Consider the following 112,341-nt stretch of genomic DNA (forward strand, 5'->3'; position numbering starts at 1 on the left):
GCGGCTAATCGCTGCGATCGCGGCCTGAAACGTCCTCGGCACCTAACTCTCAGAACCGACCTCCCGTGAAACTGCTTTTTACACGGCCAAGACCCGAAGCAGACGTCGACCAGCCATCAGCTGCGCAATCGCTCGCGAGGCGATCCTGGGGAGCGGTGTGACGTTTTGTGCACCCCCTGCGTGTGTTTGAACTGGTAGTATAGGTAGCGGCGGGCTCACCTCATTGCCCCTTGCCGATGCGGCGCCCTGCCCACCAGACCCGCCGGATCGGCCACCCTGGCCGCATCGCGCGTATAGGCCACGGGGACTCGAACCCCGAACCACCGGATTCATAGGGCGTAATCCGACTCCTAGAGTCCCACCTTACCGCCGAGAATCGCGGATTAGACTACAGCTTAGTAAGTGAAACCGAAGCAGAAAGGTCTCACAACACCAGGAGAGTCATATGCAACCGAGAACGCTCCTCTTGAAACACATCGTCCTCATATCGGTAGCAGCCATGTTCTTCGTCGCGAGTCCGTCGTTCGCGCAGCAGAAAGGCGCGTCCTCTTCGGAGATAAAAACAAAAGAGGTGGGAGTTGATGGCCTCACACTGCATTACATTGAACTCGGGCAAGGAACTCCAGTGGTGTTGGTGCACGCCACATTGGAGGATTACCGCACGTGGGATGGACAGCTTGAGGCGTTCTCGAAGGGATATCGACTGATATCGTACAGTCGTCGGTACCACTATCCAAATGAATGGCCCAAAGATGCAACGGATTTTTCCGTCACCCTACATGCAAGAGACCTGGCTGCATTCATCAAGGCACTTAATCTACCCCCGGTTCATCTCGTTGGTCATTCGTATGGGGCGTTCATTGCGTTCCTGGTCGCACGAGATCACCCGGAGGTCATTCGCAGTCTGACGCTGGGCGAACCGCCTATAATGCCGCTACTGAAAACGACTCCTGAAGGAGATGCTCTTCTTAGCGCCGTTATCACGAGATCAATCGCTACGAGCGAAGCATTCAAGCAGGGGAATGACGAAGAAGGAGTGCGTCGATTTGTGAACGGCGTGTTGGGCGATGGTTCGTACGAGAAACTCCCACCTCCCGTTCTGAAGCGCGTCATGGACAATGTCCGAGAACTGAAAGGCGAAGCCGCATCGCGAGACCTCTTCCCGCCGACCACATGCGAGGACGTGCAGAAGGTGAAGGCGCCAACATTGCTCGTCGACGGGGAGCTCAGCCCTAAGGTGTTCCATGTCGTCGACGACATGCTGGAGCACTGCCTGCCGAGCGTCGAACGTGCAACGATTCCGGCGGCATCTCATCAGATGGAGGTTGAGAACCCCCAAGCCTTCAATGATACGGTGCTTGCATTCATTGCAAAGCACTGAACTGTTGCATCTCGTTCAAGATCGTTGATGCCGTTTTCCGGGAGCTCGGCCGGACGATCGAGCGCTTCCGGGCGGCCGCGGCCCGGCGCGCGCCGCCTCGCACTGATAGTGCCGCAGGTTGGGCCCTTGCCGGGCCGGATTGGGTCACGATGCATCCAATGTCGCCTCCTGGCCCGTGTGAGACATGGCGGTGCATTCCGACGATTTCCGTTCACAGGGGTAAACCGGAAGAGAGCGGCACGCGGCCATAGTGACGCGATAGACCGATCGCCGGCATCACCCCTCCGGTACTCCGGCGATGTACAATCCCCTAACCAAGCGCCTGGCTCCTGCAACGAAATTCGCGTCGCCGCGCACTGGAACGTTTCTGACGCGACGGATCGTAAATGTTGGATCAAGTGCAAGTCCAGTTTTGGCGGCCACTTGCGCCTCGTCCAGCCTCCCAAGAAGCGCGAGCGCTGCAGCGTACCCGAAATGCAGCAGCGGATAGTTTCGGTTGGCCTCGATTCCTCGGGCACACCAAGCGGCCGCTTCAGCGTCTGCTGCGATCTGCAGCTTGGCAAAGCCCGCCGTATTCATCCATCGGAAGGCGGAGATATCGCGAGGGGAAAGGCGCAGTGCTTCGTTGACGTGGAACTCGGTATCCGCACCGCAACCCATATAAAATTTAGCCTGGCCCATCATCTCGTGAGCGTCAGCCAGATTGCGATCCAGGGCCAAGGCTCGCTCGCACTCTGCCACGCCTTGGGCCGTCCGGTTCGTATAGATGAGCACCATGGCCAAGGTGAAATGAGCCCAGGCATGGTCCGGAGCAAGGCGGAGCGCCTTTAGCACCACGGTCTCTGCCGCTGCCAGATGCGGAGGATCGTTATCTTTCAAGAACGCCGCAACAAGCACTGTCTCGACCAACGCGCTCCAGCTCATGGCGTCGACATTTTGCGGATCAGTCGCCAGAGCCCGTTCAAAAGAATTGCGAGCTTCTGTCAAATTCTCGAGTGTCACCCCCCTATTGCAGGAATGGCGGCCCTGGAAATAGAGATCCATGGCATCGGGATTCAACGTTCTTGCCGCGCGACGCGCCTCGGCCACGATGAGCTGGTTGTCTAAGGTCCGCGCAATCCTGGCTACGATTTCGTCCTGCATATCGAGCAGATCGGCGAAGGGCTTGTCGAAGCGGTCGGCCCACAAATGATTGCCCGTCGTGGCGTCGATCAATTGAACATTCACCCGGAGACGATTATCGCAACGCTGCACCGAGCCTTCAAGCGCGTAGCGAACATTCAACTCACGACCAATCTGCCTGACATCGACCGATTTGCCTTTGTAGGTGAACGCGGTGTGTTGGCCGATAACAAATGAGCCACTGATGCGTGATAAATCCGTGGTGAGGCTCCCGGTCACACCATCGACAAAGTAGTCCTGCTCGGGGGCGCTGCTGAGATTGACGAAGGGCAACACAACGATGGAAAGGCGAGGTGGTGAAAGCGACCTCTGCGCCGTATCATCGCTCTGCGCCACATAGCCAAGGGGGACGGTTGTGGGCCTTTGCGCCTCCTGCACCGCGCCAACGAAGCGGAAACCCTTGCGGGGCATCGTCTTGATCAGGCGCTGTCTCTCGCCCGTGTCGCCAATTGCGCCGCGAGCTGCATTCATGCGCGTCGTGAGCGCGGCATCTGAGACGATGCGGCCACTCCAGACCGCACCGAGGAGGTCGTCCTTGCTGACAACCCGCTCCCTGTTGCGAATAAGGTATAGGAGCAAGTCAAACGTTTGCGGCGCAGTAGCAATCAGCTCGGCTCCGCGGCGCAGCTCGCGCTGGTCCGTGTCCAATACATAGTCTTCGAAGAGATAGCGCAAGGCCGTCTTCTCCGCCCGATAGACCACATTTCTTCCCAAACGCGCTCATCGCAGAAGGACACCAAGAATAGGCCGGAGACGAGAGAAAAGTAAGCTGTTCGTTCAGGGATGACCGACGGCGGCCGATATGGAGCGGCTAGGCACTTCCGCTCGTGCCCCATCGCTTCCGTTGACGCGGTGCAGCTATGTCGGGTGATGGCGGCAGAGCGGAAGTTTGCCCCTGAGCGCCAAACCGACGCTTTTGACCCAACCCGGGCATCGCAGAGCCACCTTTGATTTTCAGTATGACCTTTTAGACGCTAAGGTGCGTTGACCTAGACTCTAGCTAGGGGGCGAACATGAGGCGGCGTGCTTTTCTCGGTGCCGTTTGTGGTGCGGTAGCATTGCCGCGGCTGGCTGCGGCGGCGGAGAGCGCCAAGAAGAAACGTCTTGCTATTTTCGTCCCGTCAGAGCCGAGCGCGGACTGGCACGAGCTTAGCGGGAAAAAATATCCTCGAGCCCTCTTCGCCGAGCTGCGACGGTTGGGACAGATCGAGGGACAAAACCTCGAAGTCGAAAGTTATGGACGAGAGCAAAACACGTCCGGCCTCGAGGCCTTGGCGACGGAAATCGTTAGCAGCAACCCGGACGTCATTCTCCTCGGTGGTCCTGGCGCACTCATCTTCAAAAAACTGACATCGCGTATTCCAATCGTAACGATAACTGCCGACCCCGTTCGACTGGGGATTGCCGAAAGTCTGGCTCGCCCGGGCGGAAATTTTACGGGAGCCAGCATCGACGCCGGTCCATCAATTCATGGAAAGCGGATTGCACTGCTGCGCGAAATCTTTCCTTCAATATCAAAACTTGGCTTGCTCGCCCTTCACATCCAATACAGCGGGCTCGTCAAGGATTCGCCTATCCCCGCAGCGGCCCAGGAGGCTGGCCTACCTATCGCGGTGTCGCTACTGGATGTTGGTGCTCAAGAAAATGACTGGCGGGCAGCGGTAGAGAGCCTTTCCGGCGAAGGCGCAAATGCAGTCATGGTGGTCGACTCCCCTGAAACTTTTCAAAACAGCGCTTTGATCGCCAAGTTGCTGACCGACGCGAGACTTCCGGCGATTTTCGCGTTCACCGAATCCGTCGAAGCCGGGGGCCTAATGGCCTACTCCTTTGATCTAGTCGAATTGTATAAGCGCGCGGCCAACAACATCGACGCAATTTTCCGCGGAGCAAAAGCTGGCGATATTCCATTCTACCAAGTGACCAAATTCGATCTGTCCATCAACTTGAAGACGGCCAGGCAGCTGGGCCTTTCCGTCTCTCCTGCACTCTCGGCCAGTGCCGACAAGGTCATCGAGTGAACAGGTCCGGTTATGGCCCGCGGGTGACATGCCCACGCAGTCTGACGATTTCCGTTCACAGGGGCAGACCGGAAGGGAGCGGCACGCGGCCATAGTGACGCGATTGATCCGAAGGCGACACGGCGAGCTTCAACTTCGGGACGTCAACCCTATTGGCCAATCATAGTTCGAGATTACTGAGCCTGCTTCAAGTAGGCTTCAACCTCGCGCAGGTCGTTCTGCGGAGGAAATGACAGGAGAGCCTGAGACGGACTGCACCACGGATAGGGAAGCGAAGATAGCCAGCGCATCACGCCATCGAGTTCGGCGCCCGATAAGACTTTCATGACTTCAATGGTGATCACCAGCCTCACCACTTTTCCGTGCTCATCGAAATGCCAGTCGTAACGTCCGCATCCAACTCGCAGCGGTTGCCCGCTGGCCTTAGCGGACATCCCCACCAACCAATGGCACTGAAAGCGCGTTCGGTCAGTCTCGGAAGGCCGGGATAGGCAGAACGTGTAGATGTTCTCGTATTCGACACCAAAACGACGCACCAGAATTTCTTCCACGGCGTTCAAGCCGGAAGCCGTGTTGGGGAACGAAATGGCGTCGGTCTTGACGACCATTTCGAGTGCAATGTCTTCAGAGAACGCCTGCCTCATCAAGAACGGTCGGTTGCCGTCCTTGGCCAGGATGTAGGTTCTTACTGCTTCGGCAGGTGTGGGCATGGTGCCTCAGGCTAGCACACTCAGGCTACGAACGGGAATGTCCGCTTCTGGGCCCATCAGCGAAGTGGCGACGCCTTTCATTGAGGTCCGCTTGATGGGGTAGAGCGGACTGACTTTGCTCACTCCGCGTTCTTCGCATTTTGACCCAATTGAGACATCGGTCGCGTTCCAGCGTACCCAATATGAAGGGCGACAACCCGCCAATTCAGGCCCCGACCAAATTTGACTGTGATCAACTTCAAGACCGCCAAAAAGCGCTCGACCTCGACGGGTCGTTGCATCTCCAGCGGCCCACCGACGAGGTGATCAAACTAAATTGGAGATGCTGTTTGCCACCGGTTCCAGCCAGCCGATGATCTCTTTGTTGACGTTGTGAATTGCGAATGCGAGGTGCGTGTCGGTGGACTTAACGCCGCCGAAGCAGATGACTCCGCAATCGTTGAAGCGGTGGGGATTGGTGCAGTCATCCGCCCAGGGACCTGGTTACGAGCCAGTTGTCACGATGCAGTTGATCACAGACGGGTAATCACTTTGCTCCTGTAAGCGAATAAATTCTTTGATTGCGCGATAACACGTTGGCATCGACGAACTTCCACCCATGCTTTGGTTCGCCCAACGATCCAACATGACATGCGTCTTGACGATTTCTGCGTTCGCCGCGCGCAGGATTCCGATGGAAGGCGCAGCCGTTTCAAACAGATACTTGTGGAAGCTGATCACGAAAGTATCGCTTCTCGGCATCCCGTCGCCATACGGAAGAAGGTCCACATCCCGCACAGTCTTTATATTTTTATAGAGCCACTGCGAATCGATCAACGCTTTCCCAATCCCTCTTCCCTCAACGCCAAGCGGAGCAACCCACTCGGGGCCCGGGGCTATGGTGGACCAAAAGATCACGCGATCATCACGGCGGTTCTCCATCGCCTTGAGCATACAGAGGAATCGTTCCTTTTGTGGATCGGTCGAATGCTCCACCTCGTACTGGAGCTTCTTGAGTTTGTCGGGCCAGGGTATGGGTTTAGGTGGGGGCGGAGGCGGCACAGCGGGAAGATAGATTTTGCGCAGCTTCGGGTCAGCCCCGAGAAACGCGTAATTGCGCCCCCCGTCACGGCTATGGCGGCAACCCACGAGCTCTCGCAAATACCAATTCACCTCCTCAGGAACGTGCGTTTGGAAATTGAACTCGATTAACGCCCACGCATCTATGTGCTCGCGCGCCGCAATTTTCCACCAGTCGTCCGTATCCAAGACCGGATATTCGCGCCCGCCTTTGGGCGGCCACAAGCCGCGTTTCTGCACTGGATTAAGAGGAACTTTGATATTGACCATTCAACACCTCCCGCACAGTCCGAGCCGTAGCGCGATACGCACCGGCCACGGTGGCGAAAGAAGTGAAGTTTCGCCGGCAACATCGCAATGGCAACACGTCGGCGACGCGCTGGATATGAACTATCTCACATTTGTTCTGGCGCCAGCCGCTCGCGGACAATGTCACCTCTTGGCCCTTCGCGCCGCGAGAGAACTTCCGAAGCTGGTGCTAGACCGGAAGTCGTCGGCTAATGTCCAGGCTGGTGCTTCTGACCCAAAGCGGGAAATCAATGCGCTATCACCTTACCTCGTCAGCGCGGGGCGGGAACAATACGGGACTTTTCTCTGGCATGTCTCCTCTTCGATTTGTGGCGCAATCGAACAGCCACCGCGGCGGCAAATCCGTGAGTAGCGCCACCAAGTGACATGCAGCCTGTTCCTTTGAGACGCCCGGCGGGTAATAGATTGAGGAGTCGCGATCGATTCCGGCATAGAACTGAGCCCGTTTGGCGATGATTTCGCGCTCCTTCTCGTCCGCGAGCTTGAAGCACAAATCTATCAGCCCCTCGTCTGCCGTGCCTCGCGACAAATCGGTTGAGAACGCCTTTTGAACGGCCTCGATGGCCAAGGATCTCTTTTCCTCATCGACCGCTTTCTTCTTACGCTTGATCCACGTCCTCGCGCACCAGGTCGCAATGACTGCTAGCCCAAAAGCGGCCAGCGTAGCCAATACCGAGGCCTCCGGAGCCAGCCAAGCCGACAACGACGCCAAGACCAGGAAAAGCCAAACAGCGATGGACACAAGGTAAATCGTGCCGACACCTACTCGGTGGTCGACTTTCCATGGGATGCCGAAAAGACGAAACTTGAGCGACGCGCGCGGGCGGTTGGCAAATGCTCCATCCGCGAGACCAAGGCTTCGTTCAATGTATGCGGCACGTCTCACGAGTTCATCATACAACTCGTCATTTCTCGTATTGTAGGTCACGAGCCCGATCGTTGCGATCAGGCCAAACAACGAGAACACAAAGCTCCGGCCATCAATGTGGTCGACTTTGAGCGCAATGGCTACGGCGGTCGCGATCGGCAGTAGGCCCAGCAACTTGAACCGGATGTCGGTCAGCGTCCGAAAGTTGCTGCAGACCTCGCCGTATTCCGTGGAAAGTGCGTTTCGACGATTTTCGTCCATGGCCTACTCCGCGAAACGTCCAGTTCTTGTCGAACCGAAGTTAGTTGGTGCGCACAGCGCACTTTAGCACGCGCGCGGGTCTACCCAATGTGCGCTAGTTCACGCTTGCGCTCCGGCATACTGAAGCCCGCCCCCCCAACGACGTTGGTGAAGTTGGGTTTTCGTCTCTGATCAATGTCTGTTGCTGGCCGATCAGCAAAGTGGCGACACCTTCATTGAGGTCCGCTTGGTGGGGTGGAGCGGACTGACTTTGCTCGCTTTGAGTTCTTCGCATTTTGACCCAAAGCAGACCTAACCTGTTCAACTTCTCAAAATTGGATTATAGTGCCACTACAACCATTCGGTGCGCAGTGCTGTAGATGAAATCGGTCAAGCGAAGCCTAGCTCTTGTCGCTGCGATGATGAGCGCAATCATTGTCGGTCCGCCGCGTTCCTCGGCGATGGAGAACAAGACGCCCATTGCGTATTTTTCAGAAGGCGCGCCAGACAATCTCGTAGAGGCACTGAACAATTTGTCTCCCGACGCTAGGGATGTCGTCGTTGCGAGAGTTCGCTTGCAGCAACCCGTAATATGGATGGGTGGCCGTCACTGCGAGCTTTGTACCAACGATGTATGGTTCGCCCGTCTGAGAATCACGGAGACTCTCAAAGGCAAAGCTGAAGTCGGCCAAGTGCTCGATGTTTTCCTAGGCCAGCGTAGCGAACACCGAAGGTACATCGCCATTCCCCGCACACCGGATCAACGGGGCCGAGAGTACACGGTGGCGATCTATTCTATGGGAGATGGCATTCAGCGGCTCGCTTCATTTCCAATAGGTAAACCTCAATACGACAGATTATCCTCTGATTGGCTTGCATATGAAGGCGAGCGATCGAGGGCAGGATTTCGGGATTAGGTCGTGGGTCCGCTTCTGGCCGGTGTGAGACGTGCCGGTGCAGTCTGACGATTTCCGTTCACAGAGGTAGACCGGAAGAGATCGGCACGCGGCCATAGTGACGCGATTGACCCACAACGGAAGTCGGCCGGCCAGGCTTTCTCAAGCGCGCGCCCGCCACAGCGTAACCGCAAGCAGCATATAGGCAGCACAAGTCCACAGCGACTGCCAATTGTCCGGTCCTTCGCTAAGCGCCGCATAGATGGCTGCCACCAGGAATACGACGGCAAACATCGCTTCCGCCATGGGGCGGATTCCCTTCTTCGGGCGATTGAGCAGCGTCATCGCCGCAAAAGGGACCGCCGCCATAGTGAGGGCCGCAAAGGGAAAATCCTTTTCGCGCGGGTCAAACACCAGGCCCAGCGCCGTCTCGGTGCCGATCACGATGGTTACGATCAAGATCAATCCGTGCATGATCGCCAGTCCCGATGGGGTCCGGTAGTGCTCCGGACCCAGCAATTCCAGAAATGTGGGCGGTGCGCGCCCGGACATCAGGGCGTTGGCGCCGAACAGCGGCGAGGCAGTTGCCGCCACCAGAAGTGCGCCCCACAAAAGCCAGCTGCCCGCGCCGTAGCTTTCATAGAACATCTTTTGAGCGGCCACCCCAAACAAGACTCCGGCGGTGGTTGCCGATATTCCGACCGCAAACCATGAGATGAGCCGGGGCTGCGAGGGCTTCCGGCGCGAGGTCAGCCATGCAGCGCCGAACACCAGGATCGCCAGCGCCATCCCGCTGCTCATTTGCAGTTTCCAGAGCGGATAATTGCTGACGGGGATGCCGGGCGGATATTTCAGCGTGCGCTGCGCGGAATCGAATAAGCCCCACGATCCGCCGACGGTGCCCTCGAACTCATGCTTCCACAATTCGTCATACGCCTCGAACAGGTTGACGCGGAACTTCTCGCGCCGGGCAAGATCGAGGACCTCCGAGATCGCCCGCGCCTGATTGGTGCGCGATGGTAGCGCCGACTCGCGCATCCGCCCTTCGCTCGGCCAACCTGTTTCTCCAATCAGGATTTCCTTGCCCGGAAACGCCGACGCCACCTGCTTTCGGACGGCGTCGACGTGAGCAGCGGCAGATTTCGCCGCGACCGGGACATTTTCCCAATATGGCAGGATATGAAGGGTGACGAAATCGACGGCGTCACCCAGTTCCCGATAGCGCAGCCAGTACTCCCAGACGTCGGAATAGGTGACGGGGACCGGCACCTGTGCCTTGACCGAGCGGATCAAGGCAGCAAGATCGGAAGGTGTCATCTTCCGATGCAACAGAACCTCATTGCCGACCACGAGTGCGGTGATGGTCTCCGGATATTGCCGGGCGAGGCGTATGCCCGTGGATATCTGCGTCGCGCTCTTCTGCCGGTCCCTATCGAGCCAAATTCCCTGAATGACTTTCAGCCCCACCTTGGACGCAAGTTCGGGGATCTGATCGAGACCAAGATCAGTCGCATAGGTACGAATACAGTCGGTTATTTTGGCAAGCTGGGCGAGATCTTCCGCGATCTGGTCCCGCGGCACCGGTGTCGGCGACTCCGACGTTTGGTTGTTGCGGAAGGGCGCGTAAGATATGCATTGCAGTTTGGCATTCGGATCGATCGGTGCGCGCGCCAGGTTGATCGGTATGGCCAGCCACCACCACACCGCGGCGATCGCACCCAGGGATATGATGAGAAGCGCCAGAGGCGTGCGGGGCGAAATAGTTGACCCTCCAACGTAGAGATCGTCGGTCAACCGGCATGTTGTCGTGACCCGACAACAACAGAAATCATCGTCCGCCGGTCCCTACTTGACCTGTGAAAGCTGGTGCCAGATCGTCCGTGTCGCAAGAGGCGAGTCAACATCCAACGAAGGCCTCAAGGGCTACCGCAGGGCGGGTAGAAATAATCCTCCCCATCTCCCGAGATGGCCTTCGGGGACCGGCAGCAGAGCGGCCTTGCTCTGACGGTCGCCGTGCCGGCTAACGAACGTCGCCTGTTGGCCCGAATGCGAAGCCCAGATCGGTCACGGGTGGTCCGGTAGCAAGGGCACGCCGGCAGCGGGCTCACCCAGCGCGTAGCAGACGCGATTGACCCGAAGGCGACAAATCCCCATTGCGGCCTGCTCGTGTACAGCTCGCCAATTGTGGGTTAGGTTCCGGCGCTGTCGTATGCCGCACGTAGCTGATCCTCCAGCAGGCCTGGGAGTTGGTCATGCAGCCGATGAACGAGATCCCCTTCGAGACGTCCCTGGCTGAATATGCCGAAGACATGCTCGACGCCTGTACGCGATGCGGGAAATGCGTCGAGGCCTGTCCGAGTGTCGAGCCGGCCGGCATCTCGCGGACGACAAAGTCCGAAGACATCATCGGCGGCATTCTCGAGCTGGTCCGTACCGGCAACGGCCCGGAAGCGTCGCGCAAATGGGCGCAGTCTTGCATGCGGAGCGGGGCATGCATCAAGGCGTGCAGCTATGGCGTCAATCCGCGTTTCCTGCTGAGCATGGCGCGGCTTGGCATCGCGAAGTCGGACAATGAGCTTGCCGAACGGCGCCGGCGGGGTGTCGAGAGGTACCGCGACGGCAGTCGTGGCGTGAACATGCTTTCGCGCCTGCAACTCGATGCGGACGTGCTCGAACGACTGGGTCAGAGATCGGCGTCGGTCGCCACGCCCGTTGAGGCGCCGGATTTCGTGTTTTACACCGGCTGCAATGCGCTCAAGACGCCGCACATCGCCTTGCTTGCCCTCGATATCATGGACGCGCTCGGCGTCAGTTACCAGGTGATGGGCGGACCGAGCCATTGTTGCGGCATTCTCCAGCTCAAGTCCGGCGACGCAGAGATGGCCGGTCGTATGGGATCGAGTACGATGGAAAAGCTGTCGCACTCGAACTCGGGGCAAGTGATCTCGTGGTGCCCGTCGTGCTACGTCCAGTACACGGAGACCATCCTGCCAACGGTGGAGCGACAGCACGGGTCGCGCCCGTTCGAGATGAGCCCATTCATGCGCTTTCTCGGCGACCGGCTGGGGCAGCTCAAGCCGCACCTTCAGCGCAGGGTCGAAATGCGGGTCGCGCTGCACAGGCATCCCGGCGTGGCCGGCGTCGTGGAATCCGCAGCTGAAATCTTGACGGCGGTACCCGGTATCGAACTCGTCGATCTGAACCAGCCAGCGGTGGGTTTGCAGAGCGTGGATGTCGGCGCGCTTCCAAAGTACAAGCGCGAATTGCAACTTATGGAGCTTGAGGCGGCGCGCGATGCAGGTGTCGATGCACTGGTCGCGGTCTATCATTCCGATCATCGCGAACTGTGCGCGCACGAGCGCGACTGGCCATTCCGTATCGTAAATATCCTTGAAGTGGTTGGCGAAAGCATGGGCCTGCATCGGCACGATCGCTACAAAGAGCTCAAGATCATGCAGGACGCCGACCAGATCGTCGCCGACTGTAGCGACCTGATCGCAAAGCACTCGCTTGATCCCGGCAATGCGCGTGACGTGGTGGTGAAGGTGTTGCTTGGCGACCAGCCGCTTCCCCTGAGGCGTGGCGCGCCCCCGGAGACGCGCGCCGGGGGCGTGGAGCCGTCGTAGCAGCTTGACGTCACCTGTTGGCCCACCGCGCCGGTGAGCCCGGCGCAAACCGGAGGTCGCCGGCTGAGGGGTCAACCGACGCGACTGACCCCGAAGCCGGCTATTCCTCGACTGATCAATTTCCGTCAGGTGCTCTGCGCGGAAAGCCGACGACGCCCGTCAAGGACGTCGATCTCCTGCCCCCGCACGGCTTCACGACGTCTTCTGCTTCGCCTGCACGTGTCGCGCGAAGTTGTCGAGGATGGCCTGCCAGCCGCCCTGCTGCTGCTCAACCGAGTGTGTCGGTTCGCTATCGAAGACAACGCGGACGACGACGCCCTTCGTCCCGGGCACGAACTCGACTTCGGCCTTGCGATCGCCGAATGAATATTCGATCAGCTTGTGTTCGACGATCGTCGTGTAAGTGCCGGCGAAGTCAAAGCCCATGCTGCCGTCCTTGGCTTCCATGCGCGACGAGAAGATCCCGCCTTCCCGCAGGTCGACCGTAGCCTTGGTCGTATGCCAGTCGTCGGACGCGGCGTTCCACTCCATGATGTCAGCAGGTGTCGTATAGGCACGCCAGACCTGATCGATGGGGGCTGCTACGGTGGTTTCAACGGTGATCCTCATGAACATAAGCTCCTGGTTCGATTTTCTAGGTGACGGCATCACTGACGTGTGCGGGGTCCATCCAAGGACGATCGAGACTGGTCCATGCCGACAAGGTCGAGCCGTCAAAGCGTTGAAAACACAAAAATGTCAAAACGTCTGTTGGCCACCCACCAGCGGCCGCGAACAAATTGGGGATGAGGGTCACATTTTTCGATGCGGCTCGCGGCCATTGAACCCGACCCGGGCTCGACGACACTATCTCCCTGCGTCCTAAGCGGCCCCGCCCATCCGTGGGCGATACGGGGGAATGTCTGTCATGCGAAAGCGAAACTGGCGATTGATTGCCGTAGGCTCAGTGCTGCTGGTGCTCGCCGTCCTGTTCTTCCTCTCGATGCGGGACATGACGCCGTGGTCCAATGATCCTGCCGCCCTGATGCGCACGGTCGGAGAGGTCTCGGGCGCCGTCGGCGGCATCAGCCTCGTCATGATCGTCTTCGGTCTGATCGGCAGGAAAGCGCCGGCCTGACCAACGTCGCTCCGGAAGGCCGGACCACGGCGGTATCACGCCTGCGCGATGACAGGGAATAGCAGGTCTTCGATGCAAATCTGAATATCTGAACCGCACATGCAGGGCGGGATGCATTTGGAGACACCTATGATCACCTCAAAGATGCTGATTGTGGTCACGATCGTATCGACGATGGGCGCAGCTTCGGCGCAACCTTTCCACCCGTCGCTGCCCGGAAAGGAAACGACCACCAGGCCGTGGACGGCACCGGTCGGTCACCGCCAGCCCCACGCCTCCGACGTGCCCTCGGCAAGTCTGGGATCGCTGGATTTCCTCGACCAAGAGGATGCCAACGTCGATCGCAAGATCTCCGGCGTCTGCCGGGGCTGCTGATCGAACCAGCGCCAAGGCCTGATGGCAAGGCCTGATGGGATGAGACTCGACTGACGCCCCAACGGACGGAAGTCAGTGCCCGACCTTTCGGAATTGGACCAGGCTGAACGAGCCGACACCGCTGATGCCGACGAAGGCGAAGCCGGCCAGGACGCCGAGCCTGCGGTACTCGGCTTCCGTCCGCTCGCGGCCGCCAGGTCCCCTCAGCATATTGAGGTCGCTCATGGCGCAGGAGCGGTCCTGGGTCTCGGTCGTCGCAGGCTCCGGCATGATCCGCTCGATCACGATCAACGTTCCGCTGGCCGGCAGCGCGTCCCGGCAGTTGCGCAGAATGACCTCGCAACGATCGTCCTTCCAATTGTGCAGGATGCTCTTCATCAGGATCGTGTCGGCACCGCCCGGGACCTTCTCGAAGAAACTGCCGGCGACGAACCGGCAGCGATTGGCGATGCCAAGCCGGGCAAAATGCGCCCGCGCTCCCGCCTCGCAGCGCGCGAGATCGAAGGCGATGCCCTCAAGATGCGGGTTGCGCTGGAGCACGCCGCCGATCAATTCGCCGGTGCCGCCACCGAGGTCCATGACAACGCGCGCGGTCGCGAAGTCGTGGGCCGCAACGATCCTTGGAACGATGCTCCGCGTCAGGCTGACCATCGCGGCGTTGAAGCGGCGGGTGAATTCCGGCGCATTGCTCGTCGCGGCATAGCGATCGTCGCCATCGCCGCGCAGCTCGCCCGCGCTCTTGCCCGAGCGAACCGATTCGACCAGTCCGAGCCAGGATTGCGCGAGCATCTCGCCCTCGAAGAGAACCCAGTCCTTGAAGGAGGGGTCGGCGGTCTCGTCGAGCTGCCGGCCGAGCTCGGTCATGGCAAACCGGTCGCGGTCGGCCTGCCTGCACAGGCCAAGTGTCGTCAGGCCAACGAGCAATCGGCGCAGCGCACTTTCATCGGCGGACACCAGCCGGGCGAGCTCGGTCACCGATTTCGCCTCATCGCCGATGGCCTCGGCGAGATTGAGCTTCGCCGCCGCATAGATCACCGCGGTGATGCGATGCGACTGCACGAGATCATGCACGGATGCCGGCCCGCTCATGTGTTGCCTCCTGTCAATGCCGCTTCAATCGGTCGGGACGAACCCCGTTGCCTGAACGATCGCCTTCCACCGGTCGGATTCGGATGCGATCAGCCGGGCGAAGTCTTCCATGGCGATTGCGTCGGGTTCGACGGCCAGCTTTGCCATGCCGGCCTTGACCTCGTCGGTGCGCAAGGCCGCCTGGATCGCGGTGTTGAGCTTATCGACGATCGGCGCCGGCGTCTTGGCCGGAACGAAGAACGCAAACCATGTGAGGTCCTCGAGCGACGGATATCCGGCCTCCCGCATCGTCGGCACCGCCGGAACAAACAGGCTGCGGCGCGGTCCGGTGGTCGCCAGCGCGCGAAGATCTCCGGACTGGACGAGTCCGAGCGAGCTGCCGATCGGCATGACGGTCGCGGCAATCACGCCCCTGACCAGATCCTGAATCGCGCCACCGCCCTGATAGGGCACGTGAAGAAAATCGAAGCCGGCGGTGCGGCCCAGCGTCGTACCAAGAAAATGCAGCGAGGTTCCGGCGCCCGGCGAACCAAAGGTGGCGTGCTTCGGATTGGCGCGGCACCAGGCCACGAAGTCCGCCAGCGTCTTGACGTCGGCCGGTACGCTGGGACCGACCGTCAGCAATGTCGGGGTCGAGGCGACAGTCGACACCGGTGTGAAATCCCGCGGATGGTATCTCAGGGTCTTGTAGACGTGCGGAAAGAACATCATGAAGCCGAGCGGCGCGAACAGCATGACCGATCCGTCGGCGTCGGCGCTCTTCACCGCCTCCACCGCGATGCGACCGGCCGCGCCGGGACGGGTCTCGACCACGATGGTTTCCGCATAGCCGCTCATCTGGCCGGCCACGAGCCGCGCCAACCCATCCTGCAGCCCGGGCGTGAAGCCCGTCAGGATATGCGCGGTTCTCGCGATCGGCTGTGCGAGCGCCCGCGGCGAAATATGCGCAGCGGCGAACGCGGCGGCGGCCGCCGACAACACATCACGACGCGTGATCATCACCCGTTTCCCTGATCGAGCCCAGACCAAATGAGATCGCAGCATGCTACCTGGCCATCGCTGCGGTCTCTGGAGCCATGGATGAGCCGGGTCGCACGAACACAAAACGGGATATCGCAGATATCTGCGCGTCCTCACGGCCATCCTGGCCGATCAAAATGAGGCCTGCTCCGCCATTCGCCACCGTCAGGACGACCGCTTCGCCCGCCCACGTTCCGATAGGCTCCATCCCGATGGTGAGAAACTCACCGATCGGCTGGTCCAAATACTGGAGTCTCAGCTGGGGCGCGATTTCGGCGGGCGCCAGAGCAAGACCGAGCTGTTGTGCACGCGTATAGATTTCCCGCAGCGAAGCCTCGCCTTGAAAGCCCAGCTCGGCAACCGACACGACAACAAGCTCAAGCTCCGCCTTCCTGCGACTTAGGGTAAAGGCCGGTCGAGCGAGTATCTCATCGGCCGCGTTTCCGACGCCGCAGCCCATTGCACTCATCGCGCTGCGCAGGGCGAATGTGTCCGTGAATGTTCCTATCCGGATCGTCTTCCACACCAGGACATCTGCAGCCGAGCTGATCGGAATCTCCGATCTGGGAGCCGGCGGGTCGACCTTGACCGCCAGCTGCCTCCGCAAACCATCCTGCGCCGTGCATTGAGCCTCGGCGCGATCTACGGAAATCAAGCTGAACAGGTTGACGAGCAACAGGATCGCAAGCGCACTACCAATGCGCCAGGGTGCCGGACGATCGGGCCTTGCGCGGCCTTGCTGCAAGGCAATGTAGTCAATCTCGGCGCGCGTCGCGCCGAGATCAATCAGCTCCCGATCGCTGAGGGCACAGAGAGCGGTTTGTACCTTCAGTCGTCTTCGGCGCTTCTGCCATGCGCTCCAGACCCGCAGGAAAAGGCTGGTCACTTGCTGCACGGGTGTGGCAGTCCGTCGCACCTGTGCAACGCCGTTGATGGTACTCATCGGCGATATCCCTTGGCGATACCTTTACCGAGGGCAGGATGTCAGGACTTCGCCGGGCACGCTTGACGTGCAGCTTACATTTTCCTGACCGGCGCCTTACTTTACGCCCCAGCAGGTGCAGAGGCGGCTTCATCCAACGACGGGAGTGGCAACTTGCGCTATCTCTTCGATGAATACGTGCTCGACACGGATCGGCGCGAGCTGCATCGCGGGGCCGATGCTATTTCCGTTGCGCCACAGGTCTTCGACATTCTCGACTACTTGATCGGCAACAGGGAGCGTGTCGTCAGCAAAGACGACCTCATGAACGCCATCTGGAAGGGGCGCATCGTATCGGAGGCAGCGCTTGCGACCCGCATCAATGGCGTCCGTACGGCAGTCGGCGATTGCGGGGAAGCGCAGCGCCTGATCAAGACGATCCCGCGCAAGGGCTTCCGTTTCGTCGGAGCCGTTCGGGAAGTACGGGAGCCGGGTCCTTCAACCGTCCCTCACCTGTCAGAAGCGAGAACAGCGGCCCTCCCGCTACCGGATAAGCCCTCGATTGCCGTACTCCCTTTCGTCAGCCTCAGCTCCGATCCCGAACAGGAGTATTTCGCAGACGGCATCGTGGAGGAAATCACGATGGCCCTCGCTCATTTTCGCTGGCTGTTCGTGATCGCACGCAATTCGAGCTTTGCGTATAAGGGCCGGGTCGTTGACGTAAAGCAGGTCGGCCGCGAGCTTGGTGTACGCTATGTCCTCGAAGGCAGCGTGCGCAAAGCCGGAAATCGCATTCGAATCGCGGGACAGCTGATCGATGCCGAAACTGGAACGCATCTCTGGGCAGACCGCTTTGAGGGCCCGATTGAGGACATGTTCGATCTGCAGGACAATCTGACGTCCAGTGTCATAGGCGCAATCGCCCCGAGGCTGCAGCGTGAGGAAATCAAGCGGGCAAGGCGGAAGCCGCCCGAAAATCTGGATGCGTATGATCATTATCTGCGCGGGCTGGCGAAATCCCGTTGGTCCAACAACGCAAACACCGAGGCGCTGCAGCTCTTTTGCAAGGCGACCGAACTCGACCCTCGACTGGCTTGTGGCTATGCCATGGCCGCCTGGTGCTATACCCGGCGCAAGGCGAACGGCTGGATCAGCGATCCCGCGAAGGAAATTGCGGAAGCCACCCGGCTGGCCCGGAAGGCCGTAGAACTGGGGGCAAATGATCCGGTTGCACTGTCCGTCGGTGGATATGCGCTCGCCTTCATAGCCCGCGAGTTCGACGACGCGGCTGCTTTCGTGGATCGAGCTTTGGCTGACAACCCTAACTTCGCGCAAGCCTGGGCCACCAGTGCCTGGCTGAGAGTTTGGAGGGGAGAGCCGGATCTCGCCCTCGAGCACTCCGCACATGCCGTGAGATTGAGCCCGCTCGATCCGCCCATGTACTACGACGCGCAGGGAGCCATGGCGTATGCGCATTTTCTGGCGGGCCGCTATGACGCGGCAGTATCATGCGCCGAGACCGCATTGCGTGGTCAGACGAGTTTCCTGCTCGTGACCTGCATTGCCGCAGCCAGCAACGCATTCGCCGGGCGGCGTGAACGAGCGCAACGATCCCTCCTGCAAGCCCTTGAATGCAATCCAGATCTTCGTGCCAATCTCGAGAATCTGGCACCGTTTCGCCGGGCAGATGACTTCGCGATCTTCGAGAAGGGTCTCTGCGAAGCGGGCCTTCCGGAAAAGCACGACGTTGGCCCCCCCTGACGGGGTGGACCAATGTTCGCGGCTTACATTTTCGGGAGCGAAGGCCTATTCTCCACGGATTATTGCTCCCGCGCCCTCGGAGAATAGAGGGCAGGCTTGGAGAATGGTGCCATGCGCTATTTCTTCGAGGACTGTGCGTTGGACACCGAGCGGCGCGAATTGCGGCGCGGGCTCGATGTGGTGCCCACGACACCCCAGGTTCTCGATCTGCTCGAACATCTGATCCGCAGCAGGGATCGCGTCGTCAGCAAGGACGATCTCGTCAACGCGATTTGGAATGGCCGGATCGTATCCGATGCGGCGCTGACGACCCGGCTGAACGCCGTCCGGCGCGCGATCGGTGACTCCGGTCAGCAACAACGTCTTATCAAGACATTTCCACGCAAGGGCTTTCGTTTCGTGGGCGCCGTGCACGATGAGGATCGGCAACCAGGAAGCACGGCAGCAGTTGCGATCCCGGTGGCCTCTGCAAACGCTGTTGGCGAACGGCGATCCGCAGGCTGGCTGGAGGACCTCAGGGGCCGTTTGAAGCTCGTCGGCAGCGTGCTGGCGTCGGTCGCCGCCATCGGCGCAATTGCCGGTGGCGTTGCCGGATACTGGAATGCCTGGAAGACAGTCCGTACCGACGCACAACGGGAAGCTCAAAACATCCCGGCACAACCGACAGTCAGGCCCGAGATCGCGCCTCGCCTCTCTCTCGTCGTGTTGCCCTTCGCCAGCCTCAACGACGGTCCGGCGCAGGACTCCTTTGCCGACTTGATCTCGACAGGCTTGACCACCGATCTCGCGCGAACGCCCGCCACTCTCGTTGTTGGACGCGACACCGCCTTGACCTACAAGAAGAAGGTGATCGATTTGCAGCAGCTCGCGACGGATCTCCGCGTCCGCTGGGCCGTGCGGGGCGCGGTGAGACGCAACGGAGACCAGGTGCGGGTCAACGTATCTCTGACCGACCTTCAGACCGCCCGCGACATCTGGTCGGATCGGTTCGACGGCGACCTCGCAAACCTGGCCGTCTTGCAAGATACCATCGCAGCGCGGCTGCTCTGCGTCGCACACTTGCACCTCCGTCAATATGAAGAAGCCCTTCAACAGTGCAGCCGCTCCCTCAATATGACCGGCACGGATTTTGAGGCCTATATGAGCCTGATCTCGGCGTACGGGTGGCCGGGGCAAATGCAACAGGCACGCGGGGGCAGCGAAACTGCTGCACAAAACACCTCCTAAATCGACGTTGCGGCGGCCCATGGCGCGTGCCGAGTGCTCAAGGCAGCTGCAAGGTAACGAGCTCTGTACCCGCGCATTGCGCGTAACCTTGCCCTCCGCCAACAGATGGGCCACCATCCCCGCGCGCACCATCAACAAGAGCAAAAGCGCCGAGGAAACGCATGAGCAAGCCGTCAGGGTTCGACTATGGCTGGGTCGTTGTCGCCGCGGGAGCGCTGATGACCTGTGTCGGCTTCGGCACGATGCTGTCGCTTGCGGTCTTCCTGCAGCCGATCTCCGAAGCGATGGGCTGGTCGCGCGCGGGCGTGTCGGCGGCGGCGACGCTGGATTTCCTCTGCATGGGCGTTGCCGCGTTCTTCTGGGGCACGCTGTCGGACCGGTTTGGCACGCGCATCGTGGTGCTCGCCGGAAGCCTGCTGCTGGGCCTCGGTCTCGTGACTGCGAGCCAGGCAACCAGCCTGTGGCAATTCCAGCTGTTCTTCGGCGTGCTGATCGGCGTCGCTGCCGGCAGCTTCTACGCGCCGATGATGGCGCTCGCGAGCGCCTGGATCGAGAAGAACCGCAGCCTCGCGGTGGCGCTGGTCTCCGCCGGCATGGGCGTGTCGCCGGTGACGATTGCGCCGACCGCAAGCTGGCTGATCTCGGCCTATGACTGGCGCACCGCGATGCTGGTGATTGGCATCGCCGCGTGGGTGCTGCTGATCCCGGCCTGCTTCCTGGTGCGGCCGGCGCCGCAAGCGACTGGCCCGGCAAGCACCGACGCGGCACCGGAGATCGAGCTGACCGCGGCGCAGGCGCTGCGCACGCCGCAATTCATCGCGCTCGCGGCGGCGCATTTCGCCTGCTGCGCGGCGCATTCCGGTCCGATCTTTCACATGGTGTCCTATGCGATGGTGTGCGGCATCGCCCCGCTCACCGCGGTGACGGTCTACGGCGTCGCCGGCGTCTCCGGGCTCGGCGGACGCCTGCTGCTCGGCGCGGCAGCCGATCGCATCGGCGCCAAACCCGTGCTGGTCGGCGGCCTGTTCGTGCAGGCGATGTGCATCGCGACCTATCTCGCGGTGGCGCAGCTCGGCGAATTCTACGCGCTCTCGGTCGTGTTCGGCCTCGCCTATGGCGGAGTGATGCCGCTCTATGCGGTGCTGGTCCGCGAGTACTTCGGCGCGCGCATCATGGGCACCGTGTTCGGCGCGGTATCGGCCTTTGCAAGCCTCGGCATGGCGCTGGGTCCATGGGCCGGTGGGCTCGTGTTCGACAATTTCCAACGATACACTTGGCTGCACGTCGGCTCCTTCGCGATCGGGCTTGCCGCCGTCGCAGTGGCGCTGAGTTTTCCGACCAAGCGCAGGCAACAGCTCGACCTTGGCCGCGCGGCGGCCTGACGAGGTGACGCATGAACAGGCCGCAAGGCTTCGATCTCGTTGAACGTGCCCGGGCAATCGCGCCACTGATTGCGCACGAAGCGGACGAGATCGAGCGCTCCCGTCGGCTGACGCCGGCCGTCGTCTCGGCTTTGATCGAGAACGGGCTTTATCGCGCGCTGCTGCCGCAAAGTCTCGGCGGCGCCGAGGCCCCCATCGAGATCTTCATGCAGATGCAGGAAGAGATCGCGAAGGCGGATGCCTCGACGGCCTGGTGTCTCGGCCAATGCAGCGTCTGCGCTATGATCGCGGCTTCGCTCGATCCCGGCACCGCGCACGAGATCTTCAAAACACCGCCCGGCATCCTTGCCTGGGGCGCGATCGCGCATGAGGCGCGCAGCGTCGAGGGCGGCTATCGCGTCACAGCGCGCTGGGATTTTGCCTCGGGCTCGCGGCAGGCGAGCTGGCTGGGGGCGCATGTCCGCATCGTCGGAGCCGACGGGACGCCGCGCAAAAATGCCGACGGCTCGCCGGAGGTTCGCACCATCCTGTTTCCGGTTGCGAGCGCGGTGCTGCATGACGTCTGGCAGGCGATCGGGCTCGTCGGCACCGGCACGGATTCCTATGAAGTGAGCGACCTCTTCATCCCCGAGCGTTTCACGGCGTTTCGTGACGTGCCGTCCGCACTGCGCGAGACGGGTCCGCTCTACAGGATCGGCACCGGTTCGACCTTCAGCCTCGGCTTTGCCGCGGTCTCGCTGGGCGTCGCGCGCGCGACGCTGGATGCCGCCATCGCTTTGTCGCGGGCAAAGCACCAGTCGCTCGCGGCCAGCGCCATGCGCGACAACCAGGCCGTTCAGGGCCTGATCGGCCGCACCGAGGGGGACTTACGCGCCGCGCGCGCCTATCTCTATGCGACGGCGAATGCGATGTGGCGCGACCTCTGCGCGACCGGCCAATTCAGCCCGGCGCATCGCAGCGCCGTTCGCCTCGCCGCGACCTGGACCATCCATCAGTCGGCCAAGGTGGTCGACGCCGCCTACCACATGGCCGGCGCGACCGCGGTGTTCCGCAGCAATCCGTTCGAGCGACGGTTTCGCGACATGCACGCGATCGCGCAGCAGATCCAGGCGCGGGATACGCATTATGAGGATGTGGGGAAGGCTCTTTTGCTCTAGATTGCGATATTGCCAACCACAACTTTATCGTGCTTCTTCAGCGATTGCTAGAATTCGTGCCGGAACGTCATGCTGCTCAAATCTAATGAACGCCCGCTTGTAGATGTACTGGCTCACTCCGATACCGTACTATTCATCGGCTCAGGCGTCTCCATCTGGTCGGGTTTGCCCAACTGGAATTCGCTCCTCGCGGGACTCATCGCGGCATGCGTGCGCCGCGGTCGGGGCGCGCTGCTTGCCCAAGATGCCTTAGCTCGAGGCGATCTACTCGACGCCGCCGACAAGCTTGGGGATCAGATGACCTCATTGGAGATTGCGTCAACCCTACGAGAGGACCTTGAGTTTACGAAATGTCGCCCTCACGAGATTCACTCGCTTATCACCAATCTTGGACCCCAGCGGTTCGTAACCACTAACTTCGATACCCTCATTGAGCAACAACTCGGACTGGAAGGGAGGCTCGGCCAATTTCGTACGGTAACCAACCGTCAGGTTGCTGAGCTCGCCGATATCCAAAAAGCTAGCGCCAATCATTTCATCTTCAAACCCCATGGAGATCTAGGAGAGGCCGAGAGCCTTGTCCTCTCTTCATCCCAGTACGATCGCATTCTGTTCGGAGCGTCGAATCTTGTAAAGGCAGCACTGGAAACGCTATTCGTAAGCAGACCCATTTTATTCTTGGGATACGGGCTACGTGATCCCGACATGCTAATGCTCCTTCGTTCTTTGAAGGAACGATATAATGGAAATGCTGGAGAGCTTTGGGCCATCGTCGCCGATGCGAGCGCTGAGTTAAGAGACTACTATTGGAGACAATATCGCCTGCAACTCGTTGGGTATCAGACAACATTGAATGGCGCATGCCATGACCAGTTAATTGGCTTACTTCGAACCCTTTCGAAGGAACACGCCGACAAAGCCAAGACCACGACACGCTCTAAAACTGAGGATCCCGAGCGCGACCTGATCCGCTACGCGGCGCGGCTAATCCGCCCGACTCCCGCCATCTCGTTCCCACTAAGAGTCACATTGGCCAGCTGGCACGACCACAACCACTTTCCACGACGAATTCGGGCATTTCACCAGGCCGACCTATCGAGCCTCTTAGAACAACTTGACGAGTCCTTTATTTTGCAAGGGCGCGCCGGCTCCGGAAAGTCGTTCGCTCTCGCTGACCGCATTTCCCGTGCTGGCCGCGAATTGCTCGACTGGTGCTTAGCCAAAGATGAACGGGGGGATGCTCCACAGATTCCTATCTTATTAGATGCTCGTCTCTATAAGGGTAGTTTTACGTCGCTACTCGCGGCCACGGTTCCAACATCGATTGATCTAGCACGCCTCTCCCAAACCCACACCATCGTCTTGTTCGTCGATTCGCTCGATGAAATGCCATCCGAATATCTCGATTCTGGTCAGTGGCGCATCGAATTGGAAATCCTGACATCGAGCTTCCGCCACGTAATTCTGCAATTTGGCACGAGACGCGCCGACTTGGCATCCGATCCCACACTGCCCGTCTTCACGATTGACGCCTTAGATGAAGACTTCGTCCAATCGAATTTAGCCGAACTTGGTAGAACCAAAGAGGATGTATCCTTCGATCTCTTCGAGTCTCTCAAGACCCCATTCGTTTTGACCCTCGCACGGCGGCTGATTGGATATCATCGAGATATTACTTCGGCTCCGGCTCTCTTTTCAAAGTTTCTTGCCCGTTCGCTAGAAACAGCGGGAGTCACAGATTCGGACAGGATTCTGGCCCTCTTATCGGAGCTCGCCAACGAAGTCCTGACGTCAGGATACGACACGTTTCCAATCAACAAGGCTGCGCTTAAGCTCGAAGCCAAAGGCACTCGGACACACGGTGCCGGGGAGAGCCGCCGGCTGATCGATCGATTGGTTAGCGTCGGGATATTGATCTCAGAGATAGACGATCACGTGAGGTTTATACATCGATCAATCACGGAATTTCTCGCAGCGATCTATCTCGCCCGCTCATGGCGAATCAATAAACAGCACCTTTCGACAATTCTTAATGTGAGACGGTGGGATAACGCTGTCGCTTGGGCGGCCACCCTGCTTGAGGACCACGATTCCAAGCAACTGCTAGGCGATGTTTATGCAATAGACCGGCAATTAGCTGCAACCATTGCTAACGTAGCGGAAATAGGCAAGCAGGATCTTTGGGAGGTCCTCATTGATCTTTTGATCACGTTTCCCCCGTCCGACGACGAACAACGTGAGTTTATTTTCTCTATCGAAGGATGGCCGATTTCTGAGCAGGCGATCCCAAAGCTGCAAGACTTGACGGAGCGCGATGACGAGCTAGGCGGCTGGGCTGCAGCTATTCTGTTGCCTACTTTGTCGGACGACGGCGTCTGCATGTGGATTGATAAACTCGGGCGCAATGAACGAGGCTACAATTTTCTGAATTTCTTCGGACCGACGCTAGGAAAACACATCTCTAGCGATGCATTGCTAGAACACCTCTTATCAACGCTGCGGGCGACGGTAACCGCACCGGAAGATGAGGATCACGGAAACGCAGGCTCCGCATTTACCAGCGTAGCGGGCGACATTCCGAAGCCGTATCGAGACAAGCTCCTCGCATGGTCAAGGAAGGAAACGGCTTTAATCCGAGGTTTGCTATGTTCATCGCTTCAGGATGTCGACGATGACATCTCAGTTCAAAAATATCTCACGCAACAACTTGATCGCGGCTTGTATGCAGCCGTTTTCGGCGCTGTATCTCGGACTGCGATATGGCAAGGGAGTCTGGCGTTGGTGGCATCTGACTTTCACTCCACGCCGAGCAAACCAGCTGGTGGATTACATCCGATCAAACCGCCCTGGATCTCGGTGGCATATGGAGTTACTTAGATGCCTAGCAGTGCGAAGTTACGATTGGAACGTTAAGTTAAACGAGATTGCGCGGGCCGAACCTGACACGACGCTGCGTCGAGTACTGCTTGCGCTCGTATCGAAAAAAGCCGAAGCACAAGCAAAGCGCATCGTCATTCGAGCTCTAAAGAATATCGATTCTCTAAAGGTCCAGGAGCGTACATTCTGTTCTCTGATAAGCGACTACAACATTTCGATCGAAGAGACACTCGCACTGGACGCACTTCAGCGCGACACCTTGAGAGTCCTGAAGCTCTTGGATGATTTCTTATTCTCGGGGAATCGCGATAAGCATCCGATCAAAGTGGAACGAATCGGCGAGTGGATCGAAGTTCTTCACTCGAAATTTCCGCCCGAAGACTGGACCAGCCAACATTCGCTCGGCTCCGCCTGCGCCTATTTGGCCAGGATGGTCCCAATAGTAGACCAGCGCACTATCTTAAGCATTGCGAATAGCTCAGATAATCAACGCCGTGATTTTGCTCTCGGCATGATTGTCCCCCACATTCCTGCAATAACGACAGATCTTCTCAATGAAATCGCTTCGAAACGGCTCGTCGAGATGTACGTGACAGGAAAGATAGAACCGCATCCTTCGCCTGGGGATATAGCTACAGAAAAATTCATCTCCGAGACCGTTTTACCCTACGCAGAATCTATAGGCGAAGATGCATGGGAACGCAGATCCATCGAACAAGTATTGCTCGATGCTGGTCGACGCCACGATCGACGGTATCACGCACCTTGGTCGCCGACTGCTCGCACCAATAATGCCCGATGATTGTAAAGCAGGAATGAGAGACGCCGTGATGAAAACTTTGCCGTGGCGTCGCCGGGCGCGGCCAGCGCCATGCGCGACAACCAGGCGGTCCAGGGTCTGATCGGCCGCACCGAGGGGGACTTACGCGCCGCGCGCGCCTATCTCTATGCGACGGTGAATGCGATGTGGCGCGACCTCTGCGCGACCGGCCAATTCAGCCCGGCGCATCGCAGCGCCGTTCGCCTCGCCGCGACCTGGACCATCCATCAATCGGCCAAGGTGGTCGACGCCGCCTATCACATGGCGGGTGCGACCGCGGTGTTCCGCAGTAATCCGTTCGAGCGGCGCTTTCGCGACATGCACGCGATCGCGCAGCAGATCCAGGCGCGGGATACGCATTATGAGGATGTGGGGAAAGCGATTTTGGCGGAGGGACGCTGAACTACAGCCGCAATGACGCTGCGCTCCCTCGCCCCGTTCTTACGGGGCCGCGACGAGCTTCGCTCGCGCTGAGAGGGTTGGGGTGAGGGGCATCTCTCCACACGGGCGGTCGTTGAAGGACCTGTCCCCCCTCACCCGGAATCCGCGCTACGCGCGCATTCCGACCTCTCCCCGCAAGCGGGGCGAGGTAAGGGGCAGCCCGCCTTACGCCACCATCGCAGCCTTCTCGCCACCATCGATGCCGCGCTGGGCGGCGAGCAGGCTGATGATCTCGGCATTCGGCCGGGCCTTGCTGAACAGAAAGCCCTGGCCCTCGTCGCAGCCCTCGGCCCGCAGGCAGCTCAGCTCGGCTTCGGTCTCGACGCCCTCGGCGGTGATGGTGACGCCAAGGCCTTTGCCGAGGCTAACGATGGAGCGGATGATCGCCTGGGCCTCGCGGTTGGCGCCGAGATCGCGCACAAAGGACTGGTCGATTTTGATCTTGTCGAACGGGAAGCTGCGCAGATAGCTGAGGCTGGAATAGCCGGTGCCGAAATCGTCCATGGAGATGCGGACGCCGAGCGCGCGCAGCGCATGCAGCGTCGCCAGCACCTGCGCGCTCTTTTCGAGCAGCAACGTCTCGGTGATCTCGAGCTCCAGCCGCCGCGCCGGCAGGCCGGAATGCTTCAGCGCGTCCGTCACCACCGAGAGCAGATTGCCGCTGCGGAACTGGAGCGGCGACAGGTTGACAGCGACGCGGACGTCGTCCGGCCAGGTCGCGGCATCCAGGCACGCCCGGCGCAGCATCAGGCCGCCGAGCGGATTGATCAGCCCGGTTTCTTCCGCGACCGGAATGAACTCGGCCGGCGAGACCATGCCGCGCTCGGCATGCGGCCAGCGCACCAGCGCCTCGAAGCCGGTAATGCGGCCGCTCGAGAGGTCGATCAGCGGCTGGTAATAAGGGCGCAGCACGTCGTTCTGGATCGCGTCGCGCAGCTCGACCTCGATCTTGCGCCGGCTCTGCGCCCTGGCATCGAGCGCGGCCTCGAAGAACGCAAAGGTGCCGCGGGCATCGGCCTTGGCGCGCGACAGTGCCATGTCGGCGCTCTTGAGCAGTTTTTCGGAATCATCGCCGTCGCCGGGCGCCATCGCGATGCCGATGGAGGCGCCGATCACCACGGAATGGCCGTCGAGCAGATAGGGATCGGCGATGGCTTCCAGCAGGCGCTTGGCCAGCATCACCGCATCCTCGGGACGCGTCAGCCCGCTCTGCACGATCGCGAACTCGTCGGAGTTCAGCCGCGCCAGCGCGTCCTCCTCGCGCAAGGTCGAGCGCAGCCGCTTGGCGACGCCGCGCAGCAGCTTGTCGCCGACCGCGTGTCCCAGCGTGTCGTTGACCGCCTTGAAATTGTCCAGCCCCAGCATCAGCAGCGCGACCTTGTCGGAGCTGCGCCGCATATGCAGCAGCATCTCGTCCACCTGCTGGCGCAGCAGGTTGCGGTTCGGCAAGCCGGTCAGCCCGTCATGCTGGGCCATGAAGGCGAGCCGCGCCTCGGCGCGCTTGCGCTCGGTGATGTCCATCAGCGCCAGCAGCACCGCGGGCCGATCGGCATAGGTCAATTCGCGGGAATAGATCGCAAGGTCGATCAGCGCGCCGTTGGCCTTGACGTGCTTCCAGGTGCGTGCGGCCTGCTCCTCGCTGGAGCGATCGGTGGTCCAGGGCGGCTCGCTGTCGAAAGCTTGCAACGAGCGGATCTTCAGCTTCTCGAATTCGGCACGGCTATAGCCGTAATGGGAAATCGCGGCATCGTTGACGCCGAGGATGCGCTCGTCGTCGAGCGCACAGACGATCATCGGGACGGGATTGCCGTCGAACAGCAGGCGGAACGAGGCCTCGCGCTGCTTCAACTCGGTGATGTCGACGCGCAGGCCGACCACGCCGCCGTCGTCGGTCAGCCGCTCGTCGATCAGGATGACGCGGCCGTCCGCGAGCATCTGCTCGTGGCGCGCGCCGGGCTGATAGAGCTTTTGCAGCCGCTCGGCGATCCACTCGTCCTCGTGGCCGGCCGCCTCGGGATAGTCGCCACGCGCGACGCCGATGCGCAGCGTGTCCTCGAGGCGCGCGCCTTCCTCGAACAGATCGGCGGTCTTGCTGTAGATCTCGGCGTATTTCCTGTTCCAGAGCACGTAACGGCCTTCGGCATCGAGAAACACGATGCCTTGCGGCAGGAGGTCGATGGCCTGGCGCAGGCGCTCATGGGATTTGCGGGCCTCGGCAATCGCGGCTTCCGCCTCGGCGCGGCGGCGCAGGAGTTCGTCGCGTTCGGAAACGGGTCGAGGCGCGCGCGCGAAGCGCGGCTTGCGCGGCTGTCGGCGAGCCCGGGCGAGCACGCCTCCCTTTCGCTTTGCTGTTTTTCGAGACCCCAAACTCAACTCTATGCGTCCCAGTCGCGCCCAGTGGCCGCAAGTTTTGGGGCAAGTGTCTGAAAAAAAAGTAATCTTGGGTGGCTTGTCGATCGATCGCACAGTCTGGTGGCCTCAGGAAAGCAGCCGTTATTGCCGCTTTGCGCGGCGCGACAGCGCCGCCGGGCGCGCCAAGCCCATCACATCGTCGTCATCGGAGAACGCGATGGCGCAAAATTGCGCGCTGCCTTGAATCATTTCCGAGATCGCGCGCGAATGCATACAGAGGGCTGGGAGCACGCCTCCCACGCACGAATTTTGGTCAATGCACGAGAGGGTTATCGCGTCGTTAAAAATCGGCCGACCGCGCGTAGGGAACTGCGACTTTCGGACAATATTTCAGCCGAAGGACTGTTTCTTAACCCTGACGCCGCGTTGCGTTATAAGGATGACAGCATGAGTCCCCGCCGCCTCGCTCCTCTCCTGCTTGTCATGACGTTCCTGACCGCCGGCGCCGCGCTGGCCCAGGACAAGGGCAGCGTTAACCCAAAACCGCTACCGCCGCTCGCCAACCCAAACGATCCCAGCATCGGCGCCAAGGAGTTGTTCGCGCGAAAGCTGCTGCCGTCGAAGGGAACGGCGCATGTCATCGGCTCCTACACCAAGGGCTGTATCGGCGGCGCCATGCAGATGCCGCTCAACGGCGACAATTGGCAGGTGATGCGGCTGTCGCGTAACCGCAATTACGGTCATCCCGACATGATCGCGCTGATCAAGCGGCTCGCGGCCAGGGCGCATAAGGACGCGGGATGGCCGGGCATTCTGGTCGGCGACATCGCCCAGCCGCGTGGCGGGCCGGCACTGTCAGGCCATGCCAGCCATCAAATTGGCCTGGATGCCGACATCTGGCTGACGCCGATGCCGGACCGTCGTTTGTCACGCGAGGAGCGCGAGGACATGTCGGCGGTGATGATGGTGCGCCAGGACCGGCTCGACATCGACCCCAAGGTGTTCACGCCTGCTCATGTGCTGGTGCTGCGCGACGCGGCGCAGGAACCGGCGGTGCAGCGCATCTTCGTCAATCCCGCGATCAAGAAGGCGCTGTGCCGCGAGGCCAAGGGCGACCGCTCCTGGCTGTCGAAAATCCGGCCGTGGTGGGGCCACGACTATCACTTCCACATCCGCATGCGCTGCCCGGCGGGCTCGAGCGAATGCGAAGGCCAGTCGTCGCAATCCGAGGACGAAGGCTGCAAGCCGTCCGACCTCGCCTACTGGTTCAGCGACGCCGTGCTGCATCCGAAGCCTCCGCCGGAGCCGCCGAAGCCAAAGCCGCCGATGACGCTGGCGCAGATGCCGGCGGCCTGCAAGGCGGTGCTGCACGCGGTGGATGCGAAGCAATAGGCGGCTGGCTGGGCAAGCTGCCGCCTCACCCACCGCTGTCGTCCCGGGGCGCGCGAAGCGCGAGCCCGGGATCCATAACCACAGGGAGCGGTGGTTGAGCGAAGCGGTAACTCCGAGTCTTCGTCAAATTCCTCCCTGGGGCTATGGATCCCGGATCTGCGCTCCGCTTCGCTGCGCTTGTCCGGGATGACAGAGTCATGACTGGCTCCCATCCTCTGAAATGCGCTAGGATCGCCTTGCCGCTCTGCCGTAAGCCGAGCGGCCCTGTCGGGACGCGCATCCCGCCTTTCAGCAATGACCGCAAGCCCCGCCTCTTTCGCGTGGCCAACGATGAGATTTGACATGCGCGTCCTCACTTTCCTCGCCGTGCTCTCGCTCAGCGCGACCTCCGCTCTCGCCGCCGAAGAGCCCAGCGGCTGCGACAAGTTCAAATGGCCGATCGAGCGCGAGCGCGCCGCGCTCACCGCGCCGGACCGTGCCAGGCTCGCCACGGGAAGCGAACAGGCGGCGCTGCCGTCGTCGGCCATCACGCTGGGGCTGGTTGCCCCCGCGGACGCGAAGCTGCCGACGCCGCCGGAAAGGGCGCCGAAGGACGGCACCTTCGCGGGCTTCACCAGCATCAAGGCGCCGAAGGCCGGGCTCTACACCGTCAGCCTGTCCAGCGGGGCCTGGGTGGACGTGGTCCAGGACGGGCACTTCCTCAAGCCCGTGGCCTTCAGCGGCGCGACCGATTGCGACGGCATCCGCAAGACCATGAAATACGAGCTGTCGGCGCAGCCTTTCGTGCTCCAGGTCAGCGGCGCCAAGGACAATTCGCTGTCGATCGCGATCCTGCCGGCACAATAAGTCGCTTGGTTGGACAAACGGCCGCCTTTGACCTGAAGGCTTAGCCTGCTATCTTCGCACCTGCGATATCCCCGCCGGCCGTAAGCCGTTGCGGGGACACGTGGAACAGCGCTTCCGCCCGTCGCACGCCAACCCACCCAACGCCAGATTTGCGCGTGCATTCGCGCGCGCGAACTCGCACGGAGCGCACTCCATGATTCGTATTGCCGGACTTTTCACCGCTTTCGTCCTCTTCGCGAGCGCGAGCCTTTCGCCTGCCGCCGCCGAGGACAAGACCATCACCGTATTCGCCGCCGCCTCGATGAAGAACGCGCTCGACGAGATCGACGCCGCCTACACCGCCAAGACCGGCGTCAAGTTCAGCGTCAGCTATGCCGCAAGCTCGGTGCTCGCCAAGCAGATCGAGCAGGGCGCGCCGGCCGACGTGTTCGTCTCCGCCGACACCGACTGGATGGACTACGCCATCTCGAAGAAGACCATCAACGAGCCGACCCGCGTCAATCTGCTCGGCAACAGCATCGTGCTGATCGCGCCGAAGGACTCCAAGATCGACAACGTCACGATCGCGCAAGGCTTTGACCTCGCCAAGCTCGCGGGCGACGGCAAGATCGCGACCGGCGACGTCAAGTCGGTGCCGGTCGGCAAATATGCCAAGGCGGCGCTGGAGAAGCTGGGCGCATGGCAGGCCGCGGAGCCGAAATTCGCGATGGCCGAGAGCGTGCGCGCCGCGCTGACGCTGGTGGCGCGTGGTGAGGCCAATCTCGGCATCGTCTATTCGACCGACGCCAAGGTCGAACCGGGCGTGAAGGTCGTCGGCACCTTCCCGGCGGACTCGCATCCGGCAATCATCTATCCCGTCGCCGCGACCACCACCGCGAAGGCCGAGACCAACGACTATCTCGCCTTCCTACGCTCGACCGCCGCCAAGACCATTCTGGAAAAATACGGCTTCAAGTTCCTGGTTAGCCCGACGACCTGATATCTACGACTTGATGCTCGACATCTCTCCCGCCGAATGGACGGCGATCCTGCTCTCGCTCAGGGTCGCCGTCATCGCCACGCTGGTCGCAACGCCGTTCGGCATTGCGCTGGCATGGCTGCTTGCCCGCCATGATTTCTGGGGCAAATCGGTGCTCGATGCGCTCGTGCATCTGCCGCTGGTGCTGCCGCCTGTCGTTACGGGCTATCTCCTGCTCCTCACCTTTGGTCGCAAGGGACTCGTCGGCGGATTTCTGGCCGACTATCTCGGTATCGTCTTCGCGTTTCGCTGGACCGGGGCGGCGCTCGCCTGCGGCCTGATGTCGTTTCCGCTGCTGGTGCGCCCGATGCGGCTGTCGATCGAGGCGATCGACCGCCGGCTCGAGCAGGCGGCTGAGACGCTGGGAGCGGCGCCCTGGAAAGTGTTCTTCACGGTGACGCTACCCCTGGCGCTGCCCGGCGTGCTCGCCGGCATGGTGCTGGGCTTTGCCAAGGCGATCGGCGAGTTCGGCGCGACCATCACCTTCGTCTCCAACATTCCCGGCGAAACCCAGACGATTTCGTCGGCGATCTACTCGCTGATCCAGACGCCCGATGGCGACGCGGCCGCGGGACGACTCGTGATCATCTCGATCGTGCTCGCGCTCGGCGCGCTGATCGCCGCCGAATGGTTCGCCCGCCGCGCCACACAGCGTTTGCACGGGAACTGACCATGCTGCGCGTCGACATCGAAAAACAACTCGGCGAATTCTCGCTCTCCGCATCCTTCACCGGCGAGGGCCGCGTCATCGGCCTGTTCGGCGCATCGGGCGCCGGCAAGAGCTCGCTGGTCAACATGATCGCAGGCCTGCTGCGGCCCGACCGCGGCACCATCGTGATCGACGGCGAGACCGTCGACGACACCGCGGCAGGCATCCATGTCCCGACCTGGCGCCGCCGCATCGGCTACGTATTCCAGGACGCGCGGCTGTTTCCGCATCTCAACGTCGCACAGAATCTCGACTACGGCCGGCGGATGAACAGCCTCACGCCCGATCCTGCCCAGCACAAGCGCATCATCGAGTTGCTCGACATCGGCACGCTCCTTGATCGCCGTCCAGGAAAGCTCTCCGGCGGCGAACGACAGCGCGTCGCGCTCGGGCGCGCGCTGCTGTCGAGGCCGCGCCTGTTGCTGCTCGACGAACCGCTCGGCGCGCTCGACGAGGGCCGCAAGCTGGAGATCCTGCCCTATCTGGTGCGGCTGCGCGACGAGGCCAATGTCCCCATGGTCTATGTCAGCCACGACGTCGCCGAGCTGCGCCAGCTCGCGACGCAGATCGTGATGCTGAAGCAGGGGCGGGTGACATCGTTCGGCGGGGTGAAGGTGCTGACGTGAGGGGCGCTGACGGCTTGCCGAGACACCTCGCCCCACCATCGCTGTCATGCCCCGCGAAGGCGGGGCATCCAGTACGCCGCGGCTTCTCGGTTCAATCACAATCGTCTCGGATTACTGGATCGCCCGGTCAAGCCGGGCGATGACAGCGAGGTTGTGGCGGCGGCGCGCAAGCAATGGTGAGCGCTAAACCCCCGCCACCGACGTCCACAAATCCGCGAGCTTGCGCTGCAGCGCCTGCCGGCGCGTCAGCGGCGCGGGCGTTTCCTCGTCCTCCGGCAGACGCAGGCCGACGACGTTGACGCGGCCGCCGGAGATGCTGCGCGCAACCAGCACGATCTCGTCCAGCGGCAGCTCGGCGCCCTCCTTCGGCGCGCGGTCGAGATGGACGTCGAAATAGTCGGCGAGGGTCAGCTTGCCGTCATCCTCGCCGACCTTCACGCCGTAGATCTCGGCAAGCTCGGCCAGCGTGTGCTCGCCGGAGACCATGAAGTCGCCGAGCAAATGCGGATCCGGCGCCGAACTCGGCTGCATGTCGACGAAGAAGCGGTCGAGCGACTCGGCCTTTTCCGGCGGGGCCAGCAGATAGATGTAGTCGCCGGGCGCGATCGGATCGGCTTCGGTCGGGGTCAAAATGTTCTCATTGCGGATGACCAGCGTCGGCTTGGACCAGGACGGGATCAGACCGCGGCGGAAATACAGGCTCTTGGGCCGCACCGGATAGCCGACGAGTTGCTGCTCGAGCTGGCCGGGCAGATCCAGCTCGACGCGGCGTGGACCACGCTCGGCGCGCGGCAGCGCCACGTGCAGCTTGCGCGCTGCCGGTGCCAGCGTCCAGCCTTGCAGCAGCAGCGAGATGATGACGACGACGAAGGCGACGTCGAAATAAAGATAGGCCTTCGACAGGCCGACCAGCATCGGGATCGACGCCAGGAAGATCGCGACGGCACCGCGCAGGCCGGTCCAGGCGATGAAGATCTTTTCGCGCCAGTTGAAGCGGAACGGCGCCAGGCACACGAACACCGCGATCGGCCGCGCGACCAGCATCAGGACGAACGCAACCCCGACCGCCGGCAGCACGCTCGTGCCGAGCCGGCTCGGCGAAACCAGCAGGCCCAGCAGCACGAACATCACGATCTGCGCCAGCCAGGTCGCGGCATCCAGGAACGCCACAACCGAATTATGCGCGCGGGTCGGGCGGTTGCCGATGATGATGCCGGCGAGATAGACCGCGAGGAATCCGGAGGCGTGCATGATCTGCGAGCCGCCGAAGATCACGAGCGCCGCGGTCGTGACAAACGGCGCATGCAGGCCCTGCGGCAGCGCAACCCGGTTGAGCGCGACGACGACGAGACGACCCCCGAGGAAGCCGACGACGGCGCCCAGCACCGCCTCCTGGATGAACTCCATCGCCACATGGCCCGCCGAGCTCGATCCCAGCGAGATGTATTCGACCAGCATCAGGGTGAGGAAGATCGCGAAGGGATCGTTGGTGCCGGATTCGGCCTCCAGCGTCGCACCGACGCGCGGGCGCAGGCGCAGGCCCTGGGTGTGCACCAGCAGGAACACCGCAGCCGCGTCGGTCGAGGCCACGACGGCACCGACCAGCAGCGATTCCGTCCAGTTGAGGTCGAGCGCGTATTTGGCGAACGGCGCCGTGATCAGCGCGGTCAGAAGCACTCCGACGGTCGCGAGCACGACGGAGGGCGCGAGCACGGTGCGGATGCTGGCAAAGCGCGTCTTCAGGCCGCCGTCGAACAGGATCAGGGCCAGCGCCACCGAGCCGACCAGATAGGTGGTGCGGACGTCGTCGAACTGAAGCTGCCCGGGGCCGGAATCGCCCGCGAGCATGCCGATGGCAAGGAAGACGAGCAGCAAGGGCGCGCCGAAGCGCAGAGCAAGCAGGCTCGACAGGATACCGGCCATGACGAGGACGGCGCCGAGCAATATGGCGAGGCTGACAGAGTCGAGGGAAGCCATCCACCTTCCGGGTACAAATCGCTGGAATTGCATCCTTATCGTCGGCAGACTCCCACGCCAACCCATTTTCTCCCACTCGCGGCAATCTGCCCGTATTTTGCGGCCTTAACGCGCTTCACTTAGCGGTGTATCGATGGCCCGGCGGCGCCCTTTGTGGAATTCTGCGCCGCCCTCGAATCAAATCCTCCCGCCTGCTTGCCGACGAGACCGATGGACATGGACCTCAAAGACTTCATGGAGTTCGTGCAGACCACCGCGCGCAGCGTCGGGGCGGAAATCTCCTCGCCCTGGTTCTACCTGCAATTCGGCCTGATCCTGGCCGCGGCCGGCATCGCCTATGCCGCGGAAGCCGGGGTCCGCAACCGCATCGACATGACAACGCTGGCGATACACTGGCCGCTGCCGCTCCGGCACTTCGCCCGGGTGATGGTCTCGAGCGCCTCGACGGCGGTGTTCACCCTGATGGTGATCCTCTCCCGCGTGGTGATGTATCACGCGACCTGGCCGAGCCGCAGCTATCTCCTGATGGTCGCCGCCAAGCTGGGACTGGCCTGGCTTGCGATCCGGCTCGTGACCTCGGTGCTGCGCAACGCCTTCATCGTCAAGCTGGTGTCGATCTCGGCGTGGTTCGTCGCGGCGCTGTCCATCATCGGACAGCTCGACACGACGGTCGACCTGCTTGATTCCTTTGCGATCGTGCTCGGCGGCCTGCGGCTGACGCCGCTGCTGGTGATCAAGGCCGGCGCGCTCCTGCTCATCGCGCTCTGGGCCACCAACATCGCCAGCAATTTCGCCGAGAGCCGGATCAACTCGACCACCGATCTGACCCCGTCGGTGCAGGTGCTGCTGGTCAAGATCATCCGGATCGGGCTGCTGGCCATCGCAATCGTCATCGCGCTCGGCGCGGTCGGTATCGATCTCTCGGCGCTCGCGGTGTTCTCCGGCGCGGTCGGCGTCGGCATCGGTATCGGCCTACAGAAGATCGTCGCCAACTTCATCTCGGGCATCATCCTGCTCGCGGACAAGTCGGTGAAGCCGGGCGACCTCGTCACCATCGGCGACAATACCGGGCGCATCAGCGCGATGAAGACGCGCTATATTTCCGTCGCCGCCGGCGATGGCCGCGAATTCCTGGTGCCGAACGAGGACCTGGTGACGCAGAAGGTCGTCAACTGGACCTATACCGACAAGAACACGCTGGTGAAGATCGCCTTCGGCACCAATTACGACGCCGACCCGCGGCTGGTTTGCAAGCTCGCCGCGGAGACCGCGGCCGCCCATCCCCGCGCGCAGAAGGGCAAGCCGCCGAACAGCATCCTGACCGAGTTCGCGGAAGCCGGGATGAAGTTCTCGCTGACCTTCTGGATCGCGGACCCCGACGGCATGGATGGCGTCAAGAGCGACGTGATGCTGGCGCTGTGGGAGGCCTTCAAGCGCGAGGGCATCCGGGTTCCCTATCCCGTCCGCGAGATTCGCGTCCGGGGCGGCGCCCTGCCGGTGGAAACCACCGTAGAAGTCCCGAATTAGGCCCTGTTTCGGGCGCAAGAGCCACGCGTGACTTGCATGAGGGCCCGTGATCATTAGATTATGGCCCTGAAATCAAGCCCTTCCGCCGACATCGAGACCAGCCCCGCATGAGCTACGTCGAAGCCTCCGATACCTCCCTGCGCAAGACCGGACAGATCAAGCTGCACGGGCCGAGCGCCTTTGCCGGCATGCACAAGGCGGGCGCGCTGGTGGCGAAGTGCCTCGACGAACTCACCGATATCGTCGGGCCCGGCGTGCCGACCGAGCGCATCGACCAGTTCGTCCGCGACTTCGCGTTCAGCCACGGCGCCTATCCGGCGACGCTGATGTATCGCGGCTACCGCTACTCGACCTGCACCTCGCTCAACCACGTGGTCTGCCACGGCATGCCCGGTGACCGTCCGTTGAAGGAAGGCGACATCGTCAACATCGACGTCACCTTCATCGTCGACGGCTGGTACGGCGATTCCAGTCGGATGTATGCGGTCGGCCCGATCGCCCGCAAGGCCGAGCGGCTGATCGAGGTGACCTATGAGGCGATGATGCGCGGCATCGCCGCCGTAAAACCCGGCGCCACCACCGGCGACATCGGCCACGCCATCCAGAGCTTCGTCGAGCCACAGGGCATGAGCGTGGTGCGCGATTTCTGCGGCCATGGCCTGGGGCGCATGTTCCACGACGAGCCGAACATCATCCATATCGGCCGGCCCGGGGAAGGCGTTCAGCTCAAGCCCGGCATGTTCTTCACCATCGAGCCGATGATCAATCTCGGCAAGCCGCACGTGAAGATTCTCTCCGACGGCTGGACCGCGGTGACCCGCGACCGCTCGCTGTCGGCGCAGTTCGAGCACTCCGTCGGGGTGACCGCGACGGGCGTCGAGATCTTCACGCTGTCGAAGCGGCACGGCGAGAAGCAGATCGGGTGATGGCCCGGCAGGACCGCGATGCGATCCTGCCATCCTGTTCGCCGACGACGATCCGTCGTCAGAGGCGGGCCTCTTAGAGCACGTAGCCACCATCGATGGTGAGGCTGGCGCCGGTCATATAGCCGGATTCCGGGCCCGCCAAGTATGACACGAGCGCGGCGATCTCGCCGGGCTCACCGACGCGCTTCAACGGAACGATCTCTTTCAGCCGCGACACCATCGTGGCCGTCATGTCGGTCTCGGTCGGGCCCGGCTGGACGTTGTTGACCGTGATCCGGCGAGGCGCCAGGTCGAGCGCAACGCCGCGAACCAAGGAGGCAACGGCGGCCTTGGTCATGGCATAGACGCTGCCTCCCGGCGTCCCTGTCCGGATCGCCGTGTTGCTCCCGATCGTGATGATGCGGCCGCCGTCGCGCATCTGCCCGGCTGTTGCCTGGATTGCCAGAAAAACGCCGCGGATGTTCACATCGAGAATGAGGTCGAGGTCTTCGAGGCTGAACTGCTCGACGGGACCGAGGCGGAGAATACCCGCGTTGACGACGACGGCATCGAGCACCCCAAGCCGGTCCACGGTCTCGGCGACGGCCGCGCGGATCGCCGCGGGATCGGCGCTATCGGCCTTGATCGCGACGGCCTTGCGGCCATCGTTTTCGATCGCGGCCACGATTTCGGCGGCGCTGTCCGGGCGCGACACGTAGGTCAGCGCGATATCGAACCCGTCCTGTGCGAGACGGACCGCGATCGCGGCGCCAATGCCGCGCGCTCCACCAAACACCAATGCGACTTTGCTGCTCATTTGCTCTCTCCTTATTTTGAACGATCGCTCCAGATTTGACCAAAAAAATTACACGAGGGCGCGCAGGGCGATGGCGCCGAGCGCCCGTAATTGGCGCGGCCGGGCGCCACCGCGCGCGGCGATGCGAATACCGGCAACATTCGCCAGCAGAAATTCGGCTGCGTCGTCGGCGTCGAGATCCCGCGCCACGTCGCCGTCGGCCTGCGCTTCGCGCAAGCGTTTCGAAACGGCGCCCTGGAGCGCGCGGCCTGACGCCGCATGGATGCTGGTGAGGTCATCCCGCGAGCGGCCGAATTCGCTGATCGAGCCGATGCCCAGGCAAGCCTCGTTCGCGTCGCGAACGACGCGGTCGATCATCGCCCTGAGGCCGTCAATGGCGCGCGGCGAGCCCCGCAGCGCCGCAAGATGGGCTTCGACCTCGCTGGCCGCGTAGCGGCGCACCGCTGCGCAATAGAGTTGCCATTTGTCGCCAAACGTATCGTAGATGCTCTGGCGGCCGATCCCCATGGCGTCGACAAGCATCGGCGTCGAGGTTCCCTCGAAGCCGTGCTCGCGAAACGCACCGATCGCGGCATCGAGCGCCTCGTCCTGATCGAATTCCTTGGTCCTTGCCATGACACCACAATAGTTATTCTGGAACGAATAGTCAATTATAAAATGCGGCGGCATTGCCCGCGGCACGGCGAGAAGCAGAGCGGGTGATGCCTGGCTCGGCGGCCTAGTGGCGACGCCGGAATGACGACGGCGGCCGCTTGTAGGTCGCGACAAATGCATCGTTGAATCTGCGAACGCTGCCGAAACCGGCGGCGAAGGCGATCTCCGCCAATGTCATGCAGGTCTGGTCGATCAGACGCTTGGCTTCCTGCACACGGCGGGTCGCGGCGATCTCGCTCGGGCTCGCACCGGCGTGGCGCATGAACAGGCGGAGCAGATGGCGCGGCCCGACGCCCAGGGCTTCCGCAAGGTCCATCATCGACGCGCGATCCAGGAATCCGTCATTGATCAGGCGCATCCCGCGCGCGACGGTGGTGGCCGTTCCCATCCAGGCCGGCGATCCCGGCGCAGTCTCGGGCCGGCAGCGCAGGCACGGGCGAAAGCCGGCGCGCTCGGCGGCAGCGGCGGTCGCATAAAAGGTGACGTTCTCGGAGCGAGCGGGGCGAACCGGACAGACCGGCCGGCAATAGATGCGCGTCGAGCGAACGCCGGAGAAAAACAGCCCGTCGAACGCGCGTGCCCGCGCCAGCCGCGCCCGATCGCAGATATCCCAGTCGAGATGCGGCGGCAGCGTCTGCCGATGTGCCGAGCCTGTTGCCATGGCGGAAGAATAGTTTCATCGCAGCCCGCCGAGTAGCTGCAATCGGACTCGATCGGGCGATGAGGTCCGAATCCAGCCAGCCTGCGCCACCACGCCGGATCATGGTCCCGGTCCATCCCGGAGCAGATTCGCAATGCACACGCAGGCGCAACAAACGACGTCAGGACAAACCACCCTCACATTCGAGATCGGGCTCCTGCTCCTCCTCTCACTGATCTGGGGCAGCTCGTTCACGCTGATCAAGGTCGCAATCCCGACAATCCCGCCATTCACGATGGTGGCCGCGCGCGTGACGATCGCGGCCATTCTCCTGATCGCGATCGCGCGCGCTCAGGGGCACGCTCTTCCCGGTCGAGGACCGATCTGGGGGGCGTTCTTCGTGCAGGGGCTGCTGCAAAGCGCGCTGCCGTTTACCCTGATCAGCTGGGGCGAGATGCATATCGCAAGCGGTCTCGCCGGCGTGCTCAATGCGACCCCGCCGATGTTCGTGCTCGCGATCGCGATGATGACCGGACGAGGGCGGCGGGCGATCAGCAGCTGGAAGATCATCGGCGTCGCGCTCGGTCTTGCGGGCGTCGCGGTGACGATCGGCATCGATGCGCTGTCCGCCTTGGGCACGACGGCCCCGCTGGCGCAGGCCGCCGTGCTCGGCGCAAGCCTCTGCTACGCGCTCGCACCGATATGGGGGCAGCGGTTCTCCGGCTTTCCCGCCACCGTCACGGCGGCCGGCGCCATGAGCTGTGCCGCGATCCTCATGGTCCCTGCCGCACTCGTCCTCGAGCGACCCTGGACGCTGGCACCGACTTCGCACGCGGTCGCGGCCGTCGTCAGCCTCGCGGTGATCTGCACGGCGCTCGCGATGGTGATCTATTTCCGCCTGATCCGCACGCTCGGCCCACTCGGCACGACCAGCGGCAGCTATCTGCGCGCCGGCTTCGCGGTGGCGCTCGGCACGGCATGGCTTGGCGAACGCTTCACCTGGTCGGCCCTTGCAGGCATGACGCTCATTCTCGCCGGGGTCATCGCCATCACGATGCCCCTGCCGGCGCGGCAGCGTGGTCTCGAACAGTGAGAGCGTCAGCGGGGCGGTCTCTTGGACCGCCCCCGAACCGCCGTTACCGATCAGGCGTGATTGACCTCGACGACCTCGCACAGGATCGTCTCGGCCTTCGACAGCGCCGCAAGGCTCTGGACGTACGGCGCAAATCGCGGATCCCGGCGAAAATTCTCGATGTCCCCCGCGCTTGCCCATTGCGAGTAGTTGATCGCGCGCCGGCCCTCCTTGCTGGCGTGGACGCTGGACGAGATGAACCCGGGCTGCTTGCTGAAGAAGGTCTCGGTGCCCTCCTTCAGCAACTGAACCAGCTTTTGCTGGTTGTCCGGCTCGACCGTGAAGACGTTGACGAGGGTCGTGACGTCGCTACCGGTGCGAATGGTCGCTTCCATTTTCGAACTCCTGGTCTGGCTGTGGGACGGCGCCGATTGCGCGGCGAGCAAGACGCCGGCTCCGAGGCCGGTGGTAACGAAGGCACGACGCGACGGCTCAGGTCTGGTCCGGGACATTGATATTCTCCTGTTGCGGAAGATCGGCTGGCCACTCGACCGGCCAACAGCGCTGAGACGAACGAGGCAGGAGAACGAAGACAGCTGGTGTGAATTTTTTTCCGGCGGCTCAGTCGCCCCGACCGTAGACGGTGCCGGGAATCCGGGCCGGCAACATCCTGACCGGCTCCCGGCGTTGCCGATGCGCGCGAACTCTGCTACCCGGAGCGCGCCGAAAAAGGCATGGCCGGATTGGTAAGCTCGGCCTGTTCCTGACTTGCCAGGAATTCTGCCACCGTCTCCACGGTAGGACCCACGGCCGGGCAGAGTGACGCGATCGTCACGCTGCTCGGCGGGTCATGTCGTCGTGTCAACTCGGCCGCCGCTCAGTGTGGAATCTCGTTCCGTCCGTTCCTTCACCTGAACGGAGAGCACCTATGCGACTGCAACATCTCAACCTCGTGACCTCGGACGTCACCGCGCTTGCCGCCTTCTTCGAGCGCTTCTTCGGCTTTGCACCCTATGCCTCGCGCGGCGAGGCCCTCGTCGTCCTGCGCAACAAGGAGGATTTCATCCTGACCGTGATGCGCGGCAAGACAGGCGAGCCGGCCGACTATCCCGCCAATTTCCATATCGGCTTCTATTACGACGAGGCCGCCGAGGTGGAAGCCAAGCACGCCGAGTTGTCGGCCGCGAGCCTGAACCCGAGCAGGATCGCCTTCATGGACCGTGGCGGCGGCGACCGCGTCCCGCACTTCTATGTCACCGCGCCGGGCAATGTCCTGGTCGAGGTCTGCACCCCGCCGGGAGGGTTTTCGCCGTAGGCAGACGACGAGGGCCCCGACGGTCGCGCCAATGAGCGAGCCGCCGGGGCCGGACACTTCCCGGTTGCAAAACGCGCGCCGTACGGCATGGTTAGGCCTGATGCCCGCCAAGACCGACCACGACAAGGCCAAGCCCGAGGACGCGCCGCACTATCACGGCCATCGCGAGCGGCTGCGCGAGCGCTTCTACAGCGCGGGCGCGGATGCGCTCAGCGACTACGAGCTGTTGGAGATGGCGCTGTTTCCGGCGCTGCCGCGGCGCGACACCAAGCCGCTGGCGAAAACGCTGATCAAGATTTTCGGCTCGTTCGCCGAAGTCGTCCACGCGCCAGCGGCGCGGCTGCGCGAGGTCGACGGCATCGGCGAAGCCGCGATCCACCAGCTCAAGCTGATTGCGGCGGCAACGCACCGCGTCGCCAAGGGCGAGGTCAACAGCCGCAACGCGCTGTCGTCCTGGAACGAGGTGATCGATTATTGCCGCTCCAGCATGGCCTTTGCCGACAAGGAGCAATTCCGCCTGCTCTTCCTCGACAAGCGCAACCAGCTGATCGCCGACGAGGTGCAGCAAACCGGCACCGTCGACCACACCCCGGTCTATCCGCGCGAGGTGATCAAGCGCGCGCTGGAGCTGTCGGCGACCGCGCTGATCCTGGTGCACAACCACCCCTCAGGCGATCCCTCGCCCTCGCAGGCCGACATCCAGATGACCAAGGCCATCATCGACATCGCAAAACCGCTCGGTATCGCCGTGCACGACCACATCATCGTCGGCAAACAAGGTCACGCCAGTCTGAAGGGACTGAACCTGATCTAAACGACGTCGCCTCTTGGGGGCTAAAGCGGACCTTACTGCGAACCTCGCAAAACGACGCGATTGCCCCAGAGCAGTCATCAATCCCGCTGGCAACTCGAGGTTGTCCAGAGAGCACGGCGTGGATCCGTTGGATCAGCATTGTTGTCCCATGCGTGACTCGTAAGCGACAGCGGTCGGGATAATGGATTGCTGCCGCGATCGCCACAGATGCGGCGTCTTCGCACAACAATTCTGGTGCTCGTTGCCTTTCGCGATCGCGTGTGATCGGGCGCAACAAAATGGAACTGCGCAAGCCTTTGCGATTACTTGCCGGTCAGGCGCCGCGTCGGCACCCTCTGCGAGCACGGGTGCTTTCCGTTGTTCTGCCTTGCGTGATTATCATCGGCGCACCGCAAGCGGCCCGCGCTCAATGTACAACTGATCCTGTCAACGGCGGCATCCTTCAGAACGGCGGAACCTGCGTAGCCAATAATCCGGTGAGCACCGGTTTCAACATCGCGGTCAGCGCGTTGAACGGCGCAAACGTGACGACCAATGGCACGGTGACGGCCAATGGTGGTGGAACAGGAATCCAGGCCACCACCAACGCCACGGTCACCGCAAACGCAAATGTAACCGCCGCCAGCACTGGCCTGATTGCGAACACCGGCGGCACGATCATCATTAATGCGATCACCCTGGCGAATTCTGGCGGCGGCGGCGCGGCCATGATCGCCACCACCGGCACGATCATCGCGAATAGCACGACCGTGAATTGGAACGGCGGCGCCGCGGTCGGGGTGGGCGGGGTAGTGCAGGCCACGGCGGGAGGTCTGATTCAATTCACACCTGGCTCGTCGATCAATCTCAGCGGTGGCTTCGGCAAGTTGATGACCGCCGACGGTGCGACAAGCCAAATCATCGCCAATGGTCTTTCCGTGAACATGGGTGCTTCGGGCGGCATGACCGCGGCTACGGCGCAGAACGGGGGGAGTATCCAGCTTGCGAGCGGCAGCAGCATCACGTTCGCCGGAGGCGGCGGGAATACCGGCTTATCGGCAACAGGGACCAACAGTTCGATCACGGCGACCGATCTGAGCTTGTCGGTAGGTAATGGCGGTGGTGATGTCGGTGTGAACGCCGCGTCCGGGGGCCAGGTGACGTTGACGCGCGGCTCCGTTACCGTTCCGGGCATTGGCGGCGGGGAGATAGGACTTCGGGCGACGGGGGCGAACAGCCTGGTTACCGCAAACGATGTGGTCGTCAGCGTGACGGGAGGCGGTGGAAACGCTGGAGTGAATGCGACGACTGGCGGCACCGTTACGACGAGTGGTGGCTCGGTGTCCGTCGTCAACGGCGCGGGCGGGCTGCTGCAGAACGGCGGCAACGCAACCATGACCGGAACCGACGCGACCGCGTCAGGAAATGGCGGCTTCGGCTTTCTGTTCAACGGTAGCGGAAACACGTTGCAGTACAGCAACGCCACCATCGTGGCCAGCGCCGCCTCCTTCTCGGTGCAGGGCGCCGCGGCCAACATCAGTCTTAGTAATGCCGTCGCAGTAACAAATAACAACACCCTGCTCGAAACGGTGTCTGGAGCCAGCACGACGTTCAACGCACAGGCATCGACCTTGCGAGGGGTGATCACGACGGCGGCCGGCGGCATCAGCACAGTCACCCTTGCGCAGAATACCGTCTGGACGATGACGGGCAATTCGAACGCAACCAACCTGACCAACAACGGCAGTGAGATCATCTTCACCCCGCCGACCGCGGACCCCACACAACTGTCGAGCTACAAGACGCTGATTGCGAATAACTATGGGGGCGCAGGCGGCTCGATCACGCTCAATACTTTTCTCGGCAACGACACTTCGCCATCCGACAGGTTGGTCATTAACGGCGGCGCAGCGACGGGCTCGACAGCGCTCAGAGTATTGAACACGACCGGTCCCGGCGATCAGACCGTTGCGAACGGCATCCTTTTGGTGCAGACCGTCAACAACGCCACCACGGCGCCCGGCGCTTTCTCGCTCGCCGGCGAGGTGCGCGGCGGCGCTTATGATTACTTCCTGTTTCGCGGCGGCATTAACGGCAATGCGCCCCAGGATTGGTTCCTGCGCTCGACTTTCGATTCGGGGCCGACACCCCCGGACCCGCCGATTGTCCCGCCGCCGATCCTGCCGCCCGATCCGCCTCCGGACGGGCTGCCGCCCGGCTCCTACCCAATCATCGGGCCTGGACTTGCAACCTACGGATCCGTTCAACCTATGGCCCGGCAAATCGGCCTCGCCACGCTTGGTACGCTCAACCAGCGAGTCGGCGACACAATGACATTGTTGAATGCGGGTACCGACCCTGATGGCTGGGGCCGGTCAGACTGGGCGCGCGTTTTCGGTCAGCAGATCAACGGCCACTACCAGGCCTTCGCCGACCCGCGCACCGATGGCTGGCTGGCGGGCTTCCAAGGCGGAATCGATCTCTGGCGCGGCAGCACCATCCCCGGTCACCGCGACTCTGCTGGACTTTACTTCGCCTATACCCAGGCGCGGGCCGACGTGACCGGGCTGGTCACAAACCCGGCGGCCACTGGCTACATGCTTACCCACACCGGGACCAACGACATCCAAGCTTACTCGGCCGGCGGCTACTGGACACACTACGGTCCGACCGGCTGGTACCTCGACGCGATCCTGCAGGGGACGCTCTATCGCGGCAACGCGACGACGCAATTCACGCAATTGCCGCTCACGGGCGCCGGCTTCGTTGCTTCGCTGGAGACGGGCTATCCAATCCCGATGCCGCTTGGCCCAGGCTTCGTGCTCGAGCCGCAGGCCCAGATCATCTGGCAACGGGTCTCGTTCGACGAAGCCAATGACGGTCTGGGCCCGGTCGGGCTGGGCACGACGTCGGGTCCGATCGGACGGCTCGGCCTGCGCGGGCAGTGGAATACCACGAGCAGCAACGGGATGCTCTGGCAGCCTTATGCAGGCGTCAATTACTGGCGCAGCTGGGGCGCGGGAGCGGACACCACTTTTGGCATCGATCAAGTGCTGCTGCTGCAGAAGATGCAGACGGTCGAAACTTTCGTCGGCTTCACCGGCAAGTTCGACAAGAGCTACAGCGTCTATGCTCAATTCGGTTATCAATTCGACGTCGGCAGCACGGTCAACGCGGGCTCGCAAGGCGCCAAAGGCACCGCGGGCATACGCTACAGCTGGTGAATAGGGTTCCATCAAGCTGCTTGCGATCTCTACGCGCAGCGAGGCCCGCATTCCGCGGCCTGCCGTATAAACTATGTGCATGTCCGGATGCGGCCCTGTTTGAGACATGCCGACCGACCTTGAGAATGTCCGCGAACCGAGGAAGACCGGAAGTGGCCAGCGCACAAGGCAGGCCGCTTCCATGCGGCCGTCTTCGCTTGGTCACGAATGACCCGGAATGGCAGCCTACAACGCGCCGATCGCCTCGGCTAAAGCATGATCCGGAAAAGTGCGCAGCGGTTTTCCCTCGCGACAAACGCGGAGCGCGTTTGCGCGGAGATCATGCTCAAACAACAACCTAAAGCGCGATGACGATTCATCCCAATCTCATCGCGCTTTAGGCAAGATGACTGGCCAGCCGGAAGGTCTCTCAGCGAGCTCGGCAGGGCGGGCCGATGATCACTTCCTTACGGCAGCGACCCTCTAAGGTCCGCGACACCAAAATCTACCGTGGCTCCGCCACCGTTCTCAGAAGTCGTCTGGGTGCGGGCCTCGCTGTGCGCTGACACAGCGATGATCCGGTCGCCTTTCTTCTCCGCCAGTCCGACATTTCGAGCGAGGATCGCGCCAAGCAAAAGCATCGTGACCATCAGCCCGCTCACGGACGCTGTCAGATAAACATTGGACCAATTGCGCATCACTACACCACCCATGCGCATCGCCCCGGCCCGATGCAACATGCGTCGTTGAGTCGTTAGGCGATTTGGTGGCGCGGCAGTGGCGTTCTGGAGTTCACCTCACTTGTTACGCGGTGGCGGCCACTCGTTGCAGGTTCGTGGCGAGCGGATTGCTTTAAGCAGCCTTTCCTGTGGACCGCCGCACTTCCATCACAGGAGGCAGCATGGACTCAGGCATACTCCGAAATTGCGCGGCTTGCTCTCCCGGCCGCGCGGATCTGGCCTGGAGCCCCGGCTGGTACGGTCGGGGCTCTCTTTGGAGCGGCTCTCTGAGACCGTTCAGCTTGGCCTCGGACGGCGGTCTTCGTGCTGCCAGTCGCCTAAGCCACTAACCCGATCACTAGCTCCGTCAGAACTGCTGACGTTGCTATCCGCTTCCGGGATTTCAGCGCTGTTCGTCTGGATCAGACATAGCTGTTTCTGCATCTCGACGAGGCGCGCGCGGCCATATTGCCACCGGATAAAGCCGCAGCCGCGCCGTGCTAATTGTTGCGCGCAGCTCAAATGACGACAATTCCGGGCTGCATCGTGCGCGTCGGACTGAAGCATCACTTGCGCTGATCTGTTTACGGCGACTTCCGCTTCTGGCCCGTCTCGGACCTCACGACGCCGAAGCAGAATGTCCGCCACTGAGGTGAGAGCTGAAGTCCGCTGATGGTCCCTGGTGAGTGAAATGGCTTATAAAGGCGCCTCCACGTGTTAACGTGATCATCACGAACGATCACTGCTTACAGTCCCCTGTCTACGTCCCCTGCTACTACCCCACCTAAAAATCTATTGTGTGTTCAACGCATTACTTGAAGCGATAGATTCATCCACAACCACCCCTCGGACGATCCCTCGCCCTCGCAGGCGGACATCCAGATGACGAAAGCCATCATCGACATCGCAAAGCCGCTCGGCATCGCCGTGCACGACCACATCATCGTCGGCAAGAGCAGGCATGCCAGGCTGCGCGGGATGCGGTTGATCTAGAGCCTCAAATCAGATGACAAGGACACAATGAGCGACTGGCTGCACAATCTGCCGGTGCCTGCAATGGCGCTAGTGATCTTTGGATTCACGTACCTGCTCGCCGCGGCCATCTTCGCAGGCATCGCGAGGGCTGCGACGGAGGAGCGCGCGAAGTCGCTGAAGGCGATCTCGCCGGGCATGCTGCCGGTGCTCGGCATCATCTTCGGCCTGTTCGTCGCCTTCATCGCCGCGCAGGTCTGGGGCGACAGCGACCGCGCCAGCGCCGCGGTGAGCCGCGAGGCCAGTGCGCTGCGCAGCGCCGTGCTGCTGGCCGCCGGCCTGCCGGCGGAGCAGGAGACGAAGCTCCGCGGCCTGGTGCGCGACTATGTCGGCCAGGCCGTCGCGGTGGAATGGCCGATGATGGCGCATCAGGAAGTGTCGCTGAAGGTCACGCCGCCGGCCCTTGCCGAAGCCCTGCAGTTCGTCGTCGCGATGACGCCGCAAGGCCCGGGGCAGGCGAATGTGCAGCGCGAGCTCATCGCCGCGCTGGAGCAGGCGCTGGACGCGCGGCGGCAGCGGATCATCGTCAGCCTCGCCGCGGTGAACCCGGTCAAATGGTGGTGCCTGTATCTCCAGGCGGCCTGCGCGCTGCTGGTGATCGGCCTCGTTCATTGCGACAACCGGCTGGGATCGGCGATCGCGATGGGCCTGTTCGCCACCGGCGTCGCCACCTCCGTCCTGCTCATCGCCGCGCACGACCGGCCGTTCGCCGGCCAGATCTCGATCCAACCGGAGCCGCTGCTCCAGATCATGCCGGCAGACCCCGGCAAGAGCTGAGCAGAGCGGCCGCCCGAGAGGGCATCTCACCGGACGAGTTGCCATCCCTTCGGCGTCCAGCGCAGCAGCGTGCCGGACAGCGGCTTCGGGGCGCGCGCCATCATGTTCCTGGCCAGCGTCCGCAGCGCGTCGATCGCGGCACCACTGTCTTCGCTTGCATAGAGCACGAGATCGGCCGACGGCGCCGCGACGATCAGAACACCGCCCTGGGCCTGCGCGAGCGGCGCCCAGCTGTCGACCAGCGCGAGCCGGCTGGTCTGATAGTAGTCCCCCGTCAGCGTGCCGAACTGTCCTGACGGGACCGCTTTTGCGACCGTCGTGAGCGGCTTCACGCTGCTGCGCAGATTGGCGATGGCGATGTCGAAGACCTGGTCCTGCGTCAAGCCGAGCGCGGCACGATCCTTGTCGTTGAACACCTTGACCGCCCGCGGCGAGTCCAGCACCGGGACGATCACCAGCCCCTCTGCCAGGGGCCGCGTCAGCGCCGGGCCGCGCGCGTCAACCTCCCGAAGCGCCTGCCGCATATAGTCGGCCGAGCGCACGACCACGCGAAGGGCTGCTCGGGTCGGCGGATCATTTCGGCTGCTCGCCGTTGCCTTGACGCCGCTGACATAGGCGCCGATCTCCCTGGCGCAGCCGCCGGTATTGGCTTTGCAGAAGGCGTAGATGCGGTCGAGGTTGGTTTGCAGAGGGCCGACCGACAGCGTCAGCGGTCCCTTGATCACGACCGGGGTGTCACGAATCTCGGCGCGGATGCGCTCGGCCACGAAAGCCGTAAACGCGGGTTCGTCGGCTGGAATCTGTTGCGCCCGGGCTGCCCCGGCTCCGACGAGATCGCCGGCCACGATCGCGGCGATCAGCCACCGGCATATGCGAGATCGGATGCTCATGCGAACCACCGGCTCGGGAGAGCGGCTCGCCGGCCGATACTCACCCCTCCGCGTCCAATCTACTGCCGGGCGCCGTCAATCCTGTGGGCGCCGGCGGTTGATCGATCAATAGCAATAGCGTTGGCTGACTCGGACGTAATAGCCGTCGGGACGCTGCACATAACAGCCGCGCTGATAGGCGTAGTAACCGGAGCGGCGGCGCTCGCCCTCGGAGGCGATCGCAGCGCCCGTGCCGGCACCGACGACGGCGCCGATTGCGGCGCCGCGGCCTCCGCCGAGCGCACCACCGAGGATCGCCCCGCCGACACCGCCGATGATCGCACCGCCGATGGCATCCTGGGCTGCAGCCTCATGCGCCGGCATCGCCATCGCGACCGTCAGACATGCCGCGATTCCAAAACTTCCAATGCGAAGACCTCGAAGCATGCTCGCCCTCCCTGTGATGAGCCAGTCATAGCGCCGGAAGTGGATTCGGACCAGACAAATAGCCGGCGGCGCGGCTCACGACGCCTACGCGATGGCGTCGGAGGCACAGCGCGAAGACGGCTCGAACCATGCCGCGAGCGATGCACAGGCCGGCCGATCGGACGTCAGGGATCGATCCAGCGCTGCACGGCCTCGGCGGTGTCGGCCGGCGTGGAGTTGAAGCAGATCGCGGCGTCAGGCGCCAGTTGATGGACGAGGTTGAGCACCTTCTCGAACAGCAGCAGGCGCTCTTTCGGCTCGCGCAGCCCCGCGCCGATCACGATGCAGTCGAAGCGCTCGTCGCGCAGTGCGGCCGTGACGCCGGCTTCGGCGGTCGCGTCGAGATCGATCAGGCAGCTCGTGACCTCGTAGCCGAGATCACGCAGGCGCAGCAATTGCGCTTCGATATGATGGCGCACGAGCTCCGGCGTGAGCTGCGGAAATGCGCTGTAGTCCGCACTGCCGGGTTCGATGCCGATCGCGAGGACGCGCTTGGCCATGCAGGGCTCCCTACCGCATCATCTAAAATGCTAACGGACGAACGACCTTGCCGGTTCCCCCACTGGCGGGTCGCGCTGCCGGCGAAGGCGCGGGTCCGGCCCTGCGGCACATTTTCCCGCCCAAGCTGTAAGCCATTTCACATGCGCCGGGCCGGCAACCTGCCACATTTGCCGGAAGATCACGTTGGAGTCACACCCGATCACGGCGCCCTGGTCCATATCTGACTTGCACGAAATTTCGTTAATTCATCAATTTTCGGGAGCGGAAGATGGTCTCATTCGAGAGTTTGAAGAGCGAGTACGAGCGGAATTGGGCCGATCTCGAGATCCGGCCTTCCCGCCTCGGCGACGCGAATGGCGTCGCGCGCAAGGCGATCAACGGCAAGGCGACCTATCAGCAGATCGAGCGGTTGACCGGAGTCCCCTGGTATTTTGCCGCGCTCTGCCACTACCGCGAATCCAACTTCGATTTCGACACCTATCTCGGCAACGGCGAAACGCTTCACCGCGTGACGACCATCGTTCCAAAGGGGCGCGGCCCCTTTACCACGTTCGTGGACGGCGCCGTGGACGCGTTCAGAATCGAGAACTTCATCGGCGCCCACGACTGGGGCATCGCGCGGATGCTGTTCCGGCTCGAGGCGTTCAACGGCTTCGGCTATCACTCGAAGGGCTGCAATTCGCCCTACCTCTATGGCGGTTCGACACTGTACGGCCCGCCCGAGGCGAGGGCCGGCAAATTCGTCCGCGACCACGTGTTCGACTCGAACCACGTCGATTCCCAGCTCGGCACGGCGGTGATCCTGCATGCGATGATGTCGCTCGATTCCTCGATCACCCTCGACGGCAGCCCGCAATTCGCCGGCCGCACCGAGCCCGAGGACGATGCTGCGTCGACAATTGTTCTGATGCAGCAGGCGCTCAACAAGCTCGGCGCCAATCCGCCGCTCGCCGAGGACGGCATCAGCGGACCGAAGACCGGGGCCGCGGTCTCGCAGTTTCAGCAGCAGAACGGCCTGAGGGATACCGGGCTTCTCGACGGGGCCACGGTCGCGGCGCTTACGCGCGCAACGCAGGCGGGAGGCTCCGTGCCGAGTGGCGATATTTCCAAGGTCCTGAAGCGGCTGGAAGACCTCGCACAGTTGCTGCGACCGTCAGCCGGCGGCGTAACACCGGGAACGACGACACCGGGCAACACGCTGCCCGCCACCAACGATCCGATCAGCCTGTTCGAACGGCTCTTCTCCCTCATCAACAGGACGGCACCCGTGCCAGGACCGGTCAGTCCGACCAACCCGGCCCCCGTCGATCAGTTGAAGCAGGTCGTCGACCTGCTCAGCACCTTGCTCAACAAGGACGGCAAGCCCATGCTCGGCCAGGTCAACGGCGCGCTCGGCGAAACCATCGGCAAGCTGCTCGACGGCAAGAAGACGGCACTTGGCATCGGCGGCTCGGTGCTCACTGCGCTGCTCTCTTCGGTGACCGCGAGCCCGAATGCAGGCGGTATTGCCGGACTGCTCGGAACGATCGTATCGGCGGTGCCGGGCCTCGGCCAGTTCGCGATGCCGATCTCGCTGGCGCTCACGGCCTGGGGCGTGCTCGGCAAGTTCGAGAAGTGGGCGCAAGGCACCGCGCCGCCGCCGAAGCCGACGACGTAAAGCCGTTTGCGTCTTCAGCCGTCGGCATCGGCAATAGCTGCCGCACGCCGCTCCATCAACACGCGCTCGCGCGCATTGTTCGCAAGACGCGCTGCGGTCTCGAACGATCGTCGCGCCTCGGCGAAGCGGCCGAGCTTCTCCAGGAGGTCGCCGCGGACAGAATGGAGATGGTGGTAAGCCCCGAGCGCCGGTTCGTCCGCGATCATGTCCACGAGATCGAGACCGGCCTGCGGCCCTTCGGCCATGCCAAGCGCGACCGCCCGGTTGAGCTCGATCACCGGCGAGCGCACCAGCGCCGCAAGCTGGCCGTAGAGCTCCGCGATGCGGCGCCAGTCGGTGGCAACGGCCGTCTCCGCCGTCGCGTGGCACGCGACGATCGTGGCCTGCAGCGTATAGAACCGGCCGGCACCACCGAGCTCGCGCGCGCGATCGAGCGCGCGAAGGCCGCCGCCAATCTGGCGCCGGTCCCACAGCCTGCGGTCCTGGTCCATGAGCAGGATGGGCTCGCCATCGATGCCCGTGCGCGCCTGCTTCCGCGCGGCATTCAGCTCCATCAGTGCCATGAGACCGTGGACCTCGGGCTCGAGAGGCGCGAGCCCGACCAGCACCCGCCCCATGCGCAGAGCCTCGTCGCAGAGCTGCGGCCGCAGCCACTCCTCGCCGCCTGAGGCCGAATAGCCCTCGTTGAATATGAGATAGACGACCTCGAGCACCGAGGCGAGACGCTCCGAAAGCGCCTCGCCGCTCGGGATCTCGTAGCTCAGGCCCGACCGCGACAGCGTGCGCTTGGCGCGGACGATGCGCTGGGCGATGGTTGCCTCCGTGACCAGGAAGGCGCGCGCGATCTCGTCGGTGGTCAGGCCGCAGATCATACGCAATGCCAGCGCCGCGCGCGCCTGCCGCGGCAGCAGCGGGTGACAGGCCGTGAAGATCAGCCGCAACCATTCGTCACCGATATCGTCGTCGAGGGCGGCGTCGAAATCCGGCATCGCGTCCTGCTCCTGCATCAGCTCGTGCGTCAGCAGGTCCTGCTTGCGGGTGAGCATCTTTGCCCGGCGCAGATGATCGAGCCCGCGGCGCTTGGCCGTCGCAACCAGCCAGGCGCCGGGATTGTCCGGCACCCCGCTGTGCGGCCAGGCTTCCAGCGCTGCGACCAGTGCGTCCTGGGTCAATTCCTCCGCCAGCGGCACGTCCCGCAGCATACGCGACAGCGTGGCGATCAGCCGTGGCTGCGCGACGCGCCAGGTTGCGTGAATCGCGGCGCGGATCTCGCGATCGATGTCGGCGGTCGTCATCGCCGCCGACCAGAGCCCTTTCCGTTCCGATGGAATCGGAACGGGGCTCTAGATTCTTGTTTTGACGCGTTTTCTTTGCGCGAACCGGTATCCATTTCGCTCGAAAACGCTCCAGGACGAGCGGTGGTGTCCATCAGGCGTGGGCAGCCACCCTGGACTGCGCGTCGACCTGGCAGGCGATCTCCACGCCCGGCGTGGCGAATGCCCGTAATTCGCAGGTCCCCTCCCAGCCCGGCATGTGATCGAGGTGCAGCTGCATGAATTCCTTCGCCATGGCCACGGCTTCCGCCTTGTCGCGCAGCTCGAAAATGGCATAGCCGCCGATCACTTCCTTGGCCTCGACGAAGGGGCCATCGATGACGCTGAGCTCGCCGTCGACGATTCGCACCCGTGCGCCGGTCGCAAGCGGCATCAGGCCGCCATTGTCGATCATTCGACCGGCCTTGATCTCCCGCTCGGATATGTTCTGCATGGCCTCCATCAGCGCCGGGCTCGGGGCAGCCATCGGCTGGCTGGAGGTGACGATGTACATGAAGCGCATGAAAAACTCCCTTGGCGAGCAGCAGCCGCTCCGGCTGCAAACCGGCTCGCTATGGATGTGACGATTGAGCCTTGGCTAAATCGACATCGACCGGAAGATTTATTGCCGCAGCATGATCAGGGGATCGGCGGTATCGGGGACTCGCCGCCATTGCGCGTTGTCATCGGCCTCGAACTGCCAGGCCTCGCCTGATTTCGACATCAGGACGATCTGGCCGCGCTCGAGCCGCCATTGCGCCGGATTGAACTGAGCAATCGCCGGATCGCATTTCGGCTTGACGAAGACCTGGAAATTGTCCGGCCCGGCTTCGGTGTTGGTCAGCGTCAGCCCGCACACCGGCTGGCCGTTGCCGCGCACCATCGACCAGTCGCCGATCATCTGGTCCATCGACTTGGCCATCGAGCGGGCTGCGGCGAGGTCCTGGAGGATGTAGACGCCCTCGCCCTGCCGCAGGCCTTCGAAGATGCCGGCCTCGACCTCGGTGAAGTCGATCACGGCTTCACCGGTCGCGTCCTGCAAACGAACGATGTCGAGGCCCCTGACGCTCCAGGCGACGATGTCCTTCGTAAAGGGCAGCGTCGTCTTGCAGGCCGGCTCCAGCTCCAGCTTGAACCCCTGCGCCGCGGCATCGCCTTTCATCGTGACGACGCAGGTCTTGCTGCGCTCGGTGGTCGAGAGCTCCCACTGCCCGGGCATCGTCTTCTTCAGGGTCGTCGCATCCTGCGCATGCGCGATGCCGATCGCGGCCACGCAGGCCGCGACGGCGAATGCAACGACCCGAAGACCTCTCATCAGCGCCCCTTGAACGGCGTTTCCGCAACCGGCGTCAACGGCGCCTTGCCGGCGAACCAGGACTTGAGGTTGTCGACCACGAGCTGATCCATCGCGTTGCGCGTCACCACCGACGCGGAGCCGATATGCGGCAGCAGCACGACGTTCTGCATGGTCTTGAGCTCGTCCGGCACGCTCGGCTCGGCCGCGAACACGTCGAGGCCGGCGGCGAGGATGGTGCCTGATTTCAGCGCCTGGACCAGCGCCGCCTCGTCGACGACCGAGCCGCGCGCCACGTTGACCAGCACGCCGCGCGGACCGAGCGCCTTCAGCACCTCGGCATTGATCATCTTGTTGGTCGAGGCGCCGCCGGGCACGATCACCATCAGCGTGTCCACCGCCTTCGCCATCTCGATCAGATCGGGATAGTGCTTGTAGGAGACGTCCTTCGACGGATTGCGGGAGTGGTAGACCACCGGCACCAGCGAGGCATCGAGCCGGCGCGCGATGGCCTGGCCGATCCGGCCCATGCCGACGATGCCGACCTTGCGGTCGCGCAGCGAGCCGACGCTGAGCGGATAGTTCTGCGTCTGCCAGAGGCCGGAGCGGACGTAGCGGTCGGCCTTGATGAACTCACGCACGGTGGAGATCAGAAGGCCCATCGCGACGTCGGCGACCTCCTCGGTCAGCACGTCGGGCGTGTTGGTGACGATGATGTTGTGCTCGGCCGCGTATTTGGCGTCGACGTGGTCGTAGCCGACGCCGAAGCTCGCCACCATCTCGATCTTGGGCAATTGCGACAGCGAGTCCCTGTCAGCACGCACCGTGTGATAGGTCACCGCCACGCCGCGGATCTTTTCGCGGATCGCCGGTGTCAGCCGCTCGAGATCGCCCCGGGTCTCCGCCTTGTGCACGACGAAATGATCGGAAAAACCGTTGTCGAGAATTGGCCGCACCGGCCCATAGATCAGAAGGTCGATCTTTTCGGACGAAATCGAACCGGTAGTCATCAGTTTTCCTTTCCAAGCGCGCTCTCGTGCCAGCGCCGTAAAACGAGGTGGGAAACTAGCGCCAGCACCCCATAGATGACAATCCCGGCCAGCGACAACAGCAGCAGCGCTGCGAACATGCGGGGTATGTTCAATCGATAGCCGGATTCGGCGATCCTGTAGGCGAGCCCGGAGCCGGCGCCGGCCGTTCCGGCCGCAATCTCAGCCACGACCGCGCCGATCAGCGACAGGCCGCCGGCAATGCGCAGGCCCCCGAGGATATAGGGCAGCGCCGCCGGCAGCTTCAGGAAGCGCAGGGTTTGCGGCGGCGAGGCGCCATAGAGCTGGAACAGGCCGGCAAGGTTGCGATCGACCGAATTCAGCCCGAGCGTGGTGTTGGACAGCACCGGGAAAAAGGCAACGATGAAGGCGCAAACGACGACCGCGGTCTGCTGCTCCAGATAGATCAGGAGCAGCGGTGCAATCGCGATGACAGGAGTCACCTGGAGGACGATTGCATAGGGGAATAGCGAATATTCCACCCATTTCGACTGGTTGAACAGCAGCGCCAGCGCGATGCCGCCGATGCTGGCGGCGACAAAACCTTCGAGCGTGGTCAGCAGCGTGGTCGCGAGCGATTGTGACAGCACCGCCCAGTCCTTGATCAACGTCAGGAAGATGACGGAGGGTGCTGGCAGAACGTAAGGCGGGATGTCCTTGATGCGGACGACCAGTTCCCAGGCCGCGAGTCCGGCTGCGAACACGATGACGGGAAGCACGAAGCGCATCGCGCGTTGCGCGCCGGATGGTTTTGCGGTGACGGCAGCTTGCGCGTTCATAGCATCGATTGCCCCGAATAGGACGGCGCCAGCGCGGCCGACACTTTCCGGCAATAATTGGAATAGGCGGCCGAGGTCCGAAACTCCTCACCGCGCGGCTCGACCGTCTCGATGCGGATATCGGCCTGGATGCGGCCGGGCCGCGCGGTCATGACCACGACCCGCTGCGACAGGTAGACGGATTCGAACACCGAATGGGTGACGAAGATGACGGTCTTGCCCAGGGCTCGCCACAGCGCAAGCAGGTCGTTGTTGAGGCGAAAGCGCGTGATCTCGTCGAGCGCGGCGAACGGCTCATCCATCAGGAGGATATCAGGGTCGGTGACGAGCGCACGCGCCAGCGACACCCGCATCTTCATGCCGCCGGAGAGCTCGCGCGGGAAAGCATCGGCGAAATCGGCAAGACCCACGCTGGCCAGCGCCTCATCGGCCCGCGCGCGCGCCTCCGCCTTCGGAACGCCTGCGAGCCTCAAGGGCAGCCGCACATTCTCGCGCACGCTGGTCCAGGGCATCAGCGTCGGCTCCTGGAACACGAAGCCGATGCCATGACCCGGCAGCACATCGCCCTCGTGGCGCGCCACCCGCACGATGCCGGACGATGGCGCGCTGAGCTCTGCGATCAGGCGCAGCGCAGTGGACTTGCCGCAACCGGACGGGCCCAGCAGCGAGATGAACTCGCCCTTGCGAACGGCAAGATCGAGCGGGCCGAGCGCCATGACGCCATTGTCATACGCCTTCGTCACGCCGCGCAGGCTGACGGCGAGAGCCGTCAGGCCGGCCTCGACCCCAGACGAGCTTTTGACGGATGACATGGACCTTGCGCTACGGCTTGCTCGGGCGCAGCTCGACGCCGACACCCTTGTTGACGAAGCGCAGCGTATAGGACTTGCGGAAGTCGAGATCCTCCTTCACGACGCCGGCCTTCACCATCTTGTTGAAGAAGGACGTGTAGCGCTCGTCGCTCATCGCGCCGATGCCGTTCTTCAAGGACTCGCCGGAATCGACGATGCCGTATTCCTTCATCTTGGCGACGGAATAGGCGAGCAGCTCGTCAGTCATCTCCGGGTTGAGCTTCTTGATCATGGCATTGCCCGCGGAATTGTCGCGGTAGATGTAATTGTACCAGCCGACCATGGAGGCATCGACGAAGCGCTGCACCAGGTCCGGCTTCTTCTCGACCATGTCGCGGCGGGTCTCGATCAGGGTCGAATAGGTGTTGAAGCCGTAATCGGCAAGCAGCAGCACATTCGGCTTGAAGCCGGCGGCCTTCTCGACCGCGAAGGGCTCGGAGGTGACGTAGCCCTGCATCGCGCTCTTGGGGTTGGCGATGAAGGGCTGCGGATTGAAATTGTAGGGACGGACGTTCTTCTCGTTGAAGCCGTATTCGGACTTCAGCCACTGGAAGTAGCTGGTCATGCCCTCCTTGGAGACGAACAAGGTCAGCGGCTTGAGATCCTCGATCTTGGCGACCTTGGCGTCCGGCTGCGTCAGCATCACCTGCGGATCCTTCTGGAAGACCGCTGCGATGGTGACGACAGGGACGTTATTCGCCACCGCGTCGAACGACATCAGCGTGTTCGCGGCCATGAAGAAATCGATCTTGCCGGCGATCAGCAGCATCCGGTTGTTCTCGTTCGGACCGCCGGGAACGATGGTGACGTCGAGCCCGTATTTCTTGTAGGTGCCGTCGGCGACCGCCTGGAAGAAACCGCCATGCTCGGCCTCGGCGACCCAGTTGGTGCCGAAGGTGACCTTGTCCAGCGTCTCGGCGCGCGCCGGCGCAAGAGAGACGCAAGCGGCCATCAAGCCCGCCGTTAACGCTCGCCGCAGATGAGAGGGGGTCATGATGGCACTCCGTCGATCGTGGCTGGCCGATGTGAGGGCAACGCGATAGAACCGCATGAAGTTCGGGGACGCGAGCCGGCCAGGCCCGCGTCCCCTGATAACCCCAAAATACGCGACAAATTCGGGCAAAGAAACCACGATGACGCCGTCCCGCGACTGGATCGACATCAACTGGGCCGATGGGAGCCTTGCAGACGTGTCGCGCTGGATCGCGGTGCTGCCGCTGGCGGCGACCGAGCAGCACGGCCCGCATCTGCCGCTCGAGACCGACGTGCTGATCGCGGACGCGTATCTCGCGCGCGTGCGCGAGCTGTTGCCCGCAAATGTTCCGGCGACGTTCCTGCCCGTTGAACCGGTCGGGATTTCCACCGAGCATATCGACTTTCCGGGCACGCAGACGCTGCCGACCGAGGTGGCGCTCAAGCGATGGACCGCAATCGGCGAGGACATCGCGCGGCGCGGCGTGAAGAAGCTCGTCATCATCACCAGCCATGGCGGCAACAGCGCGGCAATGATGCTGGTCGCGCAGGATCTTCGCGCGCATCACAAGCTCTTTGTGGTGACAACGTCGTGGTCGCGGCTGTCGGGCGCGGAGAAACTGTTCCCGGCCGATGAGGTGCGCCACGGCATTCATGGCGGCGCGGTCGAGACCTCGATCATGCTGGCACGCTATCCCGATCAGGTGCGGGTTGATGCGATCGCGGATTTTCCCGCGAGCAGCATCGCCATGGAAAAGCAGTATCGTTGGCTGTCGACGCAGCGGCCCGCGCCGTTCGCCTGGCAGGCGCAGGATCTCCACACGAGCGGCGCGATCGGCAATGCGACGCTGGCCGTCCCCGAGAAGGGCGAGCAGCTCGTCGATCAGGGTGCGCGCGCCTTTTGCGAGCTGCTGGCCGAGGTCGATAACTTCGACGTGAACAGGCTCGCCAAAGGGCCTCTCGGCTAGCTTGCATCCGACTGGAATCATTCAGGAAACAGCCGGGCTACACGCCCGCTTTTGCGGGATTCGAACCGGACGCGACAAGCCTCCGTCCAACTGGGCACGCGGACCACAACGGACCGCCTCAACCCGGATGGAGTTTCACATGTCGATCAAGACCAGGATTGCCGCCGTCGCGCTCGCTGCCCTCGCCGTCACCGGCTGCATCGTGTCCACCACCTCTTCGGCCGAAGCCAAGCAGCCCGGCTGGGTCTGGGGTGTGGGTGCCGGCATCGCCACCGCCGCTGTCGTCGGCTCCGCGATCGCCGCCAGCAACGACCCCTATTACTACGGCTATCACCGCTGCGGCTGGGTCGCCCAGTACAACGCCTTCGGCCAGTACGTCGGCCGCGTTCGTACTTGCTACTGATTTGAGTACCTGAGGCCGATCTCACGTGGATCCTGCGTTCGACACGGGCGCCTCATCCACCCCGTGTCGTGCCCCCGACCCGCCCGGCTGTCCCCCCGGGCGGGTCATTCATTTTGGACCTGAGAATTTGTTGCAGCTCCGTCACACAAGAGTGCGAACCATCCGCTGCGGCAATCCGCGCCAGTTGCTATTGCGAATTAATCGCAATAAGGTTCGCAACAAGCACAGGGGCTTGGGAAGAAATCGCGTCGAATCGGGATCGTCTGGTCCGATCGCGTGAACAACCAAGACTTCGTGACAGGGTCGCCGCGAATCTGCAGGGATATCGCGGCGAATGGGACACATTCGCGTTCGGGGGCGTGCGTTTTGAAGTTGAGAGGTCACCGACACCGGTATTTGCGAACGGCCGCGGCGATTGCCTCGGGCGTGCTGGCTTTTCCCGCCGCCGTACACGCGGCCGATCTGCCGCTGAAGGCGCCGGCGCTGAAAGCGGTCTATGACTGGACCGGCCTCTATATCGGCGCGCATGCCGGCTACAGCCGTGGCTCGTCCAGCTTCGCGCTGAACGACGGCGCCGCGATCAACGGCAACGGCGTCTTCAGCGGCATGATCGGCGGCGTGCAGGCCGGCTACAACTACCGGCTCAACTCCGGCTGGCTCGTCGGCGTCGAAGGCGATTTTTCGTTTCCCAATTACATCACCTCCAACTCGATCGTTTCCTTCCTCGCGACACCTGCCAACACGGTCATCCAGCAGTGGGACTACACCGCCAGCCTGCGCGGCCGCGTCGGCTACACCAGCGGACCGTGGCTCGTCTATGCCACCGGCGGCTTTGCGTGGATGGGCGAGCGCTATTTCGACACCCCGGCCGCAGGCGACGTACCGAAAATCCTGAACACGCGGGCCGGCTGGATCGCGGGCGCAGGCATCGAATACGGCTTCGCGCCGCACTGGAGTGCGCGGCTCGAATATCTCTACAGCCGCTTCGACGGCGCCAACGTCGCCTTCTCCACCGGCGCCCAATACACGTCATCATCGCTCGACTTCCAGTCGGTCAGGGTCGGCCTCAACCGCAAGGTCGATTGGCCGGGCATGCCGAGCTACAACCCGAAGAGCTCCCTGATCGACACTGAATCGGATCGCTGGGAGATTCACGGCCAGAGCACCTATCTGCCGCAAGGCTATCCATCGTTCCCTGCCCTCTACAGCGGAACCAACTCTCTCTCTCCCTCGACGCAGGTCAAGGCGACCTGGAGCAACAGCCTGTTCCTGAACGCGCGGCTGTGGGACGGTGGCGAGGTCTATTACAATCCCGAACTGCTCCAGGGATTTGGATTGAACGACACGGTCGGGGCGGCCGGCTTCCCGAACGGCGAAGCGCAGAAATCGAACTTCCCCTACCCGCACTACAACACCTCGCGCCTGTTCGTGCGCCAGACGCTCGGCTTTGGCGGCGAACAGGAAGAACTCGCGAGCGGCCAATTGCAGCTTGGGCAGAAGGTCGACATTTCCCGGCTCACCGTGCAGGCCGGCAAGTTCGCGGTGATCGACGTGTTCGACGGCAATGCCTTTGCCAAGGACACCCGCAAGGATTTCATGAACTGGTCGCTGTGGGCGCCGGGTGCCTTCGACTACTCCGCCGACAAGGTCGGTCTCACCTATGGCGTCACCGCCGAGCTCAACCAGAAGCAATGGGCGCTGCGCGGCGGCTATTTCCTGATGGTCGCGGAGTCCAATTCGAATCATTTCGACACCAGGGTCGGGGAACGCGGTCAGTACGCGATCGAGCTGGAGACGCGGTTCTCGCTGCTCGGCCAACCTGGCAAGCTCAGGACCATGGGCTGGGTCGACAGCGCCAACATGGGCAGCTTCCGCGAGACGCTGGACAATCCTGCGCTCAATCTCGATATCGCGCAGACCCGCCGCGGCCGCCTCAAGGTCGGCTACGTCGTCAACCTCGAGCAGGCGATCACAGAGGATATCGGGCTGTTCGGCCGCTGGAGCTGGAACGACGGCAAGACCGAAACACTCGCCTTCACCGACATCAACAGCAGCCTGGCCGGCGGACTGTCGATCAAGGGCACGAAATGGGGCCGGCCTGACGACGTCGTCGGCATCGGCGGCGCGGTCAATGCCATCTCGCAGGATTATCGCGACTTCCTGGCCGCCGGCGGCCTCGGTGTTCTCATCGGCGACGGCGCTCTCAACTACCGCAAGGAGCGCATCCTTGAGGCCTACTATGCCTATTCGGTGAACAAGAACGTCACGCTCACCGCGGACTATCAATTGATCACAAACCCGGCCTATAACGCCGACCGCGGGCCGGTCTCGATCTTCTCGGGCCGCCTGCACGCAGAGTTCTAGCCCAAAATTCCAGCCCAAGGGCGGGCCGATGAAGCCGAGAGATATCCGCACGGCCGCGATCGGCCGGGCGCTACTCCCCAATGTCTGGGACGTCGCGGCGCTGATCCTCGTGATCGGCGCCATGGTCCTGATCGTCTATGGCGGCGAGCAGACCACGGTGCCGCTGTCCGAGCTCGAGCGCGCACCGGTCACGCTCGATCCGGCAAACCTTCCGCTTTACGCCTTGCGTACCGTCTTACGGATGCTTCTAGCCATCGTCTGTTCGACGGTCTTCACCTTCATCTACGCGGCGATCGCAGCCAAGAGCCGGCGAGCCGAATTGGTGATGATCCCGCTGCTGGATATTTTGCAATCCGTCCCGATCCTGGGCTTCCTCACCTTCACCGTCGTGTTCTTCATGAATTTGTTTCCGGGGCAGGTGCTCGGCGCCGAGCTCGCCTCGGTGTTCGCGATCTTCACCAGCCAGGCCTGGAACATGACGTTCAGCCTGTACCAGTCGATCCGCAACGTTCCAAAGGATCTGGAAGAGGCCACGCAAAGCTTCCATTTGTCCGGCTGGCAGCGCTTCTGGCGCCTCGACGTCCCCTTCGCGATGCCCGGCCTGATCTGGAACGCGATGATGTCGATGTCGGGCGGCTGGTTCTTCGTGGTGGCCTCGGAGGCGATCACGGTCGGCAACACCACGGTGACGCTGCCGGGCATCGGCTCCTATGTCGCGATGGCAATTCAGCAGCAGGATTTGCCGGCGATCCTCTACGCCATGCTGGCGATGCTGCTCGTGATCATCGCCTATGATCAGCTGCTGTTCCGCCCTATCGTCGCCTGGGCCGACAAATTCCGCTTCGAGCAGACCGCCTCAGGCGAGGCGCCGGCCTCCTGGATGCTCGACCTGTTCCGCCGGACTCGGGCGCTGCGTGCGCTGACCCTTCCTTTCGCGGCGCTGAACCGCGCGATCTCGAACTTGCGCATTCCGCTGCCGAAGCTGCCGCCCGCGGCACCAGGTAAAGACCAGACGTCACGCCTCGTCGATACGGTCTGGATCGCATTGATCCTCGGCGGCACGGCCTATGCCGCCTGGCTGACCTATCGCTATCTCTCGGCCAGTCTCGGAATGTCCGACGTTCTTGTCGTCATCAGGGACGGGCTCATCACGTTGTTGCGCGTCGCCATCCTGATCACCCTCGCCACGCTGATCTGGGTGCCGGTTGGCGTGTGGATCGGGCTACGCCCGAAGCTCGCCGAACGAATCCAGCCGCTGGCCCAGTTTCTGGCGGCCTTCCCGGCCAATCTCGCCTTCCCCGTCTTTGTCGTCGCCATTGTCAGCTTCAAGCTCAATCCAGACATCTGGCTGAGCCCGCTGATGATCCTGGGCACGCAGTGGTACATCCTGTTCAACGTGATCGCGGGCGCGAGCGCCTTTCCGACCGATCTGCGCGAAGCCGCCGGCAGCTTCCATCTCCGGGGATGGCGATGGTGGTTCAAGGTGATACTGCCCGGCGTCTTTCCTTATTACATCACCGGCGCGATCACGGCGTCCGGCGGCTCCTGGAATGCGTCGATCGTCGCGGAGGTCGCAAGCTGGGGCGACACGCATCTGAAGGCCACCGGGCTCGGTGCCTATATTGCTTCCGCCACGGAAGCCGGTGACTTCCCGCGCGTCGTGCTCGGAATTGCCACGATGTGCATTCTGGTGACGTTGTTCAATCGTCTGGTCTGGCGGCCGCTCTATGCCTTCGGCGAGCGTCGCCTGCGGCTCGGCTGACGAGGAGACCATCATGCTCGATCAACCCTCTGCGCTCATCGACATCCGCGGTGTCTGCCGATCCTTCCCGAAAGGCAGCGGCGAACAGCTCCTGGTGCTGGATAAGGTCGACCTGACGATTCGCTCGGGCGAGATCGTCGGCCTGCTCGGCCGATCCGGCTCCGGCAAGTCCACCTTGCTGCGGATCATCGCCGGTCTGGTCAGCCCGTCTGCGGGACAGGCGACCTGTCGCGGCGAGATCATCGTCGGGCCGCCGAACGGCGTCGCCATGGTGTTCCAGTCATTCGCGTTGTTTCCCTGGTTGACCGTGCTCCAGAACGTCGAGCTCGGGCTCGAAGCGCTGGGCGTCGATGCCACCGAGCGCCACAAGCGCGCTCTTGCTGCGATCGACCTGATCGGCCTTGACGGGTTTGAGTCCGCCTTCCCGAAGGAACTGTCGGGTGGCATGCGGCAGCGCGTCGGCTTCGCCCGCGCGCTGGTGGTGCATCCGGACCTCCTGCTGATGGACGAGCCGTTCTCGGCACTCGACGTCCTCACGGCCGAGACGCTGCGCACGGACCTGATCGACCTCTGGATCGAGGGCCGGTTGCCGATCAAATCGATCCTGATGGTGACGCACAATATCGAGGAGGCGGTCCTGATGTGCGATCGCATCCTGGTGTTCTCATCCAATCCGGGGCGTGTCGCCGCCGAGATCAAGGTCGACATGCCACATCCGCGCAACCGGCTCGACCCCCATTTCCGGCAGCTCGTCGACAACATCTACGCGCGCATGACCCAGCGCGCCGAACCGAAGGCGCCCCCCGTCGAAGGCATCCTGGGCTCCGGTGTCGGCATGACCCTGCACCACGTGTCGTCCAACGTGCTGTCGGGCCTGATCGAGACGCTGGCGGGGCCGCCCTATCACGGACACGCCGACCTGCCCGTGCTCGCAAGCCAGCTCCAGCTCGAGGCCGACGAGATCCTCCACCTCGGTGAGTCCCTGCAACTGCTGCGCTTCGCCCAGCTGAGCGAAGGTGACCTGATGCTCACCGACACGGGCAAGCGTTTTGCCCATCTCGAAACCGACGCACGCAAGAAGCTGTTCGCCGAACATCTCGTCACTTACGTGCCGGTGATGGGATTGATTCGCCGCGTGCTCGACGAACGTCCCTCCCATACCGCCCCCGCGGCACGGTTCCGCAACGAGCTCGAGGACTACATGTCCGAGGACTATGCGGACGAGACGCTCAGGACCGTCGTGTCCTGGGGACGTTATGGCGAGCTGTTCGCATATGACGAGCAGTCGGAGACGTTCAGCCTCGAAAACCCGGGCGAGAGCGCTTGATCCGCCTGCGGCAATTTGGTCGGGAACCGGACAAATTGTGCATCGAGTTCATATATAAGGGGCTTGGTCCGGCGTTCGCCGGGTCAAGTATCCCTTCTCCTTGCGCACAATGTTGTCCGTCGAAATCATCATCGTCGTCGTCCTGATCGTCATTAACGGCCTGTTGTCCATGTCCGAGCTGGCCGTGGTCTCGTCCCGCCCGGCCCGGCTGTCGCTGCTCGCGGCCAAGGGGGTGCGCGGCGCCGAGCGGGCGCTGACGCTGGCGGCCGACCCCGGAAAGTTCCTCTCGACGGTGCAGATCGGTATCACGCTGGTCGGCGTGCTCTCGGGCGCGTTCTCCGGCGCGACGCTCGGACAGCGGCTGACGCAATGGCTGGTCGAGCTCGGCCTGTCCTCGGGGATTGCCGACATCGTCGGCGTCGGCATCGTGGTCACGCTGATCACCTACGCCACCCTGATCGTCGGCGAGCTGGTGCCGAAGCAGGTGGCGCTGCGCGACCCCGAGAGCATCGCGGTCAAGGTCGCGCCCGCGATGCACGTTCTGGCGCGGATCTCGCTGCCGCTCGTCTTCCTGCTCGATCTCTCCGGCAAGCTGATCCTCACGCTGCTCGGCCGCGGCGGCAAGGCCGAGGAGAAGGTCTCGGAGGACGAGATCCATCATCTCGTCAGCGAAGCCGAGAACGCGGGCGTGCTGGAGTCGGGCGAAAAGGAGATGATCGCGGGCGTCATGCGGCTCGGCGACCGGCCGGTCGGCGCGATCATGACGCCGCGCACGGAGGTCAACGAGATCGATCTGAACGATGCGCCGGAGGCCATTCAAGCGACCATCGCGAAGAGCCCGCATTCGCGCTTTCCTGTCTCGGACGGCGATCGCGACAAGCCGATCGGCGTGCTCCAGGCCAAGGACCTGCTGGTCGCCTACATGAACGAGCGCACGCCGGATCTGCGAGCGCTGGTGCGCGAGGCGCCCGGCATTCCGGCATCAGCCGACGCCCGCGACGTGCTGGCGATCCTGAAAGCCGCTCCGGTTCATGTCGGCCTGGTCTACGACGAATACGGCGCCTTCGAGGGTATCGTGACGACGGCTGACATTCTGGAATCGATCGTCGGCGCCTTCCATTCCGAGGAGGGACCGCCGGAGCCGGCCTATGTCAGGCGCGATGACGGCTCGCTGCTGGTCTCCGGCTGGATGCCGGTCGACGAGTTCGGCGAGTTGCTCGGCGTCGAGCTGCCGCCGCACCGCTACAACACGGTGGCGGGCCTGGTGCTGCAACAGTTCAACGTGCTGCCCAATGTCGGCGATGCCTTCGACTTCGCCGGCTGGCATATCGAGGTGGTCGATCTCGACGGACGCAGGATCGACAAGATTCTGGCGGGCCGGTTGAGTGAGGTCGAGACGGGGTGATTGCGCACCCAACCCTCCACCCGTCGTCCCGGACAAGCGCGCCCTAAGCGCGCGCCGATCCAACGCAGACCGCTCACCCGAACCGCACCCCGATCCGCTTCTCCTTGCGCCAGACGACCGTGCAGGCGAGATGCGTTCCGTCGGCCTGGATCACCAGGGTGAAGCGCTCAGGGATACCGACCGGACTGGTGACATCGAGCGCGGCACCCGTATCGGAGAAATTGCGGACGGTGCAGTCGATCGCGCCGCCGCCGAACTCGATGGTTCCGGCTTTCAGCACGCGATGCCTGGCTTTGTCGCGTCGCTCGTCCATGGGGCCAATTTACACCCCAAGCTGACACAGACGTTAAAACACAACCACAATCCCCGATGAATTTTCACCGCCGTAGGACGCGGCCGTATCATGCGGTGACCCCTACGGCGCCGGCTGGAACGTCTCCGCCCGCGCCATCTGCCAGGCTTCACGGAAGCGCGGATCTTCGGTGCCTTCGAGCAGCTCGCCCGGACGCAGCGACGGATAGAGCTGCGCAAAGGATCGCACCTGGGTGGTCGATGTCCGCTGGCTGAAGTGGATCGGGCGCAGCTGCTGCGGATGTTCGAGACCGGCCGCTGCGATCAGCTCGGTGAGCGAGTGCAGCGTGGCGTGGTGATAATTATGCACGCGGTCGATCTTGAGCGGCACGTAGAGCGCACGCGCACGCGTCGGGTCCTGGGTCGCAACCCCGGTCGGGCAGCGGTCGGTGTGGCAGCTCAGCGACTGGATGCAGCCGAGCGAGAACATGAAGCCGCGCGCCGAATTGCAATAGTCGGCGCCAATCGCCATCGCCCGCGCCATGTCGAAGGCGGTCGCGATCTTGCCGGACGCACCTATCCTGATGCGGTCGCGCGCGTTGATGCCGACCAGCGCGTTGTGGACGAAATTGACGCCCTCGCGCATCGGCATGCCGAGGTGATCCATGAACTCCAGCGGCGCCGCGCCGGTGCCGCCTTCATTGCCGTCAACGACGATGAAATCAGGATAGATGCCGGTCTCCAGCATCGCCTTGCAGATCGCCAGGAATTCCCAGGGATGACCGATGCACAGCTTGAAGCCGGCCGGCTTGCCGCCGGACAAGCGCCGCATCTCGGCGATGAACTGCATCATGCCAACAGGCGTGGAGAAGGCGCGGTGCGAGGCCGGCGAAATGCAGTCCTCGCCCATCGTGACGCCGCGGATTTTTGAGATCTCCTCCGACACCTTCGCAGCCGGCAGCACGCCGCCATGGCCGGGCTTGGCGCCCTGGCTGATCTTGAGCTCGACCATCTTGATCTGGTCCTGGCTCGCGACGCGGGCGAATGCCTCCGGATCGAACGTACCGTCGAGATGACGGCAACCGAAATAGCCGGAGCCGATCTCCCAGATGATGTCGCCGCCCATCTCGCGATGGTAGGGGCTGAAGCCGCCCTCGCCGGTGTCATGCGCGAAGCCGCCCTTCCTGGCGCCGGCATTGAGCGCGCGCACGGCGTTCGGGCTGAGCGCGCCGAAGCTCATCGCGGAGATGTTGAACACCGATGCCGAATATGGCTTTGCGCAATCGGGGCCGCCAATGGTGACGCGAAACTTCTCCTCGGCGTGCGTCTTTGGCGAGACCGAGTGATGCATCCACTCGTAGCCCTCGCGGTAGACGTCCTCCTGGGTGCCGAACGGGCGCTTGTCGAGCTCCATCTTGGCGCGCTGATAGACCAGCGAGCGGGTATCGCGCGAGAACGGCATGCCGTCCTTCTCGCTCTCGAAGAAATACTGCCGCATTTCCGGGCGTATCTCTTCGAGCAGAAAACGGATATGCGCCGAGATCGGATAGTTGCGCAGCACCGCGTGACTCTTCTGCATGAGATCGCGGACGCCGAGCAGCGTGAGAGCGCCGAAGATCGCGATCGGGATCAGCAGGATGTCGAAGATCTTGCCATCGGCGAGGCCGATGCCGATCAGCAGCGCGGTGACGACCGCGCAGATGGTCAGCACGATGAAACGCGGCGAGAACGGCAGCAGCAGGGTTTCCATCAGCCCTTCGGGCGAAGCTTGCGTCTTGTTATCGTTGGCCACGACCACATCCCTCTCGTCAGTCTGACAGGGCATGATACGCCCGCGCCACGTCCATGGTTATGACGCGGCCCCCGCCTTGAGGCTACCGAATCCGGATGCCGCAAATCAATCCATCCCGCGACGGGCTTCGCAGTGCAATAGATTCAAATGAAATGACAAATCAGTGACCATGAGGCTGCGCCTCGTGCGGAATGACGCCGTGCTGCTCGAGGCCGCCTCGCGCCAGCCAGGCATCGGTGCTCGCGACCGCACGCTCGATATGGTCGTCGGTCCGCGAAAAATCGTAGGGCGATCCCACCAGCGGACAGAGCGGCGGCACCACGACATATTCGATGTCGGACGCCACCCCCTCGAGCTCCGCCACCAATTGCCGGGCGATCAGCAGCGTCAGCGCATGCAGGGCATTGGCAACCGCGCCCACCGGCGGATCCTTCACCGCGCAGGCGTGCCCGGTCGGCAGCACGACCAGCCGTTTTGCGCCTTTCCTGATCGCGACCCGGACCGGGGTGTTCGAGGAGATCGCACCGTCGGCGAGGAACCGATTGCGGTAGTAGACCGGCGAGAACGCGCCGGGGATCGCAGTGGACGCCAGGATCGCGTCCACCGTCGCCCCCTCCGACAACACCACGCTCTCTCCGGAGACGAAATCGGTGGTGACGATGTGCACCGGAAGCGCGGCATCCTCAAGGTTGCGATAGGGGATGTGGTCCTCGACCAGCTTGCGGATGCCGTCATGGGGAATCAGGAAATCGCGCCGCCACATGAATCCGGCGAGGCTCTTCCAGGTGACCGGGAAGACATCATGACGCTTCAGGCCGCGCCAGACGGCTTCAAGCCCGAGCACGCCCTTGAGCGAGGGGTCGCCGGCATAATAGGCGCCGTTGATCGCGCCGACGCTGGAGCCGACGACGAGATCGGCGACGACCCCGTGCCGCGCCAGTGAATGCATCATGCCGACCTGGATCGCTCCAAAACTGCCGCCGCCCGCCAGCACGAAGGCAGTCGGTTTCGGCGGACCATGATCGATCACGGACAAGATTTGCGCAGCTCCCCAGATCTCGCATTGCAACATCGCGGCGAGATTTTGGCGCGAGCTTATAACAAGGTGCTCGCGAGACGCGCCAATAACAAAGTCGGGGGAGGATGGTGAGGGACGTGGATGGCTGGCGAGTGTGTGAGAGGCGAAATGGCAGCCCCACACTCAACTGACGTCCCCGCGAACGCGGGGACCCATAACCACAGGGAGAGGTTGTCGCGCGAGCTGATAACCACTAGCCGTCGCCAAACCACGTCCTGTGGTTATGGGTCCCGGGCTCGCGCTTCCGCCTTCGCTCTTCGAGCTACGGCGGACAAGTCGCGCGCCCCGGGACGACACCGATGTTTTGGCTACGGAGCGTCAATCAAAAGCCGAACGGCGCTTACCGCTCGACGAACGCCTTCTCGATCACAAAATGGCCGGGCTTGTTGCCGCTTCCCTCGATGAAATCGCGGCCTTCGAACATCACCTTCAGCTCTTCCAGCATCGCCGGGCTGCCGCACATCATGATGCGATCGGTTTCGATATCGAGCGGCCCCTGTCCGATATCGTTGAAGATCTGCTCGGAGTTGATGAGGTCGGTGATGCGGCCGCGGTTCTTGAACGGCTCGCGGGTCACGGTCGGATAGTAGATCAGCTTGTCCGCCAGCAGCTCCCCGAACAGCTCGTCCTCGCGCAAGGAAGCAACCAGCTTCTCGCCATAGGCAAGCTCGGAGACCTGGCGGCAGCCATGCACCAGCACGATGCTGTCGAACTGGTCGTAGACCTCGGGGTCCTTGATCAGGCTGGCGAAGGGCGCGAGACCGGTGCCGGTCGAGAGCAGCATCAGCCGCTTGCCGGGAATGAGGTTGTCGGTGATCAGCGTGCCGGTCGCCTTGCGGCCGACCAGGATGGTGTCGCCTTCCTTGATCTTCTGCAGGCGCGAGGTCAGCGGACCGTCCTGAACCTTGATCGAGAAGAACTCGAGCTCTTCCTCGTGGTTGGCGCTCGCCATGCTGTAGGCGCGCAGCAGCGGACGGCCGTCGACCTCGAGGCCGATCATGGCGAACTGGCCGTTCTGGAAGCGGAAGCCGGTGTCGCGCGTGGCGCGGAAGCTGAACAGCGTGTCGGTCCAGTGCTGGACGGAAAGAACCTTCTCTCGGTAAAACGCGCTCATGATTTTCGATATTCCGAATAATTGCGGTTTTAGGGCAAAAGCGTTGCCCGGCCCCTGAAAGCGGGGCGGACACCATTGCCATGGCGGAGGATTTCGCGTGTGTGATCTACGCCATTGAGGCCAATAATCAACCTCGTTCCGGATGCAATTGATGCCGCTCAAACCGGCATGTGCGGCGGAAATGGCCCCATCATTAATGAATCTGCTGTCGGGGATGCGCCGCGGGTAATTTCTTTTCCCTTCAGGGCCTGATCGCAGCACTTAATTTCCGTCGCGCTCGCGAGAATTTCATTAAGAATAGCTCTGACTTTCACCCCGGTTTGGCGCCGTTTCCCGCATTTTTGCGGCTTTTGGCGACAGGAACGACTGAACACATGGCAAGCGGCGAGCGGATCTTCGTCCAGGCGATCAGGCGCTATTGCGCGACCCATGGCATCGCGCTCGATGTCCGCGCCGGCGGCTGGCTGCTCGCGATGCGCAGCCGCGCGAAGCGCCACTTCGCGTTCGGCTACGACATCGGCCTCAACAGCGCCATCGCGCACCGCCTCGCCAACGACAAATCGGCCACTGCCGAGGTGCTGGTGCTTGAGGGCGTGCCATGCATTCCCCATCGCCTCTTCCTCAACCCCAAGCTGGGCAAGAACGTTGTTGGCCCCAATTGGCGAGACGCCATGCTCGAGCTGCTTCACGACCATCCGCAAGGCGTGGTGGTGAAGCCGAACGAAGGAACATCGGGGCGCTCGGTGTTCAAGGTGACGACAGAGGCGGAACTCGACCACGCGGCTGCCGAGGTCTTTTCGATGAGCGCCGGACTCGTGATCTCGCCCTATGTCGCGATCGAGCAAGAGGTGCGCGTGATCCTGCTCGATGATGCGCCGCTCGTCGTCTACAGCAAGCAGCGTGGGTCGGATTGGCGACACAATCTCGATGCCGGCGCAAAGCCGGTGCTGCTGGAGGACGACAAGGTTCGTACGGCCTGCGTGAAGCTCGCGACCGATGCCGCGAGCGCCATCGGCATCGCCTTTGCGTCAATTGACGTGATCCGTGTCGATGGCGAGTGGCGGGTGCTGGAAATCAATTCCGGCGTGATGATGGAAGCGCTGGCGAAGCTGCATCCGGAGCTGGTGCAGGCGACGTACGACGCGGCGCTGGATCGGGTGTTTGGGGCATAACGTTGATTGAACGCTCGCGACAAAGTGCGCTGCGTCCCCTCTCCCCTTGTGGGAGAGGGTGGCTCGCCGCGTAGCGGCGAGACGGGTGAGGGGTCTCTCTCCTCAACGTAGATTTAACGTGCGGATAGAGACCCCTCATCCGGCGCTTCGCGCCACCTTCTCCCACAAGGGGAGAAGGAAGTAAGCGCTAATTATTCGCGCTCGCGGAATCGTCCATCGCCTTGAAGGCTTCCTCCAGCTGCAGGGAGATCGGCACGTTCAGGCGTTCGCCGGTGGGCAGCCGCGCGGTGAACCATTTGTTGTAGAGCGGAACGAGATCGCGATTGGAGCCGAGCTTGCGGAAGGTGCGGTCGACCACCGCCGTCAGCTGAGGCTCGCCCTTCCTGAACATGATGCCGTAAGGGTCATAGGACAGGTAATCGCCGGTGACGCGGAACTTGTCCTGCGCCTTGTGGCGCGCGATCAGGCCGGAGAGCAGGATGTCGTCGGTCGCGAACGCATCGGCCTTGCCGTCGACGAGCATCTGGTAGGACTGCTCGTGATCCGGCGAGGTGACGATGTTGAGGCCGAGCGAGGACTTCTTGTCGGCCGCCTGGATCGCCTGCTCGTTGGTGGTGCCCTTCGTCACCACCACGGTCTTGCCCTTCAGATCGGTCAACGACTGGACCTTTGACGCCTTCGGCACCATCAGCTTGGTGCCGGCGACGAACATCAAAGGCGAGAACGCGACGCGCTTGCCCCGCTCGGCATTGGCGGTGGTCGAACCGCATTCCAGGTCGATCTTGTTCTGGAGCACGGCGTCGATGCGGTCGTCCGAGGTGACCTTGACGTAGTCGATCTTCAGATCGGGATCGTCGACCTCGACGCCGATCTCCTCGACGATGGCCTCGCAGAGTTCGAGGCTGTAGCCGATCGGGCGGCCTGACTGGTCGAGGAAGGAGAACGGCGGCGAGCTCTCGCGATAGCCGAGCCGCACGGTGTGCCTGTTCTTGATGGCCGACAGCGTCGGGCTAAGCCCTTCGCTGCCGCCGGTCTGGGCGGAGGCGCCGGTTGCCAGCAGGCACGCCGCCAGCAACAGGCCACCCGATATCGCCGTTGAAAGGCGCATGATGCACTCCCGTCAATGGCCGGCCATCGCGGGCAGTTCGCCCGGAACCATGTCCGGCGTCGTCGCTTCGCCGGGTCCGAGCTCGTGCTCGGGCCCGAGCTCACCTTCCCACTTCGCGACCACGGCGGTCGCGAGCGAATTGCCGATGACATTGGTGGCGCTGCGTCCCATGTCGAGGAACGTGTCAATGCCCATGATCATCAGCAGGCCTGCCTCGGGGATGCCGAACTGCGACAGCGTCGAGGCGATCACCACGAGGGATGCGCGCGGCACGCCGGCAACGCCCTTGGAGGTGATCATCAACGTCGCGAGCATCGCCAGCTGCGTCGCGAGCGACATCTCGATGTGGTAGGTCTGCGCGATGAAGATGCTCGCGAAGGTGCAGTACATCATCGTGCCGTCGAGATTGAAGGAGTAACCGAGCGGCAGCACGAAGCTCGAGATCCGCGACGACGCGCCGAACTTGGTCAGCCCCTCCAGCGTCTTCGGATAGGCCGCTTCCGAGCTCGCGGTGGAGAACGCGATCATCAGGGGTTCGCGGATCAGCTTCAAGAGATGGCTGTAGCGCGGCCCGATCACCATAAAGCCGACAATCATCAGGATGACCCACAGGATCCCAAGCGCGAGATAGAAGCCACCCATGAAGACGATGAGCTTCCACAGCACGCCGAGGCCGTTCTTGGCGACAGTGGCCGTGATGGCGGCCCATACCGCGAGCGGGGCGAACAGCATCACATAGCTCGTCACCTTGAGCATGATGTGAGCGACGTCGTCGATCATTGCCAGGATCGGCTTCGACCGTTCGGGCATCGAGCCCATCGCCACCGAGAAGAACACGGCGAAGATCACGATCTGCAGGATCTCGTTCTGCGCCATGGCGTCGGCGATCGAGGTCGGGATCAGATGGGTCAGGAATTTTTCGATCGAGAAGGCCGAGACCGGCAAGCCGGTCGATTGCCCCGCCTGCGGCAGCGTGCCGGGGAAGTTCGCGCCGGGCTGGAGCAGATTGACCATGACGAGGCCGAGCAGCAGCGACACGAAGGACGCGCTGACGAACCAGCCCATGGTCTTGGCGAAGATGCGCCCGAGCCGCGAGCCGCTGCCCATATGCGCGATGCCACCGACCAGCGTCGCAAACACCAGCGGCGCGATGATCATCTTGATCAGGCGCAGGAACATCATGGCGATCAGGTTGATGGAGGAAGCCCATTCGGCTCTGGTGTCAGGCAGGAAGTTGAAGATCGCCGCCCCCATGACGATGCCCAGCACCATCGCGGCCAGAATGTATTGCGTAAACTTGTTCGACATCGCTTACCCCCACCTACACCGGCGCTTCATGATGTCGCAGATATGACGACGACGCAACACGCTTGGCGTGCTCGCGCGATGGCCTGATGTTCCCGTTGCGAAACGGGTCGGCGCGATCTAGCCTTCATGCAGCGCACAACGAATGCGGCTTGCACGTTTTCTTTGCGGCGGCTGCATCAATAATCGTCAAGCAAACGAAGAGGAAACGCCATGAGCAGCAGCATCAATCGCCAGATTCTTCTGGTCGAAAAGCCCAGCGGCAAGCTCGGTGCCGAGCACTTCAAGATGGTCGAGGGTGCGATGCCGGAGCCGAAGGACGGCGAGGCCTTGCTGCAGGTGCGTTACATCTCGCTCGACGCCGCCAACCGCGCCTGGATGCATGGCGCGACCTATCGCTCCGCGGTCGAGGCCAACAGCGTGATGGCCGGCGGCGGCATCGCTGAGGTCGTCAGCTCGAAGGCGCCGGGGCTGGCTGCCGGCGACATCGTGTTCGGCGACACCGGCTGGCAGGAGTTTGCCGCGGTGCCGGCAAAGCATCTCACGAAAATGCCGAAGCTCGAACCGATGACGCATCTGCTCAGCGTGTTCGGCATCGCCGGCCTCACCGCCTATTTCGGCCTGCTGGAGGTCGGCAAGCCCAAAGAGGGCGAGACCGTCGTGGTGTCCGCGGCGGCCGGCTCGGTCGGCTCGATCGTCGGGCAGATCGCCAAGATCAAGGGATGTCGCGTGATCGGCATCGCCGGCGGCGCCGACAAGTGCAACTGGCTGACCTCCGAGCTCGGCTTCGATGCCGCCGTCGACTACAAGGACGGCGCGGTGTTCAAGGCCCTTCGCGCGGCCGCGCCAAAAGGCATCGACGTCTATTTCGACAATGTCGGCGGCGACATTCTGGAAGCCTGCCTGCCGCAGATGAACAATTACGGCCGCATCGCCTGCTGCGGCGCGATCTCGCAATATGACGGCGCGCCTGCCGCGCACGGCCCGCGTGGCGTGCCCGGCCTGATCGTGGTGAAGCGGCTCGTCATGCAGGGCTTCATCGTGATGGACTACATGAAGGAGAGCCAGCGCGCGCTCGCCGACCTCCAGGGCTGGGTCGCATCCGGCAAGCTGAAGGTGCAGGAGGACATCATCGACGGATTGGAGAATACGCCGAAGGCGCTGATCGGATTGCTGGCGGGAGAGAACCGCGGCAAGCGCATGGTCAAGCTCTGACGCCGTATTGTTTGAGCATGATCTCCGCGCCAACGCGTTCCGCGTTTGTCGCGAGGGAAAGCCGCGGCACACTTTTCCGGATCATGCTCTAGTTGCGTCGCAATTGCGCCCGTATAATCTACTTGCGGTAGAGGCCGAGGCAGCCAATGATGCTGCACGCGGCATCACCCGCAATGATTGCTTGCATTACATTTAAAAATCGTCGGCGTGACCGACAGGGCAGGGAATTTACCCAAATGTTCAACACGTTGAAACATGCATCAACGCGTCGCGCGCTGCTGGCGGCAACGCTCTTCGCAACTGCAACAGGCGCATTCGCGCAAGCGCCGACCGAGGCTCAGAAGAGCGCCATCCGCTCCGCATGCCGCTCGGACTTCATGGCGCACTGCGCGAGTGTCACGCCCGGCGGCGTGGAGGCCTATCAATGTCTCCAGAAGAACATGTCCAGCCTGTCATCGGGATGCCAGACCGCGGTTCGCGCGGTCGAGCCCGCTGCGGCGCCGAAGACTGAAGCTGCACCCGCCAAATCTGAACCGGCAAAGACCGAAGCGGCCCCCGCCGCCGCAGCCGCTCCGAAAGCGGCGGCGTCAAAGCAGCCGAGCAGCACGCAGATTGCCGCGGTCAAGAGCGCGTGCCGCGCCGATTATCCCAAGGTGTGCGCCAGCGTGCCGCCGGGTGGCGCCCCCGCCCTCGAATGTCTCGAGAAGAACAAGGCCAAGGTTTCGCCGGCCTGTGAGAAGGCGGTGAGCGCCGCAACCGGTGGCGGCGGCGCTGCTGCGACAGCAGCACCTGCGGGCGCAGCTCCTGCGGCAGCAGCACCGGCGGCGGCGCCGGCCGTGATCGTTCTGCGCCCGCTACGGCCGCGCGAAGAACTGTTCATCGTGCGCTCGGCCTGCGGTGCCGACATCCGCACGCTCTGCGCCGGCGTCGCGCCGGGCGGGGGCCGCATCGTGCAATGCATCTCCAGCAATGCCGCGTCGCTGTCACCCGCCTGCAAGGAAGTGCTGGCGCCATTCGCGGCGCGATAAGCGGCGCGGGATTGCGCGCCAAGCGCGCGCCACCGACCGGCCGCGCGCGAATGAATTTTCGCGCGCCTGCCGCGACAAACCCTTTGCAAGTAACCGATTTCGATCACGACAAGACCGGAGAAAGACATGCGTTCATTTCTGCTTATTGCTGCCGCGCTCCTCGCCTTCGGCGCGAGCATGACCTTTGAGTCTACCGATGCCAACGCGGTGGTGTGCGCCCGCGGCGTCTACCGCGCCGGCTGTGCCGGGCCGAATGCGGCCGTCGTGGTGCGCAAGCCGGTTCCCGCGGTCCGCTGTACCAGGGTGCTGGTGAACGGCGTCTACGTGAAGCGCTGCGTCTGACCCCGGATGGCCAAGCTCGCGCGGTTTGGCTATGGTTCGCAACGTCACTGCCCCGGACACGCGCCTGGCGCGTGTCCGGGAGTAAGCTTCGACGCGCCCCGCCTTCGATAATTCCGCTGGCGCGGACGGCCGGAGCACATTAGTGTACCCCTAGATAGTAAGTATACTGTCAATTAGGGAGGCAGACGTTGCGGATCGCCGTGATTGGCGGGGGGCCCGGTGGGCTCTATTTCGCCTATCTCTGGAAAAAGCGTCACCCCGAGGATCAAGTCGACCTGTTCGAACAGAACCCGGCCGACGCGACCTGGGGCTTTGGCGTCGTGTTCTCCGATCAGGCCCTGGAATTCCTGCGCGCCGACGACCCCGAAACGGTCGATGCGATCGCGCCGCATATGGAGAGCTGGGAGAACATCACGCTGAACCTTCACGGCGACAGCGTCGCCATCGACGGCGTCGGCTTCTCCTCGATCGGCAGGCTGGAGCTCCTGCAGTTCCTCCAGCAGCGCGCGCTCGACGCCGGCGTCACGCCGCGCTTCGACACGCAGATCCACGCCATCGACCAGCTCAACGGCCACGACCTGATCGTCGCGGCCGACGGGCTGAATTCGCTGGTGCGGCGCGCCTATGAGGGCGATTTCGGCACGTCGCTGTCCTACTCCTCCAACAAGTTCGTCTGGTACGGGACCTCGAAACGCTTCGACACGCTGTCGCAGACCTTCGTGAAGACGGACCGCGGCGCCTTCAATGCCCATCACTATCGCTACTCCCCGACCATGAGCACCTTCCTGGTCGAATGCGACCACGCGACATGGCAGGCCTATGGCTTCGCCTACAAGGATGCCGAGCAGTGCAAGGGCGTCTGCGAGGAGGTCTTTGCCGACACGCTGGGCGGCCACTGCCTGGTCTCCAACAAGTCGGTCTGGCGCAACTTTCCCTGGGTCTGGAACGAGCACTGGTCGTTCAAGAACATGGTGCTGCTCGGCGACGCCCTGCACTCGGCGCATTTCTCCATCGGCTCGGGGACGCGGCTCGCGATCGAGGACGCCATTGCGCTGGTCAAGGCGCTGGAGTCGGATGCGCATCTGTCGACCGCGCTGCACCGTTATCAGGCCGCGCGAAAACCGGTGGTGCAGAAGCTCGTCAATGCCGCGCGCACCTCGGCCTTCTGGTACGAGCACTTCGCCCAGCACATGCAGCTCGGCCTGATGGACTTCGCCTACAGCTACATCACCCGCTCCGGCCGTATCGACGACCCCCGGCTGCGCGCGATGTCGCCCGCCTTCATGACGCGCTACGAGGCCGAGAAGAACGGCGGAGATGCCGCATGAGCAGCGAGATCCGCGACCAGGTGCCCGCCGACGGCCCGGGCGCCCGTGAAATCGGCTTTGCCATTCCGCAAACCTACAATGCCAGCCGCGTGCTGTTCGACCAGCTCGCCAAGGGCCGCGGCGACAAGCCTGCGCTGATCGGACCCGCGGGGACCCGCAGCTATTCCGAGCTTTGCGCGGAAGCTTGCCGCTGGGGCAACGGTTTCGCGTCGCTTGGCCTGAAGCGCGGCGACCGCGTGCTGCTGTTCCTCGACGATACCCCGGCCTATCCGGCCGCATTCTTCGGCGCGGTGCGCGCCGGCTTCGTGCCGCTCCTGATCAACACGCTGACGCCGCCGGACCTGCTGCAATTCTATCTCGCCGATTCCGGCGCGGCGGTCGCGGTGGCGGATGCCGAATTCGCGACGCGCTTCGATGCGGAGGCCTGCGCGGCGACCTGCCTGCGCACGCTGATCGTCGTCAACGGCGAAGCGCGCGGCCACGCCGCGCCGGCGGCGATCGCGGCGCCCGGCTGGCTCGCGCAGTTCCCGGCCGAGCTCGCGGAAGCGGACACCCATCGCGACGAGATGGCGTTCTGGATGTACTCCTCCGGCTCGACCGGCCGGCCCAAGGGCATCGTGCATCTCCAGCACGACATGGCCTACAGCGATGCCGCCTTTGCACAGAACGTGCTGAAGCTGACGCCCGGCGACATCTGCTTCTCGGTGCCGAAGATCTTCTTCGCCTACGGTTTCGGCAACTCCGTCACCTTCCCGTTCTCCGCGGGTGCCGCGACGCTGCTGCTGCCGGGCCAGCCGAAGCCTGCATCGATCTTTGCCGCGATCGAGCAATACAAGCCGACGGTCTTCTTCGGCCTGCCGACGCTGTACACCTCACTGACCAAGGCGGAGGGGGCAGACAAGACCAACTTCTCGTCGCTGCGCATGTCGCTTTCGGCGGCCGAGGTCTTGTCTGCGGACGTCTTCAACGGCTGGAAGACGCTCACCGGCCTCGAAATCGTCGAAGGCCTCGGCTCGACCGAGGTGCTGCACATCTATCTCTCCAACCGCCCCGCGCAGAAGAAGCTCGGCGCCGCGGGCCTGCGCGTGCCAGGCTACGAGGTCGCGCTGCGCGACAAGGACGGCCGCGACGTCGCCGACGACCAGGAAGGCATCTTGTGGGTGCGCGGCGATTCCAACACACCGCTGTACTGGAACCGACCGGACAAATCCGCCGAGACCATCCGCGAGGGCGGCTGGATCTACACCGGCGACCGCTTCGTCCGCGATGCCGACGGCTTCCACTTCTTCCGCGGCCGTGCCGACGACCTCATCAAGATCTCAGGCCAATGGGTCTACCCGCTCGAAGTCGAGCTGTGCCTCGCCGACCACCCCGATATCCGCGAATGCGCCGTGTTCGCCGCCGAGCTGCCGGACCGGCGCATGACGCTGAAGGCGGTGGTGGTGATGAACAACCGCGCGACCGATCAGAATGAGGCGACGCGGCGGCTGCAGGATTACGTCAAGGGCAAGCTGCTTCCCTACAAATATCCGCGCGAGGTGATCTTCATCGACGAGCTGCCGAAGACGGGGACGGGGAAGATCGATCGGCAGGCGTTGTTGAGGATGTGAGGCCAGCAGCAGTGAAGAGCACACTCCCGCCACCACACAACCGCCGTCATCGCCCGGCTTGACCGGGCGATCCAGTATTCCAGAGGCGGTTGTGATTGAACCGAGGAGCCGCGGCGTACTGGATTCCCCGCTTTCGCGGGGAATGACAGCATTGGTGCTGCAAGAGCAGCGCCCTCACCCAGCCTTCCCCAGATGCTCCAGCGCGTCCTCCGCGCGCAGCGGCACGCGCGAGGCCTCGTTGTTGAGGTCGACGAGCTGCACCAAGAGCCCCATCAGCGCCTTTCGGTCGGCGGGTTTCAGCGGCTCCAGCATGCGCGCCTGGGCGCGCTCGACGGCGGGGATGATCTCGCGCAGGATCGCCGCGCCCGATTTCGTCAGATAAAGCAGCTTGATGCGCTTGTCTTCTGGCGCCGGCTTGCGCTCGATAAAATCCTTGGCCTGCAGCCGCTCGATCACGCTGCCGAGCGTGGAGCGGTCGAAGGCGATCACCGCCGACAGCCGCGTTGCGTCGATGCCGGGATGGGTGTGGATCGCGATCAGCGCCGCATATTGCACCGGCGTGAGATCGAACGCCTTGCACTCCTCCATGAAGATCGAGACTGCGATCTGCTGCATGCGCCGGAACAGATAGCCCGGCGCGGCATAGACCGCGTCGATCGTGATCGGAGGGGCGGGCTTACTCGGCATCGGGCTGCTTCTCCGGGGCGGCGTTTGCGAAGGCCGGCAGCGCCTTTGCGGCGGCCTCCGCCTTCAGCAGCCGCGGATAGGCCGACACATCGACGCCGAAGCGGCGGGCATTGGCGAGCTGCGGCACCAGGCAGAGATCGGCGAGCGTCGGCACATCGCCAAAGCAGAACGGCCCCGCCTCGTCCTTGATCAGCGTCTCGCAGGCCGACAGCCCCTCGCGGTTGACCCACGCCGCCCAGTCCTGGACCTTCTCCTCGGCGAGCCCGAGCTCGCGCAACCGCGCCAGCACCTTCAAATTCTGCACCGGGTGGGTGTCGCAGGCGATCGCCAGCGCGAACGCCCTCACCTTGGCGCGTGGCAGCGGATCCTTCGGCAGCAGCGGCGGATTGGGATGCGTCTCGTCGAGCCATTCGATGATGGCGACCGATTGGGTCAGCACCGCTCCCGCATCGTTCTCCAGCGTCGGCACCAGCCCTTGCGGATTGATGGCGAGATAGGCGGGCGCACATTGCTCGCCCTTGCGAAGATGATGCGGCAGGTGCTGGGCGCCGAGACCCTTGAGGTTCAGCGCGATCCGCACCCGATAGGCGGCGCTGGAGCGGAAATAGCCGTGCAGCTTCATCGGAACCCTCCCTGTATTTTATTCGTCATTCCGGGGCGACGCGCTAGCGTCGAGCCCGGAATCCATAACCACGATCGGGAGTATGGATTCCGGGCTCGCGCCTTTCGGCGCGCCCCGGAATGACAGCGGCTTTGTAGTCCGTTCGTCACGTTGACGCTACCTAGATCGTCAGTATACTGTCAATCAACAAAACGAACGGGAGCCGCACCATGGAAGCCGTGACCAAGACGCCGGAACGCGAGGCCTTCTACAAGAAGATCGACGGCGAAAACCTCACCGCGCTGTGGACGGTGATGAGCGATTTGATCACGCCGGAGCCGAAGAGCGCCTGCCGCCCGCATCTGTGGAAATTCGACGTCATCCGCGACTACATGACGGAAGCGGGCCGACTGATCACGGCCAAGGAAGCCGAGCGGCGCGTGCTGGTGCTGGAGAACCCCGGCCTGCGTGGCCAGTCGAAAATCACGACCTCGCTCTATGCCGGCGTGCAGATGGTGGTGCCCGGCGACGTCGCGCCCGCACACCGGCACAGCCAGTCGGCGCTGCGCTTCGTGCTCGAAGGCAAGGGCGCCCACACCGCGGTCGACGGCGAGCGCACCGCGATGGAGCCCGGCGATTTCATCATCACGCCGTCGATGACCTGGCACGATCATTCCAACGAGACCGACCAGCCGATGTTCTGGCTCGACGGCCTCGACATCCCGCTGGTGCAGTTCTTCGACTGTTCTTTTGCGGAAGGTTCCAAGGACGACCAGCAGAGGATCACAAAGCCCGCCGGCGACAGCTTTGCGCGCTACGGCCACAATCTGCTGCCGGTCGACGCGAAGCGATCGTCCAAGACCTCACCGATCTTCAGCTATCCCTATGCCTACACCCGCGAGGCGCTGGAGAAGGCACGCGCGAGCCAGGAGTGGGACGCCTGCCACGGATTGAAGCTGAAATTCAGCAACCCCGAGACCGGCGATTTCGCAATGCCGACCATCGGCACCTTCATCCAGTTGCTGCCGAAGGGTTTCAAGACCGCACGCTACCGCGCGACCGATGCGACGGTGTTCTGTCCGATCGAGGGCAAAGGACGCAGCCGGATTGGCGATGCCGTTTTCGAATGGGGCCCGCGCGATCTGTTCGTGGTGCCGAGCTGGCAGTGGGTGACGCACGAGGCCGAAGACGACGCCGTGCTGTTCAGCTTCTCGGATCGTCCGGTGCAGCAGAAGCTGGATCTGTTTCGCGAGGATCGCGGGAACGCGTGAGCCGCCGGTTTCGTAGGGTGGGCAAAGGCGCCCTTGCGCCGTGCCCACCACGCTTCAGCGACTGATGAAGAGATGTGGGCACGCTTACGCTTTGCCCACCCTACGGTCGCGCGGGTTGCGGCTACCGCCAGTGCAACAGCCGCGTCTCCAGCCAGCCGATCACCTTCCCGACCACAAGCCCGAACACCGACAGGATCACCACGCCCGCGAGCAGCTGGTCCGTCTGCATCAGATTGCCGGCCTGAAGCACAAAGGCGCCGATGCCGTACTGGGCGCCGATCATCTCGGCACTGACGACGAGCAATAGTGCGACGGACGCGGTGATGCGGAAGCCGGCGAGGATGGCGGGTAGCGCGCCGGGCCAGATCACCTTGCGCACGATGGTGGCGAAGGGAACGTTGAAACTCTGCGCCATGCGGATGAGGTTGCGCGGCACCGCGTCGACGCCGCTATAGACCGAGATCGCGGTGGAGAAGAACACGCCGAGCGCAATGGTCGCGATCTTCGGCTCTTCGCCGATGCCGAGCCAGAGAATGAGCAATGGCAGCAGTGCGATCTTCGGGATCGGGAACAGCGCCGAGATGAAGGTGATACCGACGCTGCGCGCAAGCCGCGACAGGCCGATGGCGAAGCCGACCGCGACGCCGGCCGCCGTTCCCAGCACCCAGCCGACGCCGATGCGCAGGATCGAGGCCGACAGATGCTGCCAGAGCGCGCCTGACATCGCGAGCTCGTAGATCGCCCGCGCGATCGCAGCCGGCGCCGGCAGGAACAGCGGATTGACAAGCCCGGCGCTGCCGGCCGCCTGCCAGATCGCGATGACGAGGGCGAGCGCGATCCAGCCGCCGAAGCGGCTGCTGGCGGGCACGAACCCGGCGCCGCGAAAACGGACGCGCCGCCTCGTGTCATCCTTCGCAGACGTCCCCGCGCGATCAAGCATGCTGAACCTCGCGCTCGGCGTCGATCGCCTCGTTGCGGATCAGCGACCAGATCTGGTTCTGAAGCGCCAGCAGCTTTTCACGCGCAGCGATCTCGCCGCGCTCGGTGCGCGTCATCGGCACGGTCACGACCTCGCGAATACGGCCCGGCCGCCGCGACAGCACCACGATGCGGTCCGCGAGCCGCGCCGCCTCCTCGAGATTGTGGGTGACATAGACCGCGCCCATGCCGCCATCGGCGAGCAGGCGGACGAAATCTTCCATCAGCAGCTCGCGTGTTTGTGAATCCAGCGCCGACAGCGGCTCGTCCATCAGCAGGATAGCGGGCTTGACCGCGAGCGCGCGCGAAATGCCGACGCGCTGGCGCATGCCGCCGGAAAGCTGCTTCGGATAGGTTGTGCGAAAATCGGTCAGGCCGGTGCGACGCAAGGCATCGTCGACCAGCGCGCGGCGCTGCACGGCCGAGAGCTGGGTATGCAGCAACGGGAATTCGACATTCTCCTCCACCGTCGCCCAGGGCAGCAGCGCGAAATCCTGGAACACGAAGGTCAGCGGATTGAGACTGTCCGCCGGCGGCGATCCGCGCAGCTCGGGCGCGCCCGACGATGGCTGCAACAGTCCGCCGAGAATCGACAGCAGCGTGCTTTTGCCACATCCCGAAGGCCCAACGATCGCCACCACTTCGCCGGCACCGACGGTGAAGGAAACGTCATCGAGCACGGCGAGGTCGCCGAAACGGTGGCTGATGTGGTTGGCGATCAGGTCCATAAGCCGCGTTCTACTCTCAATCCGCCTTCACAAAATCCTTGGCAATGATCGTGTTCACATCAAAGCCCTTGTCGGCAAAACCCTGCTCCTGGAGCCATTTGATCTGGTTGTCGACGTTCTTGACGTCCAGCTTGCCGTCGGGATCGATATAGGCGCAATTGCCGACCACCTGCTCGACCGGCAAATTGGTGTATTTTGCGATGATCTCCAGCAGCGGCTTTGTCTTGTCGTTGATGGGCGCGACGCCGTCCTTCATGGCTGCGAGGATGACGTCGTGATATTCGCGGTCGGCTTTCGCGAGTACGCCGAGAAATTTTGTCACCAGTACCTTGTTGGTCAGCGTCTTGGGCGACGCGAACACCGCGCCCAATTGCCAGGGCGTCTCGTCGCCGACCCATCCCAAAAACTTCGCGCCGCCTTCGTCCATCAGCTTTCGCGCGGTAGAAATGGGCAGCAGCGCCGCATCGACCGTCTCGCCCTTCAAGGCGGCGGCCGCGTTCGACAGCGATTGCAGCGGCACGATCTTCACATCGGCGAGCTTGAAGCCGTATTTGTCGGCGAGCAGCCCCAGCGAATAGTGAAAGGACGAGCCAACCTGCGTCACGGCTACGCGCTTGCCCGCGAGGTCCTTCGGCGTCTTCAACCCGGCGGCATAGGCGTTGTTGCTGGCGAAATAGCCGATCAGGGGATAACCGGCCTTCTCGCGGCTCATACCGCCGATCACTTTCAGCGTGCCTTTGCCGGCGAGATTGTAGAGACCGGCGGTGAAGGCGGTGACGCCAAAATCGATGTCGCCCGAGGTCGTCGCGACCGCGATCGGCTGCGCCGCATCGAAGAACTTCAGCTCGACATCAAGACCGGCCTCGCGGAAATATCCTTTGTCCTGCGCAATGAAGACGGGCGCGGACGACGACAGGCGGAGCACGCCGACCCTGGCCTTCAGCGCGTCTTCGGCCCGGGCCGTGCCCATCGCTGTGATCGCCATCAGGCCAGCCAGTGCGAGCCGCGCAATCCCGATCATCCCGTGTCCTCCGTCGTTGTTCTCTCGGTCGTAATGTTACAACCGTCACAAACCTTCAGGCACGGGCTGGTCCCGCCCGATGAAGGCGCCCTGTTGTTTCAACGTTTCCTGCAATTTTTCAATGGGGATGTCGCGCGGGATGCGGTTTCCTGAGAGCGCGAGCGCCGCGGCGGAACCGGCGGCCTCCCCCATCACGAAACAGGCACCGGAAACCCGCGCCGCCGACTGGCCCTCATGGGTCATCGAGGCGCAGCGGCCGGCGACGAGGAGATTGTCGACGCCCTCGGGCACCAGCATCCGGTAAGGCAGCTCGTTATAGCCGCGCGATTCCGGGATTGGCGGGAACGTGAAGACGACGTCGCCGGGAACATGGGCCTCGATCGGCCAGCCATTGACGCCGATCGAATCCGCGAACGAGGCGCAGCCGAGCACGTCCTCGCCGCTGAGCTGGTAGCCGCCCTTGATGCGGCGGGTTTCGCGGATGCCGAGCTGCGGCGGCAGATCGACGATGTAGGACTTTTCAAAGCCCGGCACGGTGCTGCGCAGGAACTCGAACGCGGCCAGCGCCTGCTTGCGGCCCTCGATCTCGCCGCGGGTGAGGTCGTCGGGCTCGATGCCGTTGATGGCGTGGCCATCCTCGCGCGCCACTTGCGTGAAATTCACCCGCCATTCGATGCCTGATTTCTGCGGCCGCACGATCGCACTCTTGCGCGGGAATGTGTGGGTGCCGGCGGCGATCGCCTTCTCCATCAATTGCGGGATGGTGCGCCAGGCATCGCCAGCCTTCTCGGGATCGATGCCGTTGAGGCGCAGCATCATCGAGGGGTACATCGGATGGCCGTGCTCGTCACCGAGCTCGAAGGGCGCCCCGGCCCAGACCGCAAGGTCGCCGTCGCCGGAGCAATCGATGAAGATCTCGGCGCGAACCGCCTGCCGTCCGGCCTTGGTCTCGACCATCAGCGCATCGATGCGGCTGTTATCGCCCATCACGACGCCGGCACCGAGCGCATGGAAGAGGATGTGCACCTTGTGGCTGGCGAGCAGTTCGTCGGCCGCGATCTTGTAGGCCGCTGTGTCATAGGCCTGGGCGAAGACCTTGCCGAGGATCAGATGCGGCGCGTTGAGGCCGTTCAAATGATCGATCCGCGCCAGCAGATCGGACGCCATGCCCTGCACCAGCCGATGGGCCTTGCCGTAGACATTGCCATGCAGGCCGCAGAAATTGGTGACGCCGGCAGCCGTGCCCATGCCGCCGAGGAAGCCGTAGCGCTCGATCAGCAGCGTCTTTCGTCCCGCGCGCGCCGCTGACGCCGCCGCCACGATGCCGGCGGGCCCGCCGCCGAGAACGACGACTTCATATTCGCCGTAGAGCGGCACCTGGCGTGCCGGTTCTTCGATCATCATGGCCCGCATGCGCGTCCGCTCCCAAAATCTCTTGCTTGAAGCCGACTATGAATTAACGCAGGACGAGCTACAATCCACCAAAATACGCGATCAGCTTTCTCGAATCGAGAAAGGTCGACATGGACATCCTGGTGAACCTTCAGGCCTTCCTCGCCACCGCGGATACGGCCGGATTCTCTGCCGCCGCGCGCAAGCTCAATGTCTCGACCTCGGTCGTGGCCAAGCGCGTCACGCAACTGGAGGCGCGGATCGGCGCGCCGCTGTTTCATCGCTCGACGCGGCAACTGCGCCTGACGGAGGCCGGCCAGCGCTATGTGCATCGCGCCCGCAGTGTCGTCGCCGATGCCACCGACCTGCTCTCGCGCATGGGCGAGAAGGGACACGATCTCGTCGATCACCTCCGCATCAAAGCGCCGACCTCGCTCACCGTGGCGCGCCTTGCCGACGCCTTCAGCGCCTTCCAGACGCAGAACCCGCGATTGAAGCTCGAGATCGTGCTGATCGACCGCCCGGTGGATCCCGTCACCGAAGGCTTTGACATCGCCATCGGCGCCTTCCCTCATTCCTTCGGCGGTGTGGTCGACGAGCCGCTGTGTCCGCTGAAACGGCTGCTCTGCGCCTCACCGGCCTATTTAAAGAAGCACGGCGCGCCAAAGCACCCGCGCGACCTCGTCGACCATCGCTGCCTCAGCTTCCTGCCGACGGGACCGGAGTGGATCTTCGACGGCCCGCGCGGGCGCATCAGCATCCAGGTCAGCCCGCTGCTCTCCTCCAACGAGGGCCATGTGCTGGCGCGCAGCGCGATCGCCGGCAACGGCATCGCGCTGATCTCCCATTATCTCGTGGCGGATGCCCTGCGCGACGATACGCTCAAGCCGGTGCTGCGCGACTTTCCAATTCCCGAGCTGTGGGTCAAGGCCGCGATCCCCGAGCGGCGGCGCAACGCCGCCGCGGTGCAGGCTCTCTTGCGCGAATTGAAGAGCGCGCTGCTACCGGTGCTGTAAGGCCGCCTCGTGCACCCTCGTGGCGTCGCCGGCTTCTCCGCGTTCAGGCGGCCGAGCGGATGGTGTGGAGGAAATCGTCGACGTTCGACCTCATCGAATCCGCCTGCTGCTTCAGGGCGGCTGCGACCGTGAGGGCGGCTTCGGCGCCGGCGTCGGTCTCGCCCGCCACGGCGCGCACCTGACCGATTTCCTGCGTCACCGCCGTGGTGCCGTTGGCCGCCTCCTCGACGTTGCGCGCGATTTCGCCCGTGGCCGCGCCCTGCTCTTCGACCGCCGCGGCAATCGCGGTGGCGATGTCGGCCATTTCCTTGACGGTCGAGCCGAACTGCTTGATCGCCTGAACCGATTGGCCGGTCGCACTCTGGATCGTCGCGATCTGGCTGGCGATCTGCTCGGTCGCCTGCGCCGTCTGGGTGGCGAGACTCTTGACCTCGCTGGCGACGATCGCGAAGCCCCGGCCGGCGTCGCCGGCGCGCGCCGCTTCGATGGTCGCGTTCAGCGCCAGCAAATTGGTCTGGCTGGCGATGGCCTGAATCAGTTGAATGATGGTGCCGATCTTCTCAGCAGCATCCGACAGCCCATGCATCAATTCGGAGGTGCGGTTGGTCTCGTCGGTCGCCCTGTTCGAGACCGCGACAGAGCGGTGCACCTGGCTCGAGATTTCACGGATCGAGGCCGCGAGTTGCTGGGTGGCGGAGGCGACGGTCTGCACATTCATCGATGCTTGCTCGGCACGGGTCGCAACCGCTTCGGCGAGCCCGCGTCCGCGTTCGGCGACCTTTGCCAACTCCTCGGCGCTGCGCCCCATGTCGTCGGCACGGCCGCCGACACCGGAAATGACTCCCTGCATGCCCTGCTCGAAGCGGCCGGCAAGATCCGACATCATGCGGGCGCGGTCAGCCTCGCTGGCTTCGCGCTGTGCCGTCGCCTCGCCTTCCATGCGGCGAACCGCCAGCGCGTTTTCGCGGAACACCTCGACGGCGCGTGCCATGCGGCCGATTTCGTCGCGCGAGTCGCCGCCGGGGATCGACTCATCGAGCTCGCCCGCCGCCAGCGATTGCATCCGGTCGGTCATGCTGCGAATCGGACCGGACACGCTGGCGCCGATCAGCCACGCCAGCACCGCTCCCAGCAGCAGCGCGCCGGCCGCGGTCGCGATGACGGTCTGCTTGGTCTGATCGACCGCTGCCGCGGTCTTGTCGCCCTGCTCGGCGCGCACGGTGCCGAGCTTCGCGTTGATCTTGTTGACGTGGTCGTCGATTGCCGCACTGGCCTTCTTCAATTCGGCCTGTCTGGCGCGCAGATCGGCGGCCACCTTGATGACCTCGTCCAGCGCGGCCGCGTCGGCAGTGATCGCGGTCTTGAGCGCGGCGACCAGCGCCTTCAGTTTGGCGTCGCTCGCCCCCGCCAACTCAGCCTCGGTGTCTGCGATCGCCAGCTGGGCATAGGACAACGCCTGCCTGGCGTCGTCGGCATCGCCCGTCGACAAAGTGGAGCCATAGCGCATCACGGTGATCCGCAGTGCGTCAACGACGCCGGCCAGACGCATCGGGTTGACCAGCCGTTCCGCGTCTTCGGACCGGTTGGCGAGCGCAACTTGAATGCCGCTGACATTGAGGCCGGCGGCTGCACCCTGGGCGTCGGTTTTCGTGGTCGCGGCGCGCAGCCGATCCGCCGCCTCCGCTGCCGCGGTGAACGACGAGCGATAGGTTTCCAGCGCGGTCTTGACCGGGCCGATGCCTTCCGCGATCGCTTGCAGCTTGCCGAACTGCCGGTCGACCTGATCGGCCAGTTTGCCGACGCCGTCGATGGCCTTGGCCGCGGCATCCTTGTCGCCGACATTCCAGGTTCGGATGAATTTCTCGACCGCCGAGTTCGCCTCCAGAAGCGCGGCCCGCGCCTGTGACATGCCGGCGTCGCCGGCAGCGCTGGTCACGAGCTCATTGACCGTTCCGCCGATCCGCTCGACCTGGACCATGGCGAAGCCCGCGAGCAGGACCAGAAAGCTGAGAACCAGCGCGAAGCCGCCGAACACGCGCGGACGAACGCCGACGCGGGACATCATGTGCGATAATTTCATGGCAAATCCGAAATTCTTCAACGGGTGGAGCGGATGGCGGCGAGCAGATCCTTGCCAAACCGCTTCTCGAATTCCTGATCGAGCGGCTTGACCGCGTCGACGAAGGGCTGGCGATCGAATGTCTCGATGACGTCCATGCCGCCGCTACGCACTTGCTCGAGCGACGCGGCATCGAGCTTCGCCTGCCAGGTCGCCTCCGCTCCCTCCTTCGCCAGCGCGATCAGCATGGCCTGGTCGGCCGGCGGAAGCTGTTCGAACATGGCACGGTTGGCGACGAATGCGATCGGCGCGAAGAAGTGACCGGTCAGCGTGAGGTATTTCTGGACTTCGTAGAGCCGGGAGCCGGCGATGGTCGGCACCGGATTTTCCTGCCCATCGAGCCGGCCGTCCTTCAGCGCGGTGTAGACCAGCGGAAATTCCATCGGGACCACTTCGGCGCCGAGCGCCTTGAACGTCATCTGGTAGATCTCGTTCGGAATGACGCGAATCTTGAGACCTTTGATATCCTCGGGCGTGCGAACCGGCCGTTTGGAATTCGTGACGTTGCGAAATCCCTGTCGGCCGATTGCCAGCAGCGTCAGCCCCTTGTCAGCGAATTTGGTGGCGATTGCCGCGCCGGCCGGACCTTGCGCCACGGCCTTCGCGTGGGCTGTGTCGCGGAACAGGAAGGGAATGTCGAACACGCCAAGTTCGGGGACGACCGAACTGACCACAGACCCCGACAGCACCGCCATATCGACCGAGCCGGCCCGGGTCGCCGCCAGGATGGCGTTCTCGCTGCCGAGCGCGTTGGTGGCGCGCTCGTCGATCACGATGCGCTTGCCGGCCGATGCCACCAGCTTCTGGCGAAACTCATCGGCCCCGATTTGCTGCGGGCTCCCCAGCTGGGAATTGAACGCCAGAGAGATCAATCGCGGTGAAGCGGCAGCCGGTTGCAGAACCAGCAGCCCTGCGGCCGCGGCGACGATCGATCCGGCTTTCCAAAGTCCCAAAACTCGTCTGTGCATTCGACACCATGGCGTGACAATTGTCGTAACCCTAATGACCGGGAATGATTGAACCCTTAAGGAAGGCCCCGCGGAATTACGGAGATTCGCCTCGATCCGCCGCCGACGAGATTTGGGACAGGGGTCCGATGCAGATGGTATCGGATTGCTGTGGGATGATGAGTGGTTCGAGGGAATGACGATGGGATCTAGAATACAAATGGCTGCCGTCATCGCGATCGGCATCATGGCCGGTACGGCCCCGGCCCGCGCCGAGGTCGCGCAATGCCGGTTCATCCAGGCCAAGCCGGAGCGCGAGGCGTGTTACCAACGTCAGGAAGCCGCGCTGGCCGCCAAGCGCAAGCCGGAGCCGCGCGCGGAAAGCAAGACGCTCGAATCGATGCGCCAGATGCGGCAGGACGACGATGCCGTCTATCGCAGCATCAACAACATCTGCCGCGGCTGCTGAGCGACAAACGCTCAGCCTTTGCCGCCACCCCAACTCGCCGCCCGCTTCTCGGCGAACGACGCCAGCCCCTCCGCCGCCTCCGCGCTCTGGCGCTTGACTGAATGCAGGTGCACCAGCCGCTTGTACGCGGCGTCGTCCACCGCCATCCCGCCAAACGAGCTCTCCAGCGCGAGCCGCTTGGTCTCGGCCATCGCCTCCGGTCCGTTGGCAAGGAGCTGCTCGACCACCTTGGCGCCGGCAGCCTCCAGTTCGGCGAGCGGGACGACCTCGTGGACGAGGCCGATGCGGCGGGCATCTTCGGCGCCGAAGCGTTCGCCTGTCAGCGCGTACCGGCGGACTTGCCGTACACTAATGGCATCGCAAAGCTGCGGGATGATGATGGCGGCGGTCAGGCCCCAGCGAACCTCCGTGATCGAGAACAGCGCATTGTCCGCTGCGATCACGACGTCGCAGGCGGCAATCACGCCGGTGCTGCCGCCAAAACAGCCGCCCTGCACCAGCGCGACGGTCGGGATCGGCAAGGTATTAAGCCGCTGCACGGCCTCGAAGGTCGCCCGCGACGCCGCCTCGTTCGCCTCAGCCGATTGCGGCCGCACGCCGTTGATCCATTTGAGGTCGGCGCCGGCCTGGAAATGCTTGCCATTGCCCCGGAGCACGACGACGCGAAGGTTGGACTTCCCGCCGAGATCGTCCATGGCCGCGAGCACGCCTGCGATCAATGCGCCGTCATAGGCATTGTTCACTTCAGGCCGGTTTAACGTGACGGTCGCAACCCCACGCTCATCGAGGGTCCACAGGACGGGGTTGGCAGTCATCGGCGATCCTCCGGGCATCTTGTTTGCCGCCCACTATGGCTGAGGCAACTCATCCCGATCCATATCTTTCCGGCGTAGGGCGGCCGCGTCCATCGCATGGCGGGTTGTGTCATGCTGCTGCCGGGCGACATCACGGGATCAGGGACGGGACATCACACCATGCGCATCTGCATTTTCGGCGCGGGCGCCGTCGGCAGCCATATCGCGGTCAGGCTGGCCCGCGCCGGCCATGAGGTCTCGTGCGTGATGCGCGGCGCCCATCTGGAGGCGGTCCGCGCCAATGGCCTGAAGCTGCGCGTCGGCGATTCCGAGGTCACCGCCAAGGTGAGCGCCTCCGGCGATGCGGCCCAGCTCGGCCCGCAGGACGTCGTGATCAGCACGCTCAAGGCGACCGCGCTGACGGGGCTGGTCGCCAGCATAAAACCGCTGCTCCATGACGACACCGCGATCGTCTTTGCGCAGAACGGTATTCCCTGGTGGTACGGCATCGGCCTGCCGCCGCGGCATCCGACGCCGCCCGACATTTCCTTCCTCGACCCCGGCGGGCGCTTGCGCGCATGCATTCCGAAAGAGCGGATCGTCGGCGGCGTCGTCTTCTCCTCCAACGAGGTGATCGCGCCCGGTGTGGTGCAGAACCTGACGCCGGACCGCAACCGCCTGCTGATCGGCGAATGCGACGACCGCAATTGCGAGCGCATCACCAGGCTTCGCGGCGTTCTCAACGACGCACGGCTGGAATCGCCGCCGGTGGCGGAGATCCGCGAGGCGATCTGGTCAAAGCTCCTGACCAACATGTCACTGTCGGTGCTGTGCCTGCTCACCGGCCAGACCGCGCGCGGCGTGCGCGACGACCCCGCCTTTGCCGAGGTCATTCCGCGCATGCTGAACGAGGCCAACGACATCGCGCAGCACTTCATCCCCGAGGTCAAGCGCGTGACGCGCAGCGGCCCCGCCCCCAACCACAAGCCGTCGCTGCTCCAGGATTACGAGCTTGGCCGCGCCATGGAGATCGACGTGCTGGTGAAGGCGCCCGCCGCCTTCGCCCGCACCGCCGGCCTGTCGACGCCGACGCTCGACCTGATCGCCGCGCTCGCGATCCAGAAGGCGCGCGACAAGGGGCTTTATTCCGCTTGAGCCTTAAGCGAGCTCATCGATCCAGGCCGTGAGCGTGTCGAGCACCTCTGCAAGCGCCTCTTCATTCGTCCGGCCGGACTTCTTCAGCACCGCGAAGGAATGATCGCCGCCGGCGACCTCGTGCAGCGTCGCCTTCGGGCCGAGCTGCGCAATCACGGGCTTGAGGAGGCCGAGATCGGCAAGCCCGTCGCGCGTGCCTTGCAGGAACAGCATCGGGATCTCGACATGGGCCAGGTGCTCGGCGCGCTCCGTCGACGGCTTCTTGTCGGCGTGCAGGGGAAAGCCGAGGAAGGCGAGCCCTTTGACGTCAGGCAGCGGCGCCTTGGACTGCGCCTGCGAGGTCATGCGCCCGCCGAAGGATTTTCCGCCGGCGACAAGCTTCAGACCGGGGCAGAGCCGCGCTGCGTCCGCGACTGCCGCGCGGATGGTGGCGTGGGCGACCGCCGGCTGGTCAGGACGGCCCTGCTTGTTTTCCATGTAGGGAAAATTGAAGCGGAACGTCGCGATGCCACGATCGGCGAGCCCCTCCGCAATCTTGTCCATCGATGCATGCCGCATCCCTGCACCGGCGCCGTGCGCAAGGACGTAGCAGGCGCGCGCATTGGCCGGCTGCACCAGGATCGCGGAGACCGTGCCGATGCGCTCGATGTCGAGCTTGAGCTCTTGAGTTTTGGTCGCCACAATCAGCCATCCCGACAGACGCGTTTTCCGGCCGCCTTGGTAGCGTCACCGGCGCAGCCTGAAAACACAATAATTGCCGCCGCCGACCAGCCTACCAAGCCGGAAAGCCGCATTGACCGAGGTGACCATGTCCTACCGCTCCTCCTGGATGACCGAAGAGCTCGAAATCTTCCGCGACCAGTTCCGGAAATATCTGGCCAAGGATCTGGCACCGCATGCCGAGAAATGGCGCGAGCAGAAGATGGTCGACCGCTTCGCCTGGCGCGGGCTCGGCGAGATGGGCGCCCTGCTGGCCAGCGTGCCGGAGGAATATGGCGGCCTCGGCGCCACCTTCGCCTATGACGCCGCCGTGCTCGACGACCTCGAGAGCACGGTGCCGGAGCTTACGACCGGCGTCTCCGTGCACAGTGCCATCGTCGCGCACTACATCCTCAATTATGGCTCGGAGGAGCAGAGGAAGCGCTGGCTGCCGAAGATGGCTTCCGGCGAGATGGTCGGTGCCATCGCCATGACCGAGCCCGGCACCGGCTCGGACCTGCAGGCCGTCAAGACCACCGCGAAAAAACAGGGCAATTCCTACGTCATCAACGGGCAGAAGACTTTTATTACCAACGGCCAGGCTGCCGATCTCGTCGTCGTCGTGGCACGCACGGGTGAAGCAGGTGCAAAAGGCATTTCGCTGATCGTGGTCGAGACCGCGGGCGCCGACGGTTACAAGCGCGGGCGCAACCTCGACAAGATCGGCCTGCACGCCTCCGACACGTCAGAACTGTTCTTCGACAACGTCACGGTGCCGCCGGAGAACCTGCTCGGCAAGGAGGAAGGCCAGGGTTTTGTGCAGCTGATGCAGCAATTGCCGCAGGAGCGCCTCGCGCTTGCGGTTGGCGCGGTCGCCTCGATGGAGCGCGCGGTCAAGCTCACCACCGAGTACACCAAGGAACGGAAAGCGTTCGGCAAGCCGCTGATGGACTTCCAGAACACCGCCTTCACGCTCGCCGAGCGCAAGACCGAAGCGATGATCGCGCGCGTCTTCGTCGACTGGTGCATCGAGCGCCTCGTCGCCGGGGATCTCGACACCGTCACGGCGTCGATGGCGAAATACTGGTGCTCGGACAAGCAGGTCCAGACCGCCGACGAATGCCTCCAGCTGTTCGGCGGCTACGGCTACATGCAGGAATACCCGATCTCGCGCATCTTCATCGATTCCCGCATCCAGAAAATTTATGGCGGCACCAACGAGATCATGAAGCTGCTGATCGCGAGGTCGCTGTAGCTCTGTTCATCGCGCACGCCAATCGCGTGGGCGGCAGCCGAAGCGCTGCTTGAAACGACGGGTGAAGTGGGAGAGATCGGAGAAGCCCCAGTCGAAGGCGATTGAGCCAATTGCCTGGTCCACTTTCGCAGGATCGCTCAGGTCCCGTGCCGCGCCGTCCAATCTGCGATCCATCACGTAGCCCGAGAATGTGGTGCCCACGCGCTCGAACAGCTTGTGCACGTAGCGCTCGCTGATGCCGATCGCGCGCGCGACATTCGCCACCGTCAACCCAGGCTCGCGCAGCCGCTCGTGAATGGCGCGGCGCAGCGCCAGCACGGTCGCGTCCGCAAAGCCGGCGGCCTCCGCCGTCTGCGCCCGCGAGCGGCGCGACAGGCTGAGCGCAACGAGATCGAGCAACACGTCGAACAGCCGAATGCTGTCCTCTTCCGCCATCCGCAATGCGCCGGCGTTGAGGGAGCGCGCGGTCTCGACGATGAGGTGACCGACATGGGGATCGTCGGAGACGCGCTCGGCCCTGAAATCGAACGACGGCGGCAGCCGGTCGCGCAGGGCGCGCGACGGCACCCAGAACGAAGCGACCTCCAGCATCGGACCGCGATCGTGCAGCAGCGTCACCACGCGGTCGCTGTCGACGATGCCGACCTGGCCGCGCGACAAGCTGACCTCGCTGTCGCCCTGGAGCATGCGGCAGCGCCCGGCGAGCTTGAAATTGAGATAGAAGCAGCTCTCGGTCGATGCTGCGATATCGGCGCGCGAGCGATTGACGGTATGCTCGGGAAACATCACCCGGTTGATTGCGCCGGCGCCGAGCCCGATCGTCTCCACCTTGGCCGGGAAGCGCGACGTCGTGGCCGATTCCGGCGTCAGGTTCATGAATGCCTGGCAGATCGCCTCGCGGTAATAGGAAAACTGCTCGTCCGGCGGGGTCACTGCGGTGTTCCAGATGACGTGCCGCGGCCGGCTTACGGGGTTGACCTGCTCCATCAGTTCGCTCCGAGACCAATCCGGTTCAGCGCCAGCCAAGCGGAAAATGGCCGGCCGGTTCACACTTCGCACAACAAGAATTGTCCGCCGCGCCTCGCGAGCGCCGCAAAGGACCCACGTCATGCCGATCTAACCACACCCTCGGGAGCAGCTACAACATGTCGACCTACGTTCTCGTCCATGGCGCCTGGCACACCGGTGCCGAGTTCGAACCCGTCGCGGCCCCGATCCGCGCCGCCGGCCACAAGGTCTATACGCCGACAATCAAGGGCAATCGCCCCGGCGATGCCAAGACGACCGGGCTGAAGGACGCGATCCAGTCGATCGCCGACTATCTCGCCGAAAACAATCTGAAGGACATCGTCCTGCTCGGCCATTCATATGGCGGCATGATCATCACCGGCGTCGCCGACCTCGCGCCGGAGCGCATTCGCCGCCTGGTGTATTGGAATGCCTTCGTGCCCAACAACGGCGAATGCCTCAACGACATGGTGCCGCCGCACTTTATCGGGCTGTTCGATGCCATCGCGGCCGAACGCGGCGACAGCTCTGTGGTGTTGCCCTTCCCGATCTGGCGCGAAGCCTTCATCAACGATGCCGATCTCGAGACCGCGCAGCGCGCCTATGACGTGCTCAACCCGCATCCGTTCGCGACATTTACCGACAAGATCGCGCTCAAGACCAATCCGGCGGAGATGCCGCTGGCAAAGTCCTATATCAACTGCACCGAGGACGTCGCGATGCCGCACAGCCATCCCTGGCATCCGCGGCTCTCGGAGAAGCTCGGCCTGTTCCGTCTGGTGCAGGTGCCGGGAAGCCACGAGCTGTGCTTCTCCGATCCGGCGCGGCTGGCCAAGGCGATCATGGAGGCGGGGCGCGACTGACGCGCGTCCGTCAAGAGCGCGACGACTTTCGACGATTGCTCCTACCGCCGGCTTCGGCGGCACAGCCCTTGCTTGTCCGCTAACGAATCCAGATCGGTAGAAGCAACCCCTGCTTGTCACGTGTGGCTCCCCGCCATACGCTGCCCGTGTTCGGCAACCGCCATCTGGTTTCGTTTTGCGTCAAGTCAGGAGAAGCGAATGGTTCACGTCTCGCGACGGAAACTGCTTCAGCTTGCGGCTGTTGCGCCATCGGCACTTCCTCTGGCCTGGACGTCGGTTGTATCTGCCGCGACCGGAAAGAAGACCCTGAGCGCGGTGATGCAATCGGACCTTCGCGTCACCGACCCTGGCTTCACGACAGCCATCATCACCCGCGACCATGGCTACATGGTCTACGATACGCTGCTCGGCATCGATTCCAGCTTCAAGGTGCAGCCGCAGATGGCCGACTGGACGGTGTCCGCGGACAAGCTGACCTACACTTTCACCTTGCGCGACGGCCTGAAGTGGCATGACGGCGCACCGGTGACGGCCGAGGATTGCGTGGCCTCCCTGAAGCGCTGGGGTACGAGCGTCGACGGCATGGCGCGCAAGCTGATGGACTTCACGGCCGGTATCGAAGCCGCGGACACCAAAACAATCGTCTTCAAGCTGAAGGAGCCCTATGGCCTGGTGCTGGAGACGATCGCCAAGCCATCGTCGGTCTGCGCCTTCATGATGCCCAAGCGGCTTGCGGAGACCCCGATCACCAAGCAGATTCCCGAGCAAATCGGCTCCGGCCCATTCAAATTCGTCGCGGCCGAATTCCAGCCCGGCGTGAAGGCCGTCTACGAAAAGAACACCGACTATGTGCCGCGCAAGGAGCCGGCCGAATGGACCTCGGGCGGCAAGGTGGCCAAGGTCGACCGGGTCGAGTGGATCACGATGCCGGACGCGCAGACCGCGCTCAACGCACTGCAGTCAGGCGATGTCGATTTCGTTGAGACGCCGCCGTTCGACATGCTGCCCGCGCTCGAGTCCAATCCGGACATCAACGTATCCATCCTGAACAAGTTCGGCTTCCAGTCGTTCGGCCGGATGAACTTCCTGCATCCGCCATTCGACAATGTGAAGATCCGCCGCGCCGCGATGCTGGCGATCAACCAGAAGGACGTGCTCGACGCGCAAATTGGCAATCCCAAATACTACAAGCTGTGCGGCGCGTTCTTCATCTGCGACACGCCGCTCGCCAGCGACGCCGGCGGCGAGACTCTGATCAAGGGCAACGGCATGGCGGACGCCAGGAAGGCGTTGGCCGAGGCCGGTTATGACGGCACGCCCGTGGTGATCCTGGCGCCGACCGATCAGATCCTGCTGAAGGCGCAGCCGGTCGTGGTCGCACAGCTGTTGCGCGACGCCGGCTTCAAGATCGATCTGCAGGCGATGGACTGGCAGACCGTGGTCACCCGCCGGGCAATCCAGAAGCCGCCGAAGGAAGGTGGCTGGAGCATGTTCTTTACCTACCAGGGCGCCGCCGACTCATTGAACCCGCTGGTCAACGTCCCGATGGTCGGCAAGGGCACGAGTGGCGGCTGGTACGGCTGGTCCGAGGACCCCAAGCTCGAGGAGTTGCGCGATTCCTTTGCCCGCGCGACCTCGCCCGAGGAGCGCAAGAAGATCGCGCTTGAGGTGCAGAAGGAAGCCTACGACCAGGTGATCTACGTCCCGCTCGGCCAGTTCCAGGCGCCGAGCGCCTGGCGCAAATCGCTCACCGGCGTGATCGACGGCCCGGCGACGCCGATGTTCTGGAATGTGGACAAGAACGAGTAGCTTCCTCTCCCCGTTCTCACGGGAAGAGGCAAAGCCCTAATTCGGATGCCACCAGCGGCCGCCGATCACGACGCCCTCGGAGACGATCTTGCGATCGCCGATCAGATGCTCGCCGACGACGTCCTCATAGTCGAACTGGCCCTGCCTGACCGTAACAAGCGTGGCGTCGCCGACGCTACCGGGCTTGAGGCTGCCGAGCTCGGGACGCCGCAGCGCCATGGCCGCGTTCACCGTCGAGGCGGCGACGACGTCCGACAGCTCCATGCCCATGCACAGGAATTTCGACATGGTCGTGACCTGGTCGAACGCCGGGCCGTCGATGCAGAGCTGATGGATGTCGGAAGAGATCGTGTCGGGATAGAAGCCGTTGGCGAGCATCGCGCGCGCGGTCTTGAAGGCGAACGAGCCCTTGCCGTGGCCGATATCGAACAGCACGCCGCGCTCGCGCGCGTCCAGCACCGCCCTCTTCACTGTGCCTTGCGCGGTCGCCGGCGTGTTGGGGAAGGGGCGGAACGCATGGGTCAGCACGTCGCCCGGACGCAGGCGGCCCAGCACCTCCTCGTAGCTCGGCGGCGGATGGTCGATATGCGCCATCAGCGGCATGCCGACCTCGTTCGCGACCTCGAGCGCGATGTCGAGCGGCACGATCCCCGACGTGCCCGAGGAGTGCAGCCCCACGCGCACCTTGATGCCGACGATGAGGTCGCGGTTGGCATCGGCCACCTTGGCCGCCTCGATCGGGTTCATCAGCCGCAACTCCTCGCTCTCGCCGACCATGATCCGGTGCGAGAAGCCGAAGATGCCGGCATGCGAGACGTGCAGATAGGCGAGGATGCGGACCTGGCTCGGCTCGATCACATGCTTGCGGAAGCCCGCGAAATTGCCGGGACCGGCACTGCCGGTATCGACCGCAGTGGTGACGCCGGAGAGGCGGCAGAATTCCTCGGCATCGATGCCGAGCGAGGTGCCGCCCCAATAGACATGGGTGTGCAGATCGATCAACCCCGGCGTCACGATGTAACGCGAGACGTCGCGCACATCGGTGCCCGGATCGGCCTTGAGCCCGGTCCCGACGGCGGCGACCTTGCCGCCGGCAAAGGCGATGTCCGTCACGGCATCGAGCTTCTGGGACGGGTCGACCACACGGCCGCCGCGCAGGATCAAGTCGAAAGGCATTGTTGTCTCCGGATGGGGTAGCGAGGCGTGGCCGGCACGTCGGCAAGGCCAGGAAGGACGTCTTTCGCTTCTAGCAAATTTTGCGCCGACGAGCGTGGCAAACTGCGACGATTGCCCATGACAAAATGGCGATCCCGGGACGACTCGAACTTTCAACCCATGTTTTACGAAACCGCTCTCAGGTCAACAATATCAGCGGCCTGTTCGCTCGGATTCCGGCTTCACGTGCGAAGCTGAAACATCCGCGGCCTATTGAAAAGACGGCGAGCGCGCATCCGGCAAACATGGAGTCGTCGGCAGGTCTCGGGCCAATGAGTGTCCGGCAAAGGTCGAGACGTGGCCGACATCATGTAGCTGGAGAAAAAACGATGGAACGACTGAAATTGCTTGGCGTGATCGCTCTTTGCGCAACCTTGGCGCCGGGAGCGGCCGCCTCTGCGCGCAGCGGCGGACATGGGGGCGGTGGACATGGGGGCGGTGGCGGACATTTCGGAGGCGGCGGCGGATTTCACGGTGGTGGGCACTTCGGAGGCGGCGGAGGCTTCCACGGCGGAGTTGGTCACTTCCGGGCCGCCGGCGGCTTCCATGCGCCACGTCCCGTCGCGGCCGGCGCCGGCTTCCATGGCGGTCAATTCCATCATGCCGGATTCCGGCATCGCTACCGCCACGCATTTGCTTACGGCGGGGGTCTTGGCCTTGGCGGCGCCTTAGCGCTGGGCGCCTATTCGGGCTGGCCTTACTATGGCGGCTACGACGACGGCTACTACGGCGATTACGACGACTCCGCTGATGGCTCGTCCTATTGCGAACAAAAATATCGGTCGTACGACCCGGCTTCGGGAACGTATCTCGGCTACGATGGCAAGCGACACCCCTGCCCATAGCTCGATGTGGTGATGTCTTCGAGCCGTGCTCGCCGGCACTTCGGGAGTCCCTGAGATCGCTGACGACGCACGGCCCGAATTGCCGGCGCGTTGCTGTTGCCAGTCTCCCCAGAGCAATATGGTTGTGACGAATGTCTTTAGGAGGCTCCTGATCAATCAGCTCATGATGCGTGGCGTTACGAAACCACAACGCTCCGCCCCTGGCGGCATCAAGCTAAGCCATCGAAAAGCTGGCGATCCCGGCATGACTCGAACATGCGACCTACGGTTTAGGAAACCGCCGCTCTATCCGGCTGAGCTACGGGACCGCGGAACCCGCTGGTACGGGTTCGATCCCGTCATAGCAGAGCAAAATGCGGTTCGCCAGCCGTCAGGCGGGCCAGACCATCGTCAACCTGAACGGGGCGGCTATACAATCGCTTCCAGGCCCCTCTCGGCGGAGCAGCTCACATGATCGAAAGCATCAGCGCCATCACGCTCGGCACGCATGACATGAGGCGCTCCGTGCACTTCTACCGGTCGCTGGGGTTCGAGCTCCTGTATGGCGGCGAAACCGCCGCATTCACGAGCTTTCGCGCCGGCACCGGCTATCTCAACCTGACGGCGCAGCCGGACGACAAGCGCTGGTCCTGGTGGGGCCGCATCATCTTCTACGTCGCCGATGTCGACGGGACCTACGAGCGCGCACGCGCCGCCGGATGGCAGCCGTCGACCACGCCGCGCAATGCGGAATGGGGTGAGCGCTACTTCCATCTCACCGACCCCGACGGCCATGAGCTCAGTTTCGCGCGACCGTTGTCCTGACCGCATAAGTCACATCCGCTGACGTTCGCAACGCGCAAGTAGCGCTGTCTCAGCCGCCGTGGCAAGCTCGACGCGGTTGCCTCAAGCGAGAATTGTATCTGGGTTCTAACCAGGGAGGACGACCATGGTAACCTATGTCGTGCTGGCGAACTTCACTGATCAGGGAGTCCGCAACGTCAAGGACTCGCCGAAGCGGGCCGACGCCTTCAAGGAGATGGCCAAAACGTTCGGCGTGACCGTGAAAGAGATCGTCTGGACGCAGGGACGATATGACGTTGTAACCGTTCTCGAGGCTCCAGATGAGGCTGCCGCGATGTCGCTCAGCCTTAGTCTCAGCGCACTCGGCAATGTCCGCACCGAAACGCTGCGCGCGTTTTCGGCGGCAGATATGACAAAGATCGTCGGCAAGATGCTCTGACGCTTAAGCCCGAGCGAACGCACTGGACCTGGGATGGCAATCCCGGGAACAGGCCTCTCATGCCTTGATATTGTTCTCGCGCACCACCTTGCCCCAATAGGCGACCTGCTTGTCGAAGAAGCTCTTGAAGGCGGCGCCGTCCTGGAGCAGCAGCGTCATCTGCTGGGTCTCCTTGAGCTGGGCAGCGGTCGCGGGCTCGCTCAGGATCTCCTTGGACGCCGTCGCCATGGCCGAGACGATGTCGGGCGGCGTGCCCGCGGGCGCGAAGATGCCCCACCAGGCGAGCGTCTCGAAGTCCGGAAAGCCCGCCTCGATCGCGGTCGGCGTATCCGGCAACGCCGGCAGGCGCTCGCGGCCGAGTTGCAGGATCGGCCGCAGCATGTTGGTGCCGAGCTGAGCCGAGACCAGCGCCGCCGACCCCGCGATCAGATCGACATGGCCGCCGAGCACGTCGTTCATCGCAGGGCCGCCGCCGCGATAGGGCACGTGCATGATCTCGACGCCGGCCTTGGTGCCGAGCACGGTCATGGCGAGATGGCCGAGCGTGCCGATGCCGACGGAGGCATATTTCACCGCGCCGGGCGTCGCCTTGCAGGCGGCGACCACGTCGGCAAAGCTCTTGTAGGGACGGCCGGCGCCGGCGGCGATCACGTAGGGCGCGGTGCCCACAAGCAGTACCGGCAACAGCTCACGCTCGACATCGACCGGCGGCTTGTCGAGGATGGACGGGATCACCGCGTGGGAATCGAAGGTGACCAGGAACGTCGCGCCGTCCGGCGGGCTCTTGGCAACCTGCGCCGCGCCGAGCGCGCCCGCCGCGCCCGACTTGTTCTCGACCACGACGATGCGGTTGAGCTTTGTCTGCAGATTGGCCTGCAACAGCCGCGCCATCGCGTCGGTCGATCCGCCCGGCGGAAACGGCACCACCAGCGTAATCTTGCCGGCCTGCGCCACCGCTGGCGCGATTGCGAGAATAGCGGGCGCTGCCAGCAGCGTGCGTCGTGTGATCGTCATGGTCCCCTCCCCTTTGGTTTTGCGCCTGGCTTTTTGCTCTTTGGCGCTTAAGTCGTGCCGAAGCCCGATCCCGCTTTTTTGTATTCTGGCCGTGGTGGACTGAAAATGTCCAGCACGCGGGCCCCATCGGGGCCGGCGCGCATCGTGTGCGGCACATTGCCGGGCGTGCGCCAGAAATCGCCCTTCTTCACCGGAATTTCCTCATCACCCTGGACGCGGATGGCGGAGCCGTCGAGCAGCACGCCCCATTGCTCCTCGGGATGATGATGCAGCGTACCTTGCGCATGCGGGGCCAGCGTCACCACCGACAGCATCGCCTGCTCGCCGGAGAAGATGCGCGTGGTCACCCCCGCCGCGAGCTCGCGAAACAGCCCGTCGCTGGGATCGTCGATGTTGTGAAATTCGTCCTTCTGGCTCAAGCCGCCCTCCCCTTCATTCTGATCCGATCAGGATTTGCCATAGGAGCCCTGGTAGCGGCCCTCGCGGATCGCCTTCATGGTCTCCTCCTCACGCGCGACCTGGGCGCGGACGGCTTCCAGCAGCGCCGCGGCTCCGGCGGCGGGGAACGACACCACGCCGTCCTCATCGCCGACCACGATGTCGCCGGGCGAGATCACGCTGCCGCCGATCGTCACGGGCACGTTGATTTCGCCGGGGCCGTTCTTGTAGGGGCCGCGATGGATCACCGCGCGGGCGTAGCAGGGAAAGTCGTCAGCGGCGAAGGCCGCGACATCGCGGATCGCGCCGTCGATGACATAGCCTTCGGCTTTGCGCCACTGCGCGATGTTCTTCATGATCTCGCCGACCAGTGCGCGGCTCTCGTCGCCGCCGCCATCGACCACGATGACGTCGCCGGGACCGACCAGTTCAAGTGCGCGGTGGATGGCGAGATTGTCGCCGGGACGGGTGCGCACGGTGAAGGCCGTCCCGACCAGCTTGGCGCCGCGATGATAGGGCTTCAGCCCGACCGCGCCCGGCAACCGGGCGAGATTGTCTGAAATGACTGAAGTCGGCGCGCCGCGAAAACCCTCGATGATCTCGGCCGGCGGCTTCGGCACGCTGTTCGCTGCGATGGTGATCGTCATGTCTCAATCCTTCTGTATTCTTCTTATTCGGCGTGCGCCCGCGCCTTGGCCGGCCGAATCCGGAAGGCGCGCCCTTCCTTCATCCACGCCGCGCGCTCGTCGCGCAACAGGGTGCGGCGAACTTTTCCGGAATCATCGCGCGGCGGGGCGCTGACGATGTCGAAGCTCTCGGGGTGCTTGTAGCGGCTCAGCCTGTCTTTCAAGAAGTCCGCCATGTCGTCGGCGATGGCCCGGCTGTCCGCGTCCGGCTCCGGCTCGATGATGGCGTGCACGCGCTGGCCCAATTCCGGATCGGGCAATCCCACCACCACGCAGGAGCGCACGCCGGGGCATTCGGAGACCGCGGCCTCGACCTCGGCCGGATAGATGTTGGCGCCGCCGCGCAGCACCATGTCGGCGAGACGGTCGCCGAGATAGAGATAGCCTTCGGCGTCCAGCCGGCCGATGTCGCCGAGCGACTCCCAGCCGTCCGCGCGGCGCTTCGGCTCGGCACCGAGATAGTGATAGGTGGCGTCCTTGCCGTCATTGTTGAGGAAATAGATCTCGCCGGTCTCGCCGGGCGCGACGTCGTTGCCGTCCTCGCCGACGATGCGCAAGCGCGCCATCTCGCCGATCCTGCCGACCGAGCCCTTGTGCGTCAGCCATTCCGTGCCTGATATGATGCACGAGCCCTGGCGCTCGGTGCCGCCATAGAGCTCCCAGACGCGCTCAGGGCCGAGCCAGGCGATCCAGTTCTCCTTCAGCCAGGGCGGCATCGGAGCCGCCATGTGGAAGACGGTCTGAAGGCTCGACATGTCGTAAGAGTTCCGCACGTTCTCCGGCAGCGCCCAGATTCGGTGCATCATGGTCGGCACGAAATTGACCCATTGCACGCGCTCGCGCGCGATCTGCCGCAGCGTCTCCTCGGCGTCGAACTTGACGAGGCCGGTAAGCTGGCCGCCGGTGAACAGCGCGTAGTGCGACACGATGAACGGCGCATTGTGGTAGAGCGGACCGGGATTGAGCAGCGAAACCCCGAATGGAATGTTGAGCGGCGGCGCGGCGACGGTGTCGGTCACGGCCGGCTGATGATCGAGGATCACTTTCGGCCGGCCGGTCGAGCCGCCGCTGGTCATGGCTTTCCAGTAGCGAGCCACCGGCGGATCGAGCGGCTCGTCCGAAAAACCTTCCGGCACGAAATCCGCCGGCAGGCGGTTCGGCGCGTTCCAGTCGGCCTCGCCGCCGACCACCAGCGCGGGCTTCAGGATGTCGAGCACCGCGGCGGCTTCGCCGCGCGGCAGCCGCCACGACAGTGACGTCGGCGTCGCTCCGCACTTCCAGACCGCAAACGAGGTCTCGAAGAACGCGTTGCCGTTAGGCAAGCCGATTGCGACAAAGTCGCCGGGCTTGACGCCCTTGGCCATGAACGCTCGCGCGCGCCGATTGGCGCCGCGTTCGAGCTCGTCCCATGTCAGCGTATCCTGCCCGTGGCGGACGGCGATCGTGCCTTGCGGTTTGCGTTGAGCGTACCAGCGAGGCACGTCGGACAGGGGCAGCAGCATCAGGTGTTTCCACTTCGTCTTCTTGGCGTCGTCTCAGGATGAGGCGTCGCGAGACGAAGTGTAACAGCCGGAGCCAAGCCTTCAAGGGATCTGGCTTCAAGACGTCCGCATCAGCGCTCGGCCCCGCAGCCCGGAATATCGAACAGCGCCGCGAGGCCGCATTTCGAGGTCAGCATCTTGTCGCCGTCGTGGCCGACCCCGGCGACGTCCCAGACCCGGTGATTGGGCGTGCCGCGGTCGCGCTTGGCCATCGCATCCGCATAGGCGTGGCCGCGGGCGTAGCGCGTGGGACCTTGCGCCTCGGCCATGCAGCTCTTGTCCAGCGCGGGATGCTTCGGATTGGTGTCGAGCGTGCCGAGCAGATAGATCACCTCGCGCTCGACATAGCGCTGCTCCAGCGCGACCGGCGTTGCGTTCGCAAGATAGGGCGGACGCCCGTCCATGCCGTATTTCCAGTTGTTGTAGCCCGGGCAGGATGCGGCGATCGCCGGCACGGGCCGCGTGTTGCTGAAATAAGCGTAGGAGGAGGGATTGGCGACGACGTAGCGGACATCGATATGCTGGCGCGACAGCGCCGCCTCGCCTTTGCCGGCGATGGCATAGCGTTGCGCGACCTGGCCACCGCCGGAATGGCCGGCGACGACGACCTGCTTCAGATTCGGAAAGATGCGCCGGTCCGAGAGTTTTACGAGGATCGCATCGAGCGCATCGAAGGATGATACCGGATTCGGCGCCAGCGCAGCGTCGCCGCCCTCCCATCCCTCCAGCGACCAGCGCAGCGTATCCGCGGGCAGCCTGTGCGCGTCGATGTCGATCTCCGCCAGGAACTGCGGGACGATCATCAGCGCGCTCTTGCCGTCATCGCCCGCCGCAACCTGCGCAGTATGGGCCGACATGTAATATTCGTCGGCATTGCGCAGGCGTCCGTGCAGCACGATGATGGCGCGCGAGATCGCCGGCAGCGGCAGCGACCAGTCGCTGGAGAGATAGAGCGGCAGCATTCCCTGGCCGCCGACCGAGAGCCGCGCGTCGGCGATCGCCCTCACCGGCTTGCGGTTGGGCGCTTCCTCGTCCGCTGCGAACGCATGGCTGGAAATGAACGCCAATGTGATTGCGGCGAGACGGGCCAACGCTCTCATGACGGATATTCCCCTTCGAATTCAAACCAATAAAGTCTAAGCCGATCATGTGCCGCGCGGCTGTGACTCCCGCGCCACGTCAAGCAAAAAATGTCAGCATTGCAGTCATGAAATTCCCGAGTTCCACGGGTGACAAGCCGGCGATAAAGGGGCAAAAATCGGACCCGACTCAGTTCGGGTTGAGTTTTGCAAGGAATGCTCTCGTAGAATGTCGGACGTAGTTGCATCGCGTCGTGCGGCGCTTGTCGTTGCCGCAGCAGGATTTTTTCTGCTGACGCCGGTGCATGCCCACGCCCAATGGTGGAAGCGCGCGCCCGTCGATTTCGAGGAATGCGCCGACGCCGCCGAGAAGGCCGCGAACAAGACCGAGAAGACGGCTGCGCTTGCCGATTGCAACGCCAAGTTCGCCGGCCGCCGCAAGCCAGGCGGCGGCTATTCCTATTACGATTTCCTCCAGGACCGTACCTTCGACATCGCAGGCCCCAATCCGACGCCGGAGGAGCAGAAGAAGATCGACGAATCCTACACCTCCTACCTCGCCAATCAGCGCCGCAGCAATGAAGCCGCTCAAGCCGCCGCGCGTCAGCAGCGCGAGCAGCAGGAACAAGCGCGGCAGCAGCAGGTCGCACTGCGAACCGAGGTCGAGCGCGTGTCCGTCCCGGTCGCGCGCGTGCCTGTCCCGGTCGAGCGGCCGAAGGTGCAGCAGTCCGTGAGCCCGCGACCGAAGGGCGCGCCCTGCACCAAGGGCTCGTTCTCCTGCGAATGGCCGCGGCTATCGGAAAGCTTGAGCGATCTGAAGAAGCTGTTCACCCCGGCGCCAAGCAAGCCGGCGAAGAAGGGGTAAGCTCCTCGCGCAGCAAACTCCGCTGTCGTCCCGGACAAGCGCAGCGAAGCGAAGCGCTTGTCCGGGACGACAGCGGGAGTGTGGCGTCAGTTCGGCTGCTTCTTCTTGCTGCGCTTCGGTTTGACCACCGGTGCACGCATGGGCTCTGTTGTCGTCGGCGAATTGCCCAACTGCGACCTGCTCTCCTGCAACCGCCTGTCATAGCCGGGCGAGCTCACGACCGTTGGCGGCCTTGCGTAGGCGAGCGTCGACGCGGCGCAGAGCGCGGCCAGCGCGAGCCCAATCATCAGACAACGCGTCATCGTTGCTCCTCCCGCCGCCCGGCTCGCACTCAGGCCGCCCCGCGGATCTGCTGCGGCGTCAGCCGCGGCGGACCATTGCCTGCCGTCTCGGCCTGCTTGATCAGCGCAACAATACGGCGCATCAGCGGCACGTCGACGTTGTTCTGCTCGGCGAGCGCGATGACTGCGCCCTGGAGATAGTCGATCTCGGTCTTGCGGCCCTGCTTCAGGTCCTGCCACATCGAGGAGCGCGCCTCGGGATCGATCTTCATCGTGCGCCCCAGGATCGCATTGAAGATCACATCAGGCAGCCTCAGCAGGGTCGGCGTCCACCTCAGCGGGATCGGCGTCGCCGAGACCGGCGCGATGCCGGCGGCCTTCATCGCAGTCACGCCTTCGGCCATCTGATCGGCGAACAGTCTTCGCCAGCTGCGGTTCGCCAGTTGCGCGGCGAGCGGCATGTCGGACAGCGCGCTGAGCGCATTGTTCAAGTTGATGATCAGCTTGCCCCATTGCACGCCGGTGATGTCGCGGCTTGCGCGCATGGCGAGGCCGGGCACCGACAGCGCTGCGGCCGTATTCGCCTCATCCGCGCCGACATGGATGTCGCCGGACGTCGAGCGGTGGAAGCGTCCCTCGCCCATCGCGATCACGTTGAACGGCACCATGCCGGCGAGCACGCGCCGGCCGCCGAGCCGCTCGCGCAGAACCGCGACATTGCCGACGCCGTTTTGCAGGGAGACGATCACGGCGTCCTGCGGCGCGTGCCGGGCAATCTGGTCCGCGACATCGGCGGTGTCGGCGCTCTTCACCGTGACCAGCACGATGCCGGCGTTGTGGAAGATCGCGGGATCCTCCGACAGCGCGAGCTGGCCTGCGCCGAGCTTCTGCTCGGAGCCGTCGAAATCGGTCAGCCGCAGGCCGAACCGCTCGATCTCGGTTTTGACCCGCGGCCTGACCAGCAGCGCGACGCGGCGCCCTCCGGCCGCCAGCTGGCCTCCGACGAAACAGCCGATGGCGCCCGCGCCGGCCACCACGATCGGTCGATCCGCAACCACCTGACCTTGCTCCCTTGAATGACCCGCCCTCGATAGCAGAGGCAACGCCGGCTGCCCATTGGTTGCGGTGCATTCGCCTTGTAACCGTCATGAGAGCCTCATATGTTTTTGCCCCGGGGGCTGTCACCGGCGAGAACTCGCCGACGAGAACGCCAAAGGAGAGCACCATGGGTCTACTCGACGTCCTCAACGGCATGCAGAACGGCCCCCGCGGCCCGAGCACGCCCAGCTCTGAGCAATCCTCCGGCGGCATGTCGCCAATGACCATGGCGCTGCTCGGCCTGATCGCCTGGAAGGCCTTCAAGCATCTGACGGCAGGCCAGCCCGACGCGGCGCCGGCGCCGCAGCAGCGCTCGCCGCTGCCGCCTCCGACGCCTGTCAATACGGGCAGCAGCGCTGTTCCCGGCGGCCCCGGTGGTAGCGGCGGCCTAAGCGATCTGCTCAAGGGCGGCCTCGGCGGCCTGCTCGCGGGCGGCGCCGCCGGCAGCGTGCTGAGCGGCGGTCTCGGCGATCTCCTCAACCAGCTCCAGCAGGGCGGCCACGGCGAGACCGCGAGCACCTGGGTCGGCAAGGGCGAGAACAAGGCGATCGCGCCCGGCGATCTCGCCAGCGCGCTCGGCGCCGACCAGATCCAAAGCCTGTCCGCCCAGAGCGGCCTGTCGCGCGACGAGCTGCTCTCCGGCCTCAGCCAGTATCTGCCACAGGTGATCGACCACCTGACGCCGGACGGACGGCTGCCGACCGAGAACGAGCTCTCGGGCAGGCTTTAATCGAACCTTGATCTACGCATTCTCGGGAAGGGGAGCACTGACATGAGCATGGGCGGCCTGTTGTGGATCATCGTCGTCGGCTTCATCGCCGGCCTCATCGCGCGCTGGCTGGCGCCGGGACCGAACAACCCGAGCGGCTTTATCCTCACCACCATCCTCGGCATCGCCGGTGCGTTTCTTGCGACCTTCATCGGACAGGCGATCGGGCACTATAGCCCCGACCAGGGCGCCGGCTTCATCATGGCCACGATCGGCGCGGTGGTGGTGCTGTTCATCTGGCACCGGCTGGTCGCGAGCGGCGTGATCAAAGGGTAGCGGTGCGGGACGTCGGGCACGACGCCGCCCTCGCACTCCGTCATTGCGAGGAGCCCTTGCGACGAAGCAATCCAGACTGTCCGCGCGGACGCTCTCTGGATTGCTTCGCTTCGCTCGCAATGACGAATTAAGTTATCAGATGCATCCCCGCATCCATCCGCACGACCTCGCCGGTCATGTTGCTCGACGCCGGCGTTGCCAGGAAGCAGACGAGCTGCGCGATGTCATTGGCGGATGAAGCGACCTTCAGCGGCACCTTCGCCACCACGCTGTCGCGCACCTGCTTGGCGCCGGCCTCGCCGCGGCCCTTGGTGAACCAGGGCGTGTCGATATAGCCGGGGCACACCGTGTTGACGCGGATCAGCGGCGCCAGTGCACGCGACAGCGACAACGTCATCGTGTTGAGCGCGCCCTTGCTCGCGGCATAGGCGATCGACGAGCCGACGCCGCTGATGCCGGCAACCGAGGACACGTTGACCACGGCGGACGGCCGCTCCGAAGCCTTCGCGCCGGCCTCGAGCAGGCTGCGCGCCGCGCGCACCATCTGGAACGGGCCGATCGTGTTGACGCCGTACAAGCGCTGGAAATCTTCAGCCGACAATCCATCGAGATCGGCATGCGCAACATGCTTGGTGATGCCGGCATTGTTGACGAGCACGTCGAGCCGGCCCCAGCCGCTGGCTGCCGCGACGATCTTGCGGCAATCCTCGTCGCGCGAGACGTCGCCCTGCGCGACCAGCACTTCCGCCGCCCCCGCCTTGCGGCAGAGTTCGGCCGTGGCCTCGGCTTCCTTCTGGCTCGAGGAATAGTTGATGACGAGCCGCGCCCCGCTCCGCGCGAGAATTTCCGCAGTCGCTGCACCAAGTCCGGATGCGGACCCCGTCACGATTGCGCACAAGCCATCTTTTGCCATCCGGATTTCCTTCCCCTTGATTGAATGCAAGCCTTAAGCAGCTGGCCCTGTTTAGCGAGTTTGCCGCGCCCTGCAAATCGAGCAAACTCCGCTAAGCGGAATTAGTCCATAGCAGCTCTTGCGCCCATGCCGGAGCCGCAGATGGGCCTGCGGTCAACGCTTGTCAGGGCCATGGCTTTTTCGGATCATCGGGCGCAAGAAGAGACCGCGCGCCGCGCCGACCGGACGGAACGCGCCAATGGCAAAACACGGGGAACGCTGTGGCGGAGAGTGACAATATCGTCGTCGAGACCGCGGAGAAAATCTTCGCCGATCTCGCCGATCCGCAGACCATCAACAACGACAAGAAGGGTTCGTGGCAGGCGCCGCTGTGGCAGGCGCTGAGCGAAGCCGGCTTGCCATTGTCCTGGGTGCCTGACGATCTCGGCGGCTCCGGCGCCAGCCTTGCCGACGGTTTTGCGCTGCTGAACGCCGCCGGCCGCTTCGCAGTCGCGGTTCCCCTGGCCGAGACCATGCTGGCGGGCTGGCTGCTTGCGCAGGCGAAAATCGCCTCACCGGAAGGTGAGATGACGGTGCTGCCGGCCTCGCCGAAGGACCGCATCACGCTCGATGCCGACGGCGCGCTCTCCGGCCGCGCCCGCGGCGTGCCCTTTGCCAAGGCGGCGAAGCACTTTGCGGTGCTGGCGCACGGCAAGGATGGGATCTCGATTGCCTTGGTCGATGCGAGCAAGGGCCGGATCGAATCCGGACTCAATGTCGGCTACGACCACAGCGATACCGTGACGCTCGACAAGGTCCAGCCTGTCACCGTCAAGCCCGCGAAGGGCTTTGACCAGACCACGCTCATGCTGATGGGCGGCGTCGCGCGCAGCCTTCAGATCGCGGGCGCGCTGGAAGCGATGCTCGACATCTCCGTGCGCTATTCCAACGAGCGCGTCGCGTTCGAGAAGAAGATCTCGAAGTTTCAGGCCGTGCAGCACAACCTCGCCCGTCTCGCCGGCGAATCCGCCGCGGCGCTTGCGGCCGCGACGTCGGCAGCCGATGCCATCGCGA

The 112,341-nt window shown here is 63.6% G+C and carries 103 protein-coding genes, 1 tRNA gene and 2 pseudogenes (1 of these 106 only partly in view); 53 read left to right on the forward strand and 53 right to left on the reverse strand.

Annotated features, from left to right (window positions below):
- The first annotated feature begins 466 nt into the window (after window positions 1-466).
- Window positions 467-1,381: an alpha/beta fold hydrolase gene (locus tag ABIB99_RS37945; RefSeq protein WP_354180778.1), complete on the forward strand. Its 915-nt coding sequence runs from the start codon at window positions 467-469 to the stop codon at window positions 1,379-1,381.
- Window positions 1,382-1,657: 276 nt separating this feature from the next.
- Here the strand turns inward: ABIB99_RS37945 and ABIB99_RS37950 are convergent, their stop codons facing one another.
- Window positions 1,658-3,238 (reverse strand): winged helix-turn-helix domain-containing protein, encoded by a 1,581-nt coding sequence (locus ABIB99_RS37950; protein ID WP_354180780.1) that lies wholly within the window; start codon window positions 3,236-3,238, stop codon window positions 1,658-1,660.
- A gap of 338 nt (window positions 3,239-3,576) precedes the next feature.
- On the opposite strand from ABIB99_RS37950, the gene ABIB99_RS37955 reads away from it, so the two are divergent.
- On the forward strand, window positions 3,577-4,581 hold the full coding sequence (locus tag ABIB99_RS37955; protein ID WP_354180782.1) for an ABC transporter substrate-binding protein: 1,005 nt from the start codon (window positions 3,577-3,579) through the stop codon (window positions 4,579-4,581).
- A gap of 173 nt (window positions 4,582-4,754) precedes the next feature.
- Here the strand turns inward: ABIB99_RS37955 and ABIB99_RS37960 are convergent, their stop codons facing one another.
- The 3 genes from ABIB99_RS37960 to ABIB99_RS37970 all read right to left on the reverse strand — a co-directional run bounded on the left by ABIB99_RS37960 (window position 4,755) and on the right by ABIB99_RS37970 (window position 7,788).
- Entirely contained in the window at window positions 4,755-5,291 is a 537-nt protein-coding gene (locus tag ABIB99_RS37960) for a hypothetical protein (RefSeq protein ID WP_354180784.1), read from the reverse strand.
- 483 nt (window positions 5,292-5,774) lie between these two features.
- Complete coding sequence (locus tag ABIB99_RS37965; protein ID WP_354180786.1) at window positions 5,775-6,620, reverse strand: hypothetical protein; 846 nt, start codon at window positions 6,618-6,620, stop codon at window positions 5,775-5,777.
- 277 nt (window positions 6,621-6,897) lie between these two features.
- On the reverse strand, window positions 6,898-7,788 hold the full coding sequence (locus tag ABIB99_RS37970; protein ID WP_354180788.1) for a hypothetical protein: 891 nt from the start codon (window positions 7,786-7,788) through the stop codon (window positions 6,898-6,900).
- A gap of 359 nt (window positions 7,789-8,147) precedes the next feature.
- On the opposite strand from ABIB99_RS37970, the gene ABIB99_RS37975 reads away from it, so the two are divergent.
- Window positions 8,148-8,684 carry a hypothetical protein gene (locus tag ABIB99_RS37975; protein WP_354180790.1) on the forward strand — a complete coding sequence of 179 codons (537 nt, stop codon included), beginning with the start codon at window positions 8,148-8,150 and terminating at the stop codon, window positions 8,682-8,684.
- A gap of 141 nt (window positions 8,685-8,825) precedes the next feature.
- On the opposite strand, the gene ABIB99_RS37980 is transcribed toward ABIB99_RS37975, so the two are convergent.
- Entirely contained in the window at window positions 8,826-10,385 is a 1,560-nt protein-coding gene (locus ABIB99_RS37980; protein ID WP_354180937.1) for a glycoside hydrolase family 17 protein, read from the reverse strand.
- Window positions 10,386-10,915: 530 nt separating this feature from the next.
- Between ABIB99_RS37980 and ABIB99_RS37985 the strand changes: the two genes are divergently transcribed.
- Window positions 10,916-12,289: a heterodisulfide reductase-related iron-sulfur binding cluster gene (locus ABIB99_RS37985; protein ID WP_354180792.1), complete on the forward strand. Its 1,374-nt coding sequence runs from the start codon at window positions 10,916-10,918 to the stop codon at window positions 12,287-12,289.
- 192 nt (window positions 12,290-12,481) lie between these two features.
- Here ABIB99_RS37985 and ABIB99_RS37990 read toward each other — a convergent pair whose 3' ends face one another.
- Entirely contained in the window at window positions 12,482-12,898 is a 417-nt protein-coding gene (locus ABIB99_RS37990; protein WP_354180794.1) for an SRPBCC family protein, read from the reverse strand.
- Window positions 12,899-13,196: 298 nt separating this feature from the next.
- Here ABIB99_RS37990 and ABIB99_RS37995 point away from each other — a divergent pair, with 298 nt between their 5' ends.
- Both ABIB99_RS37995 and ABIB99_RS38000 read left to right on the forward strand, forming a co-directional pair.
- Window positions 13,197-13,406, forward strand: a complete 210-nt coding sequence (locus ABIB99_RS37995; RefSeq protein ID WP_014498566.1) for a hypothetical protein — start codon at window positions 13,197-13,199, stop codon at window positions 13,404-13,406.
- Between the two features lie 129 nt (window positions 13,407-13,535).
- Window positions 13,536-13,781 (forward strand): hypothetical protein, encoded by a 246-nt coding sequence (locus tag ABIB99_RS38000; RefSeq protein WP_354180797.1) that lies wholly within the window; start codon window positions 13,536-13,538, stop codon window positions 13,779-13,781.
- Between the two features lie 72 nt (window positions 13,782-13,853).
- On the opposite strand, the gene ABIB99_RS38005 is transcribed toward ABIB99_RS38000, so the two are convergent.
- The 3 genes from ABIB99_RS38005 to ABIB99_RS38015 are packed head-to-tail and all read right to left on the reverse strand — an operon-like array spanning window position 13,854 to window position 16,833.
- Window positions 13,854-14,870, reverse strand: a complete 1,017-nt coding sequence (locus ABIB99_RS38005) for a methyltransferase (RefSeq protein WP_354180799.1) — start codon at window positions 14,868-14,870, stop codon at window positions 13,854-13,856.
- A gap of 24 nt (window positions 14,871-14,894) precedes the next feature.
- On the reverse strand, window positions 14,895-15,869 hold the full coding sequence (locus ABIB99_RS38010; protein WP_354180801.1) for a Bug family tripartite tricarboxylate transporter substrate binding protein: 975 nt from the start codon (window positions 15,867-15,869) through the stop codon (window positions 14,895-14,897).
- A gap of 46 nt (window positions 15,870-15,915) precedes the next feature.
- The gene (locus ABIB99_RS38015) at window positions 15,916-16,833 is read right to left on the reverse strand and encodes a DUF1127 domain-containing protein (protein ID WP_354180803.1); all 918 of its coding nucleotides are present in this window, start codon (window positions 16,831-16,833) and stop codon (window positions 15,916-15,918) included.
- Window positions 16,834-16,986: 153 nt separating this feature from the next.
- On the opposite strand from ABIB99_RS38015, the gene ABIB99_RS38020 reads away from it, so the two are divergent.
- The 7 genes and pseudogenes from ABIB99_RS38020 to ABIB99_RS38050 form a co-directional block, all read left to right on the forward strand.
- A complete protein-coding gene (locus tag ABIB99_RS38020; protein WP_354180805.1) occupies window positions 16,987-18,573 on the forward strand; it encodes a winged helix-turn-helix domain-containing tetratricopeptide repeat protein in 1,587 nt (528 codons plus the stop codon).
- A 111-nt stretch (window positions 18,574-18,684) separates the two neighbouring features.
- Window positions 18,685-19,800, forward strand: a complete 1,116-nt coding sequence (locus ABIB99_RS38025) for a winged helix-turn-helix domain-containing protein (RefSeq protein ID WP_354180807.1) — start codon at window positions 18,685-18,687, stop codon at window positions 19,798-19,800.
- Window positions 19,801-19,961: 161 nt separating this feature from the next.
- Entirely contained in the window at window positions 19,962-21,182 is a 1,221-nt protein-coding gene (locus tag ABIB99_RS38030) for an MFS transporter (protein WP_354180809.1), read from the forward strand.
- 11 nt (window positions 21,183-21,193) lie between these two features.
- Window positions 21,194-22,339 carry an acyl-CoA dehydrogenase family protein gene (locus tag ABIB99_RS38035; RefSeq protein WP_354180811.1) on the forward strand — a complete coding sequence of 382 codons (1,146 nt, stop codon included), beginning with the start codon at window positions 21,194-21,196 and terminating at the stop codon, window positions 22,337-22,339.
- A gap of 69 nt (window positions 22,340-22,408) precedes the next feature.
- On the forward strand, window positions 22,409-25,216 hold the full coding sequence (locus ABIB99_RS38040; protein WP_354180813.1) for an SIR2 family protein: 2,808 nt from the start codon (window positions 22,409-22,411) through the stop codon (window positions 25,214-25,216).
- Window positions 25,217-25,226: 10 nt separating this feature from the next.
- On the forward strand, window positions 25,227-26,018 hold the full coding sequence (locus ABIB99_RS38045; protein WP_354180815.1) for a hypothetical protein: 792 nt from the start codon (window positions 25,227-25,229) through the stop codon (window positions 26,016-26,018).
- Window positions 26,019-26,075: 57 nt separating this feature from the next.
- Window positions 26,076-26,438, forward strand: a pseudogene (locus ABIB99_RS38050) (acyl-CoA dehydrogenase family protein); the annotation flags it as partial.
- Between the two features lie 204 nt (window positions 26,439-26,642).
- On the opposite strand, the gene ABIB99_RS38055 reads toward ABIB99_RS38050, so the two are convergent.
- A complete protein-coding gene (locus ABIB99_RS38055) occupies window positions 26,643-28,808 on the reverse strand; it encodes a putative bifunctional diguanylate cyclase/phosphodiesterase (RefSeq protein ID WP_354180817.1) in 2,166 nt (721 codons plus the stop codon).
- Window positions 28,809-29,276: 468 nt separating this feature from the next.
- Here ABIB99_RS38055 and mepA point away from each other — a divergent pair, with 468 nt between their 5' ends.
- The 5 genes from mepA to modC all read left to right on the forward strand — a co-directional run bounded on the left by mepA (window position 29,277) and on the right by modC (window position 33,420).
- Window positions 29,277-30,221, forward strand: coding sequence for a penicillin-insensitive murein endopeptidase (gene mepA, locus ABIB99_RS38060; protein ID WP_354180819.1), 945 nt, complete (start codon window positions 29,277-29,279; stop codon window positions 30,219-30,221).
- A 342-nt stretch (window positions 30,222-30,563) separates the two neighbouring features.
- Window positions 30,564-31,067, forward strand: coding sequence for a hypothetical protein (locus ABIB99_RS38065; protein WP_354114225.1), 504 nt, complete (start codon window positions 30,564-30,566; stop codon window positions 31,065-31,067).
- Between the two features lie 193 nt (window positions 31,068-31,260).
- Window positions 31,261-32,046: a molybdate ABC transporter substrate-binding protein gene (gene modA, locus ABIB99_RS38070; RefSeq protein WP_354180821.1), complete on the forward strand. Its 786-nt coding sequence runs from the start codon at window positions 31,261-31,263 to the stop codon at window positions 32,044-32,046.
- A 13-nt stretch (window positions 32,047-32,059) separates the two neighbouring features.
- Entirely contained in the window at window positions 32,060-32,755 is a 696-nt protein-coding gene (gene modB / locus ABIB99_RS38075; protein ID WP_028160381.1) for a molybdate ABC transporter permease subunit, read from the forward strand.
- A gap of 2 nt (window positions 32,756-32,757) precedes the next feature.
- Window positions 32,758-33,420 carry a molybdenum ABC transporter ATP-binding protein gene (gene modC, locus ABIB99_RS38080; RefSeq protein WP_354180824.1) on the forward strand — a complete coding sequence of 221 codons (663 nt, stop codon included), beginning with the start codon at window positions 32,758-32,760 and terminating at the stop codon, window positions 33,418-33,420.
- Window positions 33,421-33,603: 183 nt separating this feature from the next.
- Here the strand turns inward: modC and ABIB99_RS38085 are convergent, their stop codons facing one another.
- Complete coding sequence (locus ABIB99_RS38085) at window positions 33,604-35,397, reverse strand: potassium/proton antiporter (RefSeq protein ID WP_354180826.1); 1,794 nt, start codon at window positions 35,395-35,397, stop codon at window positions 33,604-33,606.
- Window positions 35,398-35,607: 210 nt separating this feature from the next.
- On the opposite strand from ABIB99_RS38085, the gene ABIB99_RS38090 reads away from it, so the two are divergent.
- Together ABIB99_RS38090 and map are read left to right on the forward strand one after the other, a co-directional pair.
- Entirely contained in the window at window positions 35,608-36,924 is a 1,317-nt protein-coding gene (locus tag ABIB99_RS38090) for a mechanosensitive ion channel family protein (RefSeq protein ID WP_354180828.1), read from the forward strand.
- A 107-nt stretch (window positions 36,925-37,031) separates the two neighbouring features.
- Entirely contained in the window at window positions 37,032-37,850 is an 819-nt protein-coding gene (gene map, locus ABIB99_RS38095; RefSeq protein WP_014498584.1) for a type I methionyl aminopeptidase, read from the forward strand.
- A 73-nt stretch (window positions 37,851-37,923) separates the two neighbouring features.
- On the opposite strand, the gene ABIB99_RS38100 is transcribed toward map, so the two are convergent.
- The 3 genes from ABIB99_RS38100 to ABIB99_RS38110 all read right to left on the reverse strand — a co-directional run bounded on the left by ABIB99_RS38100 (window position 37,924) and on the right by ABIB99_RS38110 (window position 39,961).
- On the reverse strand, window positions 37,924-38,646 hold the full coding sequence (locus ABIB99_RS38100; RefSeq protein WP_354180830.1) for a 3-oxoacyl-ACP reductase family protein: 723 nt from the start codon (window positions 38,644-38,646) through the stop codon (window positions 37,924-37,926).
- Between the two features lie 48 nt (window positions 38,647-38,694).
- Window positions 38,695-39,261 (reverse strand): TetR/AcrR family transcriptional regulator, encoded by a 567-nt coding sequence (locus ABIB99_RS38105; RefSeq protein WP_354180832.1) that lies wholly within the window; start codon window positions 39,259-39,261, stop codon window positions 38,695-38,697.
- Between the two features lie 103 nt (window positions 39,262-39,364).
- Window positions 39,365-39,961 carry a bifunctional transcriptional activator/DNA repair enzyme AdaA gene (locus ABIB99_RS38110; protein ID WP_354180834.1) on the reverse strand — a complete coding sequence of 199 codons (597 nt, stop codon included), beginning with the start codon at window positions 39,959-39,961 and terminating at the stop codon, window positions 39,365-39,367.
- A gap of 133 nt (window positions 39,962-40,094) precedes the next feature.
- Here ABIB99_RS38110 and ABIB99_RS38115 point away from each other — a divergent pair, with 133 nt between their 5' ends.
- Window positions 40,095-41,033, forward strand: coding sequence for a DMT family transporter (locus ABIB99_RS38115; RefSeq protein WP_354180836.1), 939 nt, complete (start codon window positions 40,095-40,097; stop codon window positions 41,031-41,033).
- 50 nt (window positions 41,034-41,083) lie between these two features.
- Here the strand turns inward: ABIB99_RS38115 and ABIB99_RS38120 are convergent, their stop codons facing one another.
- Window positions 41,084-41,524, reverse strand: coding sequence for an antibiotic biosynthesis monooxygenase family protein (locus ABIB99_RS38120; RefSeq protein ID WP_354180838.1), 441 nt, complete (start codon window positions 41,522-41,524; stop codon window positions 41,084-41,086).
- Window positions 41,525-41,940: 416 nt separating this feature from the next.
- On the opposite strand from ABIB99_RS38120, the gene ABIB99_RS38125 reads away from it, so the two are divergent.
- From ABIB99_RS38125 to ABIB99_RS38135, 3 genes are all read left to right on the forward strand, one after another.
- Window positions 41,941-42,327 (forward strand): VOC family protein, encoded by a 387-nt coding sequence (locus ABIB99_RS38125; RefSeq protein ID WP_354180840.1) that lies wholly within the window; start codon window positions 41,941-41,943, stop codon window positions 42,325-42,327.
- 100 nt (window positions 42,328-42,427) lie between these two features.
- Window positions 42,428-43,141 carry a RadC family protein gene (gene radC / locus ABIB99_RS38130; RefSeq protein WP_354180842.1) on the forward strand — a complete coding sequence of 238 codons (714 nt, stop codon included), beginning with the start codon at window positions 42,428-42,430 and terminating at the stop codon, window positions 43,139-43,141.
- Window positions 43,142-43,419: 278 nt separating this feature from the next.
- A complete protein-coding gene (locus tag ABIB99_RS38135) occupies window positions 43,420-46,344 on the forward strand; it encodes an autotransporter family protein (RefSeq protein ID WP_354180844.1) in 2,925 nt (974 codons plus the stop codon).
- A 446-nt stretch (window positions 46,345-46,790) separates the two neighbouring features.
- On the opposite strand, the gene ABIB99_RS38140 is transcribed toward ABIB99_RS38135, so the two are convergent.
- Window positions 46,791-47,036 (reverse strand): hypothetical protein, encoded by a 246-nt coding sequence (locus ABIB99_RS38140; RefSeq protein WP_354180846.1) that lies wholly within the window; start codon window positions 47,034-47,036, stop codon window positions 46,791-46,793.
- A gap of 837 nt (window positions 47,037-47,873) precedes the next feature.
- Between ABIB99_RS38140 and ABIB99_RS38145 the strand changes: the two are divergent.
- Together ABIB99_RS38145 and ABIB99_RS38150 are read left to right on the forward strand one after the other, a co-directional pair.
- Window positions 47,874-48,035: pseudogene (locus tag ABIB99_RS38145) on the forward strand (JAB domain-containing protein); the annotation flags it as partial.
- A 27-nt stretch (window positions 48,036-48,062) separates the two neighbouring features.
- Complete coding sequence (locus tag ABIB99_RS38150) at window positions 48,063-48,851, forward strand: bestrophin-like domain (protein WP_063980707.1); 789 nt, start codon at window positions 48,063-48,065, stop codon at window positions 48,849-48,851.
- A 26-nt stretch (window positions 48,852-48,877) separates the two neighbouring features.
- Here ABIB99_RS38150 and ABIB99_RS38155 read toward each other — a convergent pair whose 3' ends face one another.
- The 3 genes from ABIB99_RS38155 to ABIB99_RS38165 form a co-directional block, all read right to left on the reverse strand.
- On the reverse strand, window positions 48,878-49,741 hold the full coding sequence (locus ABIB99_RS38155; protein ID WP_354180848.1) for a DUF1444 domain-containing protein: 864 nt from the start codon (window positions 49,739-49,741) through the stop codon (window positions 48,878-48,880).
- A 105-nt stretch (window positions 49,742-49,846) separates the two neighbouring features.
- Window positions 49,847-50,167 carry a YMGG-like glycine zipper-containing protein gene (locus tag ABIB99_RS38160; protein WP_063980706.1) on the reverse strand — a complete coding sequence of 107 codons (321 nt, stop codon included), beginning with the start codon at window positions 50,165-50,167 and terminating at the stop codon, window positions 49,847-49,849.
- Window positions 50,168-50,331: 164 nt separating this feature from the next.
- Window positions 50,332-50,706 (reverse strand): hypothetical protein, encoded by a 375-nt coding sequence (locus ABIB99_RS38165; protein WP_354180850.1) that lies wholly within the window; start codon window positions 50,704-50,706, stop codon window positions 50,332-50,334.
- A gap of 269 nt (window positions 50,707-50,975) precedes the next feature.
- Between ABIB99_RS38165 and ABIB99_RS38170 the strand changes: the two genes are divergently transcribed.
- The gene (locus ABIB99_RS38170) at window positions 50,976-52,364 is read left to right on the forward strand and encodes a peptidoglycan-binding protein (protein ID WP_354180852.1); all 1,389 of its coding nucleotides are present in this window, start codon (window positions 50,976-50,978) and stop codon (window positions 52,362-52,364) included.
- Between the two features lie 14 nt (window positions 52,365-52,378).
- Here ABIB99_RS38170 and ABIB99_RS38175 read toward each other — a convergent pair whose 3' ends face one another.
- From ABIB99_RS38175 to ABIB99_RS38205, 7 genes are all read right to left on the reverse strand, one after another.
- On the reverse strand, window positions 52,379-53,659 hold the full coding sequence (locus tag ABIB99_RS38175) for an RNA polymerase sigma factor (protein WP_354180854.1): 1,281 nt from the start codon (window positions 53,657-53,659) through the stop codon (window positions 52,379-52,381).
- Window positions 53,660-53,792: 133 nt separating this feature from the next.
- Window positions 53,793-54,200, reverse strand: a complete 408-nt coding sequence (locus ABIB99_RS38180) for a YciI family protein (RefSeq protein ID WP_063980702.1) — start codon at window positions 54,198-54,200, stop codon at window positions 53,793-53,795.
- A gap of 99 nt (window positions 54,201-54,299) precedes the next feature.
- A complete protein-coding gene (locus ABIB99_RS38185; protein WP_085402675.1) occupies window positions 54,300-54,992 on the reverse strand; it encodes an AprI/Inh family metalloprotease inhibitor in 693 nt (230 codons plus the stop codon).
- A complete protein-coding gene (locus ABIB99_RS38190; protein WP_085402676.1) occupies window positions 54,992-55,981 on the reverse strand; it encodes a 2-hydroxyacid dehydrogenase in 990 nt (329 codons plus the stop codon). The genes ABIB99_RS38185 and ABIB99_RS38190 overlap by 1 nt, the downstream gene beginning before the upstream one ends.
- Window positions 55,981-56,799, reverse strand: coding sequence for an ABC transporter permease (locus ABIB99_RS38195; protein ID WP_038942786.1), 819 nt, complete (start codon window positions 56,797-56,799; stop codon window positions 55,981-55,983). The genes ABIB99_RS38190 and ABIB99_RS38195 overlap by 1 nt, the downstream gene beginning before the upstream one ends.
- Window positions 56,796-57,611 (reverse strand): ABC transporter ATP-binding protein, encoded by an 816-nt coding sequence (locus ABIB99_RS38200; RefSeq protein WP_063980698.1) that lies wholly within the window; start codon window positions 57,609-57,611, stop codon window positions 56,796-56,798. Before ABIB99_RS38200 ends, ABIB99_RS38195 begins: the two co-directional genes overlap by 4 nt.
- 10 nt (window positions 57,612-57,621) lie before the next feature.
- Entirely contained in the window at window positions 57,622-58,644 is a 1,023-nt protein-coding gene (locus ABIB99_RS38205; protein WP_354180858.1) for an ABC transporter substrate-binding protein, read from the reverse strand.
- A 139-nt stretch (window positions 58,645-58,783) separates the two neighbouring features.
- Between ABIB99_RS38205 and ABIB99_RS38210 the strand changes: the two genes are divergently transcribed.
- From ABIB99_RS38210 to ABIB99_RS38235, 6 genes are all read left to right on the forward strand, one after another.
- A complete protein-coding gene (locus ABIB99_RS38210) occupies window positions 58,784-59,590 on the forward strand; it encodes a creatininase family protein (RefSeq protein ID WP_071908411.1) in 807 nt (268 codons plus the stop codon).
- A gap of 139 nt (window positions 59,591-59,729) precedes the next feature.
- Window positions 59,730-59,993: a hypothetical protein gene (locus ABIB99_RS38215; RefSeq protein WP_071908412.1), complete on the forward strand. Its 264-nt coding sequence runs from the start codon at window positions 59,730-59,732 to the stop codon at window positions 59,991-59,993.
- 396 nt (window positions 59,994-60,389) lie between these two features.
- Complete coding sequence (locus ABIB99_RS38220) at window positions 60,390-62,357, forward strand: carbohydrate porin (protein WP_354180861.1); 1,968 nt, start codon at window positions 60,390-60,392, stop codon at window positions 62,355-62,357.
- Between the two features lie 28 nt (window positions 62,358-62,385).
- Window positions 62,386-64,119: an ABC transporter permease gene (locus ABIB99_RS38225; RefSeq protein WP_354180863.1), complete on the forward strand. Its 1,734-nt coding sequence runs from the start codon at window positions 62,386-62,388 to the stop codon at window positions 64,117-64,119.
- Window positions 64,120-64,132: 13 nt separating this feature from the next.
- On the forward strand, window positions 64,133-65,446 hold the full coding sequence (locus ABIB99_RS38230; RefSeq protein WP_063986036.1) for an ABC transporter ATP-binding protein: 1,314 nt from the start codon (window positions 64,133-64,135) through the stop codon (window positions 65,444-65,446).
- Between the two features lie 109 nt (window positions 65,447-65,555).
- Window positions 65,556-66,851, forward strand: a complete 1,296-nt coding sequence (locus ABIB99_RS38235) for a hemolysin family protein (RefSeq protein WP_354180865.1) — start codon at window positions 65,556-65,558, stop codon at window positions 66,849-66,851.
- 73 nt (window positions 66,852-66,924) lie between these two features.
- On the opposite strand, the gene ABIB99_RS38240 is transcribed toward ABIB99_RS38235, so the two are convergent.
- From ABIB99_RS38240 to ABIB99_RS38255, 4 genes are all read right to left on the reverse strand, one after another.
- A complete protein-coding gene (locus ABIB99_RS38240) occupies window positions 66,925-67,164 on the reverse strand; it encodes a PilZ domain-containing protein (protein ID WP_028159962.1) in 240 nt (79 codons plus the stop codon).
- A 102-nt stretch (window positions 67,165-67,266) separates the two neighbouring features.
- On the reverse strand, window positions 67,267-68,892 hold the full coding sequence (locus ABIB99_RS38245; protein WP_063986035.1) for an FMN-binding glutamate synthase family protein: 1,626 nt from the start codon (window positions 68,890-68,892) through the stop codon (window positions 67,267-67,269).
- A gap of 202 nt (window positions 68,893-69,094) precedes the next feature.
- On the reverse strand, window positions 69,095-70,006 hold the full coding sequence (locus ABIB99_RS38250) for a patatin-like phospholipase family protein (protein ID WP_502917545.1): 912 nt from the start codon (window positions 70,004-70,006) through the stop codon (window positions 69,095-69,097).
- A 346-nt stretch (window positions 70,007-70,352) separates the two neighbouring features.
- Window positions 70,353-71,126 carry a ferredoxin--NADP reductase gene (locus ABIB99_RS38255; protein ID WP_014490313.1) on the reverse strand — a complete coding sequence of 258 codons (774 nt, stop codon included), beginning with the start codon at window positions 71,124-71,126 and terminating at the stop codon, window positions 70,353-70,355.
- Window positions 71,127-71,500: 374 nt separating this feature from the next.
- Between ABIB99_RS38255 and ABIB99_RS38260 the strand changes: the two genes are divergently transcribed.
- Window positions 71,501-72,298, forward strand: coding sequence for an ATP-grasp domain-containing protein (locus tag ABIB99_RS38260; protein ID WP_354180868.1), 798 nt, complete (start codon window positions 71,501-71,503; stop codon window positions 72,296-72,298).
- 187 nt (window positions 72,299-72,485) lie between these two features.
- Here the strand turns inward: ABIB99_RS38260 and ABIB99_RS38265 are convergent, their stop codons facing one another.
- Both ABIB99_RS38265 and ABIB99_RS38270 read right to left on the reverse strand, forming a co-directional pair.
- Window positions 72,486-73,406 (reverse strand): amino acid ABC transporter substrate-binding protein, encoded by a 921-nt coding sequence (locus ABIB99_RS38265; protein ID WP_063980690.1) that lies wholly within the window; start codon window positions 73,404-73,406, stop codon window positions 72,486-72,488.
- 12 nt (window positions 73,407-73,418) lie between these two features.
- Window positions 73,419-74,714, reverse strand: a complete 1,296-nt coding sequence (locus tag ABIB99_RS38270; RefSeq protein ID WP_166074360.1) for a dicarboxylate/amino acid:cation symporter — start codon at window positions 74,712-74,714, stop codon at window positions 73,419-73,421.
- A gap of 210 nt (window positions 74,715-74,924) precedes the next feature.
- Between ABIB99_RS38270 and ABIB99_RS38275 the strand changes: the two genes are divergently transcribed.
- The 5 genes from ABIB99_RS38275 to ABIB99_RS38295 all read left to right on the forward strand — a co-directional run bounded on the left by ABIB99_RS38275 (window position 74,925) and on the right by ABIB99_RS38295 (window position 80,234).
- A complete protein-coding gene (locus ABIB99_RS38275; RefSeq protein WP_354180871.1) occupies window positions 74,925-75,926 on the forward strand; it encodes an NADP-dependent oxidoreductase in 1,002 nt (333 codons plus the stop codon).
- Between the two features lie 236 nt (window positions 75,927-76,162).
- A complete protein-coding gene (locus ABIB99_RS38280) occupies window positions 76,163-76,954 on the forward strand; it encodes a cysteine rich repeat-containing protein (RefSeq protein ID WP_354180873.1) in 792 nt (263 codons plus the stop codon).
- 126 nt (window positions 76,955-77,080) lie between these two features.
- A complete protein-coding gene (locus ABIB99_RS38285) occupies window positions 77,081-77,296 on the forward strand; it encodes a hypothetical protein (RefSeq protein ID WP_028148322.1) in 216 nt (71 codons plus the stop codon).
- A gap of 188 nt (window positions 77,297-77,484) precedes the next feature.
- Window positions 77,485-78,624 carry an FAD-dependent monooxygenase gene (locus ABIB99_RS38290; RefSeq protein WP_063980686.1) on the forward strand — a complete coding sequence of 380 codons (1,140 nt, stop codon included), beginning with the start codon at window positions 77,485-77,487 and terminating at the stop codon, window positions 78,622-78,624.
- Complete coding sequence (locus ABIB99_RS38295) at window positions 78,621-80,234, forward strand: benzoate-CoA ligase family protein (protein ID WP_354180876.1); 1,614 nt, start codon at window positions 78,621-78,623, stop codon at window positions 80,232-80,234. The genes ABIB99_RS38290 and ABIB99_RS38295 overlap by 4 nt, the downstream gene beginning before the upstream one ends.
- 174 nt (window positions 80,235-80,408) lie before the next feature.
- On the opposite strand, the gene ABIB99_RS38300 is transcribed toward ABIB99_RS38295, so the two are convergent.
- Both ABIB99_RS38300 and maiA read right to left on the reverse strand, forming a co-directional pair.
- The gene (locus ABIB99_RS38300) at window positions 80,409-80,921 is read right to left on the reverse strand and encodes a MarR family winged helix-turn-helix transcriptional regulator (protein ID WP_247316390.1); all 513 of its coding nucleotides are present in this window, start codon (window positions 80,919-80,921) and stop codon (window positions 80,409-80,411) included.
- Complete coding sequence (gene maiA / locus ABIB99_RS38305; protein ID WP_354180878.1) at window positions 80,911-81,543, reverse strand: maleylacetoacetate isomerase; 633 nt, start codon at window positions 81,541-81,543, stop codon at window positions 80,911-80,913. Before maiA ends, ABIB99_RS38300 begins: the two co-directional genes overlap by 11 nt.
- Before the next feature lie 209 nt (window positions 81,544-81,752).
- Here maiA and gtdA point away from each other — a divergent pair, with 209 nt between their 5' ends.
- A complete protein-coding gene (gene gtdA, locus ABIB99_RS38310; protein WP_354180880.1) occupies window positions 81,753-82,793 on the forward strand; it encodes a gentisate 1,2-dioxygenase in 1,041 nt (346 codons plus the stop codon).
- 121 nt (window positions 82,794-82,914) lie between these two features.
- Here the strand turns inward: gtdA and ABIB99_RS38315 are convergent, their stop codons facing one another.
- Genes ABIB99_RS38315 through ABIB99_RS38330 form a run of 4 tightly spaced genes read right to left on the reverse strand, consistent with a single transcriptional unit; the run spans window position 82,915 to window position 86,933 of the window.
- Window positions 82,915-83,733, reverse strand: coding sequence for an ABC transporter permease (locus ABIB99_RS38315; RefSeq protein WP_354180882.1), 819 nt, complete (start codon window positions 83,731-83,733; stop codon window positions 82,915-82,917).
- Window positions 83,726-84,499: an ABC transporter ATP-binding protein gene (locus tag ABIB99_RS38320; RefSeq protein ID WP_354180884.1), complete on the reverse strand. Its 774-nt coding sequence runs from the start codon at window positions 84,497-84,499 to the stop codon at window positions 83,726-83,728. Before ABIB99_RS38320 ends, ABIB99_RS38315 begins: the two co-directional genes overlap by 8 nt.
- Window positions 84,500-84,515: 16 nt before the next feature.
- Window positions 84,516-85,520 carry an ABC transporter substrate-binding protein gene (locus ABIB99_RS38325; RefSeq protein ID WP_166345909.1) on the reverse strand — a complete coding sequence of 335 codons (1,005 nt, stop codon included), beginning with the start codon at window positions 85,518-85,520 and terminating at the stop codon, window positions 84,516-84,518.
- A 45-nt stretch (window positions 85,521-85,565) separates the two neighbouring features.
- On the reverse strand, window positions 85,566-86,933 hold the full coding sequence (locus ABIB99_RS38330; RefSeq protein ID WP_354180887.1) for an FAD-dependent oxidoreductase: 1,368 nt from the start codon (window positions 86,931-86,933) through the stop codon (window positions 85,566-85,568).
- A 110-nt stretch (window positions 86,934-87,043) separates the two neighbouring features.
- Between ABIB99_RS38330 and ABIB99_RS38335 the strand changes: the two genes are divergently transcribed.
- Window positions 87,044-87,928 (forward strand): LysR family transcriptional regulator, encoded by an 885-nt coding sequence (locus tag ABIB99_RS38335; protein ID WP_354180889.1) that lies wholly within the window; start codon window positions 87,044-87,046, stop codon window positions 87,926-87,928.
- Between the two features lie 43 nt (window positions 87,929-87,971).
- Here the strand turns inward: ABIB99_RS38335 and ABIB99_RS38340 are convergent, their stop codons facing one another.
- Both ABIB99_RS38340 and ABIB99_RS38345 read right to left on the reverse strand, forming a co-directional pair.
- Window positions 87,972-90,008, reverse strand: coding sequence for a methyl-accepting chemotaxis protein (locus ABIB99_RS38340; protein WP_354180891.1), 2,037 nt, complete (start codon window positions 90,006-90,008; stop codon window positions 87,972-87,974).
- 17 nt (window positions 90,009-90,025) lie between these two features.
- The gene (locus ABIB99_RS38345; protein WP_208089158.1) at window positions 90,026-91,015 is read right to left on the reverse strand and encodes a TRAP transporter substrate-binding protein; all 990 of its coding nucleotides are present in this window, start codon (window positions 91,013-91,015) and stop codon (window positions 90,026-90,028) included.
- A 199-nt stretch (window positions 91,016-91,214) separates the two neighbouring features.
- Between ABIB99_RS38345 and ABIB99_RS38350 the strand changes: the two genes are divergently transcribed.
- Window positions 91,215-91,463 (forward strand): hypothetical protein, encoded by a 249-nt coding sequence (locus ABIB99_RS38350; protein ID WP_354180893.1) that lies wholly within the window; start codon window positions 91,215-91,217, stop codon window positions 91,461-91,463.
- Window positions 91,464-91,474: 11 nt separating this feature from the next.
- Here ABIB99_RS38350 and ABIB99_RS38355 read toward each other — a convergent pair whose 3' ends face one another.
- Window positions 91,475-92,278: an enoyl-CoA hydratase-related protein gene (locus tag ABIB99_RS38355; RefSeq protein WP_354180895.1), complete on the reverse strand. Its 804-nt coding sequence runs from the start codon at window positions 92,276-92,278 to the stop codon at window positions 91,475-91,477.
- A 159-nt stretch (window positions 92,279-92,437) separates the two neighbouring features.
- On the opposite strand from ABIB99_RS38355, the gene ABIB99_RS38360 reads away from it, so the two are divergent.
- A complete protein-coding gene (locus ABIB99_RS38360; RefSeq protein WP_135215913.1) occupies window positions 92,438-93,412 on the forward strand; it encodes a ketopantoate reductase family protein in 975 nt (324 codons plus the stop codon).
- 3 nt (window positions 93,413-93,415) lie between these two features.
- Here the strand turns inward: ABIB99_RS38360 and ABIB99_RS38365 are convergent, their stop codons facing one another.
- Window positions 93,416-94,093 carry an alpha/beta hydrolase family protein gene (locus ABIB99_RS38365; protein WP_208089160.1) on the reverse strand — a complete coding sequence of 226 codons (678 nt, stop codon included), beginning with the start codon at window positions 94,091-94,093 and terminating at the stop codon, window positions 93,416-93,418.
- A 127-nt stretch (window positions 94,094-94,220) separates the two neighbouring features.
- Between ABIB99_RS38365 and ABIB99_RS38370 the strand changes: the two genes are divergently transcribed.
- The gene (locus tag ABIB99_RS38370; RefSeq protein WP_354118872.1) at window positions 94,221-95,366 is read left to right on the forward strand and encodes an acyl-CoA dehydrogenase family protein; all 1,146 of its coding nucleotides are present in this window, start codon (window positions 94,221-94,223) and stop codon (window positions 95,364-95,366) included.
- Between the two features lie 6 nt (window positions 95,367-95,372).
- On the opposite strand, the gene ABIB99_RS38375 is transcribed toward ABIB99_RS38370, so the two are convergent.
- A complete protein-coding gene (locus tag ABIB99_RS38375; protein ID WP_135215896.1) occupies window positions 95,373-96,353 on the reverse strand; it encodes a helix-turn-helix domain-containing protein in 981 nt (326 codons plus the stop codon).
- A 158-nt stretch (window positions 96,354-96,511) separates the two neighbouring features.
- On the opposite strand from ABIB99_RS38375, the gene ABIB99_RS38380 reads away from it, so the two are divergent.
- Together ABIB99_RS38380 and ABIB99_RS38385 are read left to right on the forward strand one after the other, a co-directional pair.
- A complete protein-coding gene (locus tag ABIB99_RS38380) occupies window positions 96,512-97,237 on the forward strand; it encodes an alpha/beta fold hydrolase (RefSeq protein ID WP_135215897.1) in 726 nt (241 codons plus the stop codon).
- 198 nt (window positions 97,238-97,435) lie between these two features.
- The gene (locus ABIB99_RS38385; protein ID WP_354180898.1) at window positions 97,436-99,046 is read left to right on the forward strand and encodes an ABC transporter substrate-binding protein; all 1,611 of its coding nucleotides are present in this window, start codon (window positions 97,436-97,438) and stop codon (window positions 99,044-99,046) included.
- A 36-nt stretch (window positions 99,047-99,082) separates the two neighbouring features.
- Here ABIB99_RS38385 and ABIB99_RS38390 read toward each other — a convergent pair whose 3' ends face one another.
- Window positions 99,083-100,222 (reverse strand): amidohydrolase/deacetylase family metallohydrolase, encoded by a 1,140-nt coding sequence (locus ABIB99_RS38390; protein WP_063980668.1) that lies wholly within the window; start codon window positions 100,220-100,222, stop codon window positions 99,083-99,085.
- Window positions 100,223-100,590: 368 nt separating this feature from the next.
- Between ABIB99_RS38390 and ABIB99_RS38395 the strand changes: the two genes are divergently transcribed.
- On the forward strand, window positions 100,591-101,106 hold the full coding sequence (locus tag ABIB99_RS38395) for a BA14K family protein (protein ID WP_354180900.1): 516 nt from the start codon (window positions 100,591-100,593) through the stop codon (window positions 101,104-101,106).
- A gap of 231 nt (window positions 101,107-101,337) precedes the next feature.
- Here ABIB99_RS38395 and ABIB99_RS38400 read toward each other — a convergent pair.
- A tRNA-Arg gene (locus ABIB99_RS38400) sits at window positions 101,338-101,414 on the reverse strand.
- A 142-nt stretch (window positions 101,415-101,556) separates the two neighbouring features.
- On the opposite strand from ABIB99_RS38400, the gene ABIB99_RS38405 reads away from it, so the two are divergent.
- Window positions 101,557-101,910: a VOC family protein gene (locus ABIB99_RS38405; RefSeq protein WP_354180902.1), complete on the forward strand. Its 354-nt coding sequence runs from the start codon at window positions 101,557-101,559 to the stop codon at window positions 101,908-101,910.
- A gap of 124 nt (window positions 101,911-102,034) precedes the next feature.
- Window positions 102,035-102,328 (forward strand): GYD domain-containing protein, encoded by a 294-nt coding sequence (locus ABIB99_RS38410; RefSeq protein WP_135215901.1) that lies wholly within the window; start codon window positions 102,035-102,037, stop codon window positions 102,326-102,328.
- 57 nt (window positions 102,329-102,385) lie between these two features.
- On the opposite strand, the gene ABIB99_RS38415 is transcribed toward ABIB99_RS38410, so the two are convergent.
- The 5 genes from ABIB99_RS38415 to ABIB99_RS38435 form a co-directional block, all read right to left on the reverse strand.
- Window positions 102,386-103,342 carry a tripartite tricarboxylate transporter substrate-binding protein gene (locus tag ABIB99_RS38415; protein ID WP_354180905.1) on the reverse strand — a complete coding sequence of 319 codons (957 nt, stop codon included), beginning with the start codon at window positions 103,340-103,342 and terminating at the stop codon, window positions 102,386-102,388.
- Between the two features lie 47 nt (window positions 103,343-103,389).
- Complete coding sequence (locus ABIB99_RS38420) at window positions 103,390-103,761, reverse strand: dimethylsulfonioproprionate lyase family protein (protein WP_028159929.1); 372 nt, start codon at window positions 103,759-103,761, stop codon at window positions 103,390-103,392.
- Window positions 103,762-103,788: 27 nt separating this feature from the next.
- Complete coding sequence (locus ABIB99_RS38425; protein WP_354180907.1) at window positions 103,789-104,427, reverse strand: RraA family protein; 639 nt, start codon at window positions 104,425-104,427, stop codon at window positions 103,789-103,791.
- A 23-nt stretch (window positions 104,428-104,450) separates the two neighbouring features.
- Window positions 104,451-105,968 carry an AMP-binding protein gene (locus ABIB99_RS38430; protein ID WP_354180909.1) on the reverse strand — a complete coding sequence of 506 codons (1,518 nt, stop codon included), beginning with the start codon at window positions 105,966-105,968 and terminating at the stop codon, window positions 104,451-104,453.
- A gap of 110 nt (window positions 105,969-106,078) precedes the next feature.
- Entirely contained in the window at window positions 106,079-107,107 is a 1,029-nt protein-coding gene (locus ABIB99_RS38435; RefSeq protein ID WP_354180911.1) for an alpha/beta hydrolase, read from the reverse strand.
- A gap of 208 nt (window positions 107,108-107,315) precedes the next feature.
- Here ABIB99_RS38435 and ABIB99_RS38440 point away from each other — a divergent pair, with 208 nt between their 5' ends.
- The gene (locus tag ABIB99_RS38440; RefSeq protein WP_071908441.1) at window positions 107,316-107,951 is read left to right on the forward strand and encodes a hypothetical protein; all 636 of its coding nucleotides are present in this window, start codon (window positions 107,316-107,318) and stop codon (window positions 107,949-107,951) included.
- Window positions 107,952-108,037: 86 nt separating this feature from the next.
- Here ABIB99_RS38440 and ABIB99_RS38445 read toward each other — a convergent pair whose 3' ends face one another.
- Both ABIB99_RS38445 and ABIB99_RS38450 read right to left on the reverse strand, forming a co-directional pair.
- A complete protein-coding gene (locus ABIB99_RS38445; RefSeq protein WP_354180914.1) occupies window positions 108,038-108,253 on the reverse strand; it encodes a hypothetical protein in 216 nt (71 codons plus the stop codon).
- Window positions 108,254-108,282: 29 nt separating this feature from the next.
- On the reverse strand, window positions 108,283-109,290 hold the full coding sequence (locus tag ABIB99_RS38450) for a 2-dehydropantoate 2-reductase (RefSeq protein WP_354180916.1): 1,008 nt from the start codon (window positions 109,288-109,290) through the stop codon (window positions 108,283-108,285).
- 167 nt (window positions 109,291-109,457) lie between these two features.
- Between ABIB99_RS38450 and ABIB99_RS38455 the strand changes: the two genes are divergently transcribed.
- Together ABIB99_RS38455 and ABIB99_RS38460 are read left to right on the forward strand one after the other, a co-directional pair.
- On the forward strand, window positions 109,458-110,060 hold the full coding sequence (locus ABIB99_RS38455) for a YidB family protein (protein ID WP_063980657.1): 603 nt from the start codon (window positions 109,458-109,460) through the stop codon (window positions 110,058-110,060).
- 42 nt (window positions 110,061-110,102) lie between these two features.
- Entirely contained in the window at window positions 110,103-110,375 is a 273-nt protein-coding gene (locus ABIB99_RS38460) for a GlsB/YeaQ/YmgE family stress response membrane protein (RefSeq protein WP_080586664.1), read from the forward strand.
- Window positions 110,376-110,502: 127 nt separating this feature from the next.
- On the opposite strand, the gene ABIB99_RS38465 is transcribed toward ABIB99_RS38460, so the two are convergent.
- A complete protein-coding gene (locus tag ABIB99_RS38465) occupies window positions 110,503-111,288 on the reverse strand; it encodes an SDR family NAD(P)-dependent oxidoreductase (protein ID WP_038934418.1) in 786 nt (261 codons plus the stop codon).
- Window positions 111,289-111,548: 260 nt separating this feature from the next.
- On the opposite strand from ABIB99_RS38465, the gene ABIB99_RS38470 reads away from it, so the two are divergent.
- On the forward strand, window positions 111,549-112,341 hold the 5' portion of the coding sequence (locus ABIB99_RS38470; RefSeq protein ID WP_085399171.1) for an acyl-CoA dehydrogenase family protein. The gene runs 269 nt beyond the window's last position; only the first 793 of its 1,062 coding nucleotides appear in the window; it begins with the start codon at window positions 111,549-111,551; its stop codon lies beyond the right edge, outside the window.

Origin of the sequence: Bradyrhizobium sp. LA6.1 (assembly GCF_040547805.1) — a bacterium.
In the GTDB taxonomy this organism is placed as follows: domain Bacteria; phylum Pseudomonadota; class Alphaproteobacteria; order Rhizobiales; family Xanthobacteraceae; genus Bradyrhizobium; species Bradyrhizobium barranii.

What these genes read in the sequence shown, in the direction of transcription:
- ABIB99_RS37955 (WP_354180782.1), top strand. Translation starts at nt 3,577, where the DNA reads ATGAGGCGGCGTGCTTTTCTCGGTGCCGTTTGTGGTGCGGTAGCATTG.
- ABIB99_RS37960 (WP_354180784.1), bottom strand. Translation starts at nt 5,291, where the DNA reads ATGCCCACACCTGCCGAAGCAGTAAGAACCTACATCCTGGCCAAGGAC.
- ABIB99_RS37965 (WP_354180786.1), bottom strand. Translation starts at nt 6,620, where the DNA reads ATGGTCAATATCAAAGTTCCTCTTAATCCAGTGCAGAAACGCGGCTTG.
- ABIB99_RS37970 (WP_354180788.1), bottom strand. Translation starts at nt 7,788, where the DNA reads ATGGACGAAAATCGTCGAAACGCACTTTCCACGGAATACGGCGAGGTC.
- ABIB99_RS37975 (WP_354180790.1), top strand. Translation starts at nt 8,148, where the DNA reads ATGAAATCGGTCAAGCGAAGCCTAGCTCTTGTCGCTGCGATGATGAGC.
- ABIB99_RS37985 (WP_354180792.1), top strand. Translation starts at nt 10,916, where the DNA reads ATGCAGCCGATGAACGAGATCCCCTTCGAGACGTCCCTGGCTGAATAT.
- ABIB99_RS37990 (WP_354180794.1), bottom strand. Translation starts at nt 12,898, where the DNA reads ATGAGGATCACCGTTGAAACCACCGTAGCAGCCCCCATCGATCAGGTC.
- ABIB99_RS37995 (WP_014498566.1), top strand. Translation starts at nt 13,197, where the DNA reads ATGCGAAAGCGAAACTGGCGATTGATTGCCGTAGGCTCAGTGCTGCTG.
- ABIB99_RS38000 (WP_354180797.1), top strand. Translation starts at nt 13,536, where the DNA reads ATGATCACCTCAAAGATGCTGATTGTGGTCACGATCGTATCGACGATG.
- ABIB99_RS38005 (WP_354180799.1), bottom strand. Translation starts at nt 14,870, where the DNA reads ATGAGCGGGCCGGCATCCGTGCATGATCTCGTGCAGTCGCATCGCATC.
- ABIB99_RS38010 (WP_354180801.1), bottom strand. Translation starts at nt 15,869, where the DNA reads ATGATCACGCGTCGTGATGTGTTGTCGGCGGCCGCCGCCGCGTTCGCC.
- ABIB99_RS38015 (WP_354180803.1), bottom strand. Translation starts at nt 16,833, where the DNA reads ATGAGTACCATCAACGGCGTTGCACAGGTGCGACGGACTGCCACACCC.
- ABIB99_RS38025 (WP_354180807.1), top strand. Translation starts at nt 18,685, where the DNA reads ATGCGCTATTTCTTCGAGGACTGTGCGTTGGACACCGAGCGGCGCGAA.
- ABIB99_RS38030 (WP_354180809.1), top strand. Translation starts at nt 19,962, where the DNA reads ATGAGCAAGCCGTCAGGGTTCGACTATGGCTGGGTCGTTGTCGCCGCG.
- ABIB99_RS38035 (WP_354180811.1), top strand. Translation starts at nt 21,194, where the DNA reads ATGAACAGGCCGCAAGGCTTCGATCTCGTTGAACGTGCCCGGGCAATC.
- ABIB99_RS38040 (WP_354180813.1), top strand. Translation starts at nt 22,409, where the DNA reads ATGCTGCTCAAATCTAATGAACGCCCGCTTGTAGATGTACTGGCTCAC.
- mepA (WP_354180819.1), top strand. Translation starts at nt 29,277, where the DNA reads ATGAGTCCCCGCCGCCTCGCTCCTCTCCTGCTTGTCATGACGTTCCTG.
- ABIB99_RS38065 (WP_354114225.1), top strand. Translation starts at nt 30,564, where the DNA reads ATGCGCGTCCTCACTTTCCTCGCCGTGCTCTCGCTCAGCGCGACCTCC.
- modA (WP_354180821.1), top strand. Translation starts at nt 31,261, where the DNA reads ATGATTCGTATTGCCGGACTTTTCACCGCTTTCGTCCTCTTCGCGAGC.
- modB (WP_028160381.1), top strand. Translation starts at nt 32,060, where the DNA reads ATGCTCGACATCTCTCCCGCCGAATGGACGGCGATCCTGCTCTCGCTC.
- modC (WP_354180824.1), top strand. Translation starts at nt 32,758, where the DNA reads ATGCTGCGCGTCGACATCGAAAAACAACTCGGCGAATTCTCGCTCTCC.
- ABIB99_RS38085 (WP_354180826.1), bottom strand. Translation starts at nt 35,397, where the DNA reads ATGGCTTCCCTCGACTCTGTCAGCCTCGCCATATTGCTCGGCGCCGTC.
- ABIB99_RS38090 (WP_354180828.1), top strand. Translation starts at nt 35,608, where the DNA reads ATGGACATGGACCTCAAAGACTTCATGGAGTTCGTGCAGACCACCGCG.
- map (WP_014498584.1), top strand. Translation starts at nt 37,032, where the DNA reads ATGAGCTACGTCGAAGCCTCCGATACCTCCCTGCGCAAGACCGGACAG.
- ABIB99_RS38100 (WP_354180830.1), bottom strand. Translation starts at nt 38,646, where the DNA reads ATGAGCAGCAAAGTCGCATTGGTGTTTGGTGGAGCGCGCGGCATTGGC.
- ABIB99_RS38105 (WP_354180832.1), bottom strand. Translation starts at nt 39,261, where the DNA reads ATGGCAAGGACCAAGGAATTCGATCAGGACGAGGCGCTCGATGCCGCG.
- ABIB99_RS38110 (WP_354180834.1), bottom strand. Translation starts at nt 39,961, where the DNA reads ATGGCAACAGGCTCGGCACATCGGCAGACGCTGCCGCCGCATCTCGAC.
- ABIB99_RS38115 (WP_354180836.1), top strand. Translation starts at nt 40,095, where the DNA reads ATGCACACGCAGGCGCAACAAACGACGTCAGGACAAACCACCCTCACA.
- ABIB99_RS38120 (WP_354180838.1), bottom strand. Translation starts at nt 41,524, where the DNA reads ATGTCCCGGACCAGACCTGAGCCGTCGCGTCGTGCCTTCGTTACCACC.
- ABIB99_RS38125 (WP_354180840.1), top strand. Translation starts at nt 41,941, where the DNA reads ATGCGACTGCAACATCTCAACCTCGTGACCTCGGACGTCACCGCGCTT.
- radC (WP_354180842.1), top strand. Translation starts at nt 42,428, where the DNA reads ATGCCCGCCAAGACCGACCACGACAAGGCCAAGCCCGAGGACGCGCCG.
- ABIB99_RS38135 (WP_354180844.1), top strand. Translation starts at nt 43,420, where the DNA reads ATGGAACTGCGCAAGCCTTTGCGATTACTTGCCGGTCAGGCGCCGCGT.
- ABIB99_RS38140 (WP_354180846.1), bottom strand. Translation starts at nt 47,036, where the DNA reads ATGGGTGGTGTAGTGATGCGCAATTGGTCCAATGTTTATCTGACAGCG.
- ABIB99_RS38150 (WP_063980707.1), top strand. Translation starts at nt 48,063, where the DNA reads ATGAGCGACTGGCTGCACAATCTGCCGGTGCCTGCAATGGCGCTAGTG.
- ABIB99_RS38155 (WP_354180848.1), bottom strand. Translation starts at nt 49,741, where the DNA reads ATGAGCATCCGATCTCGCATATGCCGGTGGCTGATCGCCGCGATCGTG.
- ABIB99_RS38160 (WP_063980706.1), bottom strand. Translation starts at nt 50,167, where the DNA reads ATGCTTCGAGGTCTTCGCATTGGAAGTTTTGGAATCGCGGCATGTCTG.
- ABIB99_RS38165 (WP_354180850.1), bottom strand. Translation starts at nt 50,706, where the DNA reads ATGGCCAAGCGCGTCCTCGCGATCGGCATCGAACCCGGCAGTGCGGAC.
- ABIB99_RS38170 (WP_354180852.1), top strand. Translation starts at nt 50,976, where the DNA reads ATGGTCTCATTCGAGAGTTTGAAGAGCGAGTACGAGCGGAATTGGGCC.
- ABIB99_RS38175 (WP_354180854.1), bottom strand. Translation starts at nt 53,659, where the DNA reads ATGACGACCGCCGACATCGATCGCGAGATCCGCGCCGCGATTCACGCA.
- ABIB99_RS38180 (WP_063980702.1), bottom strand. Translation starts at nt 54,200, where the DNA reads ATGCGCTTCATGTACATCGTCACCTCCAGCCAGCCGATGGCTGCCCCG.
- ABIB99_RS38185 (WP_085402675.1), bottom strand. Translation starts at nt 54,992, where the DNA reads ATGAGAGGTCTTCGGGTCGTTGCATTCGCCGTCGCGGCCTGCGTGGCC.
- ABIB99_RS38190 (WP_085402676.1), bottom strand. Translation starts at nt 55,981, where the DNA reads ATGACTACCGGTTCGATTTCGTCCGAAAAGATCGACCTTCTGATCTAT.
- ABIB99_RS38195 (WP_038942786.1), bottom strand. Translation starts at nt 56,799, where the DNA reads ATGAACGCGCAAGCTGCCGTCACCGCAAAACCATCCGGCGCGCAACGC.
- ABIB99_RS38200 (WP_063980698.1), bottom strand. Translation starts at nt 57,611, where the DNA reads ATGTCATCCGTCAAAAGCTCGTCTGGGGTCGAGGCCGGCCTGACGGCT.
- ABIB99_RS38205 (WP_354180858.1), bottom strand. Translation starts at nt 58,644, where the DNA reads ATGACCCCCTCTCATCTGCGGCGAGCGTTAACGGCGGGCTTGATGGCC.
- ABIB99_RS38210 (WP_071908411.1), top strand. Translation starts at nt 58,784, where the DNA reads ATGACGCCGTCCCGCGACTGGATCGACATCAACTGGGCCGATGGGAGC.
- ABIB99_RS38215 (WP_071908412.1), top strand. Translation starts at nt 59,730, where the DNA reads ATGTCGATCAAGACCAGGATTGCCGCCGTCGCGCTCGCTGCCCTCGCC.
- ABIB99_RS38225 (WP_354180863.1), top strand. Translation starts at nt 62,386, where the DNA reads ATGAAGCCGAGAGATATCCGCACGGCCGCGATCGGCCGGGCGCTACTC.
- ABIB99_RS38230 (WP_063986036.1), top strand. Translation starts at nt 64,133, where the DNA reads ATGCTCGATCAACCCTCTGCGCTCATCGACATCCGCGGTGTCTGCCGA.
- ABIB99_RS38235 (WP_354180865.1), top strand. Translation starts at nt 65,556, where the DNA reads ATGTTGTCCGTCGAAATCATCATCGTCGTCGTCCTGATCGTCATTAAC.
- ABIB99_RS38240 (WP_028159962.1), bottom strand. Translation starts at nt 67,164, where the DNA reads ATGGACGAGCGACGCGACAAAGCCAGGCATCGCGTGCTGAAAGCCGGA.
- ABIB99_RS38245 (WP_063986035.1), bottom strand. Translation starts at nt 68,892, where the DNA reads ATGGAAACCCTGCTGCTGCCGTTCTCGCCGCGTTTCATCGTGCTGACC.
- ABIB99_RS38250 (WP_502917545.1), bottom strand. Translation starts at nt 70,006, where the DNA reads ATGTTGCAATGCGAGATCTGGGGAGCTGCGCAAATCTTGTCCGTGATC.
- ABIB99_RS38255 (WP_014490313.1), bottom strand. Translation starts at nt 71,126, where the DNA reads ATGAGCGCGTTTTACCGAGAGAAGGTTCTTTCCGTCCAGCACTGGACC.
- ABIB99_RS38260 (WP_354180868.1), top strand. Translation starts at nt 71,501, where the DNA reads ATGGCAAGCGGCGAGCGGATCTTCGTCCAGGCGATCAGGCGCTATTGC.
- ABIB99_RS38265 (WP_063980690.1), bottom strand. Translation starts at nt 73,406, where the DNA reads ATGCGCCTTTCAACGGCGATATCGGGTGGCCTGTTGCTGGCGGCGTGC.
- ABIB99_RS38270 (WP_166074360.1), bottom strand. Translation starts at nt 74,714, where the DNA reads ATGTCGAACAAGTTTACGCAATACATTCTGGCCGCGATGGTGCTGGGC.
- ABIB99_RS38275 (WP_354180871.1), top strand. Translation starts at nt 74,925, where the DNA reads ATGAGCAGCAGCATCAATCGCCAGATTCTTCTGGTCGAAAAGCCCAGC.
- ABIB99_RS38280 (WP_354180873.1), top strand. Translation starts at nt 76,163, where the DNA reads ATGTTCAACACGTTGAAACATGCATCAACGCGTCGCGCGCTGCTGGCG.
- ABIB99_RS38285 (WP_028148322.1), top strand. Translation starts at nt 77,081, where the DNA reads ATGCGTTCATTTCTGCTTATTGCTGCCGCGCTCCTCGCCTTCGGCGCG.
- ABIB99_RS38295 (WP_354180876.1), top strand. Translation starts at nt 78,621, where the DNA reads ATGAGCAGCGAGATCCGCGACCAGGTGCCCGCCGACGGCCCGGGCGCC.
- ABIB99_RS38300 (WP_247316390.1), bottom strand. Translation starts at nt 80,921, where the DNA reads ATGCCGAGTAAGCCCGCCCCTCCGATCACGATCGACGCGGTCTATGCC.
- maiA (WP_354180878.1), bottom strand. Translation starts at nt 81,543, where the DNA reads ATGAAGCTGCACGGCTATTTCCGCTCCAGCGCCGCCTATCGGGTGCGG.
- gtdA (WP_354180880.1), top strand. Translation starts at nt 81,753, where the DNA reads ATGGAAGCCGTGACCAAGACGCCGGAACGCGAGGCCTTCTACAAGAAG.
- ABIB99_RS38315 (WP_354180882.1), bottom strand. Translation starts at nt 83,733, where the DNA reads ATGCTTGATCGCGCGGGGACGTCTGCGAAGGATGACACGAGGCGGCGC.
- ABIB99_RS38320 (WP_354180884.1), bottom strand. Translation starts at nt 84,499, where the DNA reads ATGGACCTGATCGCCAACCACATCAGCCACCGTTTCGGCGACCTCGCC.
- ABIB99_RS38325 (WP_166345909.1), bottom strand. Translation starts at nt 85,520, where the DNA reads ATGATCGGGATTGCGCGGCTCGCACTGGCTGGCCTGATGGCGATCACA.
- ABIB99_RS38330 (WP_354180887.1), bottom strand. Translation starts at nt 86,933, where the DNA reads ATGCGGGCCATGATGATCGAAGAACCGGCACGCCAGGTGCCGCTCTAC.
- ABIB99_RS38335 (WP_354180889.1), top strand. Translation starts at nt 87,044, where the DNA reads ATGGACATCCTGGTGAACCTTCAGGCCTTCCTCGCCACCGCGGATACG.
- ABIB99_RS38340 (WP_354180891.1), bottom strand. Translation starts at nt 90,008, where the DNA reads ATGAAATTATCGCACATGATGTCCCGCGTCGGCGTTCGTCCGCGCGTG.
- ABIB99_RS38345 (WP_208089158.1), bottom strand. Translation starts at nt 91,015, where the DNA reads ATGCACAGACGAGTTTTGGGACTTTGGAAAGCCGGATCGATCGTCGCC.
- ABIB99_RS38350 (WP_354180893.1), top strand. Translation starts at nt 91,215, where the DNA reads ATGGCTGCCGTCATCGCGATCGGCATCATGGCCGGTACGGCCCCGGCC.
- ABIB99_RS38355 (WP_354180895.1), bottom strand. Translation starts at nt 92,278, where the DNA reads ATGACTGCCAACCCCGTCCTGTGGACCCTCGATGAGCGTGGGGTTGCG.
- ABIB99_RS38360 (WP_135215913.1), top strand. Translation starts at nt 92,438, where the DNA reads ATGCGCATCTGCATTTTCGGCGCGGGCGCCGTCGGCAGCCATATCGCG.
- ABIB99_RS38370 (WP_354118872.1), top strand. Translation starts at nt 94,221, where the DNA reads ATGTCCTACCGCTCCTCCTGGATGACCGAAGAGCTCGAAATCTTCCGC.
- ABIB99_RS38375 (WP_135215896.1), bottom strand. Translation starts at nt 96,353, where the DNA reads ATGGAGCAGGTCAACCCCGTAAGCCGGCCGCGGCACGTCATCTGGAAC.
- ABIB99_RS38380 (WP_135215897.1), top strand. Translation starts at nt 96,512, where the DNA reads ATGTCGACCTACGTTCTCGTCCATGGCGCCTGGCACACCGGTGCCGAG.
- ABIB99_RS38385 (WP_354180898.1), top strand. Translation starts at nt 97,436, where the DNA reads ATGGTTCACGTCTCGCGACGGAAACTGCTTCAGCTTGCGGCTGTTGCG.
- ABIB99_RS38390 (WP_063980668.1), bottom strand. Translation starts at nt 100,222, where the DNA reads ATGCCTTTCGACTTGATCCTGCGCGGCGGCCGTGTGGTCGACCCGTCC.
- ABIB99_RS38395 (WP_354180900.1), top strand. Translation starts at nt 100,591, where the DNA reads ATGGAACGACTGAAATTGCTTGGCGTGATCGCTCTTTGCGCAACCTTG.
- ABIB99_RS38405 (WP_354180902.1), top strand. Translation starts at nt 101,557, where the DNA reads ATGATCGAAAGCATCAGCGCCATCACGCTCGGCACGCATGACATGAGG.
- ABIB99_RS38410 (WP_135215901.1), top strand. Translation starts at nt 102,035, where the DNA reads ATGGTAACCTATGTCGTGCTGGCGAACTTCACTGATCAGGGAGTCCGC.
- ABIB99_RS38415 (WP_354180905.1), bottom strand. Translation starts at nt 103,342, where the DNA reads ATGACGATCACACGACGCACGCTGCTGGCAGCGCCCGCTATTCTCGCA.
- ABIB99_RS38425 (WP_354180907.1), bottom strand. Translation starts at nt 104,427, where the DNA reads ATGACGATCACCATCGCAGCGAACAGCGTGCCGAAGCCGCCGGCCGAG.
- ABIB99_RS38430 (WP_354180909.1), bottom strand. Translation starts at nt 105,968, where the DNA reads ATGCTGCTGCCCCTGTCCGACGTGCCTCGCTGGTACGCTCAACGCAAA.
- ABIB99_RS38435 (WP_354180911.1), bottom strand. Translation starts at nt 107,107, where the DNA reads ATGAGAGCGTTGGCCCGTCTCGCCGCAATCACATTGGCGTTCATTTCC.
- ABIB99_RS38440 (WP_071908441.1), top strand. Translation starts at nt 107,316, where the DNA reads ATGTCGGACGTAGTTGCATCGCGTCGTGCGGCGCTTGTCGTTGCCGCA.
- ABIB99_RS38445 (WP_354180914.1), bottom strand. Translation starts at nt 108,253, where the DNA reads ATGACGCGTTGTCTGATGATTGGGCTCGCGCTGGCCGCGCTCTGCGCC.
- ABIB99_RS38455 (WP_063980657.1), top strand. Translation starts at nt 109,458, where the DNA reads ATGGGTCTACTCGACGTCCTCAACGGCATGCAGAACGGCCCCCGCGGC.
- ABIB99_RS38460 (WP_080586664.1), top strand. Translation starts at nt 110,103, where the DNA reads ATGAGCATGGGCGGCCTGTTGTGGATCATCGTCGTCGGCTTCATCGCC.
- ABIB99_RS38465 (WP_038934418.1), bottom strand. Translation starts at nt 111,288, where the DNA reads ATGGCAAAAGATGGCTTGTGCGCAATCGTGACGGGGTCCGCATCCGGA.